This is a genomic window from Brevibacillus sp. NPDC003359 (assembly GCF_042878995.1).
Taxonomy (GTDB): domain Bacteria; phylum Bacillota; class Bacilli; order Brevibacillales; family Brevibacillaceae; genus Brevibacillus.
Window position 1 is genome coordinate 517,466 of record NZ_JBIAOR010000001.1, and the last position, 115,343, is coordinate 632,808.

A 115,343-nucleotide genomic window follows, 5' to 3' on the forward strand; every position below is an offset into this window, starting at 1 on the left:
ATGTTGTGCTGTGCTAGATCACTTAGTATTCTTCGCGCATTGCGAGGGGTCATGCCCATCCATTCTGCAATCATCGAAGCGCTGATATATTTTTGCCCCAGCGCTTTTTGGACGGAAATAATTTTGTTAAACGTCGTAATACTGACCCCGGCTTTTTTCAGATTATCACTGATTTCTTTGTCCTGCGTCCAATATTCGTAACTGATGCTGTTCGTCTGACGTAGCGGTCCTTCAATCGATCCGTCATGGTCGACGAGGATAGCGGCATCTCTATGGTTTTTGGCATGGCCGAGAGCGAGCTGTGCATTGCGCTCAGCAGACAATGCTGTGACACCAAAGCCGATTCCCATATTGGCATGCGAATTGGTGAGCAGCTTGATTTTTTCCAAAAGAATCGTGGGGTGAAATTCCGGATTTTCTTCGAATGAACCCCGGGTGGAAAAAATGATGAACTTGGAATTGCCAACGGCGACGAAGCTGCCTGATATCGACTCCGTGTAATCCAGCACTAGCTCTTGTAGCTTCAGGTCGAGGCGGCGTAGCTCGTACGCGTTTGCAGGTTCATTTACGAGCTTTTCCATGTCAGTTACCTCAATCAATTGAACTGCAATTTGGGAGCGCTTGAAGTGGAGCGTTTCTCCCTCTTGCAGAATTTGCTTGAAAATCTCTCGAAATATGAAGCGCGTGAAGCCCATTCGGTATACTCTTATTCCTTGTCGCTTTAATTCTTCGGTGACGAAAAGCGTTCCCGTGACACAAGCGTCTACCTTGCCTTCCATGATAAGGCGGGTGTGATAGGCTACCAATTCAGATCGCATTCTGAATTCTTTATACGGCTTTAGGTATGGATTCTCACATTGCAGGCTCAATTCCTCTAACGTCTCACGAAAATGTGCTTCCGAAATGGTATCGAAGCTCACGCGATCTAAAGAAAAACCATCGCGGTATACCAATTCGAGCAATACTTTGGTCAGGACACTTGAATTGACTTGCGGATAAAAGGCTTTTTTCTTGCCAATATGCGCTTTTGCCATCGAGTAGGGGGCGACTCCAGAGAAGAACCAGATGTCTATTTCCATATCATTTTCGGCTACATGGGCAGGTACTTGTTCCACTCCTTGATAAATATAGGAGGTGAGCAGGATGTGATCGGAAAACTCACGTCCCACAGCTACCATTGCATCTACTGAATCTTTTGGACCGACTATGCCAACTTTTATCATCAAAATGTCCTCCAAAAAAGTTAAACTACGGGATAAACAATTCGTCAGGAAGGAGATCCATCCTTTTTTCGGCAATCTAGTATGCCCGTCTTTCTTATATAGATAAAATATAACCCATCAAATGGGTATGCGAGTTGTAGCGACCACGAAGCGTTAAATAGGGATGTTTTAGGGAAAATTTCCGTATTAATCGTTGTATATTTGACAACTTTCAGCAAATTCCTTTATGGATCGATGCAAAAAATAAAAAAATCAGAATTGACATTAAATAATTACGGCACTATATTGTTGAATTAAGGAATGTTTTAGGTCAATTTCCGTTAAAGGATTTTCAAAAGGAGGGTGCGTTGAATTTTCTTAATCTTTTCGCAAGTCTGGACTAGGGGGCTCGTATAGATGTCGCGTTATTTACTTAAAAGAATTCTGATGATGGTACTCACCTTGTGGATCATTGTAACGTTGACTTTCAGCCTGATGCACATGATCCCTGGTGATCCTTTCGCTTCAGAGTCAGATCAGTTGCCCGAGCAAATTTTGTTGAATCTGCGTGCCAAATACAATCTGGATGAACCGCTGCCGATGCAGTATTTACTTTATCTAAAAAGTTTGGTCATGCTCGATTTAGGACCTTCTATTAAGTCGGAGACACGCGGTGTCAATGATATGATCAAAGATGGTTTCGGAGCATCTGCAATGATCGGTTTGCAGGCGATAGCAGTGGCCCTTTTTTTCGGACTTTTATTCGGAACAATTGCGGCATTAAACCGAAATACCTGGATTGATTATACGGCGATGGTCATGGCTGTATTAGGGATTGCTGTACCAAGCTTTATCATGGCGCCATTGCTCATTAATTACTTGGCAATCAAATTGCCGTTATTCCCAGTAGCGACGCTTACCAGCTGGAAGCATTCGGTTCTGCCATCTCTCGCACTTGCTTTTGGGCCATTGGCAATCATTACTCGCTATATGAGAACGAGCATGATCGACGTGATGAACCAGAATTACATACGGACCGCTGAGGCGAAAGGAATTCCGACTTTTCTGATAGTGATCAAGCATGGAATCCGCAACGCCATTTTGCCGATCGTCACGTTTATGGGACCGCTCATCGCAGGTTTATTAACCGGAACATTCGTCGTCGAAAAGATTTTTGCGGTACCTGGGATCGGTAAGTACTTCGTCGATGGCATTTTCAATCGAGATTATCCTGTTATTCTGGGAACCACGGTATTCTACAGTGCCATCTTAGTACTCATTATCTTCTTGATTGATCTGGCCTATATGTTAGTCGATCCACGAATCAAACTATCGAGCAAGGGGAGGTAGCCAATGGCGGTAGATCAATCAGTAAATGAGTTGTTTCGACCAAGAGCTCAAAAAGCAGATGGACAGATCGCCCAAATGCGACCGAGCCTGACTCATTTTCAACAAGTAACGAGAAAGCTCGTCAGAAACAAGCTGGCGATGGTGGGCTTGACCCTGATTATTATGCTGATTGCCATGGCGATTATCGGACCACATCTCGTTCCGTACAGCTATTCCGATCAGAGTCTCTTGAACGCGAATCAGGAAATTTCGGGCGAGCATTGGTTCGGAACAGATGAGCTGGGACGCGACATGTTTTCACGGACATGGTACGGTGCGCGGATTTCACTCATTATCGGAATATCGGCAGCGTTAATTGACTTGGTCATCGGTGTGACTGTTGGCGGTATTGCCGGATACATGGCCGGTCGAGGCAAAAAGGGAGACAGAATCGATACGATCATTATGCGATTGATCGAGGTATTGTACGGACTGCCGTACCTGCTCGTGGTGATCATGCTGATGGTTGTCATGGAGCCAGGAATTGTTACCATCATCATCGCGTTGTCCGCAACCGGTTGGGTAGGGATGGCTCGTCTCGTTCGGGGACAAATCCTGCAATTGAAAAATCAGGAGTTCATCATGGCAGCGCAAGTGCTCGGGGCAAAATTCCCACGCATTCTGTTGCGCCACTTGATTCCGAACACCATCGGGGTCATCATCGTGAACTTGACGTTTACCATTCCGTCGGCGATATTTGCAGAATCTTTCCTCAGTTTTTTGGGATTGGGTGTGCAAGCGCCAATCGCTAGCTGGGGCACGATGACCAACGATGCACTCGGCGTCATTTTAACAGGGGATTGGTGGAGACTTTTCTTCCCGGCCTTGATGATTTCCTTGACGATGTTTGCCTTCAACGTCTTCGGTGATGGCTTGCAGGACGCATTGGACCCAAGAATTCGCGAGTAACCTCGCCACGAAGATAGGAGGATCACACATGGCGGATCATTTGCTACAAGTAGAAAACCTCCGCGTACATTTCAAAACGTACGGTGGAGAGGTACAGGCTGTACGGGGCGTTACCTTTCATGTTGATCGTGGCGAGACGCTTGCGGTAGTGGGAGAGAGCGGCTGTGGAAAGAGTGTAACCGCCCAAGCGATCATGGGGTTGATCCCGAACCCACCGGGAAGAATCGTGGATGGCCAGATTCGTTTTGACGGAAAAGTCATCACGGGGATGAACAAGAAGGAATTGCTTTCGGTTCGTGGGGCCGAGATCGGGATGGTCTTCCAGGACCCGATGACGGCACTGAACCCTACGATGAAGGTCGGTGCCCAAATCGTTGAGGGATTTGTTCGTACCCATCAGGTCAGCAAAGAAGAGGCACGTAAAAAAGCGATGGAGATGCTTCGTCTGGTCGGTATCCCCGATCCGGAAAAACGGGTCGATCAATACCCGCATGAGTTTTCCGGGGGAATGAGGCAGCGTGTCGTCATCGCGATTGCACTCGCCAATAACCCAAAGCTGGTCATTGCGGATGAACCAACGACGGCATTGGATGTAACGATACAAGCACAGATATTGGATTTGCTCCGAGAATTGCAGGAACAGCAGCAGCTCTCCATCGTGATGATTACACATGACTTGGGTGTCGTAGCCGAAATCGCGCACCGGGCCGTGGTTATGTATGCAGGAATTGTTGTGGAAACAGGCAAAGTAGAGGATATTTTCGCAAATCCGAAGCATCCGTACACATGGGGCTTGATGCGCTCTCTGCCGCGGATCGATGGGGTGGAAAAGGAACGACTGGTACCGATCGAGGGAACGCCACCAGATTTATTCCACCCGCCAAAAGGCTGTCCGTTCGCTCCGCGTTGTCAGTTTGCGATGGAAATATGCGAGCAGCACATGCCAGACGCTTCTACCTTCTCCGAGGGTCATCAAGCTGCATGTTGGCTACATGATCCACGGGCACCGAAGCTGGAAGAACTGGTGGCAGCAGGGAGGCAGACGTAGATGAGCCAAGCGTTGGTTGAAGTCAAAAATCTAAAAAAGCATTTTGAGATCGGTAATGGAGTTACGCTAAAGGCGGTCGACGGCGTTACCTTCACGATTAATCGCGGTGAGACACTCGGGCTTGTCGGGGAGAGCGGCTGCGGAAAGTCGACGTTGGGCAGAACGATGATTCGCCTCTATGAAAATACAGATGGAGAAGTTTTGTTCAAAGGAAAAAATGCACACCGCTTAAAGGGGAAAGATGCAGAGCAGTTCCACCGCGACGTCCAAATGATTTTTCAAGACCCGCAAGCAAGTCTGAATCCGCGCATGACCGTCATGGACATTATTGCGGAAGGCTTGGATATTCACGGCTTGTCCCGTGGCGCAAGAGCGGATCGGGTCAAAGAATTGCTGGAGCTCGTTGGTTTGTCTAAGGAACATGCGAACCGATTCCCCCATGAGTTCAGTGGAGGCCAAAGGCAGCGGATCGGGATTGCCCGGGCGCTTGCGGTCGAACCTGAATTTATCATCGCGGATGAACCGATTTCGGCGCTTGATGTGTCGATTCAAGCGCAGGTCGTGAATCTTTTGGAAGACTTGCAGCAGGACAGGGGGCTGACATACTTGTTTATCGCCCACGATTTGTCCATGGTAAAGCACATTTCCACTCGAATCGGAGTGATGTACCTTGGAAAAATGGTAGAAATGGCAAACAGCTTCGAGCTGTACGCGAAGCCACTTCATCCATATACCCAAGCGCTGCTGTCTTCGATTCCGATTCCTGATCCTACGATCAAGCGGGAACGCATCATTTTGCAGGGCGATTTGCCGAGTCCTGCCAACGCTCCAAGCGGTTGTGTTTTCCGAACAAGATGCCCAAAGGCCATGGAGCAATGCGCGGCACAGATTCCTGAATGGCAGGAAGCCGCACCGAACCATTGGGTGGCTTGTCATCTCTATCAGTAGTTCGATTTTCTATCTTAATATATAGGGGGAAACAACGTGAAGAAATTAGCTGCCTTTGCCCTGTCGCTCTCGCTCGTCATTCCGGCTCTAGCTGGTTGCGGCGGTAGTGGCGAGTCAGCATCAACTGGAGGTACCACTACTCCAGGCGCTGCTGCCAAACAAGAAGTCGTGTTCAATGCCAAGTCCGAGCCACCAGATTTGAACCCGCTCACCTCGACTGATACGACGTCCTTCTGGATCATGGATCATTTGGGGGAAGGCTTGTACACCAAGGATAAGGACGGTAATCCGATCCTGGGACAAGCCAAGGAAGTGAAGCTGTCGGATGACAAGCTGAAGTACACGTTCATTTTGCGCGACGATGTGAAATGGACCAACGGCGAGCCGTTGACAGCAGAGGATTTTGCCTACACGTATATGAAGCATCTTGATCCAGCAACTGCATCTACGACAGCGTATCTGCTCTATTACATAAAAGGAGCAGAGGCGTACAACAAAGGTACTGGAAAACCTGAGGATGTAGGCATCAAGGCAGTAGATGCCAAAACACTCGAAATAGAATTGGTCGCACCTACGTCGTACTTTGACAAAATGCTCGCTACCCGTTACTGGCACCCAATCAACAAGAAGCAAGCAGAAGCCGAGCGGAAATGGGCAGCAAATTCGGACACCTACATCTCCAATGGTGCTTACAAACTTGTTTCCTGGAAGCATGACTCCGAGCTCGTGATTGAAAAGAACGAGCATTATTGGAACAAAGCTGACGTAAAAATGGAGAAGATCACCTGGAAAATGGTGAATGACGCCACGACTGCTTATCAGATGTACAAGAGCGGTGAGCTCGACTTCAACAAAGAGATGCCATCTGACATTATCGCGCAAGAAAAATCGAGCCCAGACTTTAAATCCGTTCCTTACTACGGTACCTATATGTACATGTTTAACGTAACGAAAGAGCCATTTACGAATAAAAAAGTTCGCAAAGCATTCGCCATGTCGCTTGACCGTAAAGCATTGTCAGAAATGGTTAGCCAAGGTGGAGAGACACCAGCTTACTCCATGGTTCCGCGTGGAGCGATGCAACCAAACGGAAAAGACTTCCGCGAAGAGGGCGGAGACTACTTCAAAGAAGATTACGAAGCAGCGAAGAAGTTGCTGGCTGAAGGTATGCAAGAAGAAGGCTGGTCCACACTGCCAGAAGTTACACTCATGTACAACACCGATGAAAGCCACAAGAAAATAGCGCAAGCGATCCAAGAAATGCTCAAGAAAAATTTGGGCGTAGAAGTGAAAATGACAAACCAAGAGTGGAAAGTGTATCTGGATACAACGAAACAAAAGAACTATCAAATGGGCCGTATGGGCTGGGTAGGTCAAATCAACGACCCTGCGTTTAACCTTGACTACTATTTGGGTGAAAGCCCGAACAACCGTACAGGTTGGGTGAACAAAGAGTATGATCAGTTGAATATGGCGGCAAAAGTTGAGCAAGACCCGAACAAGCGTATGGAATTGCTCCATCAGGCAGAAGCCATTTTGATGGAAGAAATGCCGTTCATTCCAGTTTACCACTACCAACAAAACTACTTGGTGAAACCAAACCTGGAAGGTCTCACCTATCCAGTCAACGCGTTCCCAAGCGCGCGCTGGGCAACAAAAAAATAGAAAAAAAGAGGAGCTTCTCCTCTTTTTTCTCTTTACATACTCCAACCTACGTCTAGTAAAAGAAGAAAGGATGATTTCTCGTGATTTTGGATTACCTGCAAGTGAAATCCGCCTATCAATTGAAGGTGGTACCACAGCGTAGAGAGATTACCTTTTTAACGAAGCTGACAGGTATCGCGCAGTTGTGGCGCTGGAATGAAGAGACCAACTGCTCGGAGCAAGTGACCTTTTTGCCTGATCGTGTGGTAGAAGTTGACCACTCCCTGTGCGGAACGAAAACGATTGTCGGTATGGACAACAAGGGTGACGAGCGGCAGCAGTTCTTTTTGCTAACGGAAAATGGTGCAGTTGTGAAGCCGCTGACAGATGCTCCTGCTTATTTTCACTATTTGGGAGGCTGGTCTCCGTGTGGGCAAAAGATCGCGTGGTCCAGCAATCGTCGCAATCCGCGCAGCTTTGATATTTTTGTTCAGGATGTCGAGAGTGGTGCGTATGAGGAAGTCTTCCGCTATGACGGTCGCACAGATCCAATCGGTTGGCTGCCAGATGGAACAGGGCTCATTTTCAGTGTACAGGAGACCAACATTGACAATAGTCTGTATTTGTTGAATCTGCAAACGAAGGAAGCTCAAAAGCTCGCCATTTGCAGCAAACATGGTCGCTATCATTCCTTGGTATTGTCGAAAGACGGCCAAACGGGATATCTCGTAACCGACTGCGATGCAAATACGAAAGCTCTGTGCCGCTTTTCACTGGATACAGGAGAGCTGGACAAACTGGTGCACGACCCTAAATGGGACATCGAGGAGGCCAAATTATCTCTAGATGAGACGCTACTTGCCTTCACGATAAATGAAGGAGGCTACTCCGTTCTCGCTCTCTATTCCTTGACGGAGCAACGCTGGGAGCGGGTGGAGGAAGCACCACGTGGCGTGATCTCTTCCTTGGAGTGGGTGAGCGATGATCAGCTCGCCTATACATTGAAAAGTCCTACACTTCCTGGCGACATCTGGACCTACACCATTTCGGAGCAAACGAGCCGACGTGTGACTAACATTGGTCAATCCGATGTTCTTGATGATAAACTCATCGAGCCGGAATTGTGTTCCTTTCCCTCATTTGATGGCTTGGAGGTTCCGTATTTCCTCTATGCCAAAGATAGTTCTGAACATGCAGAGAAAAAACCAGTCGTCGTCTATGTGCATGGCGGGCCGGAGAGCCAAATTCGACCAGAGTATCATCCTGTTTTTCAATTTTTGGCGAACGAAGGCTTCACGGTGGTAGCACCGAATGTTCGCGGAAGCATGGGCTACGGTCGGGAATATGTCCAGCTCGATGATCGCCGCAAGCGGATGGACTCTGTAGCAGATTTGGCTTGGCTAGTCAAAGATTTAGGCAAACGCCCAAGCGTTGATCCGAATGCGATTGGCATCATGGGACGCAGCTACGGTGGCTTCATGACACTGGCTGCTCTTACACATTACCCTGACCTTTGGGCGGCAGGGGTTGACATTGTAGGGATTTCTCACTTTAAGACCTTTTTGGAAAACACCGGGGCATGGAGGCGGAGACTGCGTGAGGTCGAATACGGTTTCCTTGGGGAAGACGATGACTTTTTTGAAGAAATTGCTCCTTTGAACCATTCCCATAAAATCACGGCACCGCTCCTTGTATTCCATGGGCGGAATGATACCCGTGTTCCCGTCAGTGAAGCAGAACAGCTCGTAGCAGACATGCGAGGTAGAGGACAAGAAGTCGATTTGTACATTTTTGAGGATGAAGGGCACTTTACCGAAAAGCTGGACAATCACATCACGTTGAATCAAAAAATTTCCCGGTTCTTTTTGGAGCGACTTGCATCCACCAATAAAATCGAGGAGTGATTGGCATGACTCAAATCCAAAGAGGCATAACGGCTGACGACTTGTATCAAATGCGGTATGCGAGTGATCCGCAGCTATCTCCAGACGGAAAAACGCTGGCCTATGTTGAAAACCAGATTGATGAGTCCCGTGCTTACCAAAATCACTTGTATTTACGCAGAATGGATGCTGATGATCCACAGCCCTTGACGTCTGGCTCCCGGGACACCTTCCCGCGCTGGTCGCCAGATGGTTCGAAGATTAGCTTCGTCTCAAATCGATCTGGAAAACCACAGATTTGGTTGATCGATGCAAACGGAGGAGAAGCAAGGCAGCTCACGCGTTGCAAAAACGGCGTCAGCAATCCGACCTGGTCGCCTGACGGCCAATACATTGTCTTCTCGTCGCTCCTGGATGCAGGTGAAACATTCGCAGACCTGGAGGGAACCGAGGCGAAAGAAAATGCCAAAGCCATCCATGTCGGAAGAATGAAGTACAAATCCGATGATCTTGGGTTCATTTACGAGAAAAACAAGCAACTGGCCATTGTTCATGTAGAAACGGGCGAGGTTACACCACTCAGCGATGGACCATACAATCATACGATCGGCTCTTGGTCGCCGGATGGAAAATGGGTCGCCATTACGGCGAACCGAGAAGAAGACCCTGATTTTCAGCACAGTGTCGACGTTTTTCTCATCCCTACTGAAGGGGGAGAATGGAAAAAGCTGACCAACAGTAAGGGGACTTTTGCCTATCCAACATGGTCACATGACGGCAAAAAGCTAGCGTATATCGGAAGCGAACTGGACACATATTTGTACGCAGCGCAGAAGCGCATCTGGGTCTATGATTTTGAAAAGGGCGACTATACATGCATCACAGCTGATTGGGACGTTCAGGTTGGCGATTCCACCATCGGGGACATGCGCTCGCCAGGCCATCCGAATCCAGGTGCTGTATGGACAGCAGACGGAACAGGCATGTATTTCATCGCAAGTGAGCGAGGAAATTCCGGCATTTATCACGTAACGCTGGACGGACAAGTCACCCATGTTGTAGCGGGCAACCGGAATATTTACGGCTTTTCGCTGCATGAAAAAGAACAAACGGTGGTTGCTGCGATCAGTGACCCGTTTACTCCTGGTGATTTGTATCAGGTAAGTCTGAAGGACGGAGAAGCAAAACGCCTGACAGCAGTGAACAAAGAGCTCTTTGCGGGCATTGAGCTACCTGTTCCTGAAGAGATTGAGTTTGTTGCAAAGGATGGCTGGAAGCTGCACGGTTGGATGCTCAAGCCTGTCGGTTTTGAAGAAGGAAAAAAATACCCGATGGTTTTGCAAATTCATGGCGGGCCTCACTCCATGTACGGGAATACGTTTTTCCACGAATTCCAGCTGCTCGCCGCAAAAGGCTACGCCGTACTGTACACGAATCCGAGGGGGAGCTTTGGCTACGGAGAGCGTTTTGTTCAGGCGTGCTGCGGAGACTATGGAGGGAACGATTATCGCGATTTGATGACGGCTGTGCAATATGCATGCGATCATTTCGATTTTATTGATGAGGACCGCTTGGGTGTCGCAGGTGGCAGCTATGGTGGCTTCATGACAAACTGGATTGTTGGGAAAACCAATCGATTCAAAGCGGGTGTAACAGATCGGAGTATCTGCAACTGGGTAAGTTTTTACGGTGTCAGTGATATCGGTTATTACTTTACTGCCGAGGAGATTCAGGCAAATCCATTCACGAATCCGGAAAAAATGTGGCAGCATTCACCGATTCGTTTGGTGGAGAACATCGAGACGCCTCTGTTGATCATGCATGGAGAACATGACTACCGTTGCCCGATCGAACAGGCTGAGCAGCTTTATGTAACATTGAAGCACCAAGGTAAGGCGCCGGTGTCGTTTGTCCGCTTCCCGGGTGCAAGTCATGAATTATCCCGCAGTGGTGATCCTCGGCAGCGCGTGTTGAGACTGCAATATACGACGGATTGGTTTGACAACTATCTGACTTTAGACAAGAAAGTAAAAATAGAGGAATAATCGTAAACCAGTCAAACACGTTATTTTGTGTTTTGACTGGTTATTTCTATTTCCATTTTAGAAAGGGATAACTTGAATGATATAAACAACAAGCGAGCATAATATGGAAAAAGAAACCACAAAGGAGTGTTTCCTTTGATTCAACTAGAGGAGATTGACAGACAACTCCGAGAACTGAGTGAAACACAAGATTTTGAAATACAGCATCTTACTAATGGTGACCTTTCCATAACATTATACTTTTATTCATCGTTGATTAATTCGAAGCTGATTCAGGAACGTATTTCGGAACCTTTCTCGTCTTGTCATTCGTATAGTGAAATGAAAAACATCTTAGATGCGGAGCTTTTTTGTGAGCAGGTTCTAGACGAAAAGGAAATGATACCGAAGCTATTAGAGGGTTATTCTTTAATCACTTTAAATGATACGTTTTTTTCCTTTTCCTCGTCCAAGGTCATCAACAACAAAGTAGATTACGCTAAAAATGAAGCTTCTGTACAAGGGCCATCATTTGCGTTAACAGAAGATAGCTTTGCAAACATCAACCTAATACGAAGACGTTATGCTTCCTCCAATCTAATAGTGAAGGAAAAAGAGGTTGGAAAAAAACCAAAAGCAAAACTTTATGTTTTGTATGACAAGCATGTCGTGAAAGAAACAGTTTTGCAGGAGCTGTTACAAAAGATTGACGATATTCAAGATGAGTTTATTCAAGCTTCTGGACAGCTTGAGAATTTATTGTCTCAAAAGAAATTTAACCTTGTACCTTTGATGCTCGTCACAGAAAGACCCGATCGAATTGTCTTCAATCTCTCACATGGAAAGATTGTCATTTTGGTCAATGGATCACCTTTTGCGTTAATAGCTCCCGCTGTATTTTACGATTTTATGTCTGCGATGGACGATCGGTATCAAACGTATTGGGTAGGGATAGGTCTGGTCATCCTTCGCTATATTTCATTATTCCTCACCATGTGTCTACCTGCGATGTACATAGCAGTCATTTCTCATAATCCAGAGATCTTCCAAGTACAATTCGCATTGTCAATCGCAGGGAGTCGCGCTCCAGTCCCATATTCCTCTTTTGTCGAAGTTCTATTTATGCTTTTCCTGATTGAGGTGCTAATCGAAGCCAGTATTCGTTTGCCAAAGTATATTGGTTCAACGGCTACAACGGTGGGTGGATTAATTTTAGGACAAGCTGCGCAGGAAGCAGGACTGGTCAGCTCTGTCATGATCATTATTACATCAACTGTCGCGATTGCTAATTTTGTCGTGCCGATCAACGAGATGAGCTTTGCAATCAGGCTGGTAAAGTATCCATTAATCGTGTTTGCTACTTTATTCGGTATCCTGGGACTCATTTCAGGTGTTTTTTGTTTCTTGGTGTATTTAGTCAATCTGAGAAGCTATGGTGAACCCTTTTTTCGACTCCAATTAGGTGAGCATGCATCAACCAATTCGAAAAAGAGGATCTCTGAATGATGAATCGTTACTATTATTATCCATTTATTGTATGTATGCTGGTAAATACCATTTTTTATGTACCAGTAATATTAGCGGAGTATCGATTTCAAGGTGCATGGCTAGCGATCCTCTTCGCGATTGTGTTTGGATCGACACTGGCTTATTTGTTTACCAGGACAATGCGTCAGTTCCCAGGTCAGGGGTTACCTGAAATTTTTGAACAACGATTACCTGTGATGCTAAGCTCCGTAATTAGCTTCTCTTTGGGACTCCTTTGGATAGTCGCTGGAGGGCTGGTTCTAATTGCATTTGCATATATTGCTAAAATGTTTCTGAATCCATCTATTCCCATTGAACAGCTCCTTTTCTGTTTAATTATCGTAAGCTGTTATGCAGCAACTCGCTCGACGGCAGCGATCAATTATTTATCCGAGATTAGTCTCATATTCATTCTTCCAATCGTCGTTTTCATCTTATTTAAAGCACTCCAAAGTGAAACGTTTGAGTGGAATGCGATTATGGTCACGACGGAGTACATCTTTGAGATCCCTTCGTGGAATACACTATCAACAGCGATGTTTTGCTTTACAGGATATATGACACTGATTGTGTTAAACAGGTTTTTTACTTGGAGAATATCACTAACCCATTTTTGGTTAGTACCGGTTACAGGGGCGATCACATTGGTGAGCAGCTTCCTTATTCCGATTGGTATTCATGGTACGCAGGCTGTAGAAAATTACCCTTACCTTTGGGTGAATACAGTTGACTCGCTTCGAATGGAATTTGGATTTATTGAACGAGTCGTCTTCTATTATTTAATGGTTTACGTTGCGGTTTCTCTCTTGTTTATCTCGATGAGCTGGCATATTGGTACAGAGTTAGTCGGTAGTATTTTTCGTGGTCAATCCAAACGATATCGATGGATCATTGTTGGAGTCGTGGGTATCGCAACTTGGTGGTACGGGCGTTTGATAAATCAAAAGCAGCTGATTATGGTAGCGGAGCAGTGGTTTATGGTTCGATTTATGATGGAGCTCCTGTTGGTTCTTCTGATGGTTTTGATTGGAAGGAGGAAACAGTAACATGCGTAGAAGGATAGGTGTGCTTTTCGTTTTGCTTTTGTTTGGGATGAGTGGATGTGGATTCAAAGATATAGATAAACGATTTTTTGTAGTAGCGATAGGAATCGATCAAGGTAAAGAAAAGCAGTACAAGATCTCATTAAAACTGGCGATTCCCAAACATCGAATAGAGCCGGGGCATGCTGCGTTTCAAATCATTTCACAGGAAGCTGACACCATTTCTGAGGCGTTAGAACTCATGAATTCCAACGTGGACAAAGAACTTGATTTGGGGCATTCAAAGATTTTTATTATCGGAAGGAATCTAGCGAATGACGAGATCCTCACAACAACAGATTGGATATTTAGAGGGAGTGAAGTGCAGAGAATTGAGTATATGGCACTTGCGAATCCGTCAGCAGAAGAGATATTAGAAATAAGTCCCAGATCTGAACGTGTTCCAGCAGACTCTCTTATTCTAAGCTTTGGACATGAGAAAATAGGATCGTCTTTAGCTGTAACAGAGTATTTATATGACTTTTACAATAGAATGTTCGAGATGGGAAAAGACGCTTTTTTGCCTATTATTTCAAAAAAAGGAAAGTCGTTCGAAGTGAATCAAGTGGCTTTGTTCAACAAGAAAGAATTAAAGATGGTGACTCAACCAGGGCAAACAGAATTGTTTAGCCAACTTGTTCGAAAACCATCTAATTTTATAGTCAGCGTAAAAAAAGATCATCTCCAATACTCACTATTGATTCAAAGCTTTACATATCGCTATCAGATTCAGACCCCCAAACAGCAACCCCCAATTCTGCAAATGGATATTAAATTAAGAGGGCGAATTCAGGAAGCTAATCAAGCTTTATTTGATAAAAATTGGGGAGAATTAGAAAGGATTGCGGAGAAGAATATTGAAAATCGGTACAAGAACCTGTTGGAGAGTATACAGAAGCATCAAATTGATCCGATTGGATTCGGACTACATTATATGGCTAGAAATCATTACGGCAAGAAGGAGTGGGAGTTGTGGCAGGAAATATACTCTAAAATGAGGTTTAACATTACAGTTGATTTGGAGATTGAAAGCACGGGAATCATTAAATGATGAGTGGCATACAAAACCTTGATTGAAACAGAAAATCGAGGTTTTGTAAAAAATCATGGATTATCGTAATAATTCGAAACTTATTCCTTGATCCTAAAAGGAAAAGAGGAGCCAAATTCAGATAAAAGGAAGGAGATTTATCACTCTTTACAGAAGATTTGGAATCAGGATGTTCCAATCATCTCGCTTTATTCAATTGGAAAAATGGTCAGTAGGAGGAACGCAATTATGAACAAAGAACAAGTCGTAGGCATTGTGCAAGAAAACTTGCCACAAGCAATCGAGAAGCTGAAGCAATATTTGAGATTTCCTACCGTATCCGCACAGCATAAGGCCATCCCAGAGACGGTTGAATATGTGGTCAAGATGATTCATGAGGTGGGCGGAGAGACAAAGGTGCTCGACAACCTTGGTGGTAATCCAGTCGTGTATGCGTTTTTTGCAGCTGGCACCGAGGGAGACGCCAGTAAAACGATCCTGTTTTACGATCACTATGATGTTCAACCACCTGAGCCGTTTCATGAGTGGAACACGGAACCATTCGACCCGACGATAATCGATGGAAAGCTGTATGCACGCGGTGCTGCCGACAACAAAGGTGACCTTGTTGCGCGTCTGACGGCGATTCACATTTTGCAGCAGCAAGCGGGTGGTTTGCCTTGCAACATCAAGTTCCTGATCGAAGGAGAAGAAGAGATCGGCAGCCCGAATCTGGAGCCGTATCTTCGAGAGTACAAGGATCTTTTCCAGGCGGACGCCTGCATTTGGGAATTCGGTGGAAAGGACGAAAATGAGCGAATCAGCATGGTTGCCGGGATTAAAGGAATGGCGTACCTGGAGCTGACTTGCGTTGGGGCAGATATCGACATGCACTCCTCTGTCGGTGCGTATGTAGATAATGCAGCATGGCGCTTGGTACAGGCATTGGCGACAATGAAAAATCAGCAAAACGAGATTTTGGTCGAAGGCTTCTTCGATGGGATCGAGGAACCGACAGCGGATGAAAAGAAAGTCGTTTCCGAATTGCCGTTCAGTGAAGAGGCGACTACAGCGCTGTACGGTTTGAAACGCCCATTGATTACCGCAGCAAACAGCGTGGACCCACGAGAAGCCATGGTTTTCCACCCGACCATGACCATTTGCGGTCTGGAGAGTGGCTATACAGGAGAGGGCGCGAAGACGGTACTGCCAAAAAGCGCGAAGGCCAAATTGGATTGCCGCCTTGTCCCAGGACAAGATCCACAGCACATTATGAACTGCATCGAGCATCATTTGGAGAAGCATGGTTTTACGGATATGACCGTCACCATGATCAACGGGCAAAAAGCGTATCGCTCCGATTTCCACCATCCATTTGTTGCTCACGTACTGGATTCGGCTCGCGTCATTTACGAACATGAACCAGTGCTTTCTCCAAACGCGGCAGGAACAGGTCCGATGTATATTTTCGGTGAACAGCTGAAGCTTCCTGTTGTCAGCACTGGGGTAGGCTGGGTTGGCTGCAAAGTACATGCGCCGAATGAATCCATTCGTTTGAAAGACTTTGAGGAAGGCATTGCCCATATGGTTGTCATGCTCTCTGGATTTGCCAAAGCGTTGTCAGAATAGCAACGTACAAGTATCACGAAAAGGGGACCTTTCTTGCAAAAAGGTCTCCTTTCCTATTTAGAACCTTCTCGCAGCACTTCCAGAGTGGACTTTGCTTTTGCAAACCATGTACAATCGTAAATGATAGTGTACATACATTTACAGGAGGCGAAATGCGTGAACAGCGATACACATCCATTCGAAATCGCAAACTTTGCAGGCGGATGCTTCTGGTGCATGGTCAGTCCATTTGACAAGATGCCTGGCATTCAACAAGTCGTCTCCGGCTATACAGGCGGTCATGTTGAAAACCCAACCTATGAACAGGTATGCTCTGATACGACGGGACATTATGAAGCAGTCCAAATCACTTTTGATCCGTCGCTCATCACATACGAGGAACTGCTGCAAATGTTTTGGAGACAAATCGACCCGACAGATGCTGGTGGTCAATTCGGTGATCGCGGTCAATCGTATGCGCCAGCGATCTTCTATCATAATGAAGAGCAAGAAAAGCTCGCCTTGAAGTCCAAGCACGAGTTGGAAGCCAGTGGACGCTTTCCAAAGCCAATCGCAACGTTGATACTGCCTGCCAAGCCATTTTATCCGGCAGAGGAATATCATCAGGATTACTACAAGAAAAATTCGATTCGCTACCAATACTACCGCGCGGCATCAGGAAGGGCGAAATTCACCAAGGAAGCATGGCGCGACCGTGTGAAGCAAGAAGAATTGAAAAAGATCTTAACCCCGCTCCAGTACGAGGTGACGCAAAATAACGGGACAGAACGGCCATTTACGAACGAATTTTGGGATCACAAGGAAGAGGGCATCTACGTAGACATCGTCTCCAACGAGCCTTTGTTCAGTTCCTTGGACAAGTTCGATTCCGGCTGCGGTTGGCCTTCGTTTACCAATCCGTTACAGGAGCAAAACGTAACGGAGAATGTGGATTTGACGCATAATATGATTCGTACAGAGGTACGCAGCAAAGAAGCAGATTCACATCTCGGCCACGTTTTCGAGGACGGTCCAGGAGAAAATGGATTGCGTTACTGCATCAATTCAGCCGCATTGCGCTTCATTCCGAAGGATCGTTTGGAGGAAGAAGGCTTCGGGGAGTATAAGCGATTATTTGAAAAAGAATAGAGTGTGGACCGCTACTCTTTGAGAAACATGGGAGAAGGGCGGTCTTTTTGCTAAACCTACAACTAGTTAAACACAAGAGCATGCAGGGAGGGTCCAATGCACACGCAGACATCCTTTCACAGACTAATTGGACTGTTACTCGCAGCAATCATGGCCATAGCAGGCTGTTCTTTCGGTGAGGGACCACCTCACAACAATCAGATCGTACCTACACCCCAAAAGGTTGCCGAGGGTGGGACGTTAATCATCGCACGTATGTCGGATGCCGCAAATCTCGATCCCCATTTTATTTTGACGATCAATGAGGCGAGTGTCGTACAAGGTAAGGTGTATGAAGGGCTCGTCAAACGAGATCGGAACATGAACATTCAGCCACAGCTGGCAACGGCATGGGAACAAATCGACGATCTTACTTGGGAGTTTACGCTCCGACAAGGTGTTGTTTTTCATGATGGGACTCCTTTTCATGCACAGGCGGTCAAGAAAACATTTGATCGCGTATTAGATCCAGTGGTGGCTTCACCTCGTGCCGCCATGTTCGAAAAAGTCAAGCAGGTAAGGGTCATCGATCCATACAGAGTGCAATTCATTCTCCATAAGCCATTTGCGCCTCTGCTTTCTATTTTGGCCAGTCACGAGGGGAGCATCATCAGCCTTACAGCGATAGATAAATACGGAAAGGAATTAGCTCATCACCCGGTTGGTACTGGCCCTTATCAGTTCCATTCATGGGAGCCTGGCAGTCAAATCACGTTGAGCAAAAACCAGTCCTACTGGGGCGAGGCTGCTACGCTTGATCAAGTCGTCTTCAAGGTTGTTCCCGATGGTGAGGCTCGCATCGCGATGGTCGAGAATGGAGAAGCACATGTCGCAGAGTCCATTCCTGTCATGGAGCTGGATCGGATTCAAGCATCCAACCAGATGCGGGTGTACCGCAGTGATGCGCTCGGGACGGAGTTTATCGGGTTTAATGTAGCACGTACGCCACTGAATGATATCCGCGTGAGAAAAGCCATCAGTATGGCGATCGAAACGGGAGCGATCATTAAAGGGGTGTATAACAATGTGGGAACAAAGGCGAACTCCCCGATTGGACCGCATGTGTTCGGTTACAGTTCGACTGTGAAAAGCTTCCCATACGACATCAACCAAGCACGTCGGTTGCTCGCAGAGGCGGGCTATCCAGAGGGTTTTCCGATTCAAATGATTACCTACAACAGACAGGATCGTATCTTGGTTGCCCAAGTGATACGGTCGCAATTAAAAGGGATCGGCATTGATGCGGAGCTAAAAGTCGTCAGCTATGATGAGTTTGTCCGAACCATTGAGAAAACAAAGGATCATGAGATTTTTGTCAGTGGCTGGGCAAATGCAACTGGCGATGCCGACTATAATCAGTACAATTTGTTTCACACCTCGGGTGGCGGGGCTGGCAACAGTTTTCAATACAGCAATCCCGAGCTGGACCGTCTCATCGAGGCTGGTCGCAGCGAAACAGATCCAGCCAAAAGACTCGCCATCTATGCAAAAGCACAAGAAGTAGAGCTGCAAGATGCTTTGGTTGTTCCGATTCGCAATCTAGAAAATTTGGCTGTTATCATCAACAATATTCAGGGCTTCTCCATCAGTCCAGCGGGTTATTTGAATATCGATCAGGTCGTGATTTCTCAATAAACATGTAACGAAACGCAGGTCAATTATGTCATAATAGGTACGTACTTTTATTACCTACTTAATTGGATCAGCTCCAAAACGAAAGGAACGTTACAATGAGAAGTTTTCGACTCCGACTTTTGCATCCGCTTGTACTCGTCACCGCAATGACATTTGTGTTATCTGGATGTAACAGTACGGCTGCTCCACAAGAACCACAGACACCACCATCCGTGGAAACGCCAACCCCTCCAAAGAATGAAGAAGCGAAGCCAAAGGAGGAGACAGCACCTCCACCTGTTGAAACACCAAAGCAAGAACAACCGGAGCAACCCCAGAAAGCGAAGCCGACGGAAACGAAGCCGGCAGAAAAGCCGCCAGCGGGTCAGCCACCTGAGCTATCGTTCCCGGACATCGAGGTTGTAGGTGAGCCTGAGAGTATTGCTGTACTGGTGAACAAGCAACGCAAGCTTCCGGAGAACTATCACCCAAATGATTTAGTGTTTCCGAACGTTCCTTACCTGCTCCCTGAAAAGAGCGAGAAACGCAAAATGCGCAAAGAAGCAGCGGGTGCGCTTGAGCAGTTATTTGCTGCAGCACAGGCTGACGGTGTCCAGTTGGCTGGGGTATCTGCCTATCGTTCCCATGCTTACCAGAAAGCGCTGTTTAATCGCTATGTAAAAAAAGACGGCGTAGAGAAGGCACGGACATACAGTGCCGTTCCTGGGACGAGTGAGCATGAGACAGGACTCGCGATTGACGTCTCCGGCAAGGATGGCAAATGCGCAGCAACGAGCTGCTTTGCCGAAACCAAGGAAGCAAAGTGGCTGGATGAAAACGTTGAGAAGTTTGGATTTATCATTCGCTACCCAGAAGGAAAAGACGGGATTACTGGCTATATTTATGAGCCGTGGCATTTGCGTTATGTAGGCGTCGAGATCGCGCAAGAAATCGGAGAAAAAGGAATCACGCTCGAAGAATATTCAGGTGCTGTACCTGTTTCCACACCAACGAATTAACGAAGAAACGTCGATCTCTCACAGAAGAGAATCGGCGTTTTTGCTATGTAGTTATGCTATAATGTTCTCGGGTGAAGATAATGGTCGAAAAATCAATCAGAGAACGTATTATTGAAACATCCATGCGCTTGTTTGAAGCTAATGGCTACCACAAAGTGACTGTGGATCAAATTGTAAAAGAAAGCGGCACGTCGAAGGGAGGATTTTATCACAACTTCAAATCAAAAGATGAACTCCTCTACATCATTCATGATCAATTTATAACCTATGTACTGGAAAAAGCGGAGGAAGCTTACGAGAAGTGGGATACCCCGACAGAGCGCTTGCAAGCGATCGTAAAATCCTTTGTCATGATGATTGATTTGTACCGCTCACAGGTTACGATCTTTTATCAGGAAAGCTTGTTTTTAGCTCCGGAGTACTACACGGATATTGAAACCAAACGGGATCGCTATAAAAAAATCATGTTCACCGTTATTTCGGACGGGATCGAATCGGGTGAGTTCCGCCCCGAGCTGCCTGTGCCAATTGTGTCCATGGCTATTTTTGGCATGGTGAACTGGATTTACAAATGGTATCAGAAGTCAGGGACGTACTCGATCGAGCAAATCGCGGATATTTATGCAGATATGGTTTTGCATTCCGTCTTAAAATCAGAGTCGATGGAAAACCCGGCATTTCAACGTTTTTTCCTGCAATCACAAGAGAGTCCCTTCAAGCCATTGTAGGGGTGTTAACAAGGATCATGCGGCTACACTCAAGCTTTTCGATAGGAGACAGGGGCATAGTCGCTTGATGGTCCCCTATAAAATACATCGATCAGACCAACTAGTTGGTCTGTACTAGTATTCTGACATTTGTTATACTATCAAAAAGACCAACTGGTCGGTCTTGGATGATCATATCATACCAACTAGTCGGTTCGTGAAGTTATCCCAGTCAGATTCGGGAATAGGGGAGGATTAGTCGTGCTTACCATTTACGAATTACGAGAACTTGTGAAGCTATTGGAGCAGACAGACATAGAATCTTTTGAGGTAAATAATGAAGATTCGTTTTTGCGTATTAAACGAAGAAATGTGAATCAAGTCACCGTCGTACAACAGACTCCAGTACAAACCAAAAGCGCGCCAATCGTGGCGTCGACACCTGTTATCTCTTTGCCTCAAAAAGAAACGATTGAGCGCCCGGTCGCAACAACCCCTGTGGAAGCACCTAAGAAATCAACGGAAGTGACAGAAAACTTGTACAAAATCACTTCTCCCATGGTCGGAACCTTCTATGCAGCACCTGCAGTTGACGCAGCCCCATACGTATCTGTCAATGATCGGGTAGAGCCTACTACCATTGTCTGTATTGTCGAAGCCATGAAACTGTTCAACGAGATTGAAGCAGAAGTAAAAGGGGAGATTGTCCAAGTCTTGGTGGAAAACGGTCAGTTGGTCGAGCATGGACAGCCGTTATTCCTGGTGAAGCAAGCGTAATGGAGCAGCTTTTAAGGGGAGGACTGGAAGAGTGAGCAAACATACATGGTTCAAGGAATTCTCCGTTCCCACGTACGAGCAATGGCGGGAAGCGGCAGAAAAATCGCTAAAGGGTGAATCCTTTGATGCCAAGCTACTGACGCATTCGTACGAGGGGATTGTTCGCCAGCCAATCTATCGGTACGAAGATGTCGAAACATTGCCGCATCTGGAAGCGCTACCAGGAGAAGCACCTTTTCATAGAGGGAATCAGCAGTCTGGAGAGCAAAAGGAACACAAATGGCATGTCTGTCAGGAAATCAGCGCATCGAGCGTCAAGGCATTCAATCAGTCAGCCGTAGATGATTTAGGACGCGGGCAAACCATGCTGCCTCTGATAGTGGATCAAGCGACGTTGGCTGGCCTTGACCCTGACGAAGCTTTGCCAGATACGATTGGTCACAAAGGCGTAACCGTTTTTTGCCGGGAGGATGTAGAGCAGGCATTACAAGGGGTGAAGTTGGCAGAGGTCCCTCTTTACGTGAACACGGGAGCACTTGGCTTGCCGATTTTTTCGCTTATTTTGGCACATGTTGAATATACAGGCCAACAAGCCTCCGAGCTTCGCGGTTGCATCGGGCAAGATCCTGTAGCGGTTTTGCTCACAGAGGGCAAACTCCCTTGTTCCTTGCAGACAGCTTATAACGCCATGGCAAGCGCGACGAAATGGGCAGCAGAGCATGCACCTGCGCTAAAAACGATCCTGGTTCAGGCCAATCCTTATCAGGACGGCGGCGGAAATGCAGTCACCGAACTGGCTTTTTCGCTGGCTACTGGGGTCGAATATTTGCAAGCGATGCTTGAGCGGGGACTGTCCATTGAGGATGTCGCACCACGGATGCAGTTCTCGTACTCGATTGGCCCAGACGTCTTCATGGAAATCGCCAAGCTGCGTGCGGGACGAATACTCTGGTCAAATATCGTGGCGGCCTACGGCGGATCAACAGAAGCCCAAAAGATGACGATTCACGCTAGAACTTCGGCTTGGACGAAGACGATTTACGATCCGTATGTCAATATGCTGCGTTCCACGACAGAAGCTTTCTCAGCCGTTATTGGTGGAGCAGACAGTCTGCATGTATCTGCATTTGATGAAGCAATCCGAACTGCCAATGAGTTTTCAAGAAGAATCGCCAGAAATACGCAAATCATTTTGCAAGAAGAAGCACATCTGGCAAAAGTGATTGATCCTGCGGGAGGTTCCTGGTACGTAGAATGGCTCACAGATGCATTAGCGGAAAAAGCATGGGAGCTGTTCCAGCAGGTAGAAGCGCACGGTGGCATGCTGAGCGCTTTAAAAGCAGGCTTCCCACAAGGCTTGATCGCACAGATAGCGGATCAAAAAGCAGCGAGCATCGATACGCGTAAAAAACGTGTGGTTGGAACAAATATGTATGCCAATACGGCTGAGCAGCCACTGCAGGCCGAGAGTCTTCCGAACATTCACGAAGAGCGAGCAACGGAAGCACGATCGCATCGGCTGAAACAGAACGCGACTCACCTCTCCGCAGCACTTGATAAATTGGCGAAACATACCGATGAGCTCGTGGCATGTGCAGTAAAAGCAGTACTTCATGGAGCGACAGTGGGCGATATTGCCAAAGCCATGAGACGTGAAGATTCAGTGGAGACAATCTTTCAGCCACTCCATATTCACCGGGCCTCAGAACGCTTTGAAGCCCTCCGGATGCAGGCAGATGATTTTTTGAAAACAACAGGAAAAAAACCGACAGTGTTCTTGGCGACGATGGGACCAGTGGCAAAGCATAAGGCTCGTGCGGAATTTGCGTCAGAGTTTTTTGCGGTGGGTGGCTTTGAAGTAGTACGCCAGCAAGCATTCTCTACATCTGAAGAGGCGACAGAAGCTGCGGTGGCATCGAGTGCGATGATCACGGTCATTTGTTCGGACGATGCGAGTTATCCTGAGCAGGTTCCACCATTGGCTCATGCAATCAAGCAACGCGTACCTCAGATGACGGTTCTGTTGGCTGGCTTGCCTGATGCGGAGCAGCTGGCTGTTTATAAAGCGGCAGGTGTAGATGATTGCATCCACATGCGTTCCAATTGCTACGAGATGTTGCGAGAACTTCAGGAGCGGATAGGAGTGAGCTCATAATGAAGCGACCTGATTTTTCAAAAATGGCTTATCAGTCCAAACGAGATGTGTCTGATTTGTTCCCCCAACTGGGTGCAAACCCACAAGGAGTAGAGCAGATGTGGCAGACGCTGGAGCAGATTCCTGTAAAACCTCTTTACACGATGGAAGATGTGGAAGGAATGGATCACCTCGGCTACATGCCTGGTCTGCCCCCGTATACGCGCGGACCGTATCCGACGATGTACGTGACTCAGCCATGGACGGTTCGCCAATATGCAGGCTTTTCTACGGCAGAAGAGAGTAACGCTTTTTACCGACGGAATCTGGCTGCGGGACAAAAAGGGCTGTCGATTGCCTTTGACCTTGCGACGCATCGCGGCTATGACTCCGATCATCCTCGGGTAGTCGGTGATGTCGGGAAAGCAGGCGTGGCAGTTGATTCCATTCTTGATATGAAAATCTTGTTCGATGGCATTCCCCTTGATAAAATGTCCGTCTCCATGACGATGAACGGAGCGGTTTTGCCAATTATGGCGTTTTATATCGTGGCAGCAGAAGAGCAAGGGGTATCGCAGGCGGAGCTCACCGGAACGATCCAAAATGACATTTTGAAGGAATACATGGTTCGGAATACTTACATTTATCCGCCAGAAGCGTCAATGAAGATCATTTCCGATATTTTTGCTTACACTTCCAAGCACATGTCCAAATTCAACAGCATCAGTATTTCAGGCTACCACCTGCAGGAAGCGGGTGCGACCGCTGATATTGAATTGGCCTACACGTTGGCGGATGGGCTGGAATACGTTCGTACTGGCCTTGCAGCAGGCATCGACATCGATGCGTTTGCGCCACGGTTGTCGTTTTTCTGGGCGATTGGCATGAACTACTTCATGGAAGTGGCGAAAATGCGTGCAGGCCGCTTGATATGGGCCAATCTGATCAAGCAGTTCAACCCGAAAAACGAAAAGTCGATGGCACTGCGGACACACTCACAAACGTCCGGATGGAGTTTGACGGAGCAGGACCCGTATAACAACGTCGTGCGGACGTGTATCGAAGCTATGGCTGCGGCTTTGGGGCATACCCAATCCCTGCACACGAACGCACTGGATGAAGCGATTGCGTTGCCGACCGATTTTTCAGCCAGAATCGCGCGTAACACGCAGTTGTTTTTGCAGGACGAAACAGAGATAACCAAGGTCGTCGATCCATGGGCAGGTTCCTACTACGTAGAGTCTTTGACTGCGCAGCTCGTGGAGCAAGCGTGGGCGCACATCGAAGAGATCGAAGCACTTGGCGGTATGGCAAAAGCAATTGAGACGGGATTGCCGAAGATGAAGATCGAAGAAGCGGCTGCACGCCGTCAGGCACATATCGATTCGGCAAAAGAAGCCATTATTGGCGTGAACAAATACCGTCTGGACAAGGAAGATCCGCTGGAAATTCTCGAGGTCGACAACACAGCTGTCCGGGAAGCACAGATTAGACGATTGCAGGAGTTGCGCAATAACCGGGATGAGGCGAGCGTGCAAGCAACTCTTCACGCCATTACGGAATGCGCCAAAACGGGCAAAGGCAATCTGCTAGAGCTTGCCATTGAAGCGGCGCGGGCAAGGGCTTCTTTGGGAGAAATATCTGATGCATATGAAAAGGTTGTGGGTAGGCACAAGGCGGTCATCCGCTCGATTAGCGGCGTCTACAGTTCCGAATACGCAGATGCCGACGAGGTATCGGCTGTGCGCAAGATGGCAGACGAATTTGAGCAGTGGGAAGGCAGACGTCCCCGTATTATGATCGCGAAAATGGGTCAAGACGGACATGACAGGGGAGCGAAAGTGATTGCTACCGCTTTTGCCGATTTGGGCTTTGACGTGGATATCGGTCCGTTGTTCCAGACACCTGAGGAAACAGCGAAACAAGCGATAGAAAATGACGTGCACGTAATCGGCTTCAGCTCGCTTGCGGCCGGACATAAAACATTGCTGCCACAACTGGTGGAAGAGCTCACGAAGCTGGGACGCGAGGATATTGTCGTCGTCATAGGTGGTGTTATACCGGCGCAGGATTACGCCTTTTTGCGAGAGCATGGTGCGGCAGCTATCTTTGGGCCAGGAACAGTCATTCCTGTAGCAGCCCAGCACGTTCTGCAAGAGATCGTGTATCGCCTGGAGGCTGCTGGACAATGACCGGGGGCAAGGCTGACAAAAATTTCTTGAACGTTACCTCCAAGGCACGCCTCCCACGCTTATCCGTAGATCAATACGTCACAGGCGTACGAGATAGTAACCGAACGGTTTTGGCTCAGGCAATCACCCTGGTCGAGAGCAACGCTCCCGCTCATATGGATATGGCCCAAGAGGTGATCAAACAGCTGCTTCCTCATACAGGTCAATCCATACGCATAGGTATATCCGGTGTGCCAGGTGCGGGCAAGAGTACGTTCATTGAAGCATTTGGCAGTATGCTTTGCGAAAAAGGTCATCGTGTCGCTGTTTTGGCCGTCGATCCGAGCAGTACAGTTACACGCGGGAGCATTCTCGGCGACAAGACGCGAATGGAGCTGTTGTCACGCAATCCACATGCCTTTATCCGACCCTCTGCCACGGGTGGCACGCTAGGCGGTGTCAATCGGAAGACGAGGGAAACGATGCTGATCTGCGAGGCAGCAGGCTATGACGTAATTTTGGTCGAGACGGTCGGGGTCGGTCAGAGTGAAACGACAGTCAGATCCATGGTCGATTTCTTTTTATTGCTGATGCTGACAGGGGCGGGCGATGAACTGCAAGGAATCAAAAAAGGCATTATGGAAATTGCGGATGCGCTACTGATTAATAAAGCAGATGGGGAGAACCGCACACGTGCTTTGATCGCCAAAGGTGAATACAATCGCGTTCTGCATTACTTGCAGCCAGCAACCACTGGCTGGGAGACGAAGGCATACATGTGTTCTTCTCTGACAGGGGAAGGCATTGAAGATATTTGGGAGGTCATCGGTCAATTTCGTGACAGCACTATTCAATCGGGCAGCTTCGAAGCAAGGCGCAAAGCGCAGCTACTCGATTGGATGCACAGTATGGCTCAGGACTACTTGCGCGCGACCTTTTTCGGCAACCAGCAAGTAGCTGAGCTGCTCCCCTCTATTGAAGGAGCCGTAGCGAGTGGCGAGATTTCACCAACGAGCGCTGTACAGCAATTAGTGGCGATCTATGAGAATGCGATCATGAAAAAGGAATAGAGAGATGGTGGCCCTTATGAGCAGCAATATGTACGAAAAGATTGATGAATTGATGGAACGCAAATATAAAATCCAGCTAGGCGGCGGTGATGCTCGGATCGATGCCCAGCATAACCGCGGCAAGCTGACTGCACGCGAGCGGATCGAGCTTTTGCTTGACCCAGACACCTTTATGGAGCTGAACCCGTTTGTTGAGCATCGTGCCACGCATTTTGGTCTCGACCAGATGGAAGCACCGGGCGAAGGCGTCGTGACAGGCTACGGTAAAATCAACGGTCGTCCTGTCTATTTGTTCGCGCAGGATTTCACGGTGTTTGGCGGTGCTCTGGGTGAGATGCACGCGATGAAAATTGCCAAGGTGATGGACTTGGCAGCGAAAAACGGCGCTCCTTTTATTGGACTGAACGACTCTGGCGGCGCACGTATTCAAGAAGGGGTTAGCTCTCTGGATGGCTACGGCACGATTTTTTACCGCAATGCCATTTACTCTGGTGTGATTCCACAAATCTCTGTCATCCTTGGACCATGTGCGGGAGGAGCGGTATACTCTCCAGCGATTACGGATTTCGTATTCATGGTAGAGAAGACGAGCCAGATGTTCATCACAGGTCCAAAAGTGATCGAAACCGTTACCGGTGAAAAAATTTCAGCGGAGGATCTAGGTGGAGCCAAAGTCCATTCGACGGTGAGCGGCAACGCCCATTTTACGGGAGAAACCGAACAGGAAGTATTGGAAGGAGTGCGCAGGCTGCTCAGCTTCCTGCCACAAAACAATCGTGATCGCGCTCCTGTGATAAAAGCAGAAGAGAACAACGGTTGGCAAGAAGAGCTCCTGGAGCTCGTACCTGCTGAAAGCACGAAAGTATACGATGTGCGCAAGGTCATCGAAAAAATCGTAGATCACGGTGATTTCATGGAAGTGCAGCCGAACTTCGCCCGCAATATCGTTATCGGTCTGGCACGTATCGATGGACACAGTGTCGGGATTATCGCCAACCAGCCAAAGGTCATGGCAGGCGGACTAGACATTCATTCATCAGATAAGCTGGCACGGTTCATCCGCTTCTGCGACTGCTTCAACATTCCGCTGTTGACCTTTGAAGATGTCTCTGGCTTTTTCCCGGGAATCAATCAGGAGCACGGAGGAATTATCCGTCACGGCGCGAAAATCTTGTATGCATACTCGGAAGCAACCGTTCCCAAAATCACGGTGATTCTGCGCAAAGCTTACGGAGGCGCTTATGTGGCGCTCAACTCCAAATCCATTGGAGCAGATATCGTGTATGCTTGGCCGAATGCAGAAATCGCCGTCATGGGTCCCGAGGGGGCTGCCAACGTCATTTTTGCAAAGGAAATCGAACAAAGTGAGGACCCGGCCGCGACTCGCGCAGAGAAAATTGCCCTCTACCGAGAAAAGTTCGCAAATCCATATGTCGCGGCAAGTCTCGGCATGGTGGATGATGTCATCGATCCGCGCGAAACCCGACAAAAGGTCGCGCAAGCCTTGGAAATGCTTAGAAACAAACAAGAAGATCGTCCGTACAAAAAGCACGGAAACATCCCATTATAAAAAAACTATTTTCGAGGTCTTTTCATGGATGAGCGACCGCGTTTTAGCGGAAAGTTTTTATCCGCTCCAGAAAGCTTAAGCAAAATCGCTTTGACACGGTGTACTTAAGCTTTCTTACACGAAAAAAGAAAGGAGTCTTTCTATGAAGCTGCATGAACTGCGTGAATTCATCAAGCTGGTGAATCAGTCTTCCATTGAGGAGCTGGAATGGGAGAAAGGCAAGACCCGAATCGTCATTAAGAAAAGCGCACCAGTCGAAGTCGTGGCTGTTAATGCGCCTGTACAGGTGGGCGAAGTGGAGCATGGCTATCAGGAGGCAGCTGTCACTGCTGAGTCCGTCGATGTCGTTGTTGAGGTACCCGAGGAAGTGACGCAGCAAGTCATGTCTCCAGGAGTAGGACTGTTCTATGCGGAAATGACAGTAGGACAGACGGTTCAAGCAGGCGAAAAGGTTGGACGCTGCACAGCTGATGCTCTTCAGCTCACTGCTGAGATTACATCCCAGGTTAGCGGCATCATCACGGAAATTCTCGTCGAGGACGGTCAATTTGTCGATTACGGAAAAGCATTGCTCGTTGTCAAAACTAAGTAAGAAGGAGCGCGCCTATGTTTACGAAAGTATTGATTGCCAATCGCGGCGAAATCGCTGTCCGGATTATTCGCGCTTGTCAGGAATTAGGGATACGTACAGTTGCTGTCTTTTCTGAGGCAGATCGGGAAGCATTGCACGTAGAATTGGCGGATGAAGCGTATTGCATCGGACCTACGGCATCCAAGGACAGCTATTTGAACATGGCTCGGATTATGACGGTCGCTCTTCACACGAAGGCCGACGCTATCCATCCGGGCTATGGCTTCTTGGCGGAAAACGCTTCGTTTGCCCAGTTTTGCCAAGATTGCTCGATTACCTTTATCGGTCCCGATCCCCATGCGATCACAAAAATGGGTGACAAAGCCGTAGCAAAAGCAACGATGAGTCAAGCGAATGTTCCATTAGTTCCGGGCACAGACGGATTGATAGATGACATGGATGAGGCATTGCAGGTGGCGGGGAAAATCGGCTATCCTGTCATCGTAAAAGCAACAGCTGGAGGCGGCGGCAGAGGCATGCGTGTCGCTTTTGACGCCGATGAATTGTCCAAGGCGATTCGGCAAGCCCAGAAAGAAGCAGAGACAGCATTCGGCAACGCCGGCGTGTACTTGGAAAAATACGTAGAAGAGCCGCGCCATGTGGAGATTCAAATCATGGGCGACAAGCATGGCAACGCCGTGCACTTGGGCGAGCGGGACTGCTCTATCCAACGTCGTCATCAAAAGCTGGTAGAGGAAGCACCATCCCCGGCGCTGGACCAAACGCTGCGCGAGCAAATGGGGCAAGCTGCGGTGGCGGCAGCCAAAGCGGTTTCGTACCACGGAGCGGGTACCGTTGAATTTTTGCTAGACAAGCACGGACAATTTTACTTCATGGAAATGAATACACGGATTCAAGTAGAGCATCCCGTGACAGAGATGATTACAGGGATTGACTTGATCAAAGAACAAATATCTGTTGCAGCGGGCAATCCGTTATCCTTCTCACAAGATGACGTGAAAATCAACGGATGGGCAATCGAGTGCCGAATTAATGCAGAGAATCCTGCGAAAAACTTTATGCCATCACCAGGGAAGGTCATCAATTACTTGCCGCCTGGTGGTTACGGTGTGCGCGTGGACAGTGCGGTTTATCCCGGCTACGAAATCTCTCCCTTCTATGATTCCATGGTCGCCAAGCTGATCGTTTGGGGAACAGATCGCAACGAAGCATTGGCTCGTATGAAGCGGGCATTAGGTGAGTTTGTCATTGAGGGCGTGCATACGACAGTTCCATTCCATGAGAAGTTGCTCGAGCACCCCGATTTTGTTACAGGGAATTTTGCTACGAACTTCTTGGAGAAACATATGCTGGAATTGTAATGTACGATGGTTCGGAACATGGCTGGAATCTCATGTTCATAGGTCTAAAAGAGCTAGGGGGAGAGACTTTCGGATGTCTCTACCCCCTTTTGCGCGTGCATCAGATATTATTTCAACTCGTCAAGAAAGCTTCTTACAACCTGATAGTATCCGTCAGGGTCCGTAGAATGGATATCATGCCCGCACTCAGCAAAACTTGCAAGCTTTGTGTTCGACCTTTGGTTCACCATGCGTTCGGCTTGATTTTCATCCAATACAAAGCTTTTTTTGCCATGAATCAGCAAGATCGGGCAAGAAGACGTTAGCCAGTCGCTCCACCAATCCCCGTCAATGTGACGTTGAGAAATAGGCATGCCTTTTAAGTCAGAACGGAATCCCCAGCCTTGTTCATCCTCAAACACGCTTTCCGAAAAATAATCGATTGCACGAACGCCGACTTCTTCGAGTGATTTCCTGAGATCGTGTAAGGAAGGGGAGCGATGTGGGAGTTTTTCTGCAAAAGATAAGTCGGCCTTAATTTCTACTCCGATATCTTCCACAATGACTGCGTTCACAAGCTCAGGGTAACGAGCTGCAAATTGGTACGCGTTAACGCCCCCTAAAGAATGCCCGACGATCGTAACAGGAGCGCCATTCAGCACGGTCTTACTAAAGGCGAGAATATCATTGATGTAGCTTTCACGTGAATAATCCGTATTTGGGGCATGCTCACTCCAGCCGTGACCGCGCTGATCCAATCCAATCACGCGCCAATCTGTGAATCTGGAAGCAAACGCTGTAAATGTTCTTGCATCATTCATATGACCGTGCAGCAGGAGCAAAACTCTCTGACTGTCACCGCCAAAATCAAGGTAAGATAGTTTTACGTTACCGGATTGGAAAAATTTTCTCGTTCCTGTACTGTTTTCTTGTGGATGAAGCATATAGCATTTCCTCCTTTTTATGACCAGCATTATGTCCTACTCGACTTCTCCTTCACAATAACAGATAATAGTGACAGGAATTGTCATAATCAAACATTTGGAGAGTTATGCCATGCCAAAATCAAAAAGACTGTTGGAAATGATGATGACTGTCAACCGGAAGCGCAAGTTTACTGTGAAGGAGCTTGCTGACGAATTTGGCGTTTCGGGGCGAACAATCTTAAGGGACCTGCAAGAACTGAGTGAGTTAGGGGTACCTTTGTACTCCGAGGTGGGACCGCATGGCGGATATCATGTCTTGAAGGAAAGGATTTTGCCGCCTATTGCATTCTCAGAGGAGGAAGCGGTCGCAATCTTTTTCGCGATCCATGCTCTTCGACATCATTCATCTCTGCCGTTTGAGACAGAATCCTCTTCGGCGCTGAACAAATTTTATCAATTTATGCCACCGGATATTCGGGATCGCATCGATCAAATGAAACGCCGTGTTGATTTCGTGACACCAAAGCGGCAAGCCAGTTCACCGCATTTATCCATTTTGCTGGATGCCGCCATCCACCAAAAAGGACTCGCCATCACTTATAAATCGCGCGGACAACAATCCAAGCGGGACATACAGCCGATTGGAATTTATACGAAAAACGGTTTATGGTATAGCCCGGCTTATTGTTATCAATATCAAGATTTTCGTGTGTTTCGTTGTGACCGTATCCATTCCGCCGAACAATCGGCATCGAAGCCGTTGGATCTGCGTGACATTCACTTAGAAAATCGACCGATTAAAACAGGCGAGGAACAGGACACGGTCTACATATTTGCGGAGCTGACCACTGAAGGTGTGCAGGCTTGTGAGGCGGAGCTTTGGCTTGCATCCATGCTGCATGTACGGCAGGATGGAAGTGGTTGGTTGGAAGGAAATGTAGCGAGAAGTGACATCTTATTTTTTGCAAAGTTTTTGATTGGATTGGGGAAAGAAGTGACTGTACAGCATTCACCTGAAATATTGGACGGCATAAAAACATATTTGGCAGAACTGATGAGCATGTACGCTCATTGAGGAGGTAGCTATGGCATTACCCAAAAAAGGTACGCGGGGTATAGCGGTAGGAGAGCAGCGATATCGTTGGGTCATTAGCCCAGCAGCGAAGGGACTGCTCGCTTTGACGATTCAACACAATGAAGGTATGGGGCAATTGATTCGTGTGTATGTAAAATCAGATGTGAATGATTTTTGGACGGAGTTCCCACATGTGCAACAGTTGGACATGAGAGTAATAAAGCCAGCTGACGTCGCGGCTATCATCGAAGAGGCGATCAAGCTGGGATGGCAGCCTGACAAAAAGGGATCGCCGTTGAGCTTTGACTTCATCGGTAGTACGCTCGTCAAAAAAGGGGATACATAGCAAACTGGAGAATGCTCGCCATCCAATTGAAAGGGAAGCTAGCAGATGAATGGGATAGGGGTTGATCATCATGTGTCGATACGGGATGTATGGTCCGTACAAACAAATATACGCTTGTTTCACTTGCCGAAAAGTGTTTAAGCAAACCTCCAAGTATGAGTTGACGGAGGAAGAATGGAACAAAATCAAGCATAGCTGTCCGCAATGTGGTGAGGGAATGAAGGATATGGGGCATGATTTCAAGGCTCCGAAGCAAACGGACGTGAAGCAGTGGAAAAAAGTTGAAATCCTCTTTCAGCATGGGTTTACCTATCATTCCTGTGGCTGTGGAGGCCCAGGCTATCGGCCAGCCCAATTACATGAAGTGAACGAATTTCTCGAAAAGAACAAGCGGTTCAAAACAGAGGGAGAGAAATTGCTGAATAGACTCACTGTAAGAGTGTAAAAACGAGCAGGGGGCGGGGGATTGTGGCAACATTCTTTTTAATCATGATTTACTTGTCGTTTATCAGCTTGGGCCTTCCTGATTCGATACTGGGGGCAGCTTGGCCGGTCATGCAGGCGGAATATGGCGCGGCATTTGGTATGGCAGGTGTGATTAACATTGTGATTGCGTCTGGTACGATCGTGTCTAGCTTGATGAGCGGTGCATTAATAAAACGACTAGGAACCGGACAGATTACGCTGATCAGCTGTTTAATGACGGCGGCAGCCTTGCTCGGTTTTTCTTTTGCCCCTTCGATTTTATGGTTGATGGTTTTGGCATTGCCACTTGGACTTGGTGCTGGCTCTGTAGATGCAGCACTGAATCATTATGTCGCCACGCATTATCAAGCACATCATATGAGCTGGCTGCATTGCTTCTGGGGGGTGGGTGCTACGCTTGGCCCCATTATTATGTCTGGCTTTATGCGTGAGCATGATTTGTGGCGGAATGGATACTTGACCGTCTCGCTCATACAATTTGCGCTAGTCGTACTTCTGGCGTTTACGCTTCCTTTGTGGAAACGGATGGAGAAGATGCAGAGTCAAGCTGTCGAAGAGTCACAGGGTCATTCGTTTCGTGGGCAGAGCGAACAGCCGTTGCGTACAAAAGGCGTCAAGCTGACTTTGCTGACCTTTCTTTTCTATTGTGGGGCTGAAGCGTCGGTGGGATTATGGGGGAGCAGCTTTTTGGTAAATGTGAAAGAGCTGCCTGCGGCTGTGGCGGCGGAGTGGGTAGTCATGTATTACGGCGGCATTACAATGGGACGATTTATCACTGGCTTTGTTACCTTCAAAGTGAGCAACCGCGTCCTGATTCGAAGTGGACTTCTCCTATCATTGGGTGGGGCATCGCTGCTGATTTTTCCATTACCGACCTTCTGTTCGCTGATCGGTTTCCTTTTGCTCGGATTAGGCTTCGCTCCGATTTATCCCTGTATGCTGCATGATACCCCTGAACGCTTTGGGAAAGAGCAAACGCAAAAGCTGATGGGCTATCAGATGGCGGTTGCGTACACAGGTGCCACGCTTTTGCCTCCGTTGCTGGGGTGGCTTGCTGCACAGACGACAGTTTCTATCTTACCGTTTTTTACAGCCTTCTACATTATGTTCATGCTATTTGGTTCTGAAAGAGTCAATCGAATCATGAAGCGACGAGCTGCCGAGTCCAATAGGATCTAGCATGAGGTACTCGCTATTTTGACGATAGCATGTTTTGCAAAGCTTTTCCGTATAAAGAAAGGGGCACTTGGTCGCCGCTTATGTAATAAAAAACGGTCATCCCATTCTCTAAAGCAAGAATGGTCCATGCTATTTCATCCGCGGATAGAGTAGAGTCACTTTCTTTTGGCATCAATGTCTGTATCGCCTTGGAAAGATGCTGCACCGACTCTATGATCATGTTCGACCACCGCTGGCGAACTGACTCTTCGCGCATGGCATAAAGCAAAAATTCCAAGTTCAGCATGCACCAGGTTCGATTTTGTTGCTGAACGGACATAAAATAAGCGTCCATGGCTTCTATAAAATGCGATAATGATGGCTGGTGATCAATTGCGTGATGGATATTAGACACATGTAATTGCATCTGACTCTCCAAGATAGCGAGAAAGAGATCTTCTTTGGACTGAAAATGAGCATAAACAGCTCCTTTGGTAAATCCAGCATGGTCTGCGATTTTATCAACGGAAGCCCCGTGGAAGCCTAACTGAGCAAAGGTCTCTATGGCTGAGTCTATCAGCAATTGCCTTGTTTCCTGTTTACGCTCTGCTTGGGTTAATCTGCGTCTGTTCATTCGTCCTCCTCCTTCTCTTGACAATCATACCATATAGAATTAACATTCCATATAGTATTTAAATCCTTATCGGTATGTAAGATGCAAATGGCAGTTTTGTAGGATTTAACCGTCTACTATGTCATGCTATTTTGGAGTACGATAGAATAGATCATCTAGTAAGAGGGGACAGTGTACGAATGCAGAGGGAAGAAAGCGTTGCAACGCGGAATCGGCCTATGTCCAATATTTTGGCGCAAACGGTTAAAACGGGGATTATCAAATCGAATCTGATTCCGATGTTTGCCGGATTAACATTGGCTTTATATACCTATCACTTCAGTCTAGTAGATAAGCTACCAGAAATCTTATTTGCAACGATTGGCTCTATTTTAATCATGGGCGCAGCAGGTGCCTTTAATAACGTGTATGATCGCGATATCGATTCTGTCATGGAGCGGACGAAAAACAGACCTACGGTGACAGGGGAAATATCAGCGAAGACGGTTTTATGGCTTGCCTCTCTGATGACGATTATTGGCTTGGTAGCTCTCGCCCTGGCAACACCTTTGGCTGCTATAATGGGTTTTCTCGGACTGTTTTTTTATGTTGTGCCGTATACGATGTGGACCAAAAGAAGAACGGTTTACAATACGGAGGTAGGAAGCATTTCTGGCGCAATGCCGCCGCTCATCGGATGGGCCTCCATTCACCCGGACATCACGCATCCTGCTATCCTTGGGCTTTTTATCATCATGGTTATTTGGCAGATGCCTCACTTTTATGCGATTGCGATTCGCAAGCATGATGAGTACAAGGCTGCGGGGGTTCCTATGTTGCCCGTGGTCAAAGGTGCGAGACGTACCTACATTCAAGCAAATGTTTATTTGGTTGTTTTAATAGCAAGTAGCTTTCTATTCTGGTCATTAAGTGCAGGACTTACGATGATGGCCCTGCTCCTGAATATTTTATGGCTGGTTCTGAGTGTATTTGGATACAGGAAAATGGATTCGCAGAAATGGTCAAAAACGATGTTTATTTATTCGTTGATTCATATGACCGTGCTGTTCTCAACGGTGATTATTTACTCGCTGATGGGCATTATCTTCAAACTGTAAATATGGGTCATCCAAGCTGCCTTCACTTTGAAGGTGGCTTCTTTTTTGTCAAGGAAGCTTGCTACGTAGTTGATCTTCTCGTGTCCAACAAAAATGGGCGCATGATGATGGAACAAATACCCAACGTCACTTCATAAATCTAGAGTAGCCCCATGAAGTGGCGGAGGTGAAAATGATGGATGATTTCAAAAAAGAGCTAAAAAAACTGAAGGCTTCTGAAATAAGATCAGATCGAGTGCAGCGTTGGGACAAAGAAAAAATGAATGAGGCGACACTAGTTCGTGGCAGGTGTGGTGGAGGATGTGGCAGATGCGGTGGTTGCCACAGATGTAGTTGTGGTCGTTGCAGTCGTTGCTCTTGCTCCTGCTCTTGCTCCTGCTCCTGCTCTTGCTCCTGCTCCTGCTCTTGCAGTTGCTCTTGCAGTTGCTCTTGCTTCTTCCCATGCTTTATCGTATTTAATGACGATTAATGATCACTACGTAAATGAAGCTCCTGCCCAAATTGTGTCTTGGCAGGAGCTTTGTTTTTCCGACTGGAATGTGAGACAAAGAGTGATACATAAAATAGCTGTGACATGTCTTGTCGCAAATTGGTTTATTTCACAACGTTAGGGGGAGGAGAATGGATAAGCTGAATCCTTCAATGCGCATAAAAGTGAATCGGGATACAGTGTATGTACCCGATTCGGACGGAAGTGTGTATTTTCGCAATAACATCGGAACTTTCCGCATGAAGGGTGACATGATCAATCAATGGGTAGATCAGTTAATACCCATGTTTAATGGTGTGCATACGTTGGAGCAATTGACCGACGATTTGCCGGAAGAATATCAGCAACAAATATTTCAAGTGGCCCGTACACTTTTAGAAAATGGATTCCTCCAAGATGTGAGCATGGAGAAACCACATGAATTATCACCAGAGGTCATGTCGAGGTATGCAGCGCAGATTGAATATTTGGATCAGTTAGGTGGATCAGGAGGGTATCAGTTTCAAAAATATCGAACGGAAAAAGTATTGGTGATCGGCGCAGGTTCCTTTTTCCTTTCTGTCATCCATGCATTGCTGGAATCGGGATGCGTTCAATTCCATTACGCCATCACGAATGAGACCTCGACCAATCGTGAGCGGCTAGAGGCGATTATAGAACATTCGCGTAGGAAAGACCCACACGTGAAGCTCGTTGAACTCAAACCGGCGTCGTGGGAGGGTGCCGACTGGTCAGCGGCCATCGAGCCTTTTGCTGGTATTTTGTACACATCAGCAAGCGTAAATAAGGACGAAATAAGTGCGATCCAGTCCGCGTGCCGAGTGCGGGAGAAGGTGTTTGTTCCGGCGTTATTTGTCCAGCAAAAAGGAATGGTAGGACCGCTGATTCATCCACAGTCAGAGGCATGCTTTGAATCAGCTTGGTGTCGTTTACATCGACAGGCTTTGTGTGCGGACCCCGAGCAACATCCATATTCAATGACGGCAGCAGCCATGCTGGCGAATATCGCTGTTTTTGAATGGTTCAAATATGTTTCAGGTGTCAATGAAGCAGAGGACCCAAACAAAATTTATTTGTTAAATCTGGAGACGTTGGAAGGAAGCTGGCAGTCATACATGCCTCACCCAATGCGAAATGAAGACATGAGCATGGAGGTATTGGATGAGAGAGAGCTTGAATTGCGGATATCCAAAGAGGCAGAACAGAAAGAAAGTCTATTGTCTCTGTTTCCGTCATGGACCTCCCCAGATAACGGAATTTTTCACAGCTGGGATGAGGGAGAGCTTACGCAGCTACCGCTGACACAGTGTATGGTGACAGCCGTCGATCCTGTCACAGATGGTCTCGCAGAGCTTTTGCCAACTGTTGTATGCGCCGGATATACCCATGACGAGGCACGCAGAGAAGCAGGATTGCTTGGGGTAGAGATGTATGTGGGAAGAATGGTGAACCACCTAAGCGCTCAACATTCAGCTAATCAAGCCGAGCTAGAGAGCAACATTGGAATTGGAGCAGGGGAAACGGCAGTAGAAGGTTTATGTCGGGCGTTACGGCATTGTTTGACACTCACGTATGTGTCAGAAATGAAAGGACGACAACCAACGGCTAGAGCGGTGCATGTTGACTCGATTGTGGATGAACTGTCCCAGTTTTATGTACGGTCTTTCGCTACATTAGGTGAGAAACCGACGCTTGCGAAGGGGCATGGGGTGTGCGGATTTCCGGTGTATTGGGTGGGGACGCGCACAGGATGGTACGGGAGTGTTGGCTTGCAAGAGCGAGATGCCTTGCGAAAAGCGCTGATGTATGCCTTGCAACACACGCAGACGCCAACAAGTCATGTGTCCAAATATATATTGACTACGCAATCTGTTGCGTTGACGGGTGAAGCCATTGAACTGGTGCTCAGCAGCGTTCAGGAAGAATCGGAAAAAGAGGTCTGGAAACAAGCTGTCGAGGTACTGGAGCTTCAACACCTTTCTCCGCGAGTCATGAATGCCGCGATAGAGCCTTTCCTAGAAGAAGACCTTGGCGGCGTATTCGCCTTGCTGCTCTCGCGGGAGGTGCTTCAATGAGTGTTGACATTCTTGTCGTTGGAGACGGAGTACTGGCGGAGCTGGTTTCCGAACATTTGAGCAAGGACTATCGCGTGTGGCAGAGTGAAAACATGGAGTCGGCGACAAGTGGAGCAAATTTGGGGCTCCTGTTGCACGATACGTACGATCCTGCTTTGCATTTGCAGGCAGAAAAGCATTTCCGAAAAGCGAATATTCCATGGTTGCGCGGTTTCGTTTCGTTCGGGGAGGCAATCGTAGGCCCGTTGGTGCATCCAGGTCAAACAGGGTGCTCCCAGTGTGCAGATATGAGGCGATTGATGGCGGGACGGGATCGCAAAGAGATGTGGAAGGTACAACATATGCTGAGGGAGAAAGGCGGCATACCCCGTGATCCATGGTCATCCCGCTCAGGGTTGTTACAAGTGGCATACCATGTCAGTGCGGAGGTTGAACGTATTGTAGAGGGTAGGCAAGCTCAGTTATCCGGGCATATCCAGTTTATTGATTTGCAAACATTGACCAGCACGCGCCACTTCTTTTTGCCGAATCCGTTATGCCCGGTATGCAGTCGGTTGCCTGATGATTCTGAAGAGCAGGCGAGAATACACTTGAAGCCTATCGTAAAGCAAAGTCCTGACAGCTATCGGACAAAATCCATAGCCGATTTGAAACAAGCTCTCTCCACCGAATATTTGGATTCCCGAACCGGATTTTTGAATGGGAAAGTACGTGATCTCGTCTCTGTGTTCGCAGATGTTAGTGTCAATCTGCCTTTATTTTCACATGACGAGGGCACGGCCGGCAGGTCTGTTTCGTACGCGGATAGTGAAATAACGGCGATTTTGGAAGGAATGGAAAGATATTGCGGGCTGATGCCGCGTGGCAAGAGGACGATGGTACGGGATTGCTATGCAAATCTTGCGCCGTATGCACTTGATCCGACCACAGCGGGTACCCATACTGAAGAGCAATATGCTCTACCTGAATTTCCGTTTCAGCAGTTTGATTCCAAACGAGAGATGAACTGGGTATGGGCTTATTCATTTAAAGAAGAGCGACCCATTCTTGTACCTGAGCTGATGGCCTACTACAGTATGGGATTCGGGGAAGGAGTTGTATTTGAGACATCCAATGGCTGTGCGCTAGGTGGGAGTTTGGAGGAGGCGATCTTTTACGGCATCCTCGAAGTGGTGGAGCGAGATGCTTTCTTGTTGACCTGGTATGCCCAATTGCCATTGCCACGCCTCGATCCCGCTACGGTCCAGGATCGGGAATTGCTACTTCTGATTGATCGGATGCAGACGGTTACGAATTACGATTTGTACTTGTTCGACGCAACCATGGAAAATGGCATTCCGGCTGTGTGGACGATAGCGAAAAATCGCGGAGAGGAAGGCTTGCACCTCATTTGTGCGGCTGGCGCACATCCAGACCCCACCCGTGCTGTAAAAAGCTCCATTTACGAAACGGCTGCCATGCTCATGTCTTTGACAGACAAGTACGAAGCGAACCGAGACAAATATTTGCGCATGCTCCATGATTCGTCCTTGGTGAAAAAGATGGATGATCATGCGATGCTATATAGCTTGCCAGAAGCAGCGGAGCGCTTATCCTTTCTTTTGGATGATTCACGTCCGATGGTCTCATTCGCTGAACAATTTCCCGCCAGAAGCCAGCATCGAGACCTGACAGACGATTTGCGGGATTTGCTCGGAGTGTTCCAAAAGGTAGATCTTGATGTCATTGTAGTGGATCAAACGACACCAGAGGTCGGGCGCCATGGTTTATCTTGCGTGCGTGTATTGATTCCTGGCATGCTCCCGATGACATTTGGCCATCATCTCACGCGAGTAACGGGATTGAAAAGAGTATTGGAGGTTCCCGTGAAGCTGGGATATGCGAAAGAACCACTGCGTGTAGACGAATTGAATCCTTTTCCGCATCCGTTTCCATAACATGCATCTGGGAGTGAGCCGGATGAGTCTTGAAAATTTCTTGTACCGCCTTCATTTTGATACAGAAAACGCCAGGCCAAGTGATCTCGAAGTGGATTGGGAAGATGCTCCGCTGACATACAAGATGTACAGGGGGCTACCTGTCATCCCCCTGCCAGAAGACGTACCTCTATCGCTCGAACATCAAAGCATTTCACAAGAGCTGTCTCTCGCTCAATTGGGCGCGTGGTTATGGTATAGCTACGGACTCATCCAGATCAGCCAATCGTTGTTAACCACGACTCCGTCAGATGCCGGGTCTGAGTCGTTTCGGCCGCTTGTAACGAATAGAAGGCCAGTTCCGTCAGGGGGAGCGCTCTATCCGAGTGAGCTGTATGTATATTTGAAGCTGTCGAGTATTCCTCCTGGTCTATACCACTACGATGTGGCTCATCACAGACTGGTACAATTGCGCGAAGGGAATTTTGATCATTTCCTTAGCCGAGCGCTTGGTGGCGGTTGTCCAGTAAATGAATGCTTTGGAGTTGCGTTTGTATCCATCTATTTTTGGAAGAACTTTTTTAAGTATGATGAGTTTGCCTATCGATTGCAGGGTCTCGATGCTGGTGTACTGCTTGGACAAATGCAGGAGATGGCTAAACAGTTCAGTGTTTCGACTGTGGTACACTACCAGTTCCTAGATCGAGCGATGAATGCACTGCTTGGTTTGTCAGCCGATCAAGAGAGTGTATACGCAGTGGTACCCTTATCGCTTCAAACAGAAGGAGCGAGACAATTACCCTCACAATGGAAAGAGCGAGGTGAGGAGACGGCAAGCGAGCTAATAGGGGAACTGTCTGAACAAAAGCATGTGCATGTGATGCGCTCAAAAAGAAGGAGAAAATATCCTGCGCTCCTGCAAATGAATGAGGCTGCCATGCAGGAATCTACCCATTCGTTTACCCGTTATTCGGACCATTTGGAAAGCAAGTGGACGCCTCGTTCCGTAGCACGAATCCTTCTCCCGCGCATGCAGAAACCAAGCTATGATTTGGCGCAATTTTGCCGGGAGCGTTTTTCGCCGGAAATGGACTTTATCAGGAGGAAGACAGATCAAGATCAGGTAGCGCGTATCGTGGAAATGACGATGAGTGCTCTATCGTATGGCAGTGATTTGGGAAAAGATTCGGAAGTAGCGTGGGGGAGGCTTTCTCTCTATGTAACCGTTCATCAAGTAGAAGGGATACAAGACGGGGCATACGCTTACGAACCAGTGGAGCACGCTCTTTATCCGATTGTTTGTGAAGATTTGCGAGCGCGCCTTCAAGAGGGTATGACCCTGGACAACGTGAATTTGTATCAAGTGCCGCTCTGCTTTCATGTGGCGGGTAAACGCGATCATTTGATCAATCAGCTTGGATATCGTGGGTATCGCATCCAGCAGATGGAGGCGGGAATTGTCGTGCATCACTTGCTTTTGGCAGCGTTCACGTGTGGAATGGGCGGCCATCCGCTACTCGGATTTGACGTGGAAAATTGCGACGATCTGTATAACCTAGAGACGGAAGAGAAGACCTGCTTGATTCAAATTCCAGTCGGGCATTATCGCCCCCGCGCTAGATTTCAGGGCGGGCTTCATGGATAAAAACGTGTAAGACCCGAGTCGCGTTGACCCGGGTCTTGTTTTATGCCCTTATTATTTCTTTGATACCTTGAATAAACCGGTCAATTTCTTTGTCGGTATTGTACGGTGCCAGCCCCGCTCGTATCCAGCCGCCGCTTTCATTCATTCCCAAACAATTGGCGAGTGTTGTCGCATAGAAGTCTCCGTCGGCAACGAATATACTGTGCTCCTCGCACAATCGCTCACATATTTCTCGGGGAGAAAACCCTTCGATCCGAAAAGCGATCGTCGGTGTTTTCAATACATCTTCACCCGCTTGATACAGTGTGACACCCTTTATAGTGCCTAGTGCTTTTCGCACCTTTTCTGCCAGCCGATTTTCATAGGCTTCGATCATCACGTAACCAGAACGGATTTTTTCAGAGAAGCTATCCCCGAAACCAAGCGAAGCAACAAATTCGATTGCGGGCCTGATTCCTGCGATTCCTTCATGATTTTGGGTTCCGGTCTCCAGTTTATCTGGATAAGAAGAGGGGGCAGGAACCAATTTGTAAACATCGAGTGCTTCAAAAATTTCTTTGCGGATGACAGCGATTCCAACATGAGGGCCAAAAAACTTGTAAGCGGAACAGAGCAGGACATCGGCGCCAACCTCGTCACGATGGATGGAAAAGTGAGGGGCCGCATGGACGGCGTCGACGGCGACTATAACTCCTTTATCACGTGCTTTTTGGGAAATGGCAGCGAGATCATGGATCGTTCCCACTGCATTGGAAGCAAGCCCGACTGCCATCAGTCTGGTTCTAGAAGTAAGGAGGGTATCGAGCTCATCGAGTTGTAACGTAAGTGTTTCTTTGTTCACCTTCAACCACCGAACGGTCATTCCGCGATCAGCGGCAACAGTCAGCCACGGGTCTACATTTGCTCGGTGATCCATCTCAGAGACGATGATCTCATCCCCTTCTTTCCAATGCCGACCCAATGCACGCGCAATCGCAAACGTCAGCGTGGTCATATTCGCACCGAACGCTACCTCCAGCGGCCTCACGTGGAAGAGGTCAGCTACGGCTTGCTTGGCATCTGCAAGAATGGTTTCTGTCTCCTTGCTCGTTGGAAAGGTGCCGTGTAAATTCGCCCCACCGTTCGCCATATAGCTATAGATCGAGTCCATGGAGGATTTTACAACTTGCGAGCCGCCGGGGCCATCTAGATAAACAGCTGGTTTGCCTTTGTAAGTTCGTTGTAGGGCGGGGAATTGCTCCCGAACTTTTTCAATGGGGAAAGGTTCCGATGCAATTTCTAAACGCCAATCATTGGAGCGCATAAAATGTCCGGGAGGGTATTCAAAGACACATTCTGATTGCAGAGTGAAACCGAGCTTACGGCAAATGGCATTTGAGGCAGGATTGTCCACAGAGGGATAGGCATGAATAAACGGGTGTCGTCGCTCTTGGTTGATGAGTGTGATGAGTGAGGATAAGGCCGCAGAGGCAATTCCTTTCCCTTGGAAGGGAGGTAGGACGCTCCAGCCTACTTCGTATACGTTTTCTCCTTGCCAGTTGCGGTCCCAATAGCCGATACTTCCGACAGGGGTGTGATCTGGCAGCAGTACGATGCTGAACATCTTGCTCGATAGCTGACCGTCTTTATTGACGTATCGCTCGTGCCTAGCTAGGAGCTGCTCTTCCGTCTCCGGGCCTCCAAGATGCTCCATCATGGCTGGGGCATTCAAAAGACGCAGCAAGGGAAGATCGTGATCGTCCCAGGGCAGAATGCGGACAAGCTCAGTGTTTAGCGTTGTGGACATTTTCTCACTCCTTACCAACTGGATTTCCGTGGTGTCCATCATCATTCGTTATCTCTCATTATTCGGAAAAGATTCCAATTAATCAATCTTCAATTCGTTCTGAGAAAAAGGGATGGAAAATCATGCTATAATGGTGGTGCCCGAGTGATTCTTCCTATCGGAGTATTGAAAGAGTAGCTGAGGTGTAGGAATAGACCCTTTCTGAAAAAACATATGGAGAGTAAATCCAACGTAAATATCGTTACCGACAATGAAGGAAAAAGGAAGGGGTACCTATCCATGAATGAAAAAAGCATTCATACACAACGGCTCATAATGATTCCATTTACACATAGAATAGCGACGAATATTTTACAAGAAAATTATGAAGAGTTATTGGATATGGGGCTAACATTAGGCAAAGGCTGGCCTGATGAGGATGCGATGGAAACGATACCCAAAATCATCAAAGCACTCGAACTAACAGGCGAACCGACAGGATTTGAATCGTGGATGATCATTACAAAAGATGGCAGGAAGATCATCGGTGATGTAGGGTTCAAGGGAGGACCGAATACAGAGGGAGAAGTGGACATCGGCTATGGAATTATTGAAGCGGAGCGAAAAAAAGGCTACGCTTACGAGTCGGCTGAAGGCCTAGCGAATTGGGCGTTGTTGCAGCCAGATGTGAAAAAGATTACGGCGAAGTGCTTGCTAGATAACATAGATTCCGCAAAAATATTAGTCAAAATGGGTTTTACAGAAATAAAGAGAGACGATACCATGATTTACTGGTCTAAGCAGAAGGAATAGCAAGCTAGAAGAGAAACAGAGATGAACACGAAAAAAAGGACGCACACATGGCAGTCCTTTTTTTCGTGGAAAACATCAGTTGCTGGTGTTCTTTATGAGAATGTTGTAGATGTGTTTCGTTCCATCTTTATACGTCACTTCGAGAACACCTGATTGAAGGGACGGGCCTTTTGCTTTTACTTTTTTCTTTGTGGAAAACTCTCCTGACTTCGAGTCAATTCGCAACGTAATGAGCGTATTAAAGACCTGAAGCGTTACGAGCTTGATTTCCTTATTAGAGACTTTTCCTGTCGCATTGATTTCGTAATACGATTTAGGAAGCTCGCTCGATTCAGACTGGATCTCAATCTCGTCTGGAGGGAGAGCTAGCCCTGCAAGAAATTGCGTCTGCATCTTTACGAGTTCCTCTTTGCGTTCCTTATCTTCCGGTCCAACGAGGATACGTACGGAAGAGTTTAACTGAAAATAGTCTGGCGTAAGATCATCCGGCAGTTCATCTGTTCGGAAATATTCATCTTGCTCAAAAGTTCTCCCAGGTTTTAAGGTTCTCTCCTTGATGTCCGGGGTACAGGCAGGTTCGTCTTCAGGGTAAGGCAGCACCCAAGAGTCTCCAGAGGCATACGCTTCTAGTCGTGTTGTCACACCATAGCAATGACCAGTCGTGTAGGTGATCGGTTTCCGTGAAATATTCGTGACAATCGTATTTACGTGGTACACTGGTGAGTCGTATTTTGGATTGTCGATTTCAGTAACGGTCGTTTGAAACCGAAGTCCTTCTTTCTTAAATGGTTTCTCAATGAATAGTGTGCCAGTTACTTTTGGTGGGGCTGCGTTTACTTCAACGGCACCAGCAGTCATAAACAGTAATAGACATACAAAGGAATGGACAACCTTGCGAAACATGCCGTTTTCACCTCCTAAAGATATCAACTTTGAGTTATGTGATGTGGATGGTACCCTCCTAATATTCCACATATTCCCTTGAATTGCAATATTATAAAAAATAGTCTGCATGAAAATTTTCAATGGAAGGGTAACCCCTGACGTGCCTGTTTCGTATTGAATTAAAGGAAAAGATTATCGCTTTTCATTGAACTATGCAACGCGTGTCTCTATACTGGAGAGATAAGCATTGGTAAATAATTGTGAGGGATAGCATGCAGAACTGGATGACCCAAATTATTGAACAATATAGTTACTTCGGTATCTTACTCATGATGGCACTGGAAAACATCTTTCCACCGATACCTTCTGAGGTGATCTTGACCTTCGGTGGATTTATGACGACGCAATCATCGTTAACGGTTTTTGGCGTAATCTTGTCCGCTACAATCGGTTCCGTGATCGGGGCAATCATGCTTTATGGAATCGGTTATTACCTAGACGTCAAAAAAATAGAGAAGATCGTAGAGAGATGGGGGCATATTCTGCGCATTAAAACGGCAGATATCCATAAAGCGAATGAATGGTTCGACCGATACGGGTACTGGACGATCTTTTTTTGCCGCATGATCCCATTAATCAGAAGCCTGATTTCCGTTCCTGCTGGTATGACCAAAATGAATTTCCCGCTGTTTTTGCTGTTTACAACACTCGGTACGCTTATTTGGAACATCGTCCTGGTGATGGCTGGTCATTTATTGGGGGAATCGTGGGAAGACATTCTGTACTATTTCGATCTATATTCCAATGTCGTTTATGTTGTACTCGCATTTGCGGGGATAGCCTTTCTCATTTTTTTCCTCCGCAAACGAAAAGCGGACGCCTAAAACCTTCAGACCATCTTTCCTTTAAGGAAAGGTGGTTTTTCCATTTGGAACCAACAGGTAAACATATTATAAAAAGTTGTAATTTTCTTGCAAATACAAGGTATCGAAATTGCGGTAAGGTGTAGGGAAGGGGAGTAGGTGATGGGTACCGCCCTTATTCTTGAGGTTGGGGGAGATACATCTTGATCGATTTGTTACTCGTAAACGGCGTAGTCATTACGATGGACAAAGACCGTCGGGTATTACAAGACGGGGCAGTCGCCATCAATAAAGGAAGAATTTTGGAGGTGGGCGACACTCCACTTCTAAAAGACAAGTATCCCGCGCAAAAGGTAGTCGACTGCGCGCATCATTGTATACTGCCAGGCTTCATTGACGCACATGGTCATGGCGGACACTCGTTGTTCAAAACGATTGCGACGGACAATATCAACGACTGGATGCCAATCATGACCAACACTTATAAGCACTACGTGACAGACGATTTCTGGTACTACGAGGGAAAGCTGTCGGCACTGGAGCGGCTTAAAGCAGGGATTACGACAGGTGTTAGCGTCTTGGGCTCGATGCCGCGCTCGGATGATCCGATCTTTGCCTTGAATCACGCTAAAGCGTACAACGAGGTCGGTGTTCGCGAAATCGTAGCGACAGGTCCATGTAATCCACCGTGGCCGCATCCCTTCAGCCGCTGGGTCGATGGACAAAAAGTAACGAAGGAAGTCACCTATGAGCAGGTTCTCGCTGGAGCAGAAGCAGTGATCGAAGCGCTGAATCACGCGAATAATGATAAAACCAGAGCCTACATAACGCCATTTGTCATCGTGACCTCTGTCAATCCATCCTATCCGACACCTGCTGACCAATTGTTTGGCTTAACAGATTTCGACCGTTACCAAGCGCGGAAAATCAGGGAGATTGCGAAAAAGTACGACACTCGTATCCATTCCGATGCTTTTGGAGGCATGATTCACCTCGCGATACAGGACAAGGAGTACGCGCTGCTCGGTCCAGACGTACATTTGCAGCATTGTCGGGGAATTTCTTTTGACGAGGCGAAAATTTTAGCCGAAACTGGAACGAATGTGAGTGCTTCTCCTGGTTTTGGTCAAATCAATGCACGCACCCCGATAACGGAATTGCTGGAGATGGGAGCGACCGTTGCGATCACGACAGACGGCACCTCGCCGATGACTCCTTTTGACATGTTCCAGGCAATGCGCAGAATGCAGTTGTTGCAACAAGCGGCGCTGCGTGATTATTATTACCTCCCGCCGGGCAAGCTGCTGGAAATGGTAACGATTGATGCGGCGCGCTGTGTCGGCTGGGATGACGAGTTGGGGTCGCTTGAGGCTGGTAAAAAAGCGGACGTCATTACTGTAAACATGCACCAGGCCCACTTGAATCCGGAGAATATGCATGTCCATCGTGTCGTCTATCAGTCAGTCGGTGGAGATGTGAACCATGTCATTGTCGATGGTGGGCTGATTATGGACGAGCGCCGTGTTTTGACTGTGGATGAAAAGCAAATCCTCAAAGAAGCAAATGAAGAGGCGAATCGCACGATTGAGCGGGCTGGGCTGGAAAAATACATGCAGCCAAGTAAGTATTTCTGGGGGCATGCGCGAGCTTATTTGGATGAGAGAAGATTTGATCCGACGAAGCTGTAGGGAAAAAGCACATAATATGTTACCTCCGCATTGAATAGGAGAAGGTGCCCGCCGCCTTCTCTTTTTCATTTTATTATAGTTGACAAAAACGATAGGATTAATCATTATTTATTCATAATCCCCATCGACAAAGTTGGAATAAAATGAGGTGCAGCCATGTATCTGACTATTGATAATGTTATGAAACACTTTGTGAATGAGCAGAAACAAAAAGTAAAAGTGCTGGATGATATAAACCTCGAAGTGGAGAAGGGCAGCTTCGTTTCCATTGTCGGCCCCTCTGGCTGTGGTAAATCGACGTTGCTTTACTTAATAGCCGGATTGGATCGGCCCGACAGCGGTGACATACACGTTGCTGGAAACAAAGTGAATAAGCCCGGTCCCGACAGAGTCGTCGTTTTTCAAGAAGCGGGATTATTTCCATGGCTGACGGTTTTGGAGAATGTTACATATGGGCTGAAACTGAAAAAAATGTCTACAGAGAAAGCCAATGAAAAGGCGCTGGAAGTGCTCAAAATGGTCCATTTAAGCAAGTATGTTCATTCTTATCCCCATCAGCTCTCAGGCGGGATGAAGCAGCGCGTAGCCATAGCTCGGGCACTTGTTATGGAACCCGACATTTTGCTGATGGATGAACCGTTTTCGGCATTGGATGAACAGACGCGGATGGTCCTTCATAAGGAGCTGCTTGAGATTTGGCGGACGACCAAAGTCACGATATTTTTCGTCACCCATAATATCCGGGAGGCCGTTCAGCTTGCGGAGAGGATCGTCGTTTTTGCTACACGCCCCGGAAAAATCAAGGAGATCATTACGGTTCCTGCCATGCGCGATGGAGTCATGCCGGATAGTGTGACATTAAACACGGAGCAAAAGGTGCTGTCGATCCTGCAAGAAGAGATAGAAAAGGTGCTGAAGGAGGAAATGGGCAATGACTACAGCTTTAAGACGGGTCATCTTCATCGCTATGATAGCGGCGATATGGGAAGTCACATCTAGATTATCTGGGCTGCCATCGTTCATGTTTCCCAGCTTGACCCAGGTTTTCGAAACACTCGTAAATGGATTGATAAGCGGGCAAATTACCGCTGCGATTGGAAAGAGTATGGGACGGATCCTTTTGGGCTTTGTCATTGCCATTATCGTTGGACTGATACTGGGTTACTTCATTTGGAGGTACAAACTCGTAGAAGAAACGCTTGGCTTTGTGGTGACTGCGCTTCAATCTATCCCGAGCATTGTCTGGTTCCCGCTTGCGATTATCTGGTTTGGCTTAAACGACTTCTCCATTCTGTTCATCGTGACGATCGGTGCGACCTGGACGATGACGGTAAACGCGACCAGCGGTTTCAAAAATGTCCCGCCGTTATATCAGCGGGTAGCCAAGACTTACGGTTCGTCTGGCTTTCACTTTGTACGAACGGTGATTCTTCCTGCATCTGTACCGCAGATCATCTCTGGGCTTCGAATCGCTTGGGCATTTTCCTGGCGGGCACTCATGGCTGGTGAATTGCTCGGGGGTGGCGGTGGTCTTGGGCAATTGCTCGAGATGGGACGTTCACTTGGACAAATGGATTTGGTGATATCAGTCATGATCATTATTGCGATCATCGGTACCATTGTCGATAATGTTGTCTTTTCACGCATCGAACGCAACGTTCAGATGAAGTGGGGAGTCCATTCATAAAAGAAAAATGGCTAAGGAGTGTGTCGTCACATGCTAAAAAAAGTGTTCAGTACCGTTGTCGCGTCCCTATTATTGATGGGGATTGCGAGTGGGTGCTCTACTGGCGGAGCAGCATCCTCTGAGAAGGAAGTAAGGATCGGATATTTCCCAAATCTGACCCATAGTGCAACGATCATCGCGCTGGAGAAAGGATATTTTAAGGAAGCCTTCGGTGCTGATATGAAGATTGAAACAAAGACGGTCGCCAATGGCGGGTTGTTTATGGAAGCAATGGCTACCAAAGCAATTGATGTAGGGACAGTCGGGCCTGGACCGCTATTGAACTTTTATGTCAAGCATCCCGGGTATCGTTTGATTTCAGGTGCGGTTAATGGTGGAGCTGTGCTCGTCATGAATGGTTCAACCAATATCACTGAACTAAAAGATTTAAAAGGCAAAAAAATCGCAATTCCGGTTATCGGCAGCACACAGGATGTCATGCTTAGAAAAGCACTGAATGAGGTTGGTCTCAAACCGACGACAAACGGTGGAGATGTGGAACTGTATGCTGCGGCTCCAGCAGATACGGCAGCATTATTCGTGCAAAAATCCATTGACGGTGCAGCAACGCAGGAGCCGTGGGGATATGTACTGGAAAATCAGGCAGAAGGAAAATTGCTTCTGGACTGGGATCAATTCGCTTGGGGAAAAGATTCAACCAATACCGTGGTAGCAGCCAGTGATGAATTTCTGAAAAGAGAAGGATTGGCAACGGCCTACCTGCAAGCTCATAAAAAGGCTGTCAAATTCATTCAGGACAATCCCGAAGAAAGCCAAGACCTGATCATCAAGCATTTGAAAGATCTGACTGGCAAAGAGCTGAGCAAAAAAGAAGTGCAGGCAGCCTTTTCTCGTTTGGAAGTAACGACCGCGGTCAATGAAAAAGTCATTCAGGAAATGGCCGATATTAGCCAGGAAGCCGGCTATATTTCGAGCAATAAAATCGATGGCTTGATCGATTTGAAATATTTAGAGGCAGCGAAATAATATCGGGTGATAAGGAACGAAATTCAGCAGGAGGAACGAGGGGTGGAAAGGAATTAGATGGGAAAGGAGGTCATGCCGCGATGAAACCACATGAACAAGGAAGTAATCAACCGAACGACACCACATTGGAGACGCAGATTCATACTGATTTCCAAAAAGAAATGACGTACGGCGATTATTTACAGCTCGATCAAATCTTGTCGAGTCAACACCGTCAATCCACCCATCATGATGAAATGCTGTTTATTATCATTCATCAGGTGAGTGAGCTATGGATGAAACAAATTTTGCACGAACTGTCAGCAGCAAATGAGTGCATCTGCAACCACGATCTAGAGCCTGCTTTCAAAATGTTCGCGCGAGTCTCGCGTATCCAGCAGCAATTGATTAAATCGTGGGATGTCCTTTCTACATTGACGCCATCCGATTACCTCCAGTTCCGTGACAAGCTGGGTCATTCATCCGGATTTCAATCCTATCAAAACAGATTAATCGAATTTAAGCTAGGATATAAGAACCAGCATGTCCTAGCGGTGTATGCACATCAACCAGAGCTTCACGCCCAAATGAGTGCGGCCTTACAGCAGCCAAGCATTTACGATGCGGCGATCAGGGAGATGGCTGCTCGTGGCTTGCCGATTGATCCGGAATGTTTGAATCGCGATTGGACACAGCCTTATCAGCCCAATCAGAGTGTAGAGCAAGCCTGGCTGACCGTGTATCGAAATGTGAACCAGTATTGGGATCTGTACGAGCTGGCAGAAAAGCTGGTGGATATCGCCAGCCAGCAACAACAATGGCGTTTCAACCATATGACTACAGTCGAACGCATCATAGGCCAAAAGCAGGGAACAGGAGGGTCATCAGGCGTTATGTACTTACGCAAAGCGCTCGATCACCGTTTTTTCCCGGAGCTTTGGAACTTGCGGACGTTGTTGTAAAAAAACTCTTCAAAAAAAGCGAGAAAAGCGTCTTGGGGACCCAGGGCGCTTTTTTGTATGTAGTACTCATTTCACATCTTTTCACATATTCTTCCTGATATTGGGTACAAATACCCTTCTTTTCCTGACAAACATATGTTTTCATTTTTTGTAATAAACTTTTTAAAAAGAACAACTAGAAATGGAGTGGGCATTTGGATGGAAACAATGAAGCCGCCAATGGAAGTGTTATATGCAAAACAGCTGAATGCGCTGCGATCCCATGATACAGGGGCAAAACCTCCCAATTGGCTGATGTCACCAAGAGCTGTGCGCGATTTTATTTTAGGAACGGATGAACCACTCTCATATGAGGGCGAAAGTATACAGATTACGAAGAAATTTTACGGCGATGATGTGCTTATCGAGCGTGCGATCGTCACGTTGGCAGGCAATCGCGGCTTGATGCTCGTCGGTGAACCTGGAACGGCAAAGACGATGCTGTCTGAGCTGCTGTCAGCGGCCATCTCCGGTACAAGCATGAATACAATCCAAGGCACCGCTGGAACGACAGAGGATATGATCAAATACTCCTGGAACTACGCGATGCTGCTGGACAAAGGTCCTTCGCTGCAAGCGCTGGTTCCTTCGCCGTTATACACGGGAATGAGCAAAGGGATCATTACCCGGTTTGAAGAGATTACCCGTTGTCCGTTTGAAGTTCAAGACGTGTTGATTAGTATTTTGAGCGACAAGGTGATGAACATTCCCGAGCTGTCAGACGGCGTCCTGTTTGCGAAGCCCGGTTTTAATATCATTGCAACAGCGAACTTGCGGGACAAAGGCGTCAATGAAATGAGTAGCGCTCTCAAACGCCGTTTTAACTTCGAGACGATTGCGCCGATTAATCATGTGAAAATGGAAGCACAAATTATCGAATCCCAAGCAAAAGTGATTCTGGAGCAAAGTGGCGTCCATATCGAAATCGATCGTGATGTGGTTGAGATATTGGCGACGACCTTCATGGAACTGCGCACGGGAGAGACCAAGGAAGGATTCAAAATCGATTCACCTCAATCCGTGATGAGTACAGCCGAAGCCGTATCTGTCTATGTCCAAAGTGCAATGACGTCCCATTATTATGATGGCAGGCCGATTTCTATGGATCGATTGGTACAGAACATGCTGGGAGCGGTCGTCAAGGAAAACCAAAAGGACGCAAATATCCTGAAAACCTACTTTACCAAAGTGGTCAAAGAACGGGCAAAGGAAGAGGGTCTATGGGGAACGTATTACAGCGAGAAGAAATGGATCAAATAAACGGTCAAGACCGCTTCATAAAATCATTCGTCGAAGAAGAGGTCTACAACCTCAGCAAACAGGTCGTCTATTTCCCGGTTCGTCATCATAGTCCTGCCTGCGCGTACCATTTGAAAAAAACGATCGAAGAGTATCAACCAGAAATCATTCTGATTGAAGGCCCGGACCATAGCAACCATATCATTCCGATCTTGACGGATGAACGGACGAAGCCTCCTGTGAGCATTTATTACGCGTACGCCTCGGGGGAGCAAAAATACGTCTGTTACTTTCCGTTTCTTCTGTATTCACCGGAATATGTGGCCTTGGTCGAAGCAAAACGACGGCAGATTCTAGCAGCTTTTATTGATCTAAGCTACGGAAGTCGCCTGGAAAGCTTGGAAGACGGTCATGATTTGAAAAAGAAGAATGAAAAGCTGTCCTATCACGATGAGCGCATGTTGGCAGGCTCGCAGTTTATTCAGCGATTGTGCCAGACGATGAAATGCCGGAACTTCGATGAGCTATGGGAAAAGGTTTTTGAGATTGATGGTATCCGCAAAAAGACGCAGGAATTCGTCAAGGATGTTTTTGCCTACTGCTATTTGTCTCGAAAATGCTATGACGACGCTACTTTGGAAGCGGAAGGAGATTTGATTCGCGAGGCACACATGCGTCAAAAAATTGCAGAGGCAAAACAAAAACATGCGAGAATTCTCGTGGTTACCGGCGGATTTCATACATACGGACTTCTCGAGGAACGCAAGACTTCCTACAAGATACAAAAGGTGCAGGAAGAAAAAATATACCCAATGGTGTACACGTACCAGGAAGCTGATCATCTGAATGGTTACGCAAGCGGGATGCCCTACGTTCACTACTACGAGAGTGTATGGAAGGCACTGGAGAAGAAGGAGCCTGCTCCCTTCACGAAAAGCGCCTTGATGTACCTCCCGCAACTGCTCAAAAAACTGCGTGACAAGGGAGAAACGACGTCGACTGCGGATGCGATTGAAGCGTACAGTCTCATGAGCGGATTGGCCGTCATGCGGGAAAAGGCCGAGGGCGGTGCCTATGAGTTGATCGATTCCGTACTCTCTGCATTTACAAAAGGCGAGCGCTCAATAGCAACGTCACAGCCGATCGAGAAATTGCGAGAACTGTTGACAGGAGACGGAATCGGTGAGGTTGCCCCTAATTCACTGGATGTACCCATCGTTCGCGATTGCAAAGACAGATGTAAATCGCTTAAGCTCGCGATCACAACGACAGGGCGCAATCAGAAGGTGCTAGAGCTGTATGCCAAGAAGTCGCATCGCGAAGCCAGCCAGTTTTTTCACTGCATGCAGTTTTTGGGTACAGAGTTTTGCACCAAAGAAGCAGGACCGGACTGGATGACCAACCGAAACGTCAATCTCGTCCGAGAAACATGGCGCTACAGCTACTCCTCCTTCGTCGAAGCCCGTCTGATCGAGAGCTCGGTTTACGGTGGGACGGTGAAAGAAGCGGCCGCGCAAAAGCTTGCAGATCTAGTAAAAGATCTGCCGCAGCACCAAAGCCATGAGCTGGCAAAATGGCTCTTGATGGCAGTCGTCATGGGATTGGAAGAGCTGGCAGAACGGCTCTTTGTATCTGTAGAAGAGTCCGTTCGACAAGATGGACATTTTCTCTCTCTTTGCAAAACGCTGAAGACGCTCACTATTCTTTTGGAGCAAAAGCGTTTGTTCGGTCTGAGTGCGACAGAACGATTGGAGAATTTGGTAGAAGAAGTATATTACCAGGCTGTTACCAAAATCGTCGAGCAGGGCAATCCGAACCCCAACGAACTGGACGAAATGGCCGATCAGCTCAAATTCCTGTACATGCTAAGTGAGAAAAGACAGGCGGATGTTTCCCGAGAAGTCTTTAGTGACCAACTGCTGGAATTACTGCGTAACGACAAACTCCCCGCAAAACTGGAGGGAGTCGTGGTCGCGATCTTGTGCAATCTCGAAGTGATCGAGCGCGCAGAAATATCCAGACGCGCACGTGCGTATATGTTTGGCTCACCTGAGCAAATGCTGCATACGGCCGCTTATTTACATGGCGTTTTTATCGTGGCTCGTGATTACCTCTTTCATCATGAAGAAATCCTGCGCGATCTGCATCAAATGATTACAGCCTTGACCTACGACGATTTTTTGCAGGTAGTGCCTGAACTGCGATTGGCGTTTACATATTTTAGTCCAATGGAAATTAGTATGCTCTCGGAAAAAGTGGCAGCTCTCTTCCAAACAACGGTGGAACAAGTCACGAATGAAGTCATCGATGAGCGCACCTTGCGTGATGCCCGCATGCTCGATCAAGCGATCAAGGAGGAGTTTGCCAAATGGAACCTGATTTGAGCCGCGAAGCCTTGAACCGCTGGCGGTTGTTATTGGGATCTCATGCTGAGGAATCTTTGGAAGGCAGCGGGGTCTATCAATCATCCGAGTTTTCCTATCAGGAACTAGACTCGATACTTGAATTTTTATACAACCGTGAATACGGAGAAGAGCAAGGATATCGAAAAGAAGGCGGGCGAGGAGATTCCGCATTGACGGTTCCTGTCTGGCTGAACAAAATCCGCAAGCTGTTTCCCAAAAAAACAGTGGAAATCCTTGAACGGCAAGCCCTGGATCGCTATAACATGACAGAGCTGTTGACAGACAAAAAAGTGTTGGAAAGCATGGAGCCCAACATGAACCTCTTGAAAAACATCCTCCAATTTAAAGGCAGGATGAAAGGAGAGGTCGTGAAAAGTGCAAAGGAAATTGTACGCAAGGTGGTAGACGATCTACGGCGTCAGCTTGAAAATGAAGTGCAGACCAGCATCGTCGGCAAACGCAATCGCCACAAACGCGGCTATACGAAGTCGATGAAAAATTTGGATGTGCATAAAACGATTCGCAAAAATTTGAAAAACTACGACCGCAAAAAAAGCCGGTTTATCATTGATGAGCTGTATTTCCACAGCAATATCCAGCATCACAACAAATGGAACATCGTTATTGTCGTGGACGAGAGCGGCAGTATGATGGACTCTGTTATTTACAGCTCCGTTATGGCAAGTATTTTTTACAAACTCGCTGCGTTGAAGACGCATTTGGTTATTTTTGATACGAAAGTTGTTGATTTGAGCAATAGACTGGATGATCCGGTCGATGTGCTGATGAGTGTGCAGCTTGGTGGGGGGACTCATATTGCTCAGGCGCTCAAATATGGAAGAACACTGCTCGAAAATCCATCGAAGACGATATTTATCCTCGTCAGTGATTTAGAGGAAGGCTATCCGATCAAGGAAATGTATCGCCAGAGCAAGGAAATTATTGACGCGGGCTGCAAGTTTTTAGTGCTGACGGCTTTGGATTTCAATGGCAACGCTACGTACAATCAGTATGCTGCAAGGGTTTTGAGCGATATGGGAGCCAATGTTGCAGCAATCACGCCAGATGAGCTCGCGCAATGGATTGGTAAGGTTATCAAATAGAGAGAAGGAGGAGTAAGGAATGGTTTTACGAAAAACAGACCTAAATCCGGTTACGAAGAAGTTTGTGGAGGAGTTTATCAGTGCAAGTGATCGAAACAAGCATTTGTACGATCAAATCGCTGATTACGTTGCAGGTGACACAGACGAATGCCCAGCAATCACAGAGGACCCGCGATTTTACAACTATTCGGTTCGATCCGAATTTGACAAGCTAAAAAAACGCGGGGAAGAGCAGGCTTTCTATCGAGCAGCTGTACTGATCTACAAGGCAAGCAATCGTTTTTACGATAAGAAACAGGTGATAGATGAATGCTTCCTGGACCAGATCGAACTGCAAAGTATGAAGGAAATCGGTGAGGCTGACACCCGGGCAAAAGATCAGAAAGCATTGGAGGCCATAAGAAAAACAGCCGAGCATTTTGGTCCTACGTTGTTTGGCGAATTTTTGTTAAAAGCTGCGGAGGATTATCGCGTAAGCATCAGCCGTGATTACTCCTCGACATTTGAGCGGGCCAAATTTTTGCTATTCATTTCGTATGCGTACACGATTTCTCCGAGCGTATTGGAAGAAGCAAAAGAAAAGCTGATGCCGATCTACTATTACCTGGTTACAGGTGATACGCGCGAATATATAAAAGAGCTGCATACCATTACCAAAGAAGTCGTAACCATGCAGTTTTCGAGCAACAATTTACTGACCAACGAGTCGTTGTACCCTTCGTACGTCAAAGAGAAAAAGGCAGCGCTTCGAGAAAAGTATTATCCAGGAGAGCAGGTCAAGGAAGGTTCCCTTTTGAACCAGAAGCATTTGAAGCGGTATATGGAGTTGGTCATCAGCTTGCTGTATTTCCGCATTCACGTCAAAGGCGGGATCAGTGCATTTCTGAAGAAGGAAGAGGAGATTGATCGGGAGCTGCAAGGCACCTTGCAAATCCTTTTTGACATGTTCCCGCTCGATATCCTGTCCGAAGACAAGAGACTGTTTGAGCTCGTGCACATGGATGAGCCTTACGATCTACTGCTGGGACTACGTGAGCATTTGCTATCCCCGCCGACGCTCTGGGAGCAGGTCAAGCAGCTGGCGCTTGAGGACGTAACCAAATCGAGACGAGCGCTTGAACTTGCTTCGATCCCGATGGTCAAGGGATTTTTACACAAAACGTTGGCGGCACAAGGCGTGGATCTCTCTGATTTCCAGCCTACTATGGAAGGGATAATTCAAGACGCGTTGCGACGTGCGAAGGGCTCGACAAAGCTGGCGAACTATTTGGATGAAAAAGATGTGCTGGAGGATGTACTTGAGCATGTTCATCTGGAAGACGTACAACTGGTAAGACAGCAGATGATTCTCTTGAGCTTCTTGCCTGTGGACCATCCGTTTATTGCGCGTCTGATTCCGTTCATGTGCCAGTACAAAGACAAGTCCAATCGAAGAGTAGGCCATATGTGCTTCGCTCATGCATTCCAGGATCGATTGACCGCCATCATTGATCATTATCAAAAGGATGAAGTTGTAGACATCCACGCACTTTTCTATCAGATTTTGTCCATTAAGGAAATGCACTATTATTACGCCGACGTCAATGAAGAGGTGTATCGTTCGTTGGTCGTAGCGAATCCGAAAATGAGTCTGGCGCAATTTGAAAAGCTGGATACGGAGCTTCGCGTGTTTGTGATGCAAACCCTATTAGCGGCAAAAGAGACGCTGTCAGATGAACTGCGCAACCAAGCGATTCTGCTCGGATTGTCTGACGGCTCGAAGAAAGTAAGCGGCCTCGCTGGCGCAGCGTTTCTTCAGGCAAAAGACAAGGAGCTTTATTTGCACGTCTATCAAACTGAGAAAAAAGCAAAGGTCAAGGAAATGGCGCTTGATGCGATTCGCTCCTTGGACAATAACAAGGAGATTTTCCAAGAGCTGTTGACAACAGAAAAGAGCAGCAAGTTTAAAACACTACTGCAAACATTTATCGACGCCGAGGAGCAAGGGCCAGATGCGAGTTTGACCCATTTGGGCAACCTGACCGACAAGCGCAAGCTCATACGGATTAAATGGATGCCACTGGAGCGCATGCCAGTCCTTCGCGATCAAGAAGGCAACGAGCTGGGTCAAGAAGTAATGGAATACATGCTAACCGCTTCGATCGATTTCCCGACAGCACCGAACCCGTTGGTGCTTGACTTGAAACCGTCTCTGCAAGCAGCATCTGTTGCTGACTTTACAGTTGAAGTCTTGCGCACATGGCTCGATAATGGGGCAGTCGCCAAAGAAAAATGGGTCATGCCGCTCTGCGTCGCTTTCGGAGATCGTCGCATAGTCGATACGATTGGTCAGTTGATTAAGGAATGGACAGATCATTCCCGCGGTGCTTTGGCTGCAGAAGGCGTGCGTGCCCTGTCGTTCTCGAATGATTTGACTGCGCTGCGTCTGATCGACCAGATTAAGCGAACGATCAAAAACAGGCAGGTCAAAACAGCAGCAGAAGAGGCACTCTCCATGGCGGCTGCGAATCAGAACATTTCCGCGATGGAACTGGAAGACAGACTGGTCACCACGCTTGGCTTAGATGCGTCCGGCAAGCAAGTGTTTGACTACGGCGACCGCACCTTCACGGTCAAGGTCAGCAACGAGCTGGAATTGGAAGTCACGAACGACAGTACAGGAAAGGCAGTAAAAAATCTGCCTGCACCGTCCGCTAAAGACGATCAGGAGAAGGCTGAACAAGCGCGATTGACTTTTGCTCAATTGAAAAAAGATCTGAAAAATATGGTGAAGGTACAGTCTCTTCGTCTGGAAGAGTCCCTTTCCAAATCGCGTTATTGGTCAACGGCAGCATGGAAACGTCTCTTTGTGGAGAACGTGTTGATGCAAAAATTCGCAATCGGACTCATCTGGGGTGTATATGAGGACGGAAAGCTCACAGATACGTTCCGCTATATGGACGATGGAACATTTAACACTGTGGACGAGGATGAGTATGAGTTGGCAGATGAGCAACTCATTGGCTTGATTCATCCATTGGAGCTCGACGAAGAGCTGTTGAGCGGCTGGCGCACGCAGCTGGATGATTACGAGATTACGCAACCGTTTGAGCAGTTGAACCGGGAAGCGTTCCAGCCTACAGAAGAAGAATGCAAAGCAAATGAAGTGCTCCGCGTGCCAGATGAATCGTACTCACCTACTGCATTTGCAAAAATGATGGAGAAATTCGGCTGGGTCAAAGGAACGCCGCTCGATGCCGGTTATTATTACGAGTTTTACAAACTGTATGACGGAATGGTGGCTGAGCTGAAAATCAGTGGGGCGAGTATTTCGTATTGGGAAGGAATGGAGGATGTGAAGCTGGAAGCACTGGCTTTCTTTCCAAATAAAGATGCCGAGTACAAGCATTTTCACTTCAAACCAGTGGATCGGATGAAGCTCACCGATATTCCAACACGCATTTTCAGCGAAACCGTCTATGATGTCATGCGTGCAGCAGGAAAATAACGATGGCGGATTTCACATCGGAATTTCATCGGTTTATCGCACTGTGCAACGAAGAGTATCTGGTCAAATACGCGAACAAAGGAATTTACAATCGCTCCATCAAGGAAATGGAAAAAGGGCTCACCGTTTCCTACGAGTTCCGAGATGATTACGTCGAGTGTGCGCTGTCAGATGACAGCGTATGCCGACTTCATGCGGATATGGATCGCTTTTCCTGCTCATGTCCATCTGACAAGATATGCAAGCATGTCATCATCGCCATCGTCTACTATGCCCAAAACCATTTGCAAGCAGGAGCAGAGGCTGACGATAAGCTGGAGACCTACAAGCCTGACTTTAGCTGGCTCTTGCAATTGCAGCCGGCTCACATTAGCAAGGCTTTTACACCAGCGCAGATAGAAGAAGTGCTGTTTCGCCTCGACTATTTCGAGGAGATGGAGGTCGTGGAAACATCCTTTTTAACCATGACATTGCGCACCCAAGATATATCCGTATCTTTTGACAGTGATTCGGAGATCGCAAAGAGCATGTGCTCCTGCAAGGCGAAAGGCAATTGCTTGCACAAGCTGGAGGTCATTTTGCGCTATCGGGCGCTGCATCAGCTACAGGATCGCGAGCAGTTACAAGCAGCCGTAACCGACGTCACCTATGATACCGATGTTGTAGCGGAAGCCAAAGCTCTGATCGCAGAGATTCTTGGCATCGGCTTGGCGAAGCTATCCCAGACGATTTGTACACGACTGGAGCTGCTAGCCATCGCCGCGCATAACGGGAATCTTCCCCGCGTGGAAAAGGATATTCGCGGCATTCATGGTGAGCTGAACTTATTTTTTCAGCGTCATGTCAAGTTTTCAACGGATGCGCTGCTCGACCGACTTTCCCGGGTGTATCTTGGTTTGCTTGCCCTGGAGAAGACCGATCAAACCGAAGCGAAAAAACAGCTGCTCGGCAGCTTCAAGAGTAAGTACCATATGGTTCCGCAGTTAAGTCTGTATGCGTTGGGAGCAAATCCATGGGAGACGCGGTCAGGGTACAAGGGGATTACGTATTACTTTTATTCGCTTGCTGATCAACGCATCTACACGTATACAGAAGCGCGCCCCGTGTATTATGAAGGCATTTCCTTTTCCTTTAAGGACAGCTATAAAGGCAAGGTGCCCTGGGGCGAGTTGATCTCCATGGAAGAGCTCTCTCATTCACAGGTCATCCTGACACAGGCGAAGACGAATCGGGAGCAACGCTTGTCTTCCAGTGAAGAGACTCGGCTAACCATCGTGCCCAGAGACAATATCGAAGAGCTGGATCTCGGCAAGATTTTGGTTCACGACTGGTCCAGTGAATGGAAGGACGCAGCAGGAGACATGTTTGAAACTGCGTTGGACTCGGTTTTTGTATTGAAAGCGAAGAAGTTCAATCAAGTCGAATTCGATCAGAAGACGCAGCAGTTGATTCTGACGATCGAAGACGAGCAATGTCATACCATCCATTTGAGCATCTCCTATCAGGGGGAATTCGCCCGCAATATACGTCATCTCGAACAAAACAAACGACTGCTAGAGTTGCGCGATGTGTATTTGCTTGTGCAAAAAATAGGAGATGGGCTTTATCCGATCAGCATCATGCAGGGCAAATCGCTGACGAGCTTTAAATTGGACTTATAACGGTGAGGAAGTGGACATAAGAATATGGAGGAGTTAAATTCCTTTACCGAAAAGCTGACGGAGTGGCAGGAACGCTTGTTACTCAAAGGAATCCATAAACTTGACAAGCAAGATTTGCAGGAGCTGAAAAAGCTGCAAGATCTCGCGACTGAATACGATATGAGCTTCCTCGGCTCATTGATAGAAGACCTACGCGTGGAGGGCAATCGCTATTTGCAGGAAGTAAAAGCGGATGCGGAGTCGTTAACGCAGCAATATTTGTATGTGGTGCAGTACGTCCATATGATGAAAAATCATTGACTTGTTCATCGTAATACGGGTGCAGGAAAGGAAGAGAGATTCGTGAAGAGTCTCTCTTTTTTCTATGGACTGTACGTGTTATTTGACCGTGAGAATGATTATCAATAAAATAGAAGAAAGGTGAGTGATGGGCAACCAGAAGGAAATGGAGGATAGAAGAGATGAGGCTAGAAGACTTCGCTCTATACTGGAATTATGCCACAATCAAAATAATAGATATTCGTAAGCAGTATCAACATGGAGGCGAAAAACTGGCTTCGTATCGGTTGCCGACAAATGGGTTTATTTACAGCACGAAGGGGAGTGCTCAAATCTATTTGGACGAAATGAATGTTGACGTCAAACCGTTTTCGGTCTTGCATGCGGGAAAGGGTACTCGCTTGGACATTCATTTGACCGCCGAAGAATTCTCTTATTATCTCATCTTGTATAAGGCTGTCGTGTCATTTCCTTGGCCATGGCGCAATGATCGTGTCATTCTACGGGAAGAAGCAAGCGCTTTTCATCGAATCTATCAGTTGAAGCCCGATAATCCATTGGAGATGTTTGACCTCGTACATCAGATTTACGAGGAATGGCAATGCACAAGCCAATTGCAAAAGTTCCATGTGAAGGCGCTTTTTCACCTTTTCGTTTATCAAATCTTGCGACAATTGCATGAGCAAACAGGCCATACAGATAAGCCCGATGTGGTCGAGCTTGTCATTTCCCATATACATTCTCACTACCAAGAGCCACTAACGCTAGATTCACTTGCGCAGCATTTTGGGTACAGTGCCAAGAATTTATCCAGGGTCTTTAAAAAACAGACGGGCAACAGCTTAATTGACTTCGTGATCCAGGTGAGAATTCAAAAGGCCAAGGAGCTATTGCTCCATACGGAAGCACCGATCCAAGATATTGCTGAAAAAATAGGCTATACGGACAGGTTGTACTTTACGCGAATCTTTAAAAAGCTGACGGGAACTTCACCCGGACACTTCAGACAGCGAGGTGCACGGGAGCTGAATACGGAAAATCGTCCATACAGATCGCGTGGATTGTCCATTGTTATGACGGGTACCCGACGGTATAGTAATGATGATTATGAGAATCGTTATCGTTATGATGGAGAGGAAGATTCATCCATGTACAGTCGCAAAGTGCCCATGGTGGCTACCTTGTTGTTTTGCTTTGCACTCGTATTGAGTGCATGCACCACGAGCTCTACTACAACCAGCACTACGGGAGTCGGGCAAGCCGTTCAACAAACGGATACAGTCGAAAACAACAGCCTGACCCGAAAAATTTCGACCATAAAAGGGGAAATCGAGGTCCCGGCAGAACCGAAGCGAATTATCGTCGATCTGTATTTGGGAAGCTTCATTGCTTTGAATGTAAAACCAATTGGAACTCCAGAGCTGAATCTAAAAAATCCGTACTTCGCAGAGGCTTTGGCTGGCGTAGAGAATATCGGGGAGTACGAAAACATCTCGCTGGAAAAAATGCTTGAGCTACAACCAGACTTAATCGTCACGGGAAACGAAGCAGCCTATGAGCAGTATAAAAAAATAGCGCCTACGGTAGTTGTTCCCTTTGGCGAATTGAAAAACGTGCATGAAGAGATTGCCTTTGTAGGAAACCTGTTGGGGAAAGAAAAAGAGGCGGCAGCTTGGTTGGCTGAGTACGATCAGCGTATCGCCAGTGCCCGAGAAAAGGTTGCAAAGGTAGTGCCTGCTGACGCTACGTTCTCTATCATGCAGGATTGGGGAAAGAACACAGGCGTGTTTGGGGATAATTTTGGAAGAGGTGGACAAGCCGTTTATTCAGCGCTAGGATACAAGCCACCTGCAGCGGTAGCCAAAGAGATTATGGAGCAACAGTCCATTGAAGTATCGAGCGAGGTTCTGCCTACTTTTGCTGGCGATTATATCATCCTGACATCCGAAGACCGAACCTTGTCCGAACTGCAGGCTGACCCTATTTGGGGAACCCTCGATGCTGTAAAAAATAATAGGGTGTACATCTGGAAAAAAGATAAATCTTGGTATTTCGATCCGATTGCAACCTTATCGCAAACAGAGGAGCTAGCTGATTGGCTGGTGAGCACACAGAAGAAATAGGGTAAAGCTAGAATCCTCGTAGTCGATTGTATCAACCTGTGGGAAGGGAAGATGGTCAGATTACGCGCCGTAGTGGCCGAGGATTGGCCGAAGTTTCACGAAAATGATCAAGATCCGGAGATAGCAAGAGCATCTGATGCCATTTATTTTCCGAGATCAGAAGCCGGAGCGAGATCGTGGACAGAGCAGCAAGCAGCAAGAGTTCCTGACGGAGACAATATGCGGCTTGCGATTGAAACCTTGAATGGAGAACTGGTAGGCACGATATTTTTTTCACGAGCTGCGTTATGAGAAAGTAACGGCACATGTTTTTGCTTTTAACGAAAGATCGAAACGATTGCATGAACATCTCGGCTTTCAACTGGAGGGCAAGCTTCGGAATATGATTGATACGAACGGCCGTTACTATGATGAATACCTGTATGGTCTGTTAAAAAGTGAATTTGTCAGATAGTCTTTGAACAACTCTCTCGCTGCCATAGGAGAGAGTTGTTTGTTTATATATAAACTTGTAAAGAAACTGAAAATAAAGGTAAACAAACTGAAAAAATAATTACAGAATATTATCTAAAATAAAATATGTTTGAATGCTAAAACTTTTGCAACAAGAATGGGGGAACACAGATGAAAAAGAAGAGCTTTTATCACACGCTGATTGCCATGACAATCGCGGTATCTGCGGCTTTGGCAGGGTGTTCGTCGGGGCAGGACGCGTCCACGAGCGGTGGACAAGCAGGGGGTACCGCGGAAGCTGGCAAAACAGGAGGAACCCTCGTCATCGCTCGTCTGTCCGATGCGAACAACCTCGACCCGCATTTCCTGTCCCAAATCCCTTCGGCAGCCATCGTTCATCACAAAGTATACGAAGGGCTTGTCCGCATGGATAAAGAAAGCAAATACGTCCCATCCCTGGCAAGTGAGTGGAAGCAGCTCGATGACTTGACGTGGGAGTTCAAGCTGCGTCAAGGCGTGACGTTCCATGATGGCGCACCTTTCAATGCGGAAGCGGTAAAGGCAACGATCGCTCGCGTTCAGGACCCTGCCGTTGGCTCCAGCAGGATTAACATGTTTGAAGCAATCAAAGAAGTGAAAGTGGTAGATGAGTACACCGTACAGTTTCTCCTGAATTACCCGTACGCACCACTCTTGTCCGTTTTAGCGAGTGCAGAGGGAAGCATCATCAGCCCGAAAGCCATTGAACAATATGGAAAAGATTTGAGCAAGAATCCAACTGGTACGGGCCCGTACAAATTCGAAAAATGGACGCCTGGCCAAGAAGTTGTTCTCGTGAGAAACGATAATTACTATGGCGGTACACCAAATCTGGATAAAGTCGTCTTCAAAACCGTATCGGAAGACACGACTCGCCTGGCAATGGTTGAAACTGGTGAAGCACAAGTTGCGGAGAACTTGCCTGTGACGGACATCGATCGCGTGCAAAATTCTCCGTCGATGCAGCTGGGACGATACGCTGGCTTCTCTGTCGATCACATCGGATTGAATACGAAGAAAAAGCCATTTGACGATGTGCGTGTCCGCCAAGCCATTGCCCATGCTATCGACAAGAAGACCATTATTGAAGGCGTTTACAACAGCGTGGGAACACCTGCAAACTCCTCGATTTCACCGTCAATGGTTGGATACAGCCCGAATGTAAAAGACATTCCGTATGATATCGAGAAAGCGAAGCAATTGCTCGCAGAAGCGGGTTATCCGAACGGATTCAAAGCAAAAATTGCCTTGAATGACAATAAGGCGCGGATTAGCGTAGCGGAAGTACTGCAACAGCAACTGAAGCCGATCGGCATCGATTTGCAACTGGATGTCATGGAATTCGGGGCATATATTGAGGCAGCATCCAAAGGGGAGACAGACCTGTTCATGAGTGGCTGGGGGAATGCTACAGGCGATGCCGATTACAACCAAGCAAACCTGTATCACTCAAAAGCACATGGCGCACCAGGAAATCATTCCTTCTACAACAATCCGGAAGTGGACAAGCTGATCGATGAAGGACGTAGAGAAACAGACTCGGAAAAACGGAAGCAACTCTATGAGAAAGCACAACAAATTGAAATGAACGAAGCTCCGCTCATTCCGTTCCGATTCTCCGAGAACCTGGCGGCGATTCAAAAGAATGTACAGGGTGTATGGATTAGCCCTGCCGGCCATATCGAGATTGACGATGTAACGATTCAATAAGAAGAGGCGCCGCTGACATGCTTGTGTCAGTGGCGTTTTTTGGTTGAAAAGTAGAACGTCATCCCCTAAGATAGATTATATTTTGTTGACCAGTGTGAAGTGGAGGTGGAATGTTGTGAAGCAAGGAAAAACGAATGCGATGCGGATATTGGACAAGGAAAAAATCGCATACACCATGCTGACGTATGCAACTGATGATGGGAAAATCGACGGGATCGCTGTCGCCCAAAAGATCGGTCGCGAACAGAACGTTGTCTATAAAACATTGGTTTCGCAAGGGACGAGCAAATCGTATTATGTGTTTGTCATTCCGGTTGAAGCTGAGCTTGATCTCAAAAAAGCGGCGAAAGCTGTTGGAGAGAAGAAAATCGAGATGATTCCCGTGAAGGAGATTACCAAGGTATCTGGCTATATTCGTGGCGGATGTTCGCCAGTTGGGATGAAGAAATTGTTTCCGACAGTGATTGATCAAAAAGCGGAAGCGCTTGATACGATTATTGTCAGTGGCGGAAACATTGGAGTGCAAATCGAGCTAACTCCCGATAATTTACTACGCGCAACCAAAGGCACGCTGGCAGATGTTACTGATATCAGCTAGTGTAAAACACACATAAACCCGCTAACTTCCTCTAGTTGAAACCCTTTCTGTTACTAATATGACACAAGGTGACATATTTAACGGTCTATTATGGGAGGTAGATCAACGAAAGGAGTGAAAATCGTGAAACGAAGAATCATTTTAGATTTAGCAGTTACTGTAGATGGTTTTATTGAAGGGAAAAATGGGGAAGTTGATTGGTGCATCATGAACTCTGAGATGGGGTTTATTGATTTCTTAAATCAAATTGATACGATTTTATATGGAAGAAAAAGTTATGATTTATGGGGACAATTCACTCCAGAAGATGAACATTCGAATACTGAAAAAGAAATGTGGGAAATCATTCATAGTAAAGAAAAATACGTGTTTTCCAAGACGCAAAAAGGGACTGATCATAAAGCAATATTCATAAATGATCATATTCTTGAAGAAGTAAATAAATTAAAAAATAAGCCTGGTAAAGACATCTGGCTATATGGCGGAGCAAGTCTTATTACAACTTTTATTAATTTAGGACTTGTTGATGAATATAGATTATCTGTTCACCCTGTTATTTTGGGAGAAGGAAAACCGTTGTTTATGGATAGAAAACAGAGGTTGAATTTAAAAATGGTGAAAACAAGAACGTTCTCTTCTGGCGTTGTGCAACTAATCTATCATTTGAATGAATAGTCCAATCAAAACAGCGGTGAGTCTAAGACTATATTTTCAGGTCTTAGATCGCCGCTGCTTTATCTATCAGGTCAGTCTAGAATTCACTAAGTAACTCTGTCCAAATCAACATCGGTGAGTTACACGAACAACAGTTCATTTCTCCTGAAAGATAGGGAAGGTGGGCAAACAGCATAGGTTCACCGATTTCGCATACCCGCTGATACAACGCCTGATACCGAGTGTTCTGTGTAGACGTGTGACTGTTTGGATTGATGGCGATTGGATTGGCTATGCCGTGAGATACCGGGTCTTCCTCGTATGCATACAAGCAATTCTTCTCCTCGTCCGGCCATAAATAAATAGAAGTATCGCAGGTTGGACAGACGATCACATATTCATCTCCCTCCGAATAGGTGAGAAGCATACTAGCAATGTCTTTATCACCTCGAAAGGCAGCGTCCGCCGCTAATACGTAGCGCTTTTCTCCAGCCTGTTCTTCCGATTGTACCGATTGAAAGAGTGATTCAGTCAGCTTGCTCAAGGATCGAATGGCACGATGATATTCACGGTAAATCTCTTGGATAGTGTCTGGCTCTAATTGGGTTTGATCTCGTAAAAACTCCAAAGGCAAGTCTACATGTAGCCCATTGGGGTTATTCGCTTCGAAAATCCCACAGGTCACAAAGATATCCAACAAAATGTCAGGCCTTTGTGTTTTCAACGCGATCTCTACTAAATAGGGGACCGCAGCATATGTACATGGATAAATCGTATTTTGATGATACAGAAGCTCCCAATACAACTCTTCTTTTTCTTCGGAAAAATAGTCATGCTGAATATGCTGGATGAGCGCAGGGACACGATCGGAAAAACCATATGGACCTTGTAGCTTTCCCCAAACAGGACTTGCTAAATCTAGCATTGGAACATCACCTCTCTTGCTGAAATGTGCGACTCTTCCCATTATCATAGTAAAACTTTCCTCGATCCGCTATAATTTGAGAATGATTATCATATGCATTTTGTACAGCCGGTGAGGTGGACAGAGTTGAGTTCGACAGACATTCAAGAAAACTTTCATCTTTTTTTCGATAGAATGAATTTGGAAATGCAAAATGTGGATCAGAAAACACATATGACCCTGCATCCAGAGATGGGGGAAGGGTATGTTCATCGGTTTCTTCCGCGGTATGATATGGAAGTTGCTGTATCCGACTATACATTTTACCGACAACAGAGCCTCTCTCTTTCTACGAAAAGCCCTATGGTAGAGCTTAATTTTTGTTTAAAAGGGGAAAGAGGGATTTGCGTACAAGGAAAAGAGCACCAATTGCTGCCAGGACTTTGCTCGCTGCAATTTATGTCAGAAGTGGAAGCGAGGTTTGAATACAGTGGAAATGAGCCGTTCCATATGCTTGGTATCGGTATCCCGGTGTCGACTTTCCATCATTTCATGGAGGAGTCGAATGGAGAGCGTTCCATTGAATTCACCCAAATTCTCGGAAAACAATCGTTCCGTATCTTTCAGGAGAAGCTGTCTCCTGCTTCTTCTGTTGTACTCCAACGTGTGATGCAGTCCGTCGCTAACACGGGAACGAAAAAGATTGAGCTGGAAACTGGCATATTGGGGCTGCTTTCGATGGCGTTTCAATCCTTTCTGCTTGATAGCGAAACGGCGTCTGTTCCCTTATCGAAAACAGACAAAGAAAAGATCAGGCAAGCAAGGGAGATCATGATGGAATACATGGCGGAACCGCCTTCATTACCTGAGCTGTCCCGGATGATTGGGTTAAACGACTTCAAGCTGAAGGCAGGTTTTAAAGCAATGTTTGGCACAACCGTTTTTGGCTACTTACGAGAAAAGAGGTTGGAAAAAGCCTTGTATTTACTTCAACAAGGCGAAATGAATGTGACGGAAACCTCGAGTGCCATCGGATATACGAATACGAGTTACTTTGCGGAAGCGTTCCGTGAAAAATATGGTGTCAACCCTAGCGTTTTTGTGAGACGTTCTTCTAACAGGTAGGTCTAGTATCCCGATAACCAGCAAACTATTCCGTCTACAGGTAGTGTGGAGTACCGACCCGTAGTATCATTTGGGGTATTGATAACGAATCTCATTTATATTATGTGTTAGGTAGGAGAGACTCAAAAAGGAGAGACGACGGAGTATGCAGCGACACGGTACTATTTTTATGACCCTTACGATCATGGTGGTCCTGATGGTAACAGGATGCGGCGGAGTATCGAGCCAACATACCAGTGCACCAGCTACGAACCAACAAGCGGGACATCAAGACTCAACGCCTGGTAATAGCGTGGATGTTTTTCCACGGACGATCCCCCACCTATCCGGTGAAACCGTCATTCAGGAAAAACCAATAAAAATCGCGACGCCATACATTGCTTTTGTTGACTACTTGGCTGTCTTGGATGCGTATCCGATTGCCGCCCAAGGTGTATCGACCATTACGACGAATTTCCCCAGTCTCAATAAACGAGTGGCGGATAAAAACATCATCGATCTGGGGATGGAGGTCGATCTGGAGAAGCTACTGGCAGTTCAGCCTGATATCATCATTGCCGCTGATGACATGCGCGACCAATACGAAAAACTATCGCAAATTGCACCGACTGTCATCTTGCCTCAGGCTGGGGATTGGCGTGAAACCCTTCAACAATTAGCAGTTATTATTGGAAAAGAGGAGAAAGCTGCGAACGTGCTAGCTGAGTTTGATCGCAAGTCTGCGGCATACAAAGAACAGCTCGCTTTTCGCAGTCAGGAGTCGGTCATGTTCGTCATGTACAGAGGAAAAGAGCAGTTCGTTACCTGGAACGATGGACGTTTTGATCCGTTTTATGATGGTCTTGGTTTGAAACGAACAGAAGGGGCCAATGAAAATGGGCAGCTCTCATTGGAGAGCCTCGCTCAACTAAATCCAGACCATCTATTCGTGATCAATAATTGGCAAGCGCCGATCCAAGGCGGCGTGAAAGAGGCCTTGAAAGGAAGCAACGTCTGGAATAGCTTGAACGCCGTCAAAAACAACCGGGTCTATGAATTGGCAGACCCTTCGCTACCTGGACCGATGGCTCTTGCGAAAATAGACGGGATTGAAGAAATCATGAAAGCGATGGGAAAGTGAGAAGTTTAATTCCTAGTTGACACATCGGATTTATTATCATAATCTAGTCTACAACGATTCGTGGCTGATTGGTCAACCAAAGGCTCCTGTAATTTACAGGGGCCTTTTTGTTTTTTTCACAAAGGAGGAACGAACCATGGGAAGCACGAGAACGTTGAAGCTAGGGACGATGATTCATGGAGTCGGAGGTAATATGGGAGCGTGGCGGCACCCGAAAGCATTGGCCGATGCCAGCGTCAATCTCGGGTTTTATGTGCAGCAAGCACAGAAAGCCGAATCAGGGAAGTTCGATTTCGTCTTCATTGCAGATGGATTGTATATCAATGAAAAGTCACTCCCGCATTTTTTAAACCGCTTCGAGCCACTTACGATTTTATCGGCATTAGGAGCCGTCACCTCACGAATCGGCTTGGTAGGCACCGTGTCTACCTCGTACAGCGAGCCTTTTACCATAGCCAGGCAATTGGCGTCTTTGGATCATATCAGTAGCGGCAGGGCTGGGTGGAATGTCGTGACCTCACCTTTGGAAGGCTCGGCGCTGAACTATGGGAAAAAGGAGCATCCTTCCCATCAACGGCGTTACCGAATGGCGGAGGAGTACTTGGAAGTAGTCAAGGGGCTGTGGGATTCGTGGGAAGATGATGCATTCATTCGCGATAAGGACGCGGGTATCTTTTTCCATTCGGAAAAAATGCATCGATTGAATCATCGAGGGGAGCACTTTTCCGTGCAGGGTCCATTAAATATCGCTCGTTCCCAACAAAGACATCCCGTTATTTTTCAGGCAGGTTCTTCTGAAAGCGGCAAGACATTGGCGGCCAAATCAGCAGATGCCGTGTTTACTGGCGCTGAAACTCTGGAAGAGGCAGCTAGCTTCTATCTGGATGTAAAAGCGCGAGCAGCAAAGTATGGACGTTCACCGGATTCCATCTTACTATTTCCAGGGATACGCCCAATTGTCGGCAGAACAAAAGAAGAGGCGATGAAAAAGCACGAGGAGATCGCCAATCTTGTCAGTATCGAACATGCATTGAATGATTTGGATGAACCATTCCCGGATTTGGGTGAGATCGGCAGTAACAGCTTTCGGAGCACGACTGACAAAATCAAGCAGAGTGCGAAAGCGAACAACTGGACATTGCGACAGGTTGCCTTGCAAACGGCGACGCCTTCCGGTGATTTTATTGGAACGCCCACGATGGTAGCGGACCAGATTCAGTTGTGGTTTGAAAAACAAGCCGCCGACGGATTTATTGTCCACTCCGTCGTGCCGCAAGGGTTGGACGATTTTGTTGATTTGGTCGTGCCCCTTTTGCAAGAGAGGGGGATTTATCGCTCTGATTATGAAGCAGACACATTACGCGGGAATCTGGGGCTTGCTGTCCCGGTGAACCGATACGCGAAAGAACAGCATACGATTGAATGAGTTGTCAGGTCAGGGGTTGCAATTCCTTTGCAAACTTTTTTTTGGGACTTTACAGAATTGTTCACATTAACATACATATGATATATTAATGTTTATAAATAAGAAGAGGGATGTCATGTATGATAAAAGGGCTGTACGAAGCACATTTACCAGTCAAAAATCTCGCCAGATCCATTGAGTTTTACAAACAGCTGGATTTGGAACTCGCCCATCAGACTCCTACCATTGCTTTCTTTTGGATTGAAAAAGGGTGCAGTTGGTTAGGGTTATGGGAGACAGATCGGGTAGATACTCCTTATCACGTTTCGTTACGTCATGTTGCCTTGCAAATTGATCGCAAAGATATGGATGAAGCGAAGAAGTGGTTGGAACAGAAGGGGATAGAGGTAACAACTAGCTTCGGTTTCCCATCAGAAAAGCAGCCGCTTGTCTTGCCGAATAACCCCCAAGCTCACGCTGCTATTTACTTCGAAGATCCTGACGGCAACTTACTGGAATTCATCGCACCCTTACGAATTGATTTTGAGGAAGCCTTCAAAATGATGACGCTAGAGGAGTGGGATAAAAGGGAAGGATAGGAAAAAAGCTGACCCGCCACATCTCACAAGCGGGTCAGCTTTGATAAATTCATCTTGCAATCCGTCTGGCACAAATCAGGAAACAGTCAGTTCAGAAAATGCTTCTCGCAATCGCTCATACGACAGCAGCCGTTTTTGAAAGTCATTGATAGGTGCCGTAATGATTACCTCTTCGATGCCGTATTGATTTTGGATGGCGAAAAGCTTTTCTCGTACAGTATCTTTTGTTCCGTGAATGACATTCGCTTCCTTTACCTCAATGGTATACGGTTCGACGGATTGAAGCCCGAATTCTTCCGCCTTTTTCAGACTGGTGACGGTTACAGTTTTTCCACTTTGCAAATGGATTTTGGCGACTTTGCTTTCCTTTGCTAATTGAGCGGCTTCTTCTTCGGAATCGGCTACGATGACGGAAAGGGCAAGGAGCGCTTGCGGATTGGCGATTCTGCCTGAACGAAACTGCTTTCGATAGGCATCAATGGCCGCTTGACTCACCGTCTCATCTTGGTTGATAAACAGGGCAAATACGTACGGAATGCCTCGGGAAGCAGCTAATTCTGCGCTTTCGATACTCGTACCCAATAAGAATAAATCGGCAGGCTGAGGGGGCGTCGGGATGACTTTCAATCCATAAAGGGAATGCGCAGGCGCTATCTCGTCATGGAGAAAGTGCTCGAGTTCTTCGAGTTTTTCTCCAAGGGTTCGGTTTGTTCCTGTGGCCTCCTGTTGCAGTGCTTTTGTCGATAATGGAAGTCCGCCGGGAGCTCTGCCAATACCGAGATCGACGCGACCGGGTGCTAAGGAAGCCAGTACATGGAAATTTTCTGCTACTTTATACGGGCTGTAGTGTTGCAGCATCACGCCACCGGAACCGATGCGGATACGTTTTGTTTTCGCGAGCAAATGGGAGATGAGCACCTCTGGAGATGAGCCGACCACATGATCTAAATCGTGATGCTCAGACACCCAAAAGCGGTGATAGCCGAGCTCTTCCGCCTTCTTGACCAAGGAAATGGTATGCAAAAAAGCCTCGGTTGCCGTTTCACCTTCTTGTATGGGACTTTGATCGAGAATGCTTAGTTTTAGCGGCATGTTCTTCGCTCCTATTCGTAAAAGAAATAGAGGCCCCCTGATCGTACGTTTTCATGTACAAAGGGGGCCTCTGGATGACCAGTCGGCTAATTTCATAGTTATTTGCTAGGATTTTATCGGGAACCCATTACCTTGTCAATGACTATTTCAGTCTATGTTGGTCATGAAGCTGCGGAAAATAGCTGTTGACGTGGCAAAGTTGTGGATGATATTATCCCAAGTAATCCGATGTGAATAAATAATGTCGACCAGACAACTGGAGACTTCCTGCCAATGGGTAGGGGGTCTTTTTGTTTTTGGATCGCGCCGGAAGCCGGAAGAAGGAGGAGTAGTTCATGTCAGCCAAACAAAAAGTGATTGTATGGGGAAGAAGCGGGTGCTCGTTTTGTACAGACGTCAAGGCTGTTTTACAAGCAAATGAACACCCTTTTGAATGGATTGATGTAGAAGGGAAAGACGTGCTCCGCGATGTGCTGGAAATCAAATACGGCACACGTCTGGTTCCGGTCGTGGAAATCGGTGGAGACGGCACATATGAGGCTTTTCTTCATACAGAGCTCGATCAGTTACAATCGCGATTGTCAGTTGGCTAGGGGGAATCAACATGGGGAGAGTGCAAGCGATTAGGGAGGAGACACGTACATCTCTTCCGTCCAATGGAAAAAAGGTTGAACCGATCGAGCGCATGATTGAGTTTTACGAAGTTCATAAATCATACGAAAGTGGCGGCGCAACCATTGAGGCATTAAAAGGTGTCACGTTGAACGTACACAAGGGCGACATTTTCGGTGTGATCGGCTTAAGCGGCGCTGGCAAAAGCACGTTGCTCCGCACGGTCAATCGATTGGAGCAGCCGACATCCGGCAGAGTGATTGTCGACGGGAATGACTTGTCTGTTTTGTCTGTCAAACATTTGCGGAGCCTGAAGAAAAACATCGGCATGATCTTTCAGCAGTTCAATCTGCTCTCCACGAAGACCGTTTTTGACAATGTAGCCATGCCGATGCGGCTCGGAACCACTTCGCAAAAGGAAATCCAAGAACGCGTAGGCGAGCTCCTGTCGTTTGTAGGATTAACAGAAAAAGCGCAGAGCTATCCCAACCAGCTATCTGGCGGACAAAAACAGCGCGTCGGGATCGCACGTGCACTGGCGACCAACCCGTCGATTTTACTGAGCGACGAAGCAACCTCGGCATTGGACCCGCAAACGACTGCATCCATATTAGAATTGCTCACAAGAGTTAACGAGGAGTACAACGTCACCATTCTCATGATTACCCATGAAATGAATGTCATCAAAGAGGTATGCAACCGAGTTGCGGTTATGGAGCAAGGCGCTGTCGTGGAACAAGGAAATGTCTTGGATGTATTTGCGAATCCTCAGACAGAGACGGCTCGCCAATTTGTCAAATCAGTTATCCGTGACGACATTCCAGCCAGCGTTCACAAGCTTCTTGAAGCGAATCAAGGAAAATCCAAGATCCTCCATATTCGTTTCATCGGAGAAAGCTCTGGTCAGCCGATGCTCTCGCAAGTAGCGAAACGCTTTGCCAGTGACGTCAATGTCCTATTCGGAAACATCACAGAGCTGCAAGGAGTGCCATTTGGCAACTTGATTGTCGAATTGCAGGGCAGTGAACGTGAAATTGCCCGCGCGTATCAATACATCCTGCAACAAAACGTGACGGTAAAGGAGATTTCATAACGATGGAAGTCACATCCGACCAAGTCATCCAAGCGGTATACGAAACGATTTACATGGTGAGCGTATCGCTGGTGTTTGCGACATTAATTGGCCTTCCGCTCGGCATTTTGCTCGTGGTCACGCGCAAGGGCCACATTTTAGAGAACCCGTTGATCTTTTCGATCTTGAATCCGATCATTAACGTCCTTCGTTCGGTTCCTTTTATCATTTTACTGGTGGCGATCATCCCATTGACCAGGCTGATTGTCGGGACCTCTATCGGCACGACAGCGGCAATTGTGCCGCTCGTCATCTACAGCGGACCTTACATCGCTCGATTGGTGGAAAACTCCTTGCTGGAAGTAAATGCAGGGATCATCGAAGCCGCGGAAGCAATGGGGGCGACGCCGTTGCAGATCATTTTCCGCTTTCTCATCCCGGAAACACTCGGGTCAATGATTCTCAGTATCACGACAGCTACCATCGGCTTAATCGGAGCTACAGCCATGGCTGGTGCAATCGGTGGCGGAGGGATTGGAGATTTGGCGATTACATACGGATATCAGCGGTTCAGCACCGTGACAATTGTTGCGACCGTCGTCATCCTCGTCGTGCTCGTCCAAGGGATTCAATCATTCGGCAACGTGCTGGCCCGTAAAATTCGCCGGAACTAAGCAATAGAAGAGACAGGAGAGAACATCGATGAAAAAAGTGGCGCTTACTCTACTATTTGCCTTGATAGCCATGCTCGCAGTCGGTTGCGGAAAAACAGAGCCACAGAGGGAGCTGAAAATCGGCATTCGCGGGTCAGAAAGCCGTACGTGGGACTTTGTGAAGGAACAGGCAGCAAAAGAAGGATTGCAAATTGAACTGGTTCAATTTAACGCGAATGTCAATCCGAATACCGTCCTGCTCGAGGGGGAAATCGACGCCAATGCCTTTCAGCACGTCGCTTTTTTAGATCAATTCAACACGAAAAACAACTCGCAAATCGTGCCGGTCGGTTCCACGATCATTGCGCCCCTCGGGATCTACTCGGATAAGTTTAAAAAAGTGGAAGAAATACCCGACGGCGCAAAGATAGCTGTACCGAACGATGACTCCAACTGGGGACGTGCCTTGCTGCTGCTTCAAGAGGCTGGACTGATTCAAGTTGTGGACAATTTCGACGGATTCGGCGGGGCGGATAAGATCAAGGCGAATCCCAAACAGCTAGAAATTGTCCCCGTCGATAGTGCAACGACGCCTCGTGTCATGAAGGATGTGGCAGCCTCCATTATTAATAACGGGGTAGCAGTAGAGGCTGGTTTTCTATTAAAAGACGCTGTGTTTCACGAAAGCAAAACGGCGAAGCCATACATCAACGTGATTGCGACGACAAAAGAAAATGCAAAGAGGGAGGACGTAAAAAAACTGGTGGCAATCTACCAGTCCAAAGCCGTATCTGATTTTATCACGGAGACGTATAAAGGAAACTACATCCCGACGCAAGTAACGGTCGAGGAACTAATCGATTTTAAACAAGCGTTTAAGAGTAAGCCATAACGCGAACGAATGGGAGAAGAGCTGATGGGAAAGCGACAAATTCACTTATCCGCTTATTTAGTTGGTACGGGCATACATGTAGCGTCATGGCGGTTACCGACAGCGAAAAGAAATGCGAGTATCGACATCGAATATTACAAGCAGCTGGCCCAAACAGCAGAGCGCGGGAAGTTTGACATCGCATTTATTGCAGATAGCTTGGCAGTGAACGAAGATTCGCATCCGAATATTCTCAATCGTTTTGAACCGATTACGTTGTTGGCAGCCCTCGCTGGCGCTACGTCCAAAATCGGTCTCGTCGCAACTGCATCCACCACTTACCACGAGCCTTACAATCTTGCTCGCCTGTTCGCTTCTGTCGATCATATCAGCAATGGACGCGCAGGCTGGAATATGGTCACTACGGGCGATGCAACAGGAGAAACGGGGCGCAACTTCAGCCGAACGTCCCATGTACCACACGATCAGCGCTATGTGCAAGCAGAAGAATTTATCGATGTCGTTTCCGGCTTGTGGGATTCGTGGGAAGACGATGCATTTGTGCAAGACAAAGCGACGGGTGTGTTTTTTGATCCGGAAAAATTGCACCGAATTCATTACAAAGGTCAACATTACACTGTCCAAGGACCGCTTAATATCGGCAGGTCCAAGCAAGGACAGCCCGTCATCGTGCAAGCAGGAGCGTCAGAGCCAGGACAACGACTGGCAGCGCGAACAGCTGAAGTCGTCTTTTCACACGTCAAGGATTTTGAGCGTGCCAAGCATTTTTATCACAGCCTGAAAAAGAGGCTGCCTGATTACGGTCGCACGCCAGATGAACTCCACATTTTGCAAGGCATATCCCCGATTATTGCGGAAACAAAGGAAGAGGCAGAGGCGATTTATGAGCAGTTGCATGACTTATTGCTGCCGGAGCAGGGCTTGCGATTTTTGTCGGGGTATTTGGGCAAAGTCGATTTCAGCAAGTATTCGCTGGATACGCCAGCTGCGGAGGTCATTTTTCCAGAAGAGAATGGCATCCAGAGTCATTTCGAATGGATGATAGAGCTGATCCGCCAAAAGAATCCGACCTTGCGACAGTTGTATGCGCTGCTCGAAGGAGGCAGCAATCAGGAATGGATCGGAACGCCTGAACAAATAGCAGACAACATGGAAAAATGGTTTACCCAAAAGGCGGCAGATGGATTCATGTTCATCGCTCCGATTCTCCCGCAGGGCTTGGAAGTGTTTGTCGACAAGGTCATCCCGATTTTGCAAGAAAGAGGGCTTTATCGCCTGGATTACGAGGGAGATACGCTACGTGATCATCTGAATTTGAAAAAGCCGCTCAATCGGTTCCAGGTCCCCTACAAATAATTGACAGAAAGGAGATAGCGCAGTGGGTACAGGTATAGATACAAAACGATCAACCGAACTGGAGGCCAAGCTGATTGCGATTCGCAGACAACTGCATCAATATCCAGAGGTTGCCTACGAAGAGTTCGAAACCACTCGCTCTATTCGTGAGTGGCTGCAAGAAGCGGATATTCGCATCGTCGATCTCCCACTGCAAACAGGCGTAGTGGCCGAGATAGGCGTGAACAATAGTGGGCCGATCATTGCCCTGCGCGCAGATATTGATGCATTGCCGATTCAAGAGGAAACAGATTTGCCGTACGCCTCGAAAATCCCAGGGAAAATGCATGCTTGCGGTCATGACTTCCACACGGCGGTCATCCTCGGGGCTGCTTATTTATTGAAGCAGCAGGAAAAGACATTGGCAGGAACCGTGCGGCTTCTTTTCCAACCCGCAGAAGAAAAAGGAACAGGTGCGAGGTTATTGATAGAGAGCGGCGCTTTGGAAGGGGTTCAGGCGATCTTTGGCTTGCACAACAAACCTGATCTGGAAGTCGGGAGAATCGGGATTAAACAGGGACCGCTGATGGCAAGCGTAGATGGCTTCGAGATTGATGTGGAAGGGATCGGTACACACGCCGCCATCCCGCATGCCGGGGTCGATCCGATCGTCGCAGCTTCGCAAATCGTCACTGCTTTGCAATCCATTGTCAGCAGAAATGTAAGTCCGTTGGATAACGCTGTCGTCAGCGTGACGACCATTCACGGCGGAACGACCTGGAATGTGATTCCTGACAAAGTCGTTCTTGGCGGTACGATCCGCACCTTTCAAGAGGAGGTACGTGCGCGTATTCCTGATCGCTTGCGTGCGATTATCGAGGGAGTAGCGTCGGCCTATGGTGCCAACGTTCATCTGCGCTGGTTTGCAGGACCACCGCCTGTCCACAATGACGCGAAGCTGACAAAGCTATCAATAGATGCCGCAAAAAAGGTAGGCTTGCAAGTCGTAACCCCCGATCCGTCTGCTGCGGGAGAAGATTTTGCCTATTATCAGTTGAAAATACCCGGCTCCTTTGTTTTTATCGGAACATCCGGTACCGAGGAATGGCATCATCCCGGATTTACGCTGGATGAACGGGCACTTTTGCCTGGCGCCCATTATTTTGCCGAGCTGGCTGTTGAAGCATTAAAGGACAGGTGAACGAATGGTAAACATCCAGAATCTCCATAAATCGTACAAAACGGCAAAAGGCATCATCCCTGTTTTACAGGACGTCCATTTACAAATCGAAAAAGGAGATATTTTCGGGATCATCGGGTTTTCGGGGGCGGGGAAATCAACCCTGATTCGTTGTATCAACCGACTGGAGGAGCCAGATTCTGGGACCATCGAGATCGGAGGCAGGGTGATTACTGATCTTCCTGAGAAAGAACTGCGGCAGGCACGGCAGAAAATCGGGATGATTTTTCAGCAGTTTCATCTGCTGGATGCGAAGACTGTCTATCAAAACGTCGCCTTTCCCTTGGAGGTAGCTGGTCATCCGAAGCCATACATTTACCAGCGCGTTCGAGAAATTTTGGATCTGGTCCAGCTCGTTGATAAGGAAAATATGTATCCGTTCCAGCTCAGTGGCGGGCAAAAGCAGCGTGTTGGCATAGCGAGGGCACTTGTCAATCAGCCTGATTTATTGCTGAGCGACGAAGCGACATCGGCCCTCGATCCACAGACGACGTATTCCATTCTCGAACTGCTGAAAGAGATCAACCGCCAATTAAAGCTGACGATTGTCCTCATCACACACGAGCTGGATGTGCTTCAGCATGTGTGCCACAACATGGCTGTTCTTGAAAAAGGCAGGATTGTCGAGATGGGAACCGTGGAGAAGTTTTTCCTTCGTCCCGAAAGTGACACGGCCAAGCGATTTGTCCATATCATCGACCATTACCGTGACAAGCGAAATGTAATGGAAGGAGTCGGAGCAGGTATATGAACACGGATTTATTTGACTTGCTTTGGGAGGGACTCCTCGAAACGCTCTATATGGTATTTTGGTCATCCTTGTTTGCCTTGTTGATCGGAATGGTGCTGGGAATCACCCTCGTCGTGACAGAAAAAGGCGGACTGCTCGAATCACCAAAATTGAGTAATGCGATTGGAACAATAATAAATAGCGTTCGGTCTCTTCCTTTCATCATTCTGATCGTGTTGCTATTGCCTTTGTCACGACTCATTGTGGGAACTTCGCTGGGGCCGACGGCTGCTATCGTATCTTTATCGATTGGAGCCGCACCCTTTTTAGCGCGGATTATTGAGAATTCGCTCAAGGAAGTGAGTGCTGGGAAGATCGAAGCAGCCAAATCAGTGGGGGCCACACCTTTTACTATCATTTTTCGCGTGCTCATACCTGAAGCATTGCCTGCTTTGGTTCGCGGAGTGACGATTGGCATTATCGGCATCACGGAATTTACCGCTGTAGCAGGGGCGATCGGAGCAGGTGGATTAGGCAGCTTGGCGATCCGCTTCGGTTATCAACGGTTTCGGGAAGACGTTCTCATTGCCACCGTTATCGTCATCATCCTGCTCGTCCAGATCATTCAATGGTCGGGGGATTATATGGTCAAAAGGATCCATAAAAAGCGTTACAAATTCGACTAAAGCGTGGCAAACAAGCCAGGGGAGTGGAAGGAATGAGAAAAAAGAGTTTTAGCGTAATCGTTAGTTTATTGACTGCATGGAGTTTAGTCCTGGCGGGTTGCTCAACGCAAGCTTCCACTGGGAGCACTGGTCAAGCGGCTGAACCGAAGCAAGAAGTCACCTTGAAAGTGGGAGCTGCCCCCGTCCCGCATGCTGAAATATTGGAGTTCATCAAACCGAAGCTAAAAGAGCAAGGTGTGAACCTGGAGGTGGTCGTGCTAGACGACGAGGGTCAATTGAATCCCGCCTTAAAAGAGAAGCAAATTGACGCGAATTTCTTCCAGCACGTTCCATACTTGGATTCGGTCAAAAACGAACAAGGCTATGATTTTGTCGTCACGACCAAAGTTCACGTGGAGCCAATCGGATTTTATTCGGACAAACTGAAATCCAAGGACGAAATCAAGGAAGGGGACAAAATCGGCATTCCCAACAACCCATCCAACGAATACCGGGCGCTGATCCTGCTGCAGGAGCAGGGATGGATTAAGATAAAAGACGGCCTGACCACGTATGCAGCGACACCGAAGGACATTGCTGACAATCCGAAAAAGCTGCAATTCGTAGAAGTGGAAGCAGCGACACTGCCGAGAGCGCTGCCCGATCTTGCGGGAGCCGTCGTCAATACGAACGTCGTTCTCGAAGCAAAAATCGATCCGAAAAGTGCCTTGTTTCGAGAAGGGGCAAACTCTCCCTATGCTAACGTGATTACGGTTCGAAAAGGCGATGAGAATCGGGAAGAAATCAAAAAGCTGGACGCCGCTTTGACTTCCAATGAGGTCAAAAAGTTTATCGAGGACAAATACGGAGTTGCCGTCGTACCCGCCTTTTAAATCATCGAATGGGAGTGCGCGTGAGACATGAGAGGAATCCACATCAGCGATCTATGCATTCGTGATGCCAGAGTCGAGGATCGCGAGCAGATTGAGGATCATCTGCTCGAAGCTTACCAACAATATGAGCACCATTTATCCGCTGTTAGATGGGAGCGCTATAAGGAAGAAATCAAGCAATCCGTGGCAAATAGTAGGACTCTCGCCTTCATCGTGGCGGTCTTGGACAGCGAAATAGTAGGCAGCGTTCAGCTTTTTGTTTCCTCAGAAGCCGCTTATGCGAAGCCAGAACTCGACATTAATTCCCCGATCATACGGTTTCTGGCGGTTTCCCCGAAAGCCAGAGGCCATGGTATTGCGGCACAGCTGATTGCGGAAAGTATCCATCGCACGCGGAGCCTAGGAGCAACGACGCTTCATCTCCATACAACTGACATGATGGCATCTGCGATCCAATTGTATGAACGTCTTGGGTTTACGCGAGCCTTGGATAAAGACTTTTCAAACGGCGAGACACTTGTGAAAAGCTATTGGTTGCGACTGAATGAAGAGACACAAAAGTCCTGATGCATCCGTTCATCAGGACTTTTTCTTTCGCTTACTCTGTTTGGAAGGAACCGAGAATCTCCAGGTAGTGTGGATTGTACATAATGCCGAGGACATTTCCAAATGGATCAAGGACAGAAGCCGTTATGAATCCGGCCCCGCGTTGGACCAGGGGTTCGTACTCTTTTGCTCCCATGGAGAACAGCTTCTCCAGTACGGATTCAATATCGTCGACGTGCCAGTACATCACAGCGCCACTCGGACCAGGTATTGCAGCAGCAGGTGCAAAACGGCGATCAATGAGGCCTAGTTCGTGCTTGTAGTCGCCAATACGAAACTCGACATAGGCGAGCTGTCCATCCGGTCCAGACCGCTCGAAGTAAGGCGCAATACCCAGGAGTTCCGTGTACCACTTTTTTGCCGCCTGCACATCATCCGCCCAATAACTGATCGTAGCAAAGCCCCGCAAGGTTTGGTTGAGATTCTTCATCGAAGTTCCTCCTTCAAATGGATAGTACTTCCGATTATAAGAACCGACTACTGACAACAGTCTGTCAGTAGTTTGAAATTCTTTTCCTTAACTGTACTTGCTCAACACATCAAAAAACTCTTTCAGAAAATGATAAAAAAGCTTTTCAGAAGGTGGAAGCTCACGGTTGTTGGGGATGATAATGCCCACTGTTCGTGTCACCAATGGCTCACTTATCGGGATTTTCACTGTCTCACGCGGAACGTTATCCGTTAACGTAAGCTCTGGCAACAAAGTGACGCCCAAGCCTGCCGCTACTAAACCTTTAATCGCATCGATATCTTCCCCTTCAAAAGCAATTTTAGGAGAGAAGCCCATTTGCGAGCAAGCATTGACGGCGATATTGCGGAGGATGAAACCGGGTGGAAACAACACAAAGGTATCTTCCTGTAACTGACTGAGACGCAAACTCGGCAGCTTGGACAGCGGGTGCTTGGCGGGCAAGAGTGCCACGATATTTTCCGCAAAGAAGATGTGGCTGCGGACATTTTTTTCTTGAGTGGGAACAGGTCCAAGAAAAGCCAAGTCGATTTCCCCATTGATGACTGAATCGATCAGCCCCTGATAAGAGCCTTGCTTTAATTGAAAGCCGATGTCCGGATACCGTGCTCGAAAACCGGAGATGACCGTCGGCAGGGGATTGGCGGCGAGACTGCTCGTAAAACCTACCCGAATCGTGCCGCGTGACGGGTCGAGGAACTCCTCGATCTTTTCTTTTGCTTTCTCGATTTCGGTCATCGCCATTTCGACGTGCTGCAAAAAGATTTTGCCAACTGCCGTCAGCTTGATATTGCGACCTTCACGGAGGAACAACGACACGCCGAGCTCCGTCTCCAAATTGGCGATTTGCCGACTGAGGGCAGATTGGGCCACGTGCAAATTATGTGAGGCTTCGGTGAAGTGCTCTCGTTTGGCAACCTCGATGAAGTATTGAATCTGTCGTAGCTCCATGGATACCCCCACCTTTCCCATTTATCTCGATTTGAGATAGATTTTGCATAAATTATATATTGTTTGTATCGTTTCACTCAATCTAAAATTGAAATACCAGAGAGAGCAAGGAGAGTGGAGATACATGACGACACAAGGAATGCCTGCTAAGCAAGGTCTGTACGATCCGATTTTCGAACATGACGCTTGCGGAATTGGTTTTATTGCCAATTTGAAATCGAAGTCCACGCATGATATGGTCCGAAAGGGTCTGAAAATTCTGTGCCAACTGGAACACCGCGGCGGTCAAGGCAGTGATCCGGAAACGGGAGACGGTGCAGGGATCTTGACGCAAATTCCACACGCCTTTTTCAAAAAGACCTGTAAAGAGCTGAATATCACGCTGCCGGCGCAAGGCAAATACGGTGTAGGTATGCTGTTTCTTCCGATGGATGAAGCCAAACGCCAAAAGTATGAAGCGCAGCTGGAGGTGATTGTCGTAGCGGAGGGACAAAAGCTGCTCGGCTGGAGAACCGTTCCTGTCGATGCGACGAAAATCGGAAAAACGGCTGTAGCGAGTCAGCCGTATGTCCGCCAAGTATTCATCGGAGCCAGCTCGAATATACAGGACCAAATGGCATTTGAACGAAAGCTCTACGTCATTCGCAAGCAGATGGAACAGGCAGCAGGTACTGATTTTTACGCTGCGTCCATGTCTTCGCGAACGATTGTCTATAAAGGATTGCTCACACCAGGACAACTGGATGCTTTTTACCTTGATTTGCAAGATAATTCTTACACTTCTACCTTCTCGGTCGTTCACTCGCGTTTCAGCACGAACACATTCCCAACATGGGAGAGGGCACACCCGAATCGTTATTTGATTCATAACGGGGAAATCAACACCTTGCAAGGAAACATCAACTGGATGATGGCTCGTGAAAAAATGTTCCAGTCTGAGGCGTTTGGTGCTGATTTGGCTAAAGTGGTGCCAGTCATTGATATGGCGGGCAGTGATTCGGCGATCTTGGATAACTGCGTGGAGTTCTTCTCACTGGCTGGCCGTTCCTTGCCGCATGTCGCGATGATGATGATTCCTGAACCGTGGGATAAGGATGAGCGAATCGACGAAAATAAAAAAGCTTTTTACGAGTATCATAGCTGCCTCATGGAGCCATGGGATGGTCCAACAGCTATTTCTTTTACCGATGGCAGACACATCGGCGCGATTCTCGACCGCAATGGCTTGCGACCAGCGAGATACTATGTGACGTCCGATGATACCATCATTTTCTCATCGGAGGTTGGGGTTCTCGAAGTACCAGATGAAACGATTGTCCAAAAGGGTCGACTTAGTCCTGGACGGATGCTGCTTGTCGACCTCGAGGAAGGCAGAATCGTATCAGACGAGGAAATCAAGCAAAAAATCGCAAGCGAACAGCCATATCAGGAGTGGGTGAAAAACAACCTGCAAGCCATCGAGGATTTGCCGACAGCAGGTCGCACGGAGGAGCTGCAAGGAGAGAGGCTGCTTGCGTACCAAAAAGCATTTGGCTATACACAGGAAGAAGTCGACAAGGTACTTGCCCCGATGGTAGCTGAACAAAAAGATCCCATCGGCTCTATGGGCGTTGACACACCACTCGCGGTATTGTCTGATCGCGCACAGCTTTTGTACCACTATTTCAAACAGTCATTCGCCCAAGTAACGAACCCGCCGATTGATGCGCTTAGGGAGGCTTGCGTAACATCGACGCATACTGTGCTTGGCGCGGAAGGCAACCTGCTTGCACCGGATGCGAACAATTGCCGGAGAATACGTCTGACCAACCCTTTGATCTCCAATCAGGAGCTGGCAAAGCTTCGCACGAACCCATACCAAGAGTTCAAGGCGAAAACGTTGTCGATACTCTTCCCGGCACAAGGCGGAGAGCAGGGGTTAGAGCTGGCACTCGATCAATTGTTTGCATCGGCGGATGAAGCGATTGCTGCTGGCTACACCTTGCTGATTTTATCAGATCGCGGGATGAATCAGGATTTGGCTGCGATACCTGCTTTGTTGGCTGGCAGTGGACTTCACCATCATCTCGTCAGCGCAGGGACACGTACCAAAGCTAGCATCATCATAGAATCCGGTGAACCGCGTGATGTGCACCAGTTCGCCATGCTGATTGGTTATGGTGCCGACGCGATCAATCCTTACGTTGCCGTCTCAACGGTAAACAATCTGGTTGTATCGGAAAAGCTGAAAGACATCACAATCGACGAAGCAATCGACGTGTACCTGCAAACCGCCGTCGAAGGTGTTGTAAAGGTCATGTCCAAGATGGGCATTTCGACCATTCAGAGCTACCGCGGTGCACAAATTTTTGAAGCGGTTGGCATCCATTCTACCGTCATTGATCGCTATTTTAGCCGTACTCCCTCACAGATTTCGGGCATCGGACTGGATGTGATTGCGGAAGAGACGCTGATTCGCCATGCGAAAGCATTTTTGCCTGAGCATTCTGAGGGAGCTTTGGAAGCAGGCAGTGATTTTCAGTTCCGCCGTGATGGCGAGTTCCACCTGTTCAATCCGAAGACGGTTCACGCCCTGCAAAAAGCTTGTCGGGAAGGCAGCTATGAGCAGTACAAAATCTATGTGGAACAAGCGACAGCACAGCAATTTGTAGCCCTGCGGCACTTGCTCGATTTCAAGTCCAATCGACAGCCGATTCCGCTTAGCGAGGTAGAATCTGTTGACTCCATTGTTCATCGTTTTAAAACGGGGGCGATGTCATACGGCTCACTCAGCAAGGAAGCACATGAGACCTTAGCGATTGCCATGAACCGGTTGGGTGCGAAAAGCAATAGCGGGGAAGGCGGCGAAGATTCGGCACGCTACATCATGGATGAAAACGGAGATTTGCGACGCAGTTCCATCAAGCAGGTCGCATCGGGACGCTTTGGTGTATCCAGTCATTACTTGGTCAATGCCTCTGAGATCCAGATCAAGATGGCACAGGGAGCAAAGCCGGGCGAAGGCGGTCAATTGCCAGGAAGCAAAGTCTACCCGTGGATTGCCGAAGTGCGCGGATCAACACCAGGAGTAGGACTCATTTCACCGCCGCCCCATCACGATATTTATTCAATCGAGGATTTGGCACAGCTGATTTTCGACTTGAAAAATGCGAATCCGCGTGCACGAATCAGCGTGAAGCTCGTGTCCAAGGCTGGTGTCGGAACGATTGCGGCTGGTGTGGCGAAAGGTCTTGCAGATGTCATTGTAGTCAGTGGTCACGATGGCGGCACAGGCGCTTCCCCCAAATCAAGCATCAAACACGCAGGACTGCCATGGGAGCTCGGTCTTGCTGAGACCCATCAGACGCTCTTGCTCAACCAGTTGCGCGACCGTGTTGTTTTGGAAACGGACGGCAAACTGATGACGGGACGCGATGTCGTCATTGCAGCCTTGCTTGGAGCGGAAGAATTCGGCTTCGCAACCGCACCACTTGTCTCCATTGGGTGTGTCATGGCTCGTGTATGCCACCTCGATACATGCCCAGTAGGTGTGGCGACACAGAATCCCGAGCTACGCAAACGGTTTAAGGGTGATCCGCAGCACGCTGTGAACTTCATGCGTCTCGTTGCCCGTGAAGTTCGTGAGATTATGGCGCAGTTGGGCTATCGCTCTATCGAGTCGATGGTCGGGCAGAGCCACGTACTGAAGATGAGCGACAAGGCAAAAGAGCATTGGAAAGCCAAGCACATCGATTTGTCCGCGCTCTTGTTCCAACCGGATGTCTCCGACGAAGTGGGCCGCTATCATCAACGCAACCAAGATCACAAGCTGGAAGAAACGCTGGATCGTCAAAAACTGCTCAAGCTGTGCAAGCCAGCATTGGATAAGCAGCAGCAGGTAGAGGCAACGCTCGCCATCACCAATACGAATCGTGTGGTCGGGACGATCCTGGGTAGCGAGGTAACCAAACGCTTTGGCGAGCACGGTCTGCCGGAGGATACAATCCGCCTGCATTTTAGTGGCTCGGCAGGTCAAAGCTTCGGGGCATTTGTACCGCGGGGCATCACACTTCGTCTCGAGGGAGATGCGAACGACTACGTCGGAAAAGGTCTGTCCGGCGGGAAAATCACAGTCGCGCCATCGAAGAAAAGCAAGTTCGCTCCCGAACAAAACATGATTATCGGAAACGTAGCGTTCTACGGAGCGACGTCTGGTGAGGCGTATATCAACGGGATGGCTGGTGAGCGATTCTGTGTTCGCAACAGCGGAGTGACTGCTGTCGTTGAAGGAGTAGGTGACCATGGCTGCGAGTATATGACTGGGGGGCGCGTCGTTGTTCTCGGTCCCGTCGGCAAAAACTTTGCAGCAGGCATGTCAGGCGGTACAGCGTACGTTATGGCTGAGGATAAAGAAAAGTTTGCTGCGATGTGCAATCAAGAGATGGTATTGCTGGAGTCACTTAAAGATCAACAGGAGATCGCTCGAGTCAAACGCTTGCTGGAAAACCACGTCAGTCACACAGGCAGCCGTCATGCACAAGCTTTGCTCAATGAGTGGGAACGTACAGTCAAACAGTTTGTCAAAGTCATTCCAAAAGATTACAAACAAATCGTCTCTACGATGGAGGAGTTGGAGAAATCCGGTATGAAGCGCCAAGAGGCAATTTTGGCAGCCTTTGAAATGAGCCAGAAGAAAGGCGATGCAAAAGCACCGAAAAAGAAAGCGCCCGATCAATCCTTTGTTTCAGTGGGGAAATAAGGTAGCTGGCCGATGACTTATTTTGTAAGTCGTCGGCTTTTTCTTTTGGTAACCAATCACTTGTCCATGACGTCATAGGATTAAGCGTAAGATTTTACTATTCAGCCAGCGAAAGAAGGGATCATGGATGAAACGATTTACCCTCATGGCTGTCTCCATCGCTTCTCTATTATTTTCACCCGTCATCGCATCAGCCAAGGAAGGCGTGATCAATAGCAAGGGAGAATGGAGTGTGTCACCCAAGTTCGAAGAAGTAAAGGACACAGGTGGACTCTACGCTGCTACGATGGGTGACAGTCCAGGCAATCAGGCTTGGGGATTTATTGATCCAAGAGGAAACTGGGTGATCAAACCCCAATTTGAGCAAGCCAACAAATTCGTAAACGGGATAGCCAAGGTGATGATCAACGGTAAGGTGGCGTATATCAATGAAAAAGGCAAGGTATTGTTCAAGACCGGCTATACCGAGGCGGGCGACTTCCAGTCAAATGGCTTGGCACCCGCCTTGTTAAACGGGAAGTGGGGCTTTATCAACAAAAAAGGAGCATGGGTCATTAAACCACAGTTTGCTTGGGTGAGGAGCATTTCTCCAGCTGGCTTTTCAGTGGTTGGTGTACAATGAAAAGAGGAGTGAAAGACTTCCAACCCTGTCAGCTGCTGAGAATTCGGTGTGACAGGGATTTTTTCGTATGCTATCGATGAGCAAGTATTTGCGGAAATCCGTAGAAAATTATCTAAAATTGGGTAAGAAATAACACTGCGTAGATAGGAAAGCGGAGGCGAGGGATCGCAATGGGCATGTGCGGCAATTATTTGATAGCAAATGACGAGATGATCGATGCATGGATGGCAGGGAACATCGATTTGTATGAGGTAGACCTGATTGAGCAGGATACGCTGGATATAGATAAAACCTGGCAAGCCATTCCCTATACTTTGTGCGGAGAGTTAATGGATGGTGAGCCTCCATTTTGCTATGTGGTGCCATTACTAACGGATCAAGCAGTTGAATTCGGGGAGTTTGGCGCATTTTATTTACATAGTGATCAGGTAAAAGCAGCGCACGAGGCGATTGCCAATATGACAGAATCAGCTCTAAAAGAGAAGTACAATTTTTCTACCTTGATGGAAAATGATGTGTACCCACTTCACGAGGGAGATGAAGCGGAAGGATTTTTCACGTACATGTATCATCATTTTCAATCCATTCAAGCATTTTTCAAGCGAGCAGTAGCGCAAGAGAAAGGCCTTATTTTCTACATTCGCTAATGGAACGAGGTGCAGGTTTTACCCCTGCACCCCGTTTTGTCAAACATAGTAGAAGCTTGTTTTATTCTGCTTGGTCTCTATCGGCATTATTATTCTCAGCATCCCACGTGTCATTGGCGTCAGCCGAAACATTTTCTCCCATTTCGTTGCCTAATGCACCCCCGGCAACGGCACCTGCAATGGTTCCAAGCGGCCCTAAAATAGAACCTACGGCAGCACCTACTGCCGCACCGCCAACTGTTCCTGCAGCTTCAGCAGCCCCACTGCCTAACATGTTCGCTTCGTTGTTGTCAACAGCATCGTTGTGATTGCGTTCGTTGTTAGTAGCCAAGATAGTCACTCCCTCGATTAGTGTTGGGAAGCTCTGCTATAGTATTCGTGCAGCCCCAAGGCATAGGTTTCCCTAAATACATGATTTAATTCCAAAAATAACCTTGAAGCTGGAGGTACCGAGAAAATGATTCAATCCATCGTCCATATCGCTTTAGTCGTCAAAGATTATGATGAAGCCATTGAGTTTTATACCAAGAAGCTCCATTTTACCTTAGTGGAAGATACGTATCAGCAAGAACAGGACAAGCGGTGGGTGGTTGTAGCTCCACCTGGTTCTGTTGGCACTACGATCTTGCTTGCAAAAGCATCCAAACCTGAACAAGAGCCTTTTATTGGAAATCAGGCAGGTGGTAGAGTCTTTCTCTTTTTAAATACTGATGACTTTTGGAGAGATTACCATGAGATGGTCGCTAGCGGAATCCAATTTGTGAGAGAGCCAGAAGAACAGCCGTACGGAATGGTAGCAGTCTTTCAGGATCTATACGGAAATCTGTGGGATTTGCTAGAGCTGAATGAAGATCATCCGATTGCTAAACGAATGAAGTAGCGAGTTATCCAGCCAGACAAAAAACAGGTCTTACCCTCCAAAGATGTGGAAGGAAAGACCTGTTTTTCCATTCGTATTACACGATATAGGACAGTCCCATGATCAAGATGATTGCCACAACAGAAAGAATGGTCTCCATCACTGTCCACGTTTTAAGGGTATCTTGCACAGACATATTGAAGTATTCCTTGATCAGCCAGAACCCGGAATCGTTTACGTGGGACAGAATCAGGGAGCCAGCACCTGTTGCCAGTACCAAAAGCTCTGGGCTGGTTCCAGGGATTTGCATCGCAATCGGACCTACGATACCGGCCGCCGTCATCATGGAAACGGTCGCCGAGCCTGTTGCCACACGGATCAAGGCCGCGATCAGCCAGCCCAGGAAAATAGGGGAGATCGCAGATGCCGTTGCGAGCTCGGCAATATAGTCGCCCACACCGCTGTTCAACAGAACTTTGTTAAACGCGCCACCAGCCCCGATGACGAGCAAGATTGTAGCGGTTGGCGCTAGGCAATCATTTGTAAATTTGAGAATGTCGTCTTTGGTAAAACCTCGGTTGAACCCGAGCGTCCAGAAGGAAACAATCACGGCAATCAACAGGGACGTAATCGGGCTTCCGATAAAATCAGCCCATTGGCGAATCGTATGTTCTTTTGGCAGCGTCACATCCGCAACGGTTGCAGTCAACATCAACAGTACAGGGAGCAAGACAGTGAAGACGGTAATCCCAAAGCCAGGCAAATCACGCTCGGATTTTGGATCTGCCAACTGGGATGCGAGCTCTGGAGAGATGCTGGTCTTGACTCGTTTGCTAATCCAACTGCCGTAGATCGGTCCTGCAATAATCGCGGAAGGCAGAGCCACAATGATAGAGAGCAAAATCGTTTTGCCTACATCCGCTTGGAACAGATCGACAGCGGCCATAGCGGCAGGGTGCGGCGGCACGATTCCGTGAACGATGGAAAGACCGGCTACGAGCGGAATTCCGATTTTGATAAGGGAGACACCTGTTTGTCTGGCAATCGTAAACACCAGTGGAATCAAGAGAACAAAACCAACCTGGAAGAATACCGGAATCCCTACGATAAACGCCACGAACATCATTGCCCAGTGTACGTTTTTCTCACCGAAGCGGTTGATGAGTGTACGAGCAATGCGTTCGGCGCCGCCAGATTCAGCCATCATTTTGCCAAGCATGGTTCCCAAGGCCAGCACGATCGCGATAAAGCCGAGAGTGCCACCCATCCCATCCTTAATCGAATCGACAACTTTTACAAGCGGCATGCCAGATGCGATTCCCACAAATCCAGCGGCCAATAACAGTGCGATAAATGGGTTCAGTTTGACGCGCGTAATGAGAATGAGCAGAAAGATGATGGATAGCAGAGTAATGACGAGTGGCATGATAAACCCTCCCAAGTTGTTGTCTCTAGTTGTTCAACCGCTTTTGGAATTCGGCTATCAGCTTGTACTCTTCCAGCAGGTTGTAATAAACACGCTCGTATATATAGAAAAGCTCCAAATAGACACTGGATCGTTCCAAATCAGGTTCATGGCGATGGGAAATATGAATCATCTTTTTCACATCTTGCAAATCATCCATCGCTCCCAATGCATGCATGGCTAAGAGCGCGGCACCAAAGCTCGAGCTCTCATGACTCTCCGGAATCAGGACCTCATAACCGAACATGTCGGACATAATCTGGCGCCATTCCCGCGAACGGGCAAATCCACCCGATGCACGGATTTCCTTGGCTCCACCTGCCAGATCGCGCAGGGCGATACCGATGCTGTAGACGCTAAACAAGATTCCTTCGAGAACAGCTCGGATAAAATGCTCGCGCTTATGATGGAGGCCGATACCGAAGAAAGAGCCTCTTGCTTGGGCGTTCCAGTACGGAGCTCGCTCGCCGGACAAGAAGGGGAGAAAGAGCAACCCGTCTGCACCCGCTCGAACATGCTCGGCAGCTTGAATCATGACTTCATAGGGATCGACGCCGAGCTGTTTGGCTTTTTCCACTTCGGGCCAACTGAATTCGTCACGGAACCAGCGAAGCATGATCCCACCGTTGTTCGATGGTCCGCCAATCACCCAATGGTTTTCTGTTAGCACGTAGCAGAATGTCCGGCCTTTTGGATCGGTGATCGGCTCTGGAACAACTGTTCTTACAGCGCCGCTCGTGCCAATCGTGATGGCTACTTGTCCGTGTTCAATGGCACCGATACCGAGGTTGGCCAAAACCCCATCGCTGGCACCAACGACGAAGGGCGTATCCGGATCGATCCCGATCTCTTCCGCATAACGAATCTTCATTCCTCGCAGGATATGAGTAGTCGGCACAGGCTCACTGAGATGTTGCTTGGAAATGCCTGCGACTCGAAGTGCTTCCTCATCCCAATCGAGCTTTCTCAGATTGAACAGCCCCGTAGCAGAAGCAATGGAGTAATCGACGATATACTCGCCAAAAAGCCGATAAATGACATACTCCTTGATCGAAATAAACTTGGCTGCCCGCCGAAACGTGTCGGGCAAGTTCTCTCGTAGCCACATGATTTTTGGCAGTGGAGACATGGGATGGATGGGGGTTCCCGTCGCTAAATAAATGGGATGACCGACACCGTCTGCTTTTAGTCGATCTGCTTGTGCCACGCTGCGATTGTCAGCCCAGATGATGCTGTTTGTCAGGGGATTGCCACTCAGGTCGACAGCGATCAGACTGTGCATGGCAGTAGAGAAGCCAATACCACCGATCTCGCTTTTGGCAATGCCTGCTTGCTCCAGTGCTTGCTTCAATGCCTGGATAACAGCGGCAAAAATCGTCTCCGGTTCTTGCTCAGCCCAAGACGGCTGGGGAACGAGTAGCTGATAATCGATATTCCCCGTACCGCGAATGGCACCGGAAGGAGTGAAAACAATTGCTTTTGTACTGGTTGTCCCGATATCAAGCCCAATAAAGTAGGTTTGCGTCATAGATGTCACCCCTAATTGAATACGCTTTCAACGTTTTGTCATGGAGATAACGCGATTATATCGAAATTTTTTTCATTTGTTAAGCATTAAGAAAAAAATTATTTCAAAATTGAACACTTCACAAGATTCTTGTATGATTTGCATTTTTCTCCTGCAAGTTGCAATAGGTAGGCAAGCAAAAGAAAAAACGCCTGTTTTACAGGCGTTTGAGTGAGATGGCTTCGCGAATGTGCTGGATATTGGCGATCGTATCATCCTGCCGCCGTAAGGATACGGCTACATAGAGCAGATCAATTAAGCTAAGCTGTGCAAGCCTGGACGACAGGGCTTCTGTGCGAAATACCGTTTCGCGTGAAGTCGTGTATAAGCACATGTCTGCGAGACGCACGAGAGGAGACTTCCCATAGCTCGTGATGCCGATTGTTTTGGCTCCGGCTTCCTTGGCAACCCGCAGCGCTTCCAGAATATCTTTATTGGACCCAGAGTGGGAGATTCCTACGACGACAGCACCCTCGGCAAGCAGAGAGGCGGACATCACTTGATAGTGAGCATCAGAATGATAGAGACAGGGGATGCCTGTCCGCATAAATTTGTGATACGCATCCTGTGCGATGACGGCTGAGCCTCCCGAACCATAAAACTCGATCCGGCTTGCGTTTTCCAAACAGGAGACGATTTTCATTAACTCATCTTTATTGATAATCTGCTGCGTATCCCGAATCGTTTCGATATTCGCTGTGAAAATTTTTTCAGCAATCGCACTGACGTCATCGTCGTCGAGATTGATTTCTTGGTGAATGGTTTGTTTCGGATTCGTGACTTCGCTTGCCAAGGCGATCTTGAATGCTTGGTAGCCGCGAAATCCAAGCCTGCGACACAGACGAAATACGGTAGCATCTGCACACTGGCATTGGTCGGCTAGCTCCGTGATAGAGAAGTGAATAATTTCACTGGCATGCTCCAAAATATAGTCGGCGATCTGTTGTTCTTTCCCGCTTAATTGCGAATAGATGGCGCGTAATTGCGTGAGCACACGAGGTGCATGCGGGGTGGAAGCGTTCATCAATAGGTACCTCCTAACGTTCCATTGTGAATCTGTACTGATAGTATAAGGAAAATCAGACTCCTTTTCATAGGTTCGAAAAAATTTTCTTCATTTTTGATGAAAGATGAAAATTTTTGTCTTATAATACGTGATAACGGAAATGATCCAAAAAGGAGTGACGTACACGCTATGAAACTTGCGATTATCGGATTAGGAAAAATGGGGTACAACCTCACGCTTAATTTGCTCTCGCATCAGCATGAAGTCGTAGCCTATGATGTAGATTCCACTCGTGCAGAAGAGTTGAGTCAGGAAGGTGCGATTCCCGCATTGTCGGTGGAGGATGCTGTGGCGAAGCTACCGACACCTCGCGTAGTATGGCTGATGGTACCGGCAGGAGAGATTGTAGATCAATTGGTTGATCAACTAGCTACCTTGCTTGCTGCAGGAGATATCGTCATTGACGGTGGCAACTCTCATTACAAGCAATCATTAGATCGCTATGCTCGCTTACAGGAGAAGGGCATTCACTTCATGGATGCAGGAACGAGCGGAGGTATGGAGGGAGCACGCCACGGTGCATGTATGATGATTGGTGGAGATCGGGAAGCATTCACTCATATCGAGCCGATGATTCGCGACATTAACGTCGAAAATGGATACTTGTATGCTGGGGAAGCGGGCAGCGGCCACTTTTTGAAAATGATTCATAATGGGATCGAGTACGGCATGATGCAGGCGATCGGGGAAGGCTTTGAGGTACTTGCGAAAAGTCAGTATAACTACGATTTTGCCGAGGTCGCACGCGTCTGGGCAAATGGTTCCGTCATTCGAGGCTGGCTGATGGATTTGACTGAGCGAGCTTTTAGAAAAGACGCCAATCTCGATGAAATCCGTGGAGTTATGCATTCTTCCGGGGAAGGAAAATGGACGCTGGAAACCGCATTGGATCTACAAGCAGCCACACCAGTGATTGCAATGTCCTTGTTGATGCGTTACCGTTCGTTCGACGAGGATACGTTCCACGGAAAAGTGGTCGCAGCCTTGCGCAATGAATTTGGCGGACATGCCGTAGAAAAGAAATAAGAAAAGGGATGACCGTAAAGGTGCTTCGGTGGTAGAAGCTCCGGGGTCATCCTTTTTTTGTTTTGTATAAGGAAGAAGAAGGAATTCTCATTTGTACAGCAAAGTATGCAGGTATCGCCCAGAAGTTTGCCTGGTCGAAAAGTGCTTTTTTATTCAGTAGCTTCTAAAAAGATGGGAGGATGGAAAGATGAGCGTTGAAAAGGTTGTTTTGTACAAGAATGAGAAAGGAATCGTGACCCTTACGCTAAACAGACCAGAGGCATTGAATGCATTGAACCGAGATGTTCTTAATGAGCTTTCGACCATCTTGGACAGGATCAAAACCGATACTAGTGTGAAAGCGGTCATCCTTACAGGGGCGGGAGAAAAAGCATTTTCGGCCGGCGCCGACATCTCGTATCTGCATCAGGCGACACCGTTGGAAGTAAGGGATTTTGCTCAGTTGGCCGTTTCGGTGACCAGTCAAATCGAATCGTTGGGAAAAGTAGTTGTTGCTGCGATTAACGGTTATGCGTTAGGCGGGGGCCTTGAGATCGCTGAATCATGCACATTGCGTATTGCAGTTCAACATGCCAAAATGGGGCATCCAGAAGTACGAATTGGAGCAGTGGCGGGCTTTGGTGGAACAACCAGACTCCCTAGGCTTATAGGAAAAGGCCGTGCCGCAGAGTTGCTTCTTACAGGATCAGCAATAGATGCGGATGAAGCATACCGTATGGGACTGGTAAATCGGGTCGTTTCGCATGAGCGGCTACTGGCAGAAACAGAGGCGGTTCTCCAAGAAATTTTGTCTCAGTCTCCGCTGGCAGTGAAACTAACGTGGGACGCGATTCATCGAGGGAGTAACCTGACAGTAGAGGAGTCCGCACTTCTAGGCGCAGACTACTTCGGACTTGTGGCATCCACCGAAGACTTCCGGGAAGGAACCAAAGCTTTTTTAGACAAGACTCCACCACGTTTTACAGGGAGATAATCACACGAGCCTCAATACCTCACATAATTCAACCAACCGCCTGACTCCGTATAGCTGTTGCCGATTCCGATCGTGAATGCTTTTGATCGCGTCGGCTGTCACTTTTTTGGCCTGCTCAACACTTTGGTTTTCGACTGCTTGTACAATTTCTTTCATGCTATTCAAAAAATACACCGTATTTCGCAAGGCGCGGATGAGCAATATCTTTCGTATATCTATGGGAGTGAATTGCCGATAGCCATTCTCCGGGTCTCTTGGCAGGACAAGCAAGCCTTCTTTTTCCCAATGGCGAATCGCAGACGTGGTGACTCCTGTGTAAGCAGCGACCTCACCAATCGTCATGCGGTTTCGCCACTTTTTGCTGGGCGGAAGGGGGAGATCGAGATGCTCCAATAGCTCAAGTGTCTGATCCGCCGCGATCTTTTCCTCTTGAACATTTGCTTGCTCTTTATTCACGAGCCAAAAGGCAGCATCCATATCCGACTTTTGAATCGATCGAAGGACTTCACAGGTGACGGCAACTCCAAAGCCAGGAAACATGGCGCGCAGACAACGAAAATAGGCAAGATGGATTTCTGTATAAAGTCGATAACCATTGTCTGCACGATCAGGAGCAGGAACGACACCCCATGATTCATAATGGCGCAAAGCACTCGTGCTAATATGTAGCTCGCGAGCGATCTCAATCGGCTTATAATAAGGCATCTGACGCACCTCCCGCTGGTTTGTTATCGCGGATTTCACTATACCAAGAACAGCCATTTCGAAGCAAATCTTTCTATTAATTGGAAAGTCGTAATACTTTTACCCTGTTCAGATTGGATTGGAAAAGCGAAGATTGTTAGTAAGTATTCATTCTTCTTTCTTCAGAGGTGAAAAAACGTATGGCCATTGTTCAGCTACGATCAGAGGATCCGAGCTTTTCGTACATGATTAAGAAAAATCCGAATTCCGGACTGAGTTTTACGTTCCATTCGAAAAGGCATCGCATACGGGTGATTTTCCAATGCGGATACCTATAACGTTTACTTTAAAGATGCAGAAAATGAGGTTTCCTACAAGCAATCCGAACAGGAGCATTTTGAATATTTGAATGTCTCCCGGTACAATACACCCTTGTTTCCGTTAAATGCGATCAGTGAATTTTTTTCCGCTCCGATGAAGCAACACGCCGAGCAGGATTCAGAAGGGTATGAGCATGTTTTTTTCATCAACATGATTCACATCGAGCGACCGCTGTATCTGACATTTTTTGAGAAGCACTTAAAGGACTTCACCTTTGAACTCAACCATCACGCCGATAAAAGCTACGCTTTGACCATCAAAACGAGAACGAGTCTGCATCAGCTTCTCCACGTCGTTAGCGTGCTCTGCCTTTTCTTGAGTATGTTTGGAAAAGAGTACATCGATATATCCGATAACATCCTGGATAAATACATCAAGAGCATCAATGTCATCGATGCACCTTTTTACATAAGAAGCCTGTTCGCACGCAATTTCCTGACAACGAGAGAGCGTTATCGTAAGTACAAGACCGAGATCGAAAAGTCCAGCGGCTACCCCAAGCTTTTCAATCAGAAAAATATTACGAAAAAGCTAAAGACTTCGATGAAAGAACATAGGCTGGGTGAAAGGATGCTTGGGTTCAAATTCGACGACATTTCTCCAGAAAATACGGAATATCAAAAAGTAGTCGCAACGATGCTCTTTGAAGTGGCGAAGGAAAAAGAGATCGATCCGCGATTGTAAATGAAAAACGAGAAGCTGCTGACTGAGCAAGCTTCTCGTTTTGATTTGCAGAGCTATTTGTTGGACGATGGGGCAGCATCCCATGCTTCGATATTATCGAGGCCTTCAATACTGTCCTTGTAGAACACAGGATCTTTTCCTGCCTTTTTCTGTTTCATGTAATCATGCAGCGCAGCATAGGCGATTTTCGATAACATGGCGATCGCAATCAGGTTGACAATGACCATGAAGCCCATGAACAAATCGGCCAAATCCCATACGAGCTGTACCTTTGCCACTGATCCGAACAACACCATGGCAAGTACACTTAAACGATACAGCATGAGCCATGCTTTGCTTGTCTTTAAAAACTCGATGTTGGTCTCGCCGTAATAGTAGTTCCCGATCAATGTACTGAAGGCGAACAGGAAAACCATAATGGCAAGGAAGCCAGAAGCCCAAGAACCGATATGAATGCTCAGTGCTGCTTGGGACAGCTCAATGCCACTCAATCCTTGTTGCGTGTACGCGCCGGACAGCAAAATGATGAAAGCTGTGCTTGTACAAATCACGAGGGTATCGAATAGAACACCGAATGCTTGAATCAGACCTTGCTTTACTGGATGGCTCGTTGTTGCCGTTGCCGCAGCATTCGGTGCACTACCCATACCAGCTTCGTTAGAGAACAAACCACGCTTGATGCCGTGCATTAGAGCTGCACCCAGAGTTCCACCAGCGAATTGCTCGAATCCAAAGGCGTTTTTCACAATCAACGCGATCAGTGCAGGCATCTCGTTGATGTTCATCATTACAATAAACAGGGCCATACTTATGTACAACACTGCTAAGACAATCACGATGTACTCAGACATTTTTGCGATGCGTTTCACACCACCAAAAATAATCAAGGCAAATGCGATTGTCATGATAATTCCGATTGTCAATCGGTCGGTACCGAACGAATTTTCAAAGGCAATCGTGATGGTGTTGGATTGCACGGCGTTAAATACGAGACCAAAGGAAAGGGTGATGAGGACAGCAAACAGAGCGCCCATCCAACGTTTGTTCAGCCCTTTTTCCATGTAATAAGCCGGACCGCCACGGAAACCGTTCTTATCTTTGATTTTATAAATCTGAGCGAGCGTACTCTCAACAAAACTGGATGCCGAACCGATAATCGCAATGACCCACATCCAGAATACGGCGCCAGGACCACCTAATGCGATCGCAATAGCAATTCCCGTAATGTTCCCTGTACCGACACGCGCGGCCATACTAATAGCGAAAGCTTGGAAAGGAGAGATGCCGCCATCGTCTTTCGCTCTTCCTTCTTTAATGGAACGGAGCATGTCCGGCAACATACGTACTTGCAAAAAATTGCCCCGGAAGGTAAAGAACAAGCCTAACGCGATTAGCATGACAATGATAATATAGGACCACAAAAAATCGTTTATGGAAGCTGTTACATCGAGTAGGAATTGTTGCATCGTGTCACCTCGAATTTTCTTGTGAATTTTTCCTTAGTATTCTCTAAAAAATCGTTACATCCCATTCCTGAGCCATATGTTTTAACAAAGAAACGCCCGCTACACTGTTTCCACAACCGTCAATGGAAGGTCCAAAAATACCGATTCCACAACCATCTTGAAACGGTGAATGTGGTTTGCGGTTAGGAGGAACCAGTGTCATGATACCGCCTGAGACGCCACTTTTTGCTGGCAAGCCAACATTCGCGGCGAATTTGCCCGATGCATCGTACATGCCACAGGTGAGCATCAGTGCTTTGGCTAGACGGACGACATCTTTCGGGAGAACTTGTTCGTTGCGCATCGGATGATAGCCATCCAGTGCCAAAAGGAGACCGATCAAGGCAATTTGCTCGGTGGTTACTTCAATCGAGCATTGGGTGAGATATACCTCCAAAGCATCGTCCACTTCGCACGCCAAATAGCCGGTATCCTTTAAATAGTGGGCGAGTGCCCGGTTTCTGTGAGAGTTTTCCCATTCGGAAAGAAACACTTCCTCGTTCACCGTTGGCGTAACACCAGTAATTTTACTGAAAAATGCATACAAGTAACGCAGTTTATGATCCGGTGTTTGACCAGGGAGAAGTGAAGAGGTCGTAATCGCTCCCGCATTGATCATCGGATTAAAAGGCTTACCTGGCTTGTTCATTTCCAAACGGATGATGGAGTTGAATGCATCTCCAGTCGGCTCTACATCTACCCGATCCAACACGTAAGGGATACCATGGTAGCAGCAAACAGCAATAAAACTGATTACTTTGGAAATACTTTGCATCGTGAAAGGAACTTCCCAGTCACCCGCGGTGAGCATTTTTCCTGTAGGCTCGATGATACAAATGCCTAACTGATTCGGATCCGTTCTGTACAAAGCAGGGATATAACTGGCACATTTTCCTTCAGATGCCTTGGAACGATATTGTTCCACCCATTGTTGTAATTCATCCACGAGTAAAACCTGTTGAATCAACGCCTTTCCCCCCAAAAATCGAATACATTGCTCTTACGCGAAGAGTAGAGAAAGCGCTTCCATGCTTCGCGAAATACATATATTGAACACTTTACAAGCACCCTACAAAATAAAACAAAAACTCACAGATTGTTTCATGTGAGTTTCACATTTTTTTTTTTGAGACTTGTCCTCCATACGTTTCTCGATAAAAATAGAAAGGGCACCAAGTAACAACATGGGAAGTGAAAAGCGTGCGTGTTCAGACACAAGTAAAACGAGATTGGTATATATTGGTGCTCATGCTTATTACGGTCCCTTTGGCAGGAGAGTTGAAGTTTTATCCGGTCAATGAGACATTTCGAATAAGCTTTGGAGCACCTACCTTCTTCTTCTTTTTATTACTATTTCAAAGAATTCCATCTGTTCTCGCTGGCTTTTTGACGGGGATTACGGTCGTAGGGTTTCGGATTGTGATTGACCTCATCGCCGGGTATCATACAGCATGGGAGGCTTCCCTCCAAGCGCATTATTCTAGCTTTTTCTTTTATTTCGCTTATTCTGTTCTGTTTTATTTAACCGGAATGCGCCGTTTTCACAATAGGACGATTTTGGTTGGATTGATGGGAATGGTCATCGAGGTATTGGCTGACCTAGTGGAGGTTCTATCCCAATATGTGCTGCTGGATACTGTCCTCACTTGGGGAGCGGTGCAAGAGATGCTCGTCATCGCGCTATCCCACAGCTTTATCGTGATTAGCTTTCTCAATATGATGAAGCTGTACGAAGCACAATCGCGGGAGCAACAGACAAGAAAACAGAACGAGCATATGCTGATGCTGATTTCAAACCTGTATGAGGAATCGATTCATCTGAAAAAAACACTACAAAATGCCGAGAGTATTAGTATGAAGTCTTTCGAGCTATACCAGGGCTTGCATGAGCTTGCTAAGGAACAGGTAGTATCATCGAATGTAGAGAGCTTTGCCAAGCAAGCATTGATTGTCGCAGGCGAGGTGCACGAGATTAAAAAGGATAACCAACGCATTTTTGCAGGGCTTCACAAGCTGATATCCGATGAAAGTATCACCGATTACATGGACATCCATCAGATTGTGGACATTATCAAACGAAGCAATATGAAGTATGCAACATTGTTGGAGAAGGACATACAAATCACCGCTTCCATTACGGGGACACATCCGCTCTACCACGTTTTCATGATGCTTTCCCTGATCAATAATCTGGTGGCAAATGCAGTGGAAGCCATCCAGCATACAGGAGCTATTTCCATTGAGATTGATCGGACAGGCGATCTTGTGGAAATCAGAATCAACGATGACGGACCGGGGGTACCTCCACGGCGAAAGGCTTTGCTGTTCAAGCCTGGCTTTACTACGAAATACGATCGAACCGGCAACCCCTCTACAGGGATCGGACTGTCTTATGTACAACAATTGGTGGAACAATGGCAAGGGGAAATCTCCCTACAGGATGGTGTAGGCGGGAAGGGGACAACATTTCTCATGCGAGTACCAATTGATCCGATAACGAAGAAAGAGTGAGAAGATGCTGTTTTATTTAGTGGATGACGATGATGCCGTTCGCCTCATGCTGACGGAAATCATAGAAGACGAGAATTTGGGCGAAGTCGTGGGGGAAGCCTCTGACGGCTCGATGGTAGACGGACATACGTTAACGGCACGCAGCGTAGATATTTTGCTAATCGATTTGTTCATGCCCAACCGGGATGGGATTGAGACGATTCGCCAAGTGAAACCGACATTCGCAGGAAAGATCGTCATGATTTCTCAGGCAGAAACGAAAGATTTGATCGCCCAAGCTTACGCCCTTGGAAGTGAGTACTACATTATCAAGCCCGTAAACAAGATCGAAGTCGTGACCATTCTCCAAAAAGTAATCGAGAAAATTCGCCTCGAACGTTCGATACGGGACATTCACAAATCGCTGAATGCCGTCATGCAAGTGGACCAGCAGTCATCCGGACAACCCCGTCCGTCACAGGGCAAACCACTTCGAGAGGCTGGACAGTTTCTGTTAACGGAGCTGGGTATCGCGGGAGACAATGGAAGCAACGACTTGCTTGATATTTTGGACTTCTTGCATCGATACGAACAAATGCATACATTTAAAAATGGTTTTCCTGCCCTGAAAGAGATCTTTGTAGCAGTAGCACAAGACAGGCTTGGAGTAGCTGTGGACGATTCTCAAGTCGCCAAGGTTGTCAAAGCTTCTGAGCAAAGAGTACGCCGAGCGATCTATCAGTCACTCAATCATTTGGCGTCTCTTGGGCTTGCGGACCTCTCCAATTGGAAGTTTGAGAATTACGCTTCACAGTTTTTTGATTTTACATATGTGTGGAAGAAGATGGCGGAGCTAAAGAGCAATGCCGCATCGCCGGGTTCAGATATTCGGATCAATATGAAAAAGTTCATTCAAGTACTATATGCAGAGGCGAAGCGCATTCAGTCAGAAGCGTGATTGCTCTGTGTCTGACGTGTAGAGGTAAGTCCTGATCATGATGATTAGGACTTTTTGTTTTGTATGGGAACGCTTTTATTAACTAAACGTTCATTCAATAATAAACTGGGATCAAATACCAAATCTACAATTCACGGAGGGATCACCGATGGATTTGTACTATGAGGTTTCAGGAGAAGGTAAACCACTCATTCTATTGCACAGCGGAGGAGCTGATATGCGGGACTGGACGTTCGTCGCTCCGATTTTGGCGAAGCATTATCAGGTCATCGCTTTCGACGGACGCTGATGTGGGAAATCATGCTTGATAATCAGGAAGGAAGATGCCCTGGATACGCAGCGTATTGCTGAATATTTTAAAGAAGTATTACCAGAGCACAGGTTTATTGAGATTACAGGTGCCGACCATAAGCCAACGTTGACGCACCCCGAAGAAATCGCTCGCTCTATCACTGAATTTTTGGAGGATTGACTGAACCGTGCCCCGTACTCCAGCTGAAAATGAGCGCATTCGCCAAGCCGCAAAAGACAAAATCCATGCCGCCGCGATGACGCTGTTCATTAAAAAAGGCTACCACGCGACCTCAATCGACGATGTAGCCAAACAAGCCCAGATATCGAAGGGACTGCTTTACAATTATTACAAAGGCAAAGAAGAGCTTCTCGCTGCGATGGTGCATGTTCGGATCGAGGAAGTGAAAGAAGTGATGGAGGCCGCTACTCAGCTTGCGACGCCGTACGAGCAGCTGCGCCTTATTGTCGAGGGCGCGCTTGATAATGTCTACCAGCGACCGGATGTTTATCGTTTTTACTTGAATTTGCAAACGCAGCCCGAAGATGATCGGGTACTTGCTTCCTACAGAGAGCAGTTAAATGGGGAGTCACGCAGGCAGTTTGAAGTCCAGTGCCAGATCTTCAAGCAGCTAGGCGTAAAACAGCCTAGATTGAGATCACTCTATTTTTCTTCGGCGCTACAAGGCGCAATGCTGATGATGACGTCTTATCCGGAAGGGTTTCCTGTTGAAGAGATGAAGGAGCAGATTATTCGGGAGTATGGTAGCTCGCTTGCGGAATCATAGAGTGACGTACAATACTGAAGAGGCTATCCCATTAGTCAGTTCTACTGGTGAGGCAGCCTCTTTTTCTGAGAAAGATTATGGAATGGTTAGGGGAAGATTTGCCTCACGTCATATTCGGTATAGTAGTGGTCCCATACATAATAAAAGGTCTAGAGGGACATGAAACGACTGATTCGATATTCAATTTTCTTGAAGAGATGTCACTCAGTAGTGATGAGAGAGTTCAGGAGTTAGTGGTCGTCTCAGTTATTGAATCGTTACTTACGGAAAGGGACATCATTAGCTTTGCAAAATCACGCATGCGGAAGAAGACTAGACAACTTTGCGAAGCGACAGAGAGAGCATACGGATTTTAGATTGAATGACCTCTTTGGCTGTCTTTGAATTTTATCTAAATATTTAAAATTGACAGACTTATATAAAACCAATATATTGGTTTTATGGATACAAACCTCATTAAACAAATCGAACGCCCCTCATTACGTGAACAGGTATACCAAGGCTTGAAGAAAGCGATCGTCATGCTGGAGCTAAAGCCAGGACAACGAGTCAACGACAACGAACTTGCGGCTTTATTTGGCGTGAGTCGAACGCCTGTGAGAGAAGCGCTCAAACGCTTGGAGGACGAAGGTCTTATTGAATCCGTTCCAGGCTCTCTCACACGGGTGACACCTTTACTTGAAAAGGAGGCGAAGCACGCTTTTCCTGTTGTTGCGGCCTTGCACGGGTTGGCAGCACGATTGGCAATGCCATTTGAATCGGAGGACATCCGAGTTCTGGAGCAGTGGAACGAAAAGCTACAGGTCGCACTCGAACAGCAAGATGTGATCAAAGCAATTGAAGCAGATGACGGTTTTCACGACGTGATCCTCGAGGCTGCGGGTAATCGTGAAATCTACCTGGCACTTGAGCGAGTTGTACCGAAAATTCGGCGTTTGGAGTTTGCTCGATTCGGTTCCTTAGAAGGGGTGGAATCAGTAGAACAGCACCGCAGAATCATCGAAGCGATTCGAGACAACAACAGTCAGCTTGCCCCTTCTATAATGGAAGAAAACTGGATCAACCTTGGCAGATTGCTTACGGACCATTCGAATGATGAATAGGGGGTAATGGCATGAGTACGGTTGAAATGAAGGGGGAAGTGCATGATTCGCGTGTTTTGCAATGGGCGCGCTCCATTATTGAAGAGAGTCCGTCACACCGCCTGATCCAGCAAGAGATCGTGAATGCTGTAAACCGCAATGCGATTTGGCGAGGCGAGGAATGCTTGAATTTGCTCGCACCAGAAGCACCCACCACTCCAATCGTACGTCAGCTGCTCGCTTCTGAGGTAGGCACTCGTGCTGCGGAAGGACATATCGGCAGCACGCAAAGATGGTTCGCTGGCACGAAATATATCGATGAAATCGAAGCGTTATGCGTCGAGCTGTTGAAAAAAGTATTCCAAGCCAATTACGCTGACCATCGCCTGGTAGCGAGCATGATCGGGAACATGACGGTTTATGCGGCGTTAACGCAACCAGGGGATACGATTATGACGATCGCGCAACCGTTTGGGGGGCATTCCAGCAATCGGGTGGACGGGCCTGCTGGCATTCGTGGTTTGCAAATTGTCGATGTGCCAATGGACCCCGTGGAGCTGACCGTTGATGTAGACGAGTTCGCCAAAGTCGCACGGCAAGTTAGGCCAAAGCTCGTTACCCTAGGCGCGTCGATGACCTTATTTCCATTTCCACTGAAGGAGATGGCTGAAATCGTGAAAGAATGGGGCGGTCGTATTTATTTTGATGGCGCCCACCAGTTAGGGTTGATCGGTGGCGGTCAATTTCAGGACCCGTTGCGAGAAGGCGCATGCGTGATGACCGGCTCGGCTGGCAAAACGTTTAGTGGTCCACAAAGCGGCATCATCGTCTGGAATGATCCGGAGTTATCGGTACCGATTACAGATGCCATCTTCCCAGCACTTGCTGCGACACATCAAGTCAACCGGGTAGCGGCACTGGCAGCGGCCGCGGCAGAGTTTTTAGCATTTGGCAAGGAATACATGGCGCAAATTGTGACGAATGCACAAGCGCTGGGAAAAGCATTCGATGAACGGGGAATTCGTGTGCTATGCGCGCACAAAGGCTATACCCGTACACATCAAGTCATTTTGGACGTAAAAGAGTTTGGTGGTGGTTACGAGGTAGGCAAGCGATTGGCAGAAGCGAACATCATCACGAACAAAAATCTGATTCCAGGCGATGGACCAGATGATTGGGACTTCCCAAGTGGTCTGCGTATCGGGACGACAGAAATCACTCGCTTTGGTATGGAGGAACAAGAGATGGACACGATTGCCGAGCTGATTGTAAGTGTGCTGTCAGGCAGAGAAAAGCCCGAGGTTGTCCGATCCAAGGTGATCGAATTGCGCAGGTCGTTTAGCAAGATGCAGTTCTGCTTCCCAGAATAGAGTAGGATAAGCACCGTATGCCGGAGTTCAGGCCTTGGCATACGGTGCTTTTTCGAGGCGTGAGTGGACTCTCATTCTTGACAATGTCAATTAATTTAGTAAATAATCGATTGATACAAACAAAGAATGGGAGTCTAAACGGATGAGTACAGACCAAAACAGCTCGGATGTTACGATTGATCATACGACGAAAGAACTGGCTCTCGTATTCGGTCAGTTAAAGCGGATCGGACATGTTTTCAGTCCCTCGAAAGACCTTCGTCAGAGCGAATTAAATTTGCTTGTTCACCTGACCTACGTAAGTCCACCAGGCACGAACGGTATCAGAGTTTCTGAGCTCGGCAAACAGTTGAAAATAACGTCAGCAGCAGTGACTCATGTTATTCAATCGCTGGAACAACAAGGTTTTATCACCCGTACCGTAGGCCCCAAGGATCGACGCTCCATTCTCGTAGCGCCGACCAAAGAAGGGTATGATTTTGTAGAAGCGAGAGAAAAAGAGCTGTTTGAACGTTTTCAGCAGTTGCATGAGCATCTAGGTACAGATGATGCGCAGGCACTCATAAGGACATTAACGAAATCAATCAGATTCCTGCATACCTATCAGGATAGTGATGAATCACGACCATAGTTCGAAGATGGACTATGGTCTTTCATTGTTTTGATAAGAACCTTTCTCCAGCTCTTTGAGGATTGAGATCGCAGAGGGGTTCCATTGTAGCTGCTGTTCCGCACGTAATCCAGATACCCTCTGATTGATGCTGGCTCCCCAAGCGGCTGGTCCTAATGCTTTGGCCGCATCCTCATAACTCCATGATTCCACTTTTTCTATCCCAGCTAATTTTGCAATCGAAGTCATGAGTTCTTTCGTCGTGATCATTTCCTTGGAAGCTGCATTGAATAAGGAGCCTGGCTGGGCTCGTAAATAAGCGCATTCATAAAGTCTCGCCAAGTCATCAACATTGATAGTAGACCATGCTGTTTGCCCGTCATCGATATAGTTGGCTGATTGAGAGAGCTTCGTCCTTTTAATCGTTGCTTGAACGAGTCCACCTCCACGACCATACACAAGTGTAGGACGTATGACGATCGTGCGGATATTGCGCTTAGCCGCCTCTAACACAACCTGCTCTTGGTTCGCTTTCCATTGGAGAAAAGGCAAGGGATGAAGAGGTGAGTCCTCATTCACGACATTGTCGTACGTATCGTTATAGATCAGCGTTCCGCTCGTATAAATAAATGGCTTCCCTGTGCCTTCCAAACCTTTCAGCATTGCCTGAACCGATGCTACATCCAGTTTTTCCATCTCGGGTGTATGCGAGATTGCCATATGAATGACACCATCGAATTTTTTAACACTTTCGGTTAACAGGGTGGTATCCGCAAGATCGCCAATAATAGGGGTAAATCCTTGCGAGAGCAACAGCTTCGTTTTCTCTTCCGATCGAACGAGTCCAGCAACCTGATACCTCAGAGATTGAAAATGCTCAGCAACTACCGATCCAACATAACCTGTTATTCCTGTAAGGAAAACATTCATGACAAAACCCCCCAGCATATATTTAATTTAGTAACTAAATTATATGGTACATTATTTAGCAACTCCCTCGAGATGTCAACGGCATTTTCAATTAACTGAATATTGACAAAAAGTAATCTGGGTGTTATTTTCACATTAGGAAAACGTTTACCTGTTATATAGAAAGTGAGTGAAGAACCATTACTGTAACGATTAAAGACATCGCACAACTTGCCAACGTGTCCATTGCGACTGTTTCGCGTGTGCTGAACAATTCCAAGCCAGTCCGGCCAGAGCTGCGGGAAAGAGTCTTGAAAATCGTCCAAGAGACAGGCTTTCAGCCGAATGCGATTGCTAGGAGCTTGGTCAGCAAGGAAACCCGCATCATCGGGGTGATGATTCCCGATATCTCCAACAATTTTTACTCCAATCTCATTTATGGGATCGACAGCGTCATTAGCGAGTACGACTACAGCATGTTTTTGGCGATATCCGATGAAGTGGTGGACAAAGAGCTGAAGTACTTGCGACTGTTCAAAGAAAAACAAATCGATGGTGTCATTATCGCGAGTATTCATTTTCTGGAGGGCAATATCCAGACGCTGCAAGAGATTCAAGTTCCCCTTGTTGTTACCGGTCACGATTTGCCTGGCTATCAGATTCCGACGATCAACGTCAACAATGTGCAAGCCTCTTATGATGCCACTGCGTATCTCATCTCGCAAGGCCATAGAAAGATCGCGTGTATATCTGGTCCATTGTGGGACCCTCCGTGTGGCCTGGATCGCATGGGCGGTTACCGTAAAGCCATGCGGGCACATGATTTACCGATTCATGAAGGATTCGTCGTGGAAGGGGAATTCACAGCCAAGAGCGGTTACGAAGCCATGCGCCGCATTTGTGAGGAAAAAATTCGTCCGACAGCCGTTTTTGTCGCAACAGACCTGATGGCGGTTGGTGTCCTCAATTATTTGTACGACCATGGCATTCGTGTACCAGAAGACATCTCCATCATGGGCTTCGACAATTTGGAGCTCGCCTCACTTTCCCGCCCCATGCTTACCACCGTGCACAATGACCCGTTCATGTACGGAAAAGCCGCAGCAGAACAATTACTCAGACAAATCCGCAATGAACCTGTAGAGAGAATGAGCACAGTGCCACACCATCTCGTGATTCGCCAAACTGTAAGCGCTTTACTTGAGTGAGGCAACAAGTCTTACCATATAGAGCAAGGAAAAGAGTTTACGCATTCAAAAGGGGTGAAAAGATATGAAGCTTGGCGTATTTACCGTTCTTTTTAGCGAGAAGTCGTTTGAAGAGATGCTGGATCATGTGAAGGCAGCAGGTTTAGAGGCGGTGGAAATCGGCACAGGCTGCTATCCGGGCAATGCACACTGCAATCTGGATGAGTTGTTGGATAGTCCGGAAAAACGACGCGCGTACAAAAGAGCAGTAGAAGATCGGGGATTGATGATCAGCGCGCTCAGTTGTCACGGCAATCCGTTGACGCCTGATAAAAGCTTTGCGCAGCAGTCCCACGATACGTTTGTGAAAACGGTACAACTAGCTGAAATGCTCGAGGTACCTGTGGTCAATTGCTTTTCTGGCACAGCTGGCGACCATGAAGGAGCGAAGTACCCGAGCTGGCCCGTTGCTCCTTGGCCAAATGAGTACCGTGACGTGCTCCATTGGCAATGGACAGAGAAGTTGATTCCTTACTGGCGCGAATGGGCTGCTTATGCGACCGACCATCATGTCAAGGTTGCGTTGGAGCTGCATGGCGGCTTTCTCGTCCACACACCAGGGACACTGCTAAAGCTGCGAGAGCAGGTGGGCGAGGGAATCGGGGCAAACTTCGATCCAAGTCACATGTGGTGGCAAGGAATCGATCCGGTAGCTGCGATCAAAATCTTGGGCAAAGAAAAGGCCATCTATCATTTCCATGCCAAAGACACGTATATCGACCAGGAAAAGGTGAACATGTTCGGGCTGACGGATATGAATTCCTACGCCAATCTACATGAACGTGCTTGGTATTTCCGAACTGTAGGCTATGGGCATTCGCAGCAGACGTGGGCGGATATGATGAGTGCACTGCGCATGAATGGATACGATTATGTCGTGAGCATCGAGCACGAGGATGCCCTCATGTCGATTGACGAAGGCTTTGAGCGCGCGGTTCAAAACTTGCAGCAAGTCATCTTGCGAGAGCCGGTTCAGAATCTATGGTGGGTCTAGGAGGGAGAATATGACGAACCAACGCAAATGGAAAATCGGAATCATCGGTGCAGGGGGGATTACAGAGGCACATTTAGAGGCAATCAAGGAAGATCCGCGAGCAGAGGTAGTTGCGATTGCAGATATTTCCGCAGAAATGGCTTCCTATCGTGCGAAACGGCATGACATTCCGCAGGTTTTCACCGAATACGAGACGATGCTGCAAGAGTCCGATACAGACGCGATCATTGTTTGTGTCCCGAATTACTTGCATGCAGAAGCAACCAAAAGTGCGCTTGCAGCAGGCAAACATTTGCTGTGCGAAAAGCCGATGGCGATGAATGCTCAGGAAGCAGAAGAAATGATCGAAGCCGCGAAGAAAGCAGACAAAATCCTCATGGTAGCACAAAACAACCGATTCCGAAGCGATTCCCTGCAAGTAAAAACATGGCTAAAGGAAGGAAAGCTGGGAAACATTTATCACGCCAAGACCGGTTGGGTCAGAAGAAATGGGATTCCAGGATGGGGAAGCTGGTTTACGCAAAAAGAATGGGCAGGCGGCGGTCCGTTGATTGATATCGGCGTACATATGCTCGATTTGACCTTATGGCTTTTGGATCATCCAAAGCCTGTATCTGTCCTCGGGCAAACGTACTCGCAATTCGGACCTCACAAGCGGGGCTTATCAGAGTGGGGCAGAATCGATGAAAACGGGAAGTTTGACGTGGAAGATATGGCAGTGGCGATGATCACCTTTGAGAACGGACTGTCGCTTACACTCGATGCGAGCTGGGCTTCTCACATCGAAGAGGAAAACGTTTTCCTTCAACTATATGGACAAGAGGGTGGGGCATCCCTTCGTTTATTGGATAACCAGTTTAAGCTTTACCACGAGTGGAACGGCGTAACTGCCTCGACAGAAATTAAACCAAAACTTCAAAAAGAACGCGTACTCTTATTCCGTAATTTCATTGACGCCATCGAAGGGAAGGCAGAGGTTCTCTGCACACCGGAACAAGCCTTGTACATCAACAGATTGATCGAAGCCATCTACGCATCCGCACAAAAAGGTGAAGCTGTCCGTTTTTAGGTTTTCTTAACATGAGCATAGGGGGTTACTTTAGATGAAAGTTGCGAAAAGACTTACATCCGTTGGACTTACCTTATTAATGGCTTTCTCATTGGTAGCATGTTCCTCCACACCTCAGCAAGCTTCTACGGATACGACCCCATCACAGCCTGCAACACCATCCGAACCCAAAACAGAGCCAGCACAGCAACCAGCAGAAAAAATCAAGCTCGTCTACGCACGGGGCAAAGACTCAACCGATTCTACAGTAAAGCTCGTGGAGGCATTCCAAAAAGCAAATCCAAACATCGAGATAGAGATTCGCGAAATGCCTGCGGATACAGGACAAAGCCATGACCAGTACGTCACGATGTTCAGTGCACAATCCTCCGAGATCGACGTGTTTGACCTCGATGTCATCTGGCCAGCTGAATTCGCACAGGCGGGTTACCTGTTGCCGCTTGACCGCTTGATCGAGCAGGACGGGATCGAGACGGGCAAATACATCAAAGGGGCCATGGATGCCGGGAACTTTGGCGGCCAGCAATGGACCATGCCCAAGTTTATCGACGCGGGTCTCTTGTTCTACCGCAAAGATCTCGTAGCCGAAGCACCAAAGACGTGGGATGACCTGATTGCCCAAGCAAAAGCAACGAAGGGCAAGGGTGGCACGAAGTTCGGTTACTTGATGCAAGCCAAGCAATATGAAGGGCTGGTTTGTAACTTTGTTGAGTTCAGTGCATCGTATGGTGGGAAAATTTTGGATGAACAAGGCAAAGTAGCGGTCAACAATCCAGCTACGATTAAAGGGTTGAAAAAAATGATGGAGGTCGTCAAATCTGATTTCGTCCCAACCAATATCACGACATTCATGGAACCGGAATCACATACGGCATTCCTCGAAGGGCAGGCAACTTTTATTCGAAACTGGCCGTACCAATTCGCGTTGGCACAGGATCAGGCCCAGTCCAAAATCGTCGATCAAGTTGCGATCGCACCACTTCCAGCAGGGGATGCAGGCTCAGCAGCAGCACTCGGCGGTTGGATGGGCGGAATCAACAAGTTCTCGAAGCACCCGAAAGAAGCTTGGAAATTCCTCAAATTCATGGCAGGTCCAGAAGGTCAAAAAATATCCGCAGTAGAAGGCGGACTCGCACCAACATACCTGCCAGCCTACGATGAAGCGGAAGTTCAAAAAGCCAGTCCGTTGTTTGCCAACAAAGATTTCGTCGATGGCGTAAGCGCTGCTGTATCTCGTCCAACGACTCCGATCTATCCAAAAATTTCGGAAGTGATCCAGATCGAAGTGTCCAAAGCGCTGGCAGGGCAGCAAACAGCCGAGCAAGCGGTGCAAAACATGGAAACGCAGATGAACGACCTGATGAAAAAATAAGCGAAAAAAAGGGGGCTTCCAAGGGGGCTAAAAGGCTTCCTTGGAAGTTGCACAACGATCTGGCAAGCATAAGCAAGCTTCAAGCGGGAAGGAAGGTGGTGAACGGATGAATCGACCAACCAACAGGTCTCTCTCAGAAAAACAGATGGGGTATTTACTGATTTTTCCTGCACTGCTTATCATACTTGTTATCGCGATTTGGCCTGTCATGCGATCCTTTTGGATCAGTCTGCACGACATCCGGTTGAACGACCCGACGAAATCAGAGATTCACTCTTCATACGGACTAGATCTGGAGCGCTACGTCAGTACGTTACCCAATCTGCTCCGGTATGTGAAGAGGGAGGTGGACTCTGCAGAGGGGTCATCAAAGGAAAAACTGAACGCGCTTAAAGCGCAAATCGAGCAAATGAACACTTCCCTCAACCAAACAGGCGAGATCGCGAGCCGATACCAAATGATCGACCAGCTGTTGTTGGACTTTAAACCGATCCCGACAGAACTCAAATATGTGAGTCTCTCGAATGAACAAACAGATTCAATCAAAACCAACTTGGCAGAAGTCAGAGCGGTGCTTTTACAAATGAGTGAACAAAGGCTGCTTTCGAAGCCAGAGGGTGCTCTTGGCGTGATCCAAGGCATTGAAGCTTCCATCATCGAGCCCAACTATGTTGGCTTTGCTTACTACAAGAAGTTTCTTGCAGACGCCCGGATGTGGGAGGCTCTGTACAATACGACGATTTTTACCGTCATCTCCGTTGCCATTGAATTGGTACTCGGCATGTTGATTGCGCTGTTGATCAATCGACCTTTTCGCGGAAGGAGTCTTGTACGAGCAACGGTGTTAATTCCGTGGGCGATTCCGACTGTCATTTCCGCGTTGATGTGGAAGTTTTTGTACGACGGACAAAATGGCATCGTCGCCTATCTCTTTGAGCAGGTAGGGTTGATCTCTGATATGGGGATGCTTTTGACAACAAAGGCTGGGGCTATGTTTTCCGTCATTTTGGCAGATGTGTGGAAGACGACGCCGTTCATGGCCCTGCTCTTATTCGCTGGCCTGCAAACGATCCCGCAAAGCTTGTATGAAGCAGCTTCTGTCGACGGTGCCACCCGCACCCAGCAATTTTTTCGCATTACACTTCCGATGCTGAAATCAACCATACTGGTGGCTCTATTGTTCCGTACACTTGATGCGTTCCGCGTATTTGACCTGATATACACACTGACTGGTGGGGCACCCGGGAACTCGACCGAGACGATCTCTATCTACGCCTATAAAACGATGTTTGCTCAAATGAGCTTTGGAGAAGGCTCGGCGCTCGCAGTTATTGTCTTTTTATGTGTGGCGTTGATCTCGATCGGTTATGTCAAAATATTGGGAGCTGATCTGCTGAGTGATGGCAGTGGCAAATAAGGGGGTGATTGGATGCGCAAACATACGGGTCCTTTGTTTTACGTGGGTCTACTGCTATTCGTTTTTCTTGTGATGTTCCCGTTTTTATGGATTCTCCTCGCGGCATTAAAGCCACCAGCGGAGCTGTTTGGAGAGCGAGCCTTTCATTTTATCATCCAAAATCCTTCGTTTGACAACTTTGTCCGCGTCTTCACGGAGAGACCGTTTGCCCGATACTTGTGGAATTCGACTGTAGTGGCGACGTTAACCACACTCTACTCCATTACCATCGCTTCCTTTGCCGCATACGCGATTGCCTGGCTGTCCTTTCGGGGAAAGGCGATTATATTAGGTGTCGTACTGGCAGTGTCCATGTTTCCGCAGATCGCTACCATTTCACCTATT

101 protein-coding genes and 2 pseudogenes (2 of these 103 running past the window's edge) are annotated in these 115,343 nt (G+C 47.5%); 86 read left to right on the forward strand and 17 right to left on the reverse strand.

The features are described from left to right. Positions 1–1,223, reverse strand: partial view of a helix-turn-helix domain-containing protein gene (locus ACFYU8_RS02490; protein WP_390296149.1) — the 5' portion only. It extends 88 nt beyond the left edge of the window; only the first 1,223 of its 1,311 coding nucleotides appear in the window; the start codon lies at positions 1,221–1,223; its stop codon lies off the left edge, out of view. A gap of 396 nt (positions 1,224–1,619) precedes the next feature. Here ACFYU8_RS02490 and ACFYU8_RS02495 point away from each other — a divergent pair, with 396 nt between their 5' ends. The 22 genes from ACFYU8_RS02495 (at position 1,620) to accC (ending at position 30,497) form a co-directional block, all read left to right on the forward strand. Then, positions 1,620–2,552: an ABC transporter permease gene (locus ACFYU8_RS02495; RefSeq protein WP_390296147.1), complete on the forward strand. Its 933-nt coding sequence runs from the start codon at positions 1,620–1,622 to the stop codon at positions 2,550–2,552. Positions 2,553–2,555: 3 nt separating this feature from the next. Beyond that, on the forward strand, positions 2,556–3,500 hold the full coding sequence (locus ACFYU8_RS02500) for an ABC transporter permease (protein WP_390296145.1): 945 nt from the start codon (positions 2,556–2,558) through the stop codon (positions 3,498–3,500). Positions 3,501–3,528: 28 nt separating this feature from the next. Next, a complete protein-coding gene (locus tag ACFYU8_RS02505) occupies positions 3,529–4,548 on the forward strand; it encodes an ABC transporter ATP-binding protein (RefSeq protein ID WP_390296143.1) in 1,020 nt (339 codons plus the stop codon). Further along, on the forward strand, positions 4,549–5,496 hold the full coding sequence (locus ACFYU8_RS02510) for an ABC transporter ATP-binding protein (RefSeq protein ID WP_390296141.1): 948 nt from the start codon (positions 4,549–4,551) through the stop codon (positions 5,494–5,496). A gap of 36 nt (positions 5,497–5,532) precedes the next feature. Further along, entirely contained in the window at positions 5,533–7,161 is a 1,629-nt protein-coding gene (locus tag ACFYU8_RS02515) for a peptide ABC transporter substrate-binding protein (protein ID WP_390296139.1), read from the forward strand. Positions 7,162–7,241: 80 nt separating this feature from the next. Then, entirely contained in the window at positions 7,242–9,044 is a 1,803-nt protein-coding gene (locus ACFYU8_RS02520; protein WP_390296137.1) for a S9 family peptidase, read from the forward strand. Between the two features lie 5 nt (positions 9,045–9,049). Beyond that, entirely contained in the window at positions 9,050–11,068 is a 2,019-nt protein-coding gene (locus ACFYU8_RS02525) for a S9 family peptidase (protein ID WP_390296135.1), read from the forward strand. A gap of 135 nt (positions 11,069–11,203) precedes the next feature. Beyond that, the gene (locus ACFYU8_RS02530) at positions 11,204–12,553 is read left to right on the forward strand and encodes a spore germination protein (RefSeq protein ID WP_390296133.1); all 1,350 of its coding nucleotides are present in this window, start codon (positions 11,204–11,206) and stop codon (positions 12,551–12,553) included. Beyond that, positions 12,550–13,620 (forward strand): GerAB/ArcD/ProY family transporter, encoded by a 1,071-nt coding sequence (locus ACFYU8_RS02535; protein ID WP_390296131.1) that lies wholly within the window; start codon positions 12,550–12,552, stop codon positions 13,618–13,620. Before ACFYU8_RS02530 ends, ACFYU8_RS02535 begins: the two co-directional genes overlap by 4 nt. Position 13,621: 1 nt before the next feature. Then, complete coding sequence (locus ACFYU8_RS02540) at positions 13,622–14,707, forward strand: Ger(x)C family spore germination protein (protein WP_390296129.1); 1,086 nt, start codon at positions 13,622–13,624, stop codon at positions 14,705–14,707. A gap of 228 nt (positions 14,708–14,935) precedes the next feature. Continuing rightward, positions 14,936–16,315, forward strand: a complete 1,380-nt coding sequence (locus ACFYU8_RS02545) for a M20/M25/M40 family metallo-hydrolase (protein ID WP_390296127.1) — start codon at positions 14,936–14,938, stop codon at positions 16,313–16,315. Between the two features lie 156 nt (positions 16,316–16,471). After that, on the forward strand, positions 16,472–17,443 hold the full coding sequence (msrB, locus tag ACFYU8_RS02550; RefSeq protein ID WP_390296125.1) for a peptide-methionine (R)-S-oxide reductase MsrB: 972 nt from the start codon (positions 16,472–16,474) through the stop codon (positions 17,441–17,443). Between the two features lie 96 nt (positions 17,444–17,539). After that, entirely contained in the window at positions 17,540–19,117 is a 1,578-nt protein-coding gene (locus ACFYU8_RS02555) for a glutathione ABC transporter substrate-binding protein (RefSeq protein WP_390296123.1), read from the forward strand. Between the two features lie 95 nt (positions 19,118–19,212). After that, positions 19,213–20,115 carry a D-alanyl-D-alanine carboxypeptidase family protein gene (locus ACFYU8_RS02560; protein ID WP_390296121.1) on the forward strand — a complete coding sequence of 301 codons (903 nt, stop codon included), beginning with the start codon at positions 19,213–19,215 and terminating at the stop codon, positions 20,113–20,115. Positions 20,116–20,195: 80 nt separating this feature from the next. Further along, complete coding sequence (locus tag ACFYU8_RS02565; RefSeq protein WP_390296119.1) at positions 20,196–20,843, forward strand: TetR/AcrR family transcriptional regulator; 648 nt, start codon at positions 20,196–20,198, stop codon at positions 20,841–20,843. Between the two features lie 240 nt (positions 20,844–21,083). Then, on the forward strand, positions 21,084–21,599 hold the full coding sequence (accB, locus tag ACFYU8_RS02570; protein WP_390296117.1) for an acetyl-CoA carboxylase biotin carboxyl carrier protein: 516 nt from the start codon (positions 21,084–21,086) through the stop codon (positions 21,597–21,599). 31 nt (positions 21,600–21,630) lie between these two features. Further along, the gene (locus ACFYU8_RS02575; RefSeq protein ID WP_390296115.1) at positions 21,631–23,754 is read left to right on the forward strand and encodes a methylmalonyl-CoA mutase family protein; all 2,124 of its coding nucleotides are present in this window, start codon (positions 21,631–21,633) and stop codon (positions 23,752–23,754) included. Beyond that, positions 23,754–25,925: a methylmalonyl-CoA mutase gene (gene scpA / locus ACFYU8_RS02580; protein ID WP_390296113.1), complete on the forward strand. Its 2,172-nt coding sequence runs from the start codon at positions 23,754–23,756 to the stop codon at positions 25,923–25,925. Before ACFYU8_RS02575 ends, scpA begins: the two co-directional genes overlap by 1 nt. Further along, complete coding sequence (gene meaB / locus ACFYU8_RS02585; RefSeq protein WP_390296111.1) at positions 25,922–26,974, forward strand: methylmalonyl Co-A mutase-associated GTPase MeaB; 1,053 nt, start codon at positions 25,922–25,924, stop codon at positions 26,972–26,974. The genes scpA and meaB overlap by 4 nt, the downstream gene beginning before the upstream one ends. A 4-nt stretch (positions 26,975–26,978) precedes the next feature. Further along, positions 26,979–28,544, forward strand: a complete 1,566-nt coding sequence (locus ACFYU8_RS02590) for an acyl-CoA carboxylase subunit beta (protein WP_390296109.1) — start codon at positions 26,979–26,981, stop codon at positions 28,542–28,544. 142 nt (positions 28,545–28,686) lie between these two features. Beyond that, a complete protein-coding gene (locus ACFYU8_RS02595; RefSeq protein WP_390296107.1) occupies positions 28,687–29,136 on the forward strand; it encodes an acetyl-CoA carboxylase biotin carboxyl carrier protein in 450 nt (149 codons plus the stop codon). Positions 29,137–29,150: 14 nt separating this feature from the next. Continuing rightward, positions 29,151–30,497, forward strand: a complete 1,347-nt coding sequence (gene accC / locus ACFYU8_RS02600; protein WP_390296105.1) for an acetyl-CoA carboxylase biotin carboxylase subunit — start codon at positions 29,151–29,153, stop codon at positions 30,495–30,497. Between the two features lie 107 nt (positions 30,498–30,604). On the opposite strand, the gene ACFYU8_RS02605 is transcribed toward accC, so the two are convergent. After that, the gene (locus ACFYU8_RS02605) at positions 30,605–31,420 is read right to left on the reverse strand and encodes an alpha/beta fold hydrolase (protein ID WP_390296102.1); all 816 of its coding nucleotides are present in this window, start codon (positions 31,418–31,420) and stop codon (positions 30,605–30,607) included. A 112-nt stretch (positions 31,421–31,532) separates the two neighbouring features. Here ACFYU8_RS02605 and ACFYU8_RS02610 point away from each other — a divergent pair, with 112 nt between their 5' ends. The 4 genes from ACFYU8_RS02610 (at position 31,533) to ACFYU8_RS02625 (ending at position 34,488) form a co-directional block, all read left to right on the forward strand. Beyond that, complete coding sequence (locus tag ACFYU8_RS02610) at positions 31,533–32,477, forward strand: helix-turn-helix transcriptional regulator (protein ID WP_390296100.1); 945 nt, start codon at positions 31,533–31,535, stop codon at positions 32,475–32,477. Between the two features lie 10 nt (positions 32,478–32,487). Next, complete coding sequence (locus tag ACFYU8_RS02615) at positions 32,488–32,823, forward strand: hypothetical protein (protein ID WP_390296098.1); 336 nt, start codon at positions 32,488–32,490, stop codon at positions 32,821–32,823. A 70-nt stretch (positions 32,824–32,893) separates the two neighbouring features. Continuing rightward, positions 32,894–33,268: a hypothetical protein gene (locus ACFYU8_RS02620; RefSeq protein ID WP_390296095.1), complete on the forward strand. Its 375-nt coding sequence runs from the start codon at positions 32,894–32,896 to the stop codon at positions 33,266–33,268. Between the two features lie 23 nt (positions 33,269–33,291). Beyond that, positions 33,292–34,488 carry an MFS transporter gene (locus ACFYU8_RS02625; RefSeq protein ID WP_390296093.1) on the forward strand — a complete coding sequence of 399 codons (1,197 nt, stop codon included), beginning with the start codon at positions 33,292–33,294 and terminating at the stop codon, positions 34,486–34,488. Positions 34,489–34,501: 13 nt separating this feature from the next. Here the strand turns inward: ACFYU8_RS02625 and ACFYU8_RS02630 are convergent, their stop codons facing one another. Then, positions 34,502–35,101: a TetR/AcrR family transcriptional regulator gene (locus ACFYU8_RS02630; RefSeq protein WP_390296091.1), complete on the reverse strand. Its 600-nt coding sequence runs from the start codon at positions 35,099–35,101 to the stop codon at positions 34,502–34,504. Positions 35,102–35,280: 179 nt separating this feature from the next. Between ACFYU8_RS02630 and cyoE the strand changes: the two genes are divergently transcribed. The 5 genes from cyoE to ACFYU8_RS02655 all read left to right on the forward strand — a co-directional run bounded on the left by cyoE (position 35,281) and on the right by ACFYU8_RS02655 (position 42,324). Next, on the forward strand, positions 35,281–36,198 hold the full coding sequence (gene cyoE / locus ACFYU8_RS02635) for a heme o synthase (protein WP_390296088.1): 918 nt from the start codon (positions 35,281–35,283) through the stop codon (positions 36,196–36,198). A 175-nt stretch (positions 36,199–36,373) separates the two neighbouring features. Beyond that, on the forward strand, positions 36,374–36,667 hold the full coding sequence (locus ACFYU8_RS02640) for a heterocycloanthracin/sonorensin family bacteriocin (RefSeq protein WP_391365683.1): 294 nt from the start codon (positions 36,374–36,376) through the stop codon (positions 36,665–36,667). A gap of 152 nt (positions 36,668–36,819) precedes the next feature. Beyond that, on the forward strand, positions 36,820–38,763 hold the full coding sequence (locus ACFYU8_RS02645) for a putative thiazole-containing bacteriocin maturation protein (RefSeq protein ID WP_390296083.1): 1,944 nt from the start codon (positions 36,820–36,822) through the stop codon (positions 38,761–38,763). Continuing rightward, positions 38,760–40,700: a TOMM precursor leader peptide-binding protein gene (locus ACFYU8_RS02650; protein ID WP_390296081.1), complete on the forward strand. Its 1,941-nt coding sequence runs from the start codon at positions 38,760–38,762 to the stop codon at positions 40,698–40,700. Before ACFYU8_RS02645 ends, ACFYU8_RS02650 begins: the two co-directional genes overlap by 4 nt. Before the next feature lie 22 nt (positions 40,701–40,722). Continuing rightward, complete coding sequence (locus ACFYU8_RS02655; RefSeq protein ID WP_390296079.1) at positions 40,723–42,324, forward strand: SagB family peptide dehydrogenase; 1,602 nt, start codon at positions 40,723–40,725, stop codon at positions 42,322–42,324. 40 nt (positions 42,325–42,364) lie between these two features. On the opposite strand, the gene ACFYU8_RS02660 is transcribed toward ACFYU8_RS02655, so the two are convergent. Continuing rightward, a complete protein-coding gene (locus ACFYU8_RS02660) occupies positions 42,365–44,110 on the reverse strand; it encodes a cysteine desulfurase-like protein (protein WP_390296077.1) in 1,746 nt (581 codons plus the stop codon). 279 nt (positions 44,111–44,389) lie between these two features. On the opposite strand from ACFYU8_RS02660, the gene ACFYU8_RS02665 reads away from it, so the two are divergent. Then, complete coding sequence (locus ACFYU8_RS02665; protein WP_390296075.1) at positions 44,390–44,902, forward strand: GNAT family N-acetyltransferase; 513 nt, start codon at positions 44,390–44,392, stop codon at positions 44,900–44,902. Between the two features lie 75 nt (positions 44,903–44,977). Here the strand turns inward: ACFYU8_RS02665 and ACFYU8_RS02670 are convergent, their stop codons facing one another. Continuing rightward, the gene (locus tag ACFYU8_RS02670; protein ID WP_390296073.1) at positions 44,978–45,805 is read right to left on the reverse strand and encodes a hypothetical protein; all 828 of its coding nucleotides are present in this window, start codon (positions 45,803–45,805) and stop codon (positions 44,978–44,980) included. Positions 45,806–46,059: 254 nt separating this feature from the next. Here ACFYU8_RS02670 and ACFYU8_RS02675 point away from each other — a divergent pair, with 254 nt between their 5' ends. The 18 genes from ACFYU8_RS02675 (at position 46,060) to ACFYU8_RS02760 (ending at position 67,803) form a co-directional block, all read left to right on the forward strand. Further along, on the forward strand, positions 46,060–46,671 hold the full coding sequence (locus ACFYU8_RS02675; protein WP_144615785.1) for a DedA family protein: 612 nt from the start codon (positions 46,060–46,062) through the stop codon (positions 46,669–46,671). 182 nt (positions 46,672–46,853) lie between these two features. Next, entirely contained in the window at positions 46,854–48,338 is a 1,485-nt protein-coding gene (locus tag ACFYU8_RS02680; RefSeq protein WP_390296071.1) for an amidohydrolase family protein, read from the forward strand. 156 nt (positions 48,339–48,494) lie between these two features. Further along, positions 48,495–49,337: an ABC transporter ATP-binding protein gene (locus tag ACFYU8_RS02685; RefSeq protein ID WP_390296069.1), complete on the forward strand. Its 843-nt coding sequence runs from the start codon at positions 48,495–48,497 to the stop codon at positions 49,335–49,337. Continuing rightward, positions 49,270–50,025 (forward strand): ABC transporter permease, encoded by a 756-nt coding sequence (locus ACFYU8_RS02690; RefSeq protein ID WP_390296067.1) that lies wholly within the window; start codon positions 49,270–49,272, stop codon positions 50,023–50,025. Before ACFYU8_RS02685 ends, ACFYU8_RS02690 begins: the two co-directional genes overlap by 68 nt. A gap of 30 nt (positions 50,026–50,055) precedes the next feature. Next, positions 50,056–51,051 (forward strand): aliphatic sulfonate ABC transporter substrate-binding protein, encoded by a 996-nt coding sequence (locus ACFYU8_RS02695; RefSeq protein ID WP_390296065.1) that lies wholly within the window; start codon positions 50,056–50,058, stop codon positions 51,049–51,051. A gap of 80 nt (positions 51,052–51,131) precedes the next feature. Beyond that, positions 51,132–51,992 (forward strand): tryptophan 2,3-dioxygenase, encoded by an 861-nt coding sequence (kynA, locus tag ACFYU8_RS02700; protein WP_390296062.1) that lies wholly within the window; start codon positions 51,132–51,134, stop codon positions 51,990–51,992. A 198-nt stretch (positions 51,993–52,190) separates the two neighbouring features. Next, complete coding sequence (locus ACFYU8_RS02705; protein ID WP_390296059.1) at positions 52,191–53,291, forward strand: ATP-binding protein; 1,101 nt, start codon at positions 52,191–52,193, stop codon at positions 53,289–53,291. Next, positions 53,252–55,654, forward strand: a complete 2,403-nt coding sequence (locus ACFYU8_RS02710) for a DUF5682 family protein (protein ID WP_390296057.1) — start codon at positions 53,252–53,254, stop codon at positions 55,652–55,654. Before ACFYU8_RS02705 ends, ACFYU8_RS02710 begins: the two co-directional genes overlap by 40 nt. After that, the gene (locus tag ACFYU8_RS02715; RefSeq protein WP_390296055.1) at positions 55,639–56,778 is read left to right on the forward strand and encodes a VWA domain-containing protein; all 1,140 of its coding nucleotides are present in this window, start codon (positions 55,639–55,641) and stop codon (positions 56,776–56,778) included. The genes ACFYU8_RS02710 and ACFYU8_RS02715 overlap by 16 nt, the downstream gene beginning before the upstream one ends. Before the next feature lie 19 nt (positions 56,779–56,797). Continuing rightward, positions 56,798–60,265 (forward strand): DUF4132 domain-containing protein, encoded by a 3,468-nt coding sequence (locus ACFYU8_RS02720; RefSeq protein WP_390296053.1) that lies wholly within the window; start codon positions 56,798–56,800, stop codon positions 60,263–60,265. 2 nt (positions 60,266–60,267) lie between these two features. After that, positions 60,268–61,926, forward strand: a complete 1,659-nt coding sequence (locus tag ACFYU8_RS02725) for a hypothetical protein (protein ID WP_390296051.1) — start codon at positions 60,268–60,270, stop codon at positions 61,924–61,926. A gap of 24 nt (positions 61,927–61,950) precedes the next feature. Continuing rightward, a complete protein-coding gene (locus tag ACFYU8_RS02730; protein WP_390296049.1) occupies positions 61,951–62,226 on the forward strand; it encodes a hypothetical protein in 276 nt (91 codons plus the stop codon). Positions 62,227–62,387: 161 nt separating this feature from the next. Further along, positions 62,388–64,328 (forward strand): ABC transporter substrate-binding protein, encoded by a 1,941-nt coding sequence (locus ACFYU8_RS02735; protein WP_390296047.1) that lies wholly within the window; start codon positions 62,388–62,390, stop codon positions 64,326–64,328. Positions 64,329–64,379: 51 nt separating this feature from the next. Then, complete coding sequence (locus ACFYU8_RS02740) at positions 64,380–64,619, forward strand: GNAT family N-acetyltransferase (RefSeq protein WP_390296045.1); 240 nt, start codon at positions 64,380–64,382, stop codon at positions 64,617–64,619. Then, on the forward strand, positions 64,609–64,782 hold the full coding sequence (locus ACFYU8_RS02745; RefSeq protein WP_390297353.1) for a GNAT family N-acetyltransferase: 174 nt from the start codon (positions 64,609–64,611) through the stop codon (positions 64,780–64,782). Before ACFYU8_RS02740 ends, ACFYU8_RS02745 begins: the two co-directional genes overlap by 11 nt. Before the next feature lie 170 nt (positions 64,783–64,952). Beyond that, positions 64,953–66,530, forward strand: a complete 1,578-nt coding sequence (locus ACFYU8_RS02750; RefSeq protein WP_390296043.1) for a glutathione ABC transporter substrate-binding protein — start codon at positions 64,953–64,955, stop codon at positions 66,528–66,530. 115 nt (positions 66,531–66,645) lie between these two features. Continuing rightward, entirely contained in the window at positions 66,646–67,128 is a 483-nt protein-coding gene (gene ybaK, locus ACFYU8_RS02755; protein WP_390296042.1) for a Cys-tRNA(Pro) deacylase, read from the forward strand. Positions 67,129–67,251: 123 nt separating this feature from the next. Continuing rightward, positions 67,252–67,803, forward strand: coding sequence for a dihydrofolate reductase family protein (locus tag ACFYU8_RS02760; protein WP_390296039.1), 552 nt, complete (start codon positions 67,252–67,254; stop codon positions 67,801–67,803). A 76-nt stretch (positions 67,804–67,879) separates the two neighbouring features. On the opposite strand, the gene ACFYU8_RS02765 is transcribed toward ACFYU8_RS02760, so the two are convergent. Further along, positions 67,880–68,707, reverse strand: coding sequence for a hypothetical protein (locus tag ACFYU8_RS02765; protein WP_390296037.1), 828 nt, complete (start codon positions 68,705–68,707; stop codon positions 67,880–67,882). 186 nt (positions 68,708–68,893) lie between these two features. Here ACFYU8_RS02765 and ACFYU8_RS02770 point away from each other — a divergent pair, with 186 nt between their 5' ends. From ACFYU8_RS02770 to ACFYU8_RS02785, 4 genes are all read left to right on the forward strand, one after another. Then, a complete protein-coding gene (locus ACFYU8_RS02770; protein ID WP_390297349.1) occupies positions 68,894–69,811 on the forward strand; it encodes an AraC family transcriptional regulator in 918 nt (305 codons plus the stop codon). Positions 69,812–69,956: 145 nt separating this feature from the next. Beyond that, positions 69,957–70,931 carry an ABC transporter substrate-binding protein gene (locus tag ACFYU8_RS02775; protein ID WP_390296035.1) on the forward strand — a complete coding sequence of 325 codons (975 nt, stop codon included), beginning with the start codon at positions 69,957–69,959 and terminating at the stop codon, positions 70,929–70,931. Between the two features lie 136 nt (positions 70,932–71,067). Further along, positions 71,068–72,357: an LLM class flavin-dependent oxidoreductase gene (locus ACFYU8_RS02780; protein WP_390296033.1), complete on the forward strand. Its 1,290-nt coding sequence runs from the start codon at positions 71,068–71,070 to the stop codon at positions 72,355–72,357. Between the two features lie 119 nt (positions 72,358–72,476). Beyond that, on the forward strand, positions 72,477–72,935 hold the full coding sequence (locus tag ACFYU8_RS02785; RefSeq protein ID WP_390296031.1) for a VOC family protein: 459 nt from the start codon (positions 72,477–72,479) through the stop codon (positions 72,933–72,935). Between the two features lie 75 nt (positions 72,936–73,010). Here the strand turns inward: ACFYU8_RS02785 and ACFYU8_RS02790 are convergent, their stop codons facing one another. Continuing rightward, positions 73,011–74,027 (reverse strand): LLM class flavin-dependent oxidoreductase, encoded by a 1,017-nt coding sequence (locus ACFYU8_RS02790; protein WP_390296029.1) that lies wholly within the window; start codon positions 74,025–74,027, stop codon positions 73,011–73,013. 335 nt (positions 74,028–74,362) lie between these two features. Between ACFYU8_RS02790 and ACFYU8_RS02795 the strand changes: the two genes are divergently transcribed. From ACFYU8_RS02795 to ACFYU8_RS02840, 10 genes are all read left to right on the forward strand, one after another. Further along, a complete protein-coding gene (locus tag ACFYU8_RS02795) occupies positions 74,363–74,620 on the forward strand; it encodes a glutaredoxin family protein (protein WP_390296027.1) in 258 nt (85 codons plus the stop codon). Between the two features lie 92 nt (positions 74,621–74,712). After that, a complete protein-coding gene (locus ACFYU8_RS02800; RefSeq protein ID WP_390297346.1) occupies positions 74,713–75,732 on the forward strand; it encodes a methionine ABC transporter ATP-binding protein in 1,020 nt (339 codons plus the stop codon). A gap of 2 nt (positions 75,733–75,734) precedes the next feature. Next, the gene (locus ACFYU8_RS02805; RefSeq protein ID WP_390296025.1) at positions 75,735–76,385 is read left to right on the forward strand and encodes a methionine ABC transporter permease; all 651 of its coding nucleotides are present in this window, start codon (positions 75,735–75,737) and stop codon (positions 76,383–76,385) included. A gap of 28 nt (positions 76,386–76,413) precedes the next feature. Further along, on the forward strand, positions 76,414–77,256 hold the full coding sequence (locus ACFYU8_RS02810) for a MetQ/NlpA family ABC transporter substrate-binding protein (protein ID WP_390296023.1): 843 nt from the start codon (positions 76,414–76,416) through the stop codon (positions 77,254–77,256). Positions 77,257–77,277: 21 nt separating this feature from the next. Continuing rightward, complete coding sequence (locus ACFYU8_RS02815; protein WP_390297343.1) at positions 77,278–78,612, forward strand: LLM class flavin-dependent oxidoreductase; 1,335 nt, start codon at positions 77,278–77,280, stop codon at positions 78,610–78,612. A gap of 22 nt (positions 78,613–78,634) precedes the next feature. After that, positions 78,635–79,792, forward strand: a complete 1,158-nt coding sequence (locus ACFYU8_RS02820; protein ID WP_390296021.1) for a M20 peptidase aminoacylase family protein — start codon at positions 78,635–78,637, stop codon at positions 79,790–79,792. Positions 79,793–79,796: 4 nt separating this feature from the next. Continuing rightward, positions 79,797–80,582 carry a methionine ABC transporter ATP-binding protein gene (locus tag ACFYU8_RS02825; protein WP_390296019.1) on the forward strand — a complete coding sequence of 262 codons (786 nt, stop codon included), beginning with the start codon at positions 79,797–79,799 and terminating at the stop codon, positions 80,580–80,582. Beyond that, on the forward strand, positions 80,579–81,247 hold the full coding sequence (locus tag ACFYU8_RS02830; protein WP_390296017.1) for a methionine ABC transporter permease: 669 nt from the start codon (positions 80,579–80,581) through the stop codon (positions 81,245–81,247). Before ACFYU8_RS02825 ends, ACFYU8_RS02830 begins: the two co-directional genes overlap by 4 nt. A 32-nt stretch (positions 81,248–81,279) precedes the next feature. Further along, positions 81,280–82,119: a MetQ/NlpA family ABC transporter substrate-binding protein gene (locus ACFYU8_RS02835; protein WP_390296015.1), complete on the forward strand. Its 840-nt coding sequence runs from the start codon at positions 81,280–81,282 to the stop codon at positions 82,117–82,119. Between the two features lie 27 nt (positions 82,120–82,146). Continuing rightward, the gene (locus tag ACFYU8_RS02840) at positions 82,147–82,686 is read left to right on the forward strand and encodes a GNAT family N-acetyltransferase (RefSeq protein WP_390296013.1); all 540 of its coding nucleotides are present in this window, start codon (positions 82,147–82,149) and stop codon (positions 82,684–82,686) included. A gap of 31 nt (positions 82,687–82,717) precedes the next feature. Here ACFYU8_RS02840 and ACFYU8_RS02845 read toward each other — a convergent pair whose 3' ends face one another. Together ACFYU8_RS02845 and gltC are read right to left on the reverse strand one after the other, a co-directional pair. Next, the gene (locus tag ACFYU8_RS02845; RefSeq protein WP_390296011.1) at positions 82,718–83,155 is read right to left on the reverse strand and encodes a VOC family protein; all 438 of its coding nucleotides are present in this window, start codon (positions 83,153–83,155) and stop codon (positions 82,718–82,720) included. Between the two features lie 87 nt (positions 83,156–83,242). Next, positions 83,243–84,145, reverse strand: a complete 903-nt coding sequence (gltC, locus tag ACFYU8_RS02850) for a glutamate biosynthesis transcriptional regulator GltC (protein ID WP_390296009.1) — start codon at positions 84,143–84,145, stop codon at positions 83,243–83,245. Positions 84,146–84,269: 124 nt separating this feature from the next. Between gltC and gltB the strand changes: the two genes are divergently transcribed. From gltB to ACFYU8_RS02865, 3 genes are all read left to right on the forward strand, one after another. Then, positions 84,270–88,883, forward strand: a complete 4,614-nt coding sequence (gltB, locus tag ACFYU8_RS02855) for a glutamate synthase large subunit (RefSeq protein WP_390296007.1) — start codon at positions 84,270–84,272, stop codon at positions 88,881–88,883. Between the two features lie 127 nt (positions 88,884–89,010). Next, a complete protein-coding gene (locus ACFYU8_RS02860; protein WP_390296005.1) occupies positions 89,011–89,505 on the forward strand; it encodes a WG repeat-containing protein in 495 nt (164 codons plus the stop codon). A 170-nt stretch (positions 89,506–89,675) separates the two neighbouring features. Then, complete coding sequence (locus tag ACFYU8_RS02865; protein WP_390296003.1) at positions 89,676–90,152, forward strand: YfbM family protein; 477 nt, start codon at positions 89,676–89,678, stop codon at positions 90,150–90,152. Between the two features lie 61 nt (positions 90,153–90,213). Here the strand turns inward: ACFYU8_RS02865 and ACFYU8_RS02870 are convergent, their stop codons facing one another. Then, complete coding sequence (locus ACFYU8_RS02870) at positions 90,214–90,426, reverse strand: glycine zipper domain-containing protein (protein WP_390297340.1); 213 nt, start codon at positions 90,424–90,426, stop codon at positions 90,214–90,216. Positions 90,427–90,609: 183 nt separating this feature from the next. On the opposite strand from ACFYU8_RS02870, the gene ACFYU8_RS02875 reads away from it, so the two are divergent. Further along, the gene (locus tag ACFYU8_RS02875; protein ID WP_390296000.1) at positions 90,610–91,032 is read left to right on the forward strand and encodes a VOC family protein; all 423 of its coding nucleotides are present in this window, start codon (positions 90,610–90,612) and stop codon (positions 91,030–91,032) included. A gap of 76 nt (positions 91,033–91,108) precedes the next feature. Here ACFYU8_RS02875 and ACFYU8_RS02880 read toward each other — a convergent pair whose 3' ends face one another. The 3 genes from ACFYU8_RS02880 to ACFYU8_RS02890 form a co-directional block, all read right to left on the reverse strand. After that, the gene (locus tag ACFYU8_RS02880; protein WP_390295998.1) at positions 91,109–92,437 is read right to left on the reverse strand and encodes a GntP family permease; all 1,329 of its coding nucleotides are present in this window, start codon (positions 92,435–92,437) and stop codon (positions 91,109–91,111) included. Between the two features lie 25 nt (positions 92,438–92,462). Further along, positions 92,463–94,004, reverse strand: coding sequence for a gluconokinase (gene gntK, locus ACFYU8_RS02885; protein WP_390295996.1), 1,542 nt, complete (start codon positions 94,002–94,004; stop codon positions 92,463–92,465). A 196-nt stretch (positions 94,005–94,200) separates the two neighbouring features. Beyond that, positions 94,201–95,067 carry a MurR/RpiR family transcriptional regulator gene (locus tag ACFYU8_RS02890; RefSeq protein WP_390295994.1) on the reverse strand — a complete coding sequence of 289 codons (867 nt, stop codon included), beginning with the start codon at positions 95,065–95,067 and terminating at the stop codon, positions 94,201–94,203. A gap of 171 nt (positions 95,068–95,238) precedes the next feature. On the opposite strand from ACFYU8_RS02890, the gene gnd reads away from it, so the two are divergent. Both gnd and ACFYU8_RS02900 read left to right on the forward strand, forming a co-directional pair. Continuing rightward, positions 95,239–96,135 carry a phosphogluconate dehydrogenase (NAD(+)-dependent, decarboxylating) gene (gnd, locus tag ACFYU8_RS02895; RefSeq protein ID WP_390295992.1) on the forward strand — a complete coding sequence of 299 codons (897 nt, stop codon included), beginning with the start codon at positions 95,239–95,241 and terminating at the stop codon, positions 96,133–96,135. Positions 96,136–96,322: 187 nt separating this feature from the next. Next, on the forward strand, positions 96,323–97,108 hold the full coding sequence (locus ACFYU8_RS02900; RefSeq protein WP_390295989.1) for an enoyl-CoA hydratase/isomerase family protein: 786 nt from the start codon (positions 96,323–96,325) through the stop codon (positions 97,106–97,108). Here the strand turns inward: ACFYU8_RS02900 and ACFYU8_RS02905 are convergent, their stop codons facing one another. After that, a complete protein-coding gene (locus tag ACFYU8_RS02905; protein WP_390295987.1) occupies positions 97,109–97,813 on the reverse strand; it encodes a TioE family transcriptional regulator in 705 nt (234 codons plus the stop codon). A 179-nt stretch (positions 97,814–97,992) separates the two neighbouring features. Between ACFYU8_RS02905 and ACFYU8_RS02910 the strand changes: the two are divergent. Beyond that, positions 97,993–98,671, forward strand: a pseudogene (locus ACFYU8_RS02910) (SAM-dependent methyltransferase); the annotation flags it as partial. 239 nt (positions 98,672–98,910) lie between these two features. On the opposite strand, the gene ACFYU8_RS02915 reads toward ACFYU8_RS02910, so the two are convergent. Together ACFYU8_RS02915 and ACFYU8_RS02920 are read right to left on the reverse strand one after the other, a co-directional pair. Further along, positions 98,911–100,323, reverse strand: coding sequence for an alanine/glycine:cation symporter family protein (locus tag ACFYU8_RS02915; RefSeq protein ID WP_390295985.1), 1,413 nt, complete (start codon positions 100,321–100,323; stop codon positions 98,911–98,913). 43 nt (positions 100,324–100,366) lie between these two features. Then, positions 100,367–101,344 (reverse strand): glutaminase, encoded by a 978-nt coding sequence (locus tag ACFYU8_RS02920; RefSeq protein ID WP_390295983.1) that lies wholly within the window; start codon positions 101,342–101,344, stop codon positions 100,367–100,369. Positions 101,345–101,610: 266 nt separating this feature from the next. Here ACFYU8_RS02920 and ACFYU8_RS02925 point away from each other — a divergent pair, with 266 nt between their 5' ends. From ACFYU8_RS02925 to ACFYU8_RS02960, 9 genes and pseudogenes are all read left to right on the forward strand, one after another. Further along, positions 101,611–102,873: an ATP-binding protein gene (locus ACFYU8_RS02925; RefSeq protein ID WP_390297337.1), complete on the forward strand. Its 1,263-nt coding sequence runs from the start codon at positions 101,611–101,613 to the stop codon at positions 102,871–102,873. Positions 102,874–102,877: 4 nt separating this feature from the next. Continuing rightward, positions 102,878–103,810, forward strand: a complete 933-nt coding sequence (locus ACFYU8_RS02930; RefSeq protein ID WP_390295981.1) for a response regulator — start codon at positions 102,878–102,880, stop codon at positions 103,808–103,810. Positions 103,811–103,958: 148 nt separating this feature from the next. Next, a pseudogene (locus ACFYU8_RS02935) lies at positions 103,959–104,096 on the forward strand (alpha/beta fold hydrolase); the annotation flags it as partial. A gap of 18 nt (positions 104,097–104,114) precedes the next feature. Then, entirely contained in the window at positions 104,115–104,282 is a 168-nt protein-coding gene (locus tag ACFYU8_RS02940) for an alpha/beta fold hydrolase (RefSeq protein ID WP_390295979.1), read from the forward strand. Positions 104,283–104,289: 7 nt separating this feature from the next. Next, entirely contained in the window at positions 104,290–104,889 is a 600-nt protein-coding gene (locus tag ACFYU8_RS02945) for a TetR/AcrR family transcriptional regulator (RefSeq protein ID WP_390295977.1), read from the forward strand. A gap of 77 nt (positions 104,890–104,966) precedes the next feature. Beyond that, the gene (locus tag ACFYU8_RS31460; protein ID WP_483862280.1) at positions 104,967–105,245 is read left to right on the forward strand and encodes a DUF7674 family protein; all 279 of its coding nucleotides are present in this window, start codon (positions 104,967–104,969) and stop codon (positions 105,243–105,245) included. Between the two features lie 84 nt (positions 105,246–105,329). Beyond that, positions 105,330–105,992: a GntR family transcriptional regulator gene (locus ACFYU8_RS02950; protein WP_390295975.1), complete on the forward strand. Its 663-nt coding sequence runs from the start codon at positions 105,330–105,332 to the stop codon at positions 105,990–105,992. Positions 105,993–106,003: 11 nt separating this feature from the next. After that, positions 106,004–107,341 (forward strand): serine hydroxymethyltransferase, encoded by a 1,338-nt coding sequence (locus ACFYU8_RS02955; RefSeq protein ID WP_390295972.1) that lies wholly within the window; start codon positions 106,004–106,006, stop codon positions 107,339–107,341. Positions 107,342–107,483: 142 nt separating this feature from the next. Further along, positions 107,484–107,972 carry a MarR family winged helix-turn-helix transcriptional regulator gene (locus ACFYU8_RS02960; protein ID WP_390295970.1) on the forward strand — a complete coding sequence of 163 codons (489 nt, stop codon included), beginning with the start codon at positions 107,484–107,486 and terminating at the stop codon, positions 107,970–107,972. Between the two features lie 12 nt (positions 107,973–107,984). Here the strand turns inward: ACFYU8_RS02960 and ACFYU8_RS02965 are convergent, their stop codons facing one another. Next, positions 107,985–108,881, reverse strand: a complete 897-nt coding sequence (locus tag ACFYU8_RS02965; protein WP_390295968.1) for an NAD-dependent epimerase/dehydratase family protein — start codon at positions 108,879–108,881, stop codon at positions 107,985–107,987. Positions 108,882–109,081: 200 nt separating this feature from the next. Here ACFYU8_RS02965 and ACFYU8_RS02970 point away from each other — a divergent pair, with 200 nt between their 5' ends. The 6 genes from ACFYU8_RS02970 to ACFYU8_RS02995 form a co-directional block, all read left to right on the forward strand. Continuing rightward, a complete protein-coding gene (locus ACFYU8_RS02970; protein WP_391365688.1) occupies positions 109,082–110,068 on the forward strand; it encodes a substrate-binding domain-containing protein in 987 nt (328 codons plus the stop codon). A gap of 64 nt (positions 110,069–110,132) precedes the next feature. After that, positions 110,133–111,101 carry a sugar phosphate isomerase/epimerase family protein gene (locus ACFYU8_RS02975; protein ID WP_390295966.1) on the forward strand — a complete coding sequence of 323 codons (969 nt, stop codon included), beginning with the start codon at positions 110,133–110,135 and terminating at the stop codon, positions 111,099–111,101. Positions 111,102–111,111: 10 nt separating this feature from the next. Further along, on the forward strand, positions 111,112–112,170 hold the full coding sequence (locus tag ACFYU8_RS02980) for a Gfo/Idh/MocA family protein (protein ID WP_390295964.1): 1,059 nt from the start codon (positions 111,112–111,114) through the stop codon (positions 112,168–112,170). A gap of 34 nt (positions 112,171–112,204) precedes the next feature. Beyond that, positions 112,205–113,542, forward strand: coding sequence for an ABC transporter substrate-binding protein (locus ACFYU8_RS02985; RefSeq protein ID WP_390295962.1), 1,338 nt, complete (start codon positions 112,205–112,207; stop codon positions 113,540–113,542). A gap of 106 nt (positions 113,543–113,648) precedes the next feature. Continuing rightward, positions 113,649–114,959 carry a carbohydrate ABC transporter permease gene (locus ACFYU8_RS02990; protein ID WP_390297331.1) on the forward strand — a complete coding sequence of 437 codons (1,311 nt, stop codon included), beginning with the start codon at positions 113,649–113,651 and terminating at the stop codon, positions 114,957–114,959. A 12-nt stretch (positions 114,960–114,971) separates the two neighbouring features. Beyond that, a protein-coding gene (locus tag ACFYU8_RS02995; protein WP_106837281.1) for a carbohydrate ABC transporter permease crosses the window boundary here: on the forward strand, positions 114,972–115,343 show its beginning. The gene runs 456 nt beyond the window's last position; the window shows 372 of its 828 coding nt (coding positions 1–372); it begins with the start codon at positions 114,972–114,974; the stop codon falls past the right edge of the window.

Coding starts and splice junctions, on each gene's coding strand:
- ACFYU8_RS02495 (WP_390296147.1), top strand. CDS start 1,620: ATGTCGCGTTATTTACTTAAAAGAATTCTGATGATGGTACTCACCTTG.
- ACFYU8_RS02500 (WP_390296145.1), top strand. CDS start 2,556: ATGGCGGTAGATCAATCAGTAAATGAGTTGTTTCGACCAAGAGCTCAA.
- ACFYU8_RS02505 (WP_390296143.1), top strand. CDS start 3,529: ATGGCGGATCATTTGCTACAAGTAGAAAACCTCCGCGTACATTTCAAA.
- ACFYU8_RS02510 (WP_390296141.1), top strand. CDS start 4,549: ATGAGCCAAGCGTTGGTTGAAGTCAAAAATCTAAAAAAGCATTTTGAG.
- ACFYU8_RS02525 (WP_390296135.1), top strand. CDS start 9,050: ATGACTCAAATCCAAAGAGGCATAACGGCTGACGACTTGTATCAAATG.
- ACFYU8_RS02535 (WP_390296131.1), top strand. CDS start 12,550: ATGATGAATCGTTACTATTATTATCCATTTATTGTATGTATGCTGGTA.
- ACFYU8_RS02540 (WP_390296129.1), top strand. CDS start 13,622: ATGCGTAGAAGGATAGGTGTGCTTTTCGTTTTGCTTTTGTTTGGGATG.
- ACFYU8_RS02545 (WP_390296127.1), top strand. CDS start 14,936: ATGAACAAAGAACAAGTCGTAGGCATTGTGCAAGAAAACTTGCCACAA.
- ACFYU8_RS02555 (WP_390296123.1), top strand. CDS start 17,540: ATGCACACGCAGACATCCTTTCACAGACTAATTGGACTGTTACTCGCA.
- ACFYU8_RS02560 (WP_390296121.1), top strand. CDS start 19,213: ATGAGAAGTTTTCGACTCCGACTTTTGCATCCGCTTGTACTCGTCACC.
- ACFYU8_RS02565 (WP_390296119.1), top strand. CDS start 20,196: ATGGTCGAAAAATCAATCAGAGAACGTATTATTGAAACATCCATGCGC.
- scpA (WP_390296113.1), top strand. CDS start 23,754: ATGAAGCGACCTGATTTTTCAAAAATGGCTTATCAGTCCAAACGAGAT.
- meaB (WP_390296111.1), top strand. CDS start 25,922: ATGACCGGGGGCAAGGCTGACAAAAATTTCTTGAACGTTACCTCCAAG.
- ACFYU8_RS02590 (WP_390296109.1), top strand. CDS start 26,979: ATGGTGGCCCTTATGAGCAGCAATATGTACGAAAAGATTGATGAATTG.
- ACFYU8_RS02595 (WP_390296107.1), top strand. CDS start 28,687: ATGAAGCTGCATGAACTGCGTGAATTCATCAAGCTGGTGAATCAGTCT.
- accC (WP_390296105.1), top strand. CDS start 29,151: ATGTTTACGAAAGTATTGATTGCCAATCGCGGCGAAATCGCTGTCCGG.
- ACFYU8_RS02605 (WP_390296102.1), bottom strand. CDS start 31,420: ATGCTTCATCCACAAGAAAACAGTACAGGAACGAGAAAATTTTTCCAA.
- ACFYU8_RS02610 (WP_390296100.1), top strand. CDS start 31,533: ATGCCAAAATCAAAAAGACTGTTGGAAATGATGATGACTGTCAACCGG.
- ACFYU8_RS02615 (WP_390296098.1), top strand. CDS start 32,488: ATGGCATTACCCAAAAAAGGTACGCGGGGTATAGCGGTAGGAGAGCAG.
- ACFYU8_RS02620 (WP_390296095.1), top strand. CDS start 32,894: ATGTGTCGATACGGGATGTATGGTCCGTACAAACAAATATACGCTTGT.
- ACFYU8_RS02630 (WP_390296091.1), bottom strand. CDS start 35,101: ATGAACAGACGCAGATTAACCCAAGCAGAGCGTAAACAGGAAACAAGG.
- cyoE (WP_390296088.1), top strand. CDS start 35,281: ATGCAGAGGGAAGAAAGCGTTGCAACGCGGAATCGGCCTATGTCCAAT.
- ACFYU8_RS02640 (WP_391365683.1), top strand. CDS start 36,374: ATGGATGATTTCAAAAAAGAGCTAAAAAAACTGAAGGCTTCTGAAATA.
- ACFYU8_RS02645 (WP_390296083.1), top strand. CDS start 36,820: ATGGATAAGCTGAATCCTTCAATGCGCATAAAAGTGAATCGGGATACA.
- ACFYU8_RS02650 (WP_390296081.1), top strand. CDS start 38,760: ATGAGTGTTGACATTCTTGTCGTTGGAGACGGAGTACTGGCGGAGCTG.
- ACFYU8_RS02655 (WP_390296079.1), top strand. CDS start 40,723: ATGAGTCTTGAAAATTTCTTGTACCGCCTTCATTTTGATACAGAAAAC.
- ACFYU8_RS02660 (WP_390296077.1), bottom strand. CDS start 44,110: ATGTCCACAACGCTAAACACTGAGCTTGTCCGCATTCTGCCCTGGGAC.
- ACFYU8_RS02665 (WP_390296075.1), top strand. CDS start 44,390: ATGAATGAAAAAAGCATTCATACACAACGGCTCATAATGATTCCATTT.
- ACFYU8_RS02670 (WP_390296073.1), bottom strand. CDS start 45,805: ATGTTTCGCAAGGTTGTCCATTCCTTTGTATGTCTATTACTGTTTATG.
- ACFYU8_RS02675 (WP_144615785.1), top strand. CDS start 46,060: ATGCAGAACTGGATGACCCAAATTATTGAACAATATAGTTACTTCGGT.
- ACFYU8_RS02685 (WP_390296069.1), top strand. CDS start 48,495: ATGTATCTGACTATTGATAATGTTATGAAACACTTTGTGAATGAGCAG.
- ACFYU8_RS02690 (WP_390296067.1), top strand. CDS start 49,270: ATGACTACAGCTTTAAGACGGGTCATCTTCATCGCTATGATAGCGGCG.
- ACFYU8_RS02695 (WP_390296065.1), top strand. CDS start 50,056: ATGCTAAAAAAAGTGTTCAGTACCGTTGTCGCGTCCCTATTATTGATG.
- kynA (WP_390296062.1), top strand. CDS start 51,132: ATGAAACCACATGAACAAGGAAGTAATCAACCGAACGACACCACATTG.
- ACFYU8_RS02705 (WP_390296059.1), top strand. CDS start 52,191: ATGGAAACAATGAAGCCGCCAATGGAAGTGTTATATGCAAAACAGCTG.
- ACFYU8_RS02710 (WP_390296057.1), top strand. CDS start 53,252: ATGGGGAACGTATTACAGCGAGAAGAAATGGATCAAATAAACGGTCAA.
- ACFYU8_RS02715 (WP_390296055.1), top strand. CDS start 55,639: ATGGAACCTGATTTGAGCCGCGAAGCCTTGAACCGCTGGCGGTTGTTA.
- ACFYU8_RS02720 (WP_390296053.1), top strand. CDS start 56,798: ATGGTTTTACGAAAAACAGACCTAAATCCGGTTACGAAGAAGTTTGTG.
- ACFYU8_RS02725 (WP_390296051.1), top strand. CDS start 60,268: ATGGCGGATTTCACATCGGAATTTCATCGGTTTATCGCACTGTGCAAC.
- ACFYU8_RS02730 (WP_390296049.1), top strand. CDS start 61,951: ATGGAGGAGTTAAATTCCTTTACCGAAAAGCTGACGGAGTGGCAGGAA.
- ACFYU8_RS02735 (WP_390296047.1), top strand. CDS start 62,388: ATGAGGCTAGAAGACTTCGCTCTATACTGGAATTATGCCACAATCAAA.
- ACFYU8_RS02740 (WP_390296045.1), top strand. CDS start 64,380: ATGGTCAGATTACGCGCCGTAGTGGCCGAGGATTGGCCGAAGTTTCAC.
- ACFYU8_RS02750 (WP_390296043.1), top strand. CDS start 64,953: ATGAAAAAGAAGAGCTTTTATCACACGCTGATTGCCATGACAATCGCG.
- ACFYU8_RS02765 (WP_390296037.1), bottom strand. CDS start 68,707: ATGCTAGATTTAGCAAGTCCTGTTTGGGGAAAGCTACAAGGTCCATAT.
- ACFYU8_RS02770 (WP_390297349.1), top strand. CDS start 68,894: ATGCAAAATGTGGATCAGAAAACACATATGACCCTGCATCCAGAGATG.
- ACFYU8_RS02775 (WP_390296035.1), top strand. CDS start 69,957: ATGCAGCGACACGGTACTATTTTTATGACCCTTACGATCATGGTGGTC.
- ACFYU8_RS02780 (WP_390296033.1), top strand. CDS start 71,068: ATGGGAAGCACGAGAACGTTGAAGCTAGGGACGATGATTCATGGAGTC.
- ACFYU8_RS02785 (WP_390296031.1), top strand. CDS start 72,477: ATGATAAAAGGGCTGTACGAAGCACATTTACCAGTCAAAAATCTCGCC.
- ACFYU8_RS02790 (WP_390296029.1), bottom strand. CDS start 74,027: ATGCCGCTAAAACTAAGCATTCTCGATCAAAGTCCCATACAAGAAGGT.
- ACFYU8_RS02795 (WP_390296027.1), top strand. CDS start 74,363: ATGTCAGCCAAACAAAAAGTGATTGTATGGGGAAGAAGCGGGTGCTCG.
- ACFYU8_RS02800 (WP_390297346.1), top strand. CDS start 74,713: ATGATTGAGTTTTACGAAGTTCATAAATCATACGAAAGTGGCGGCGCA.
- ACFYU8_RS02805 (WP_390296025.1), top strand. CDS start 75,735: ATGGAAGTCACATCCGACCAAGTCATCCAAGCGGTATACGAAACGATT.
- ACFYU8_RS02810 (WP_390296023.1), top strand. CDS start 76,414: ATGAAAAAAGTGGCGCTTACTCTACTATTTGCCTTGATAGCCATGCTC.
- ACFYU8_RS02825 (WP_390296019.1), top strand. CDS start 79,797: ATGGTAAACATCCAGAATCTCCATAAATCGTACAAAACGGCAAAAGGC.
- ACFYU8_RS02830 (WP_390296017.1), top strand. CDS start 80,579: ATGAACACGGATTTATTTGACTTGCTTTGGGAGGGACTCCTCGAAACG.
- ACFYU8_RS02835 (WP_390296015.1), top strand. CDS start 81,280: ATGAGAAAAAAGAGTTTTAGCGTAATCGTTAGTTTATTGACTGCATGG.
- ACFYU8_RS02840 (WP_390296013.1), top strand. CDS start 82,147: ATGAGAGGAATCCACATCAGCGATCTATGCATTCGTGATGCCAGAGTC.
- ACFYU8_RS02845 (WP_390296011.1), bottom strand. CDS start 83,155: ATGAAGAATCTCAACCAAACCTTGCGGGGCTTTGCTACGATCAGTTAT.
- gltC (WP_390296009.1), bottom strand. CDS start 84,145: ATGGAGCTACGACAGATTCAATACTTCATCGAGGTTGCCAAACGAGAG.
- gltB (WP_390296007.1), top strand. CDS start 84,270: ATGACGACACAAGGAATGCCTGCTAAGCAAGGTCTGTACGATCCGATT.
- ACFYU8_RS02860 (WP_390296005.1), top strand. CDS start 89,011: ATGAAACGATTTACCCTCATGGCTGTCTCCATCGCTTCTCTATTATTT.
- ACFYU8_RS02865 (WP_390296003.1), top strand. CDS start 89,676: ATGGGCATGTGCGGCAATTATTTGATAGCAAATGACGAGATGATCGAT.
- ACFYU8_RS02870 (WP_390297340.1), bottom strand. CDS start 90,426: ATGTTAGGCAGTGGGGCTGCTGAAGCTGCAGGAACAGTTGGCGGTGCG.
- ACFYU8_RS02875 (WP_390296000.1), top strand. CDS start 90,610: ATGATTCAATCCATCGTCCATATCGCTTTAGTCGTCAAAGATTATGAT.
- ACFYU8_RS02880 (WP_390295998.1), bottom strand. CDS start 92,437: ATGCCACTCGTCATTACTCTGCTATCCATCATCTTTCTGCTCATTCTC.
- gntK (WP_390295996.1), bottom strand. CDS start 94,004: ATGACGCAAACCTACTTTATTGGGCTTGATATCGGGACAACCAGTACA.
- ACFYU8_RS02890 (WP_390295994.1), bottom strand. CDS start 95,067: ATGAACGCTTCCACCCCGCATGCACCTCGTGTGCTCACGCAATTACGC.
- gnd (WP_390295992.1), top strand. CDS start 95,239: ATGAAACTTGCGATTATCGGATTAGGAAAAATGGGGTACAACCTCACG.
- ACFYU8_RS02900 (WP_390295989.1), top strand. CDS start 96,323: ATGAGCGTTGAAAAGGTTGTTTTGTACAAGAATGAGAAAGGAATCGTG.
- ACFYU8_RS02905 (WP_390295987.1), bottom strand. CDS start 97,813: ATGCCTTATTATAAGCCGATTGAGATCGCTCGCGAGCTACATATTAGC.
- ACFYU8_RS02915 (WP_390295985.1), bottom strand. CDS start 100,323: ATGCAACAATTCCTACTCGATGTAACAGCTTCCATAAACGATTTTTTG.
- ACFYU8_RS02925 (WP_390297337.1), top strand. CDS start 101,611: ATGCTTATTACGGTCCCTTTGGCAGGAGAGTTGAAGTTTTATCCGGTC.
- ACFYU8_RS02930 (WP_390295981.1), top strand. CDS start 102,878: ATGCTGTTTTATTTAGTGGATGACGATGATGCCGTTCGCCTCATGCTG.
- ACFYU8_RS31460 (WP_483862280.1), top strand. CDS start 104,967: ATGGAATGGTTAGGGGAAGATTTGCCTCACGTCATATTCGGTATAGTA.
- ACFYU8_RS02950 (WP_390295975.1), top strand. CDS start 105,330: ATGGATACAAACCTCATTAAACAAATCGAACGCCCCTCATTACGTGAA.
- ACFYU8_RS02955 (WP_390295972.1), top strand. CDS start 106,004: ATGAGTACGGTTGAAATGAAGGGGGAAGTGCATGATTCGCGTGTTTTG.
- ACFYU8_RS02960 (WP_390295970.1), top strand. CDS start 107,484: ATGAGTACAGACCAAAACAGCTCGGATGTTACGATTGATCATACGACG.
- ACFYU8_RS02965 (WP_390295968.1), bottom strand. CDS start 108,881: ATGAATGTTTTCCTTACAGGAATAACAGGTTATGTTGGATCGGTAGTT.
- ACFYU8_RS02975 (WP_390295966.1), top strand. CDS start 110,133: ATGAAGCTTGGCGTATTTACCGTTCTTTTTAGCGAGAAGTCGTTTGAA.
- ACFYU8_RS02980 (WP_390295964.1), top strand. CDS start 111,112: ATGACGAACCAACGCAAATGGAAAATCGGAATCATCGGTGCAGGGGGG.
- ACFYU8_RS02985 (WP_390295962.1), top strand. CDS start 112,205: ATGAAAGTTGCGAAAAGACTTACATCCGTTGGACTTACCTTATTAATG.
- ACFYU8_RS02990 (WP_390297331.1), top strand. CDS start 113,649: ATGAATCGACCAACCAACAGGTCTCTCTCAGAAAAACAGATGGGGTAT.